Raw genomic sequence first — 115,343 nt, forward strand, 5'->3', positions numbered from 1 at the left:
TAACCCTATCAATGAGATTCCCACGGTCTTCCCACGACTGTGCCAACTGTCCCTCAGGTGCACGTCGGACGCGCGGCACCACACCCGTCGGGTCGGGGTGCGGAGGGGCCTGCGACGCGGTGATCTGCGGCCGGGCGTCCCGACCGGGCGGCACCCGGGCCGGTTAGCGTGTGCGCGTGGATCTGCTGCGGGGTGTGTGCCTGGCGCTGGTGGTCGTCGCGACCGTCGGCGGTGTCGCCGTGTTCGTCCGCGGGGTGATGCGCATCGTCGCGACCGTGCGGATCGGCCGCCCGGCACCGGGCCGGTTCGCGCCCGTCGGGCCGCGCCTGGGCATGCTGCTGCGCGAGCTGATCGGCCACGGGCGGTTCCAGCACAAGCCGGCCGTGCGGATCGCGCACTGGGCGGTCATGGTCTCGTTCCCGCTGCTGTTCCTCACCCTGGTCAGCGGGTACGGGCAGGTCGGCAACCCGGAGTTCGCGCTGCCGCTGATCGGGCACCTGCCGCCACTGGAGTGGGCGATCGAGGCCATCGCGTGGCTGTCCCTGTTCGGGATCATCGGGCTCATCCGGCTGCGGCTGCGCATCCGACCGCGCGCCGACCAGCCGGAGGCCACCCAGCGCCGGTCGCGGTTCTTCGGCTCGAACCAGGCGCAGGCGTACTTCGTCGAGGCGACCGTGCTGCTGGTCGTCGCCGCCGCCCTGACCCTGCGTGGCCTGGAGTACGCGCTCGCGTCGCAGGACCCGGCGACCGAGCACCTGGCCAGTGCGTGGCACTTCCCGCTGACCGCCTGGTACGGCTCGTGGATGTCCGGCGCCTCGACCGGTGCGCTGGAGACGGCGGTCGTGCTGGTCGCGACCGTGAAGATCCTCGTGTCGATGTCGTGGTTCGTGGTCGTCGGCCTGCAGCCCACGATGGGTGTGGCCTGGCACCGGTTCCTCGCCGTCGTCAACGTGTACGCGCGCCGCACCGCTGACGGGCGCCCCGCGCTCGGCCCGCTGATGCCGCTGGCCGGGCCGGACGGTTCCCCCATCGACCTGAACGCCCTGGAGGACCTGCCCGACGACGTGCGCCTGGGCGCCGGCGCGGTCGAGGACCTCACCTGGAAGGCCCTGCTCGACGTCTCCACGTGCACCGAGTGCGGCCGCTGCCAGGACCAGTGCCCCGCCTGGGCCACGGGCAAGCCGCTGAGCCCCAAGCTGTTCACGCTCGCGCTGCGCGACCACGCCGCCGCGACCGCCCCCTACCTGCAGGCCGCCCGCGCCGGCAGCGGTGAGGTCGAGCCCGACCCGCACGCGGGCGTCGACCTGGTCGCCTCGGGTGTCATCGACCCCGACGTGCTGTGGGCCTGCACCACGTGCGGCGCGTGCGTGCAGCAGTGCCCCGTCGACATCGAGCACGTCGACACGATCCTCGACATCCGCCGCTACCAGGTGCTCATGGAGTCGGCGTTCCCGAACGAGCTCGGCGGGGCGTTCACCAAGCTCGAACGCCAGGGCAACCCGTGGGGCCTGCCCGCCCGCGCCCGCCTCGACTGGGCCAAGGGCCTGGACTTCGATGTGCCCGTGGTCGGAGCCGACGTGGAGTCCGCCGCGGACGTCGACTACCTGTTCTGGGTCGGCTGCGCGGGCGCCTACGAGGACCGCGCCAAGAAGACCACCCGCGCCGTGGCCGAGCTGCTGCACATCGCCGGCGTCTCGTTCGCCGTGCTCGGCGACGGCGAGACCTGCACCGGCGACCCCGCCCGCCGCGCCGGCAACGAGCTGCTCTACCAGATGCTCGCCGCGCAGAACGTGGAGACCCTCACCGAGGTGGGCGCCCAGCGCATCGTCGTCACCTGCGCGCACTGCTTCAACACGATCAGCCGCGAGTACCCGCAGGTCGGCGGCCGGTTCGAGGTCGTCCACCACACCGAGCTGCTCGACACACTCGTCGCCGACGGCCGCCTGGTGCCCACCGCGCCCCCCGAGGCCACCACGACCACCGTGACCTACCACGACCCCTGCTACCTGGGCCGGCACAACCAGGTCTACTCCCCGCCGCGCGAGCTCCTGGGCGCCCTGCCCGGCGTCGAGCTCGCCGAGATGCCCCGCAACCGGGAGATGTCCTTCTGCTGCGGCGCCGGCGGTGCCCGCATGTGGATGGAGGAGTCCATCGGCACCCGCATCAGCACCACACGCGCCGCCGAGGCCGTCGCCACAGGTGCCGACGTCATCGCCACCGCCTGCCCCTACTGCACCGTGATGCTCTCCGACGGGGTCGCCGCCGGAGCTGCGGCAGCGGCCTCACCGGCCGACGCGCGAGCGCAGGTCGGCGTCCCCGAGGTCGCCGACATCGCCGTCCTGCTCCTCGACCGCGTCCGAGGGAGCTGACGGCCTCGCGGGTCGTCGGGCCCAGAACGGCAGGGTGACCGGCCGCCACACGCCGAGGGACACGAGCACAGCTGCGACCACCAGCCCCGGCGACGGCGCACCGGCGCCCCTGACGACGAGGAGTCCGACGGCCACGAGCGCCGCTCCCAGCACGATCCCCTGACCGGTCGCTGCCCAGGACCTCAGTCGGCGCGGGCCAGGAGGCGGGGTCGAGACGTCCGCGTCCGCCGATCCGGACTCCGCCTCGGAGCGCGCCGGGGCGACGGTGACCGGCGGCCGAGCGTCCAGGTCCGGCCCCGAGAAGGGGCTCACGGCATGAATCGATAGGTCGGGCGCAAGGGCTCGACGTGGATACCCAGCCCGGTGCGCAGGGCGACCAGCTCGTCCATCCTTCGGCGGCGCGAGACGGTGAACTTGCAGCGGTCACCCGCCCGGTTGACCAGACCCAGGCGACGTCCGCGAGCGCGTACCTCGACCATGTCCGACCACTGCTCGGACCAGAGCGTCCCGCGCGTCACCCAGTCGTCGGGCCCGACCTCCCGCGCGAAGCCCCGACCCAGCACCCGCGCGAGGACGTGCCGCGGCTCGACGACGACCCCGTCGGCGGTAGCTCGGAGCACGGCCTGAGGGATGGCCAACGTCAGGACCACGTCGGACACCCGCGCGTACGTCCCGCCGTGAAGGGTCAGCTCCGCGGTACCGAGGTCCGTGCGCGTCATCGTGCGTCGCCACGAGCCGAGGAGCGCCGCAGGTGGAACGCACCCCGGATCAGGTCACGACCGGCAGAGACCACGAGCCACAGCCCGAGCATGACGAGCGGCACGGCCATGACCGCATCGCCCTCCTGCCGGACCAACCATGCGCTGCCCGCGAGCGCGAGGGCGCCGAGCAGTGCGTCCCGCGCGGTGTCGGCCCCGCTACGGGACCTGGAGGACGTCCGACCACATCGCCCGAGCAGCGGCGGGAACGCGCGCACTCGATCGAGGTCCGGGTGCACCCGCTGCAGCAGGAAGCGCCTGGACGGGTACACCTCCTCGACGGGCACGCCCAGCTCGTGCAGACGCGCCCTCAGCCGCGCGGCCTGCCGACGGGACCGCAGCGTGAACCGGCACGCGCCCGACGTCCCCGAGACAACACCGAACGCCCGACCGCTGCACGCCAACGTGAGCGCGTCGGCCCACGGTGCCGACCACAGCTCCCACCGGTCCAGCGGCACCGGCACCCCCGCTCGCGGGCAGGTGCAGCGGTGAGCCAGGTCATCGCCCCGTAGCGCACCGACACCCGGACACCGTCGTCGGACAAGGTCAGCACCGCCAGCGACTTCGAGAGGGCGTAGTCGTGGTCGTCGACGCTGAACCAGGTTCCGCCGACGAACCGCTCGTCAGTGCTCAAGGACGGCTCGCACGTGACGCCGAGCGTAAGCCCGGCACCGGATCTCGACCACCACGTCGCCGTCGATGCATTCCGCGACCGCCCACGGGCCATCGGCCCGGCTGCGCACGAAGCGCAACCCGCCCAACGGCACCGGGTACTCGATACCTCCCGGCGCGTTCAGCCAGGACAGGCGTCGGTCGGCGATCCGGAGCATGCCCCCGGGCGGATGGCAGTAGCGAAGGCGACCCACGATCGGCCGCTGGAACCTCGGGCGCGACACCTGGTGCGCGCGCTGAGGGGCCGCACCCGGGTCGCCCGGTGCTGCCGAGGGCCGGTACACGAGGAACGGCACGGCCCCGGCGACCGCCATCAGGGCCAGCCCCAGGCGAATGAGATCCGATCCCGACGCGAGCAGCCGCCCCAGCGCGACCATCGAGACCCCCATCAGGACGAGCGTGCCGCACACCCTGAGACCACGGACGGTCGCCGGCCAGGCGTCGATCTCGACGTTTCCAGCCGCTGTGGTCGCGGAGGCTGACGACAGCCGCGACCAAGGGGAGGACCGTCATCGACTGCAGCACCTGGCCCAGGCCGCCCGGGCTCTCCATCATCGCCACCCTGCTGCGTGGTGATCCCGTACCGGAACTCCTCGCTCGTGCCGCCGGGGTCGAGACCGAGCGGGCCACGATCCGGTCGGACGCGTCGCGCTGGTAGGTCGCGGCGTTCCATTGAATGCGCTGCTGACTGCCCCGAGGAATGTCCGCTACAGCACTGCGAGCAATGAGGTGGCGATTGAGGCCGCTACCGAGCTGAGGAAACTGCCGAGCCAGATTCTCCGTGACCGCCGAGTGAGGCGCCTTACGGGCTGCGCGAAACGTCCACGCGGACTCGGTTCCAGCACACTGGCGTCGAACTTCGGCCTATACAGCACAAACGTGGCACCTGAGATCATCTGAGCCAGGAGAAACACGAGTCCTGGAATTGAAGTCAGGGCCTGCAACGAGCCCCCCTTCTCGAGATGCAGTCCCGCCGAAAGGGCCGCCAAGCTGATAATGACGAGCGTCCCGCGAATCCGGTTTCCGCGAATGGCGCCGCGACTGGCATCTAGCTCGAAGTTCACGCCGCTGTGATTCCGCAGGGAGCCCAGAACGAGGAGCGCCAAGATCACCGACGAGAACACGAGTATGGCGCCGATCTCCATGGTCTCTTCCTTCCCCCCTACCAGTTCCGGCCAGTGACACTGCGCCATGCGCCGTACACGTAGGACGCTGAACGCAGCGCTGTCCTGGTGGGCCTTGCGCGCCAAGCCGACCTCAGGGTTGCACTCGAACGGGCGCCTACGATTGGCATCGCCCTTGTAAGCCTTGAGGTGCGCGCGAGCTGCAAACCACTGTTCTCAACAGCCCTGATCCCCGAAGCGGCACGCGCGCCTGGAATGAACGCGGTCCCCACATCGATCACACTATTGACCGTAGCCTGCTTCCAAGACATCTCATGGTGAGCTGCTGCCCATGCGTTGTTGCTGACCGAGGCCACCGTGGCGGCAGCCAGCACTCCCGCGCAGATCCCTGCACTAGCCACGACGCAAGCCACCGCCGATGCGACGCCAATCGCCATCACACCAACCTTGATCCACTTCCGAAGAGCGAAGGCACCGTCGAGGTCGAAGGAGTTGATCGGGTCGCCAGGGTAGGCGTAGGCGTTGTCGCACCCGCCTTCGATTGGGTCGACCGAGAGGAACCTGCCCAGCGCTGCCGTGTACTGGCGGGCGCCCATCTCGATGGTGGCGATCGTGGCGGTGTGCTCGTCGAGCTTCTGGTGGGAGCCGACCCAGCCGTTGTCGGCTGTGCCGGGCTGGTTGTCCGGGCCTGCGTCATCAGCAGTGATGGTGCCGATGGCGCCGGTGGCCGGGTCGAGGACCTGGCCGAACGGGTCGTAGCTGCTCAGCGCTCCACGGGTGCCGGCCGCGTCCGCGGTCGTGACCACGTCGCCGTGCACGTTCGGGTAGGACCACGTGGCCTGCTCGCCCGTCGGCAGGGAGACGACCACACCGCCGGGCAGCGCCAGGGTGCGCTGCAGCAGGGCACCCTCACCGTTCAGCACCAGGTCGGGGCTGTCTCCGCCACCGGTGAACCCATACCGGAACTCCTCACTCGTGCCACCCGGGGTTGAGACCGAGCGGGCCACGATCCGGTCGGACGCGTCACGCTGGTAGGTCACCGTCGTGGCCGCCACCGTGGTGGAGGCGTGCCGGTTCGACGCGTCGTAGGTCAGCGTCTGGTCGGCCAGAGCGGTCGTGTTGCCGCGCGCGTCGTAGGCCAGCGTGCCGGCCTGCTGCGACAGGTTCGTGCCGGCCACGGGGTTCGCACCGACCACCGGGTCCGTCACCGTCGTGGCCGTCAGGCGATCCGAGGAGTCGTAGCAGTAGGCCGTCGTGCTCGTGGTCGTCACGCCGGCGGACGTGAACACGTCCTTCGCGGCCGTGCGGTTCCCGTTCAGGCCCGCTCGAGTGGAGACCCCGCAACCGCCCGTCGCCGCGAACTCGTAGCTGAGCTCGTGGCCCGGGATGGAGGCCTTCACCAGGCGCCCGGCGCCGTCGTAGGAGTACGACGAGGTGGACGTCGCCGACCCGTCACTGACCGTGTCGGTCAGCACCCGACCCGACTGGGAACGCACCACGCGATCAGTCAGGCTCACCCCGGCCGCGAAGGACCACGCCAACGACGTCGTCGCACCGGTCGCGTCCCGACCGATAGCGAGAGCCGTGCCGTTGCCCGCGTTGCCGTCACCGGACGGGTAGGCGACCGACGTGAGGTCACCAGCGGTGTACGTCGGGGACGCGATCAGCTTGCCGCCGTCGGTGACAGCCGTGACGTTGCCGTCGGCGTCGTACTGCTGGCCCGTCGTGAAGGTCCCGCCACCGGGCACGGTCGTGCTCGACTCCTGGGGCCGACCCGCAGCGTCGAAGGTCGTCGCGGTCACCACACCCCACACGTCGGTGTATCGGACGGCCCGTCCCAGCAGATCGCTCGCGCCCGAGACGACTCCTCCACCGGAGCCAGCCGCCGTCAGTGAGCTGTCGGTCGTGGCGGACGTCAGAGGATCACCTCCGACCGCGTAGTCGGTCGTGACCACGCGTGCCGTCCCGCCCGTCGACGGGTACGTCGTCTTCGTGACACGCCCGCGCTCGTCGTACGTCACGCACGTCCAGTCGGCGTCGCCCGCCTTCTTCGAGCCGACCGCGCGGCCCCACTGGTCGTACACGAACGTCGTGCTCACGGCCGACCCGCTCGCCGGGGTCGGCTCCACGACGGACTTCGGCAGACCCGCGGGCAGCGCACCCGCCGGGACCCCGCAGACGTTGGGCTGCGTGTCCGTCGCCGAGTAGTAGGTGTACGTGTAGCCGTGGGCCGCGTCGAGCGTGCCCGCGGCGGTCGCGGCCGGCAGCCACTTGCCGATCCGTCGGCCGAAGCCAACGCCTGGGGCCTCGAACGCGGTCGTCGTGGTCAGGGCCAGCCCACCGGCGTCCTCGGTCGAGGTCTCCGCGTGACCGAGCCACGGCGCCTTCCCGTAGCCGGTCGTGGTCGTGGTGCCCGGGACCTGGGTGGAGGCGACGGCGGGGTTGCCGGCCGGAGCCGCGTCATCGACCTTGGTCGAGGTGACCAGGCCGTAGTCCGGCTCGAGCGCCGAGGACGGGATCGGCGTCGTCCCGGTGAGGCCTGGACCCGCCCAGGTCACGTTCAGCGAGCCTGGCCCGCCCGTGTTCGCGTAGTCGACGCGGATGCGGGCAGGACCCGCGGCCGCCCGGACCACCGCGACGGAGTTCGTCGCCAGGTTCGGCGGTGCCAGGACGAGGAGGTCGTCGATCCACACCTTGACGACGTCGTCGCCTCCCGCGCTGAGCGTGTAGGTGCCGGCTGCGGGGAAGTTGACCACGCCCGTCATGCGCAGGCTCCAGGCGGCCGCAGTGATCGCCGGGTCCGGCACACCGGTGCCCCAGTTGACGGTGGTCGACGAGCCGATGCCGAGGCCGAACGACGCAGGCTGACCCGACAGGTTCGGGTTGTTGTAGAACGAGACGCTCAGCCCCTGCATCCCCTGGTCGTACGCCGTGGCGGTGTGCGCCGGCGTGATCGGGCACGAGGCGAGCGGTCGGCGGTCCGCGCCGAAGCACGCCGTCGGGGCCGGACCGTACGTGTCCGTGACCCGGTCGCGGGCGTCGTACACGGTCGTCGAGGTCCGGCCCGCGGGGTCGGTCGAGGAGTAGACGAGGTCCTTCGTCGCGTCCCACACCTGGCTCGAGGTCAGCCCGGAGGCGCTCGTGTCGGTCACCTGTCGGAGCGTGCGGTCGTAGGTGACCGTGCGCGCGTGCCCGGTGGCAGCGCCGGTGACACCCGTGCGATCCACCGACGTGGTGCCGTTGACGGTGCCCGTCGGGGCGACGTACGTGAACGTGGTCGACAGACGACCCTCGGCGCTGGCACCGTCGGCCGCGGGCAGGGTCACCGAGGCGGCCTTGCGCACCCGCCCCGCCTCGGCCGTGTAGGCGATCTGCACCAGGTTGGCGTCGGAGGCCACCCGGGCGCTGTCGGCTGCCAGCCAGTCGTTGACCGCGGGCGTCCGTACCCCGGTCAGCTCACCGGTCGCCGCGTACTGGAAGTCCGTGACCTCCGTCCCCGGATCGACGATCCGGGCGAGCCGGCCCGAGGCGTCGTAGTAGAGGAACGTCGACGACCCGACCCCCGTGCCCGACGCCGACGGGTAGACGATGCGGCATACGTTCCCGGCCGGGGGCGCCGCGAAGCCCTGAGGCACGGTGCAGGCGGCTCCGCTCCCCTCGGGCGCGGTGTCACCGGCGTAGAAGAACCGCACCTTCTTGCCCGACGCTCGATCAGTGACTGCGTCGAGCTGACCCGTCCCGGTCCGCCACGTCATCTTGGGGGTCGCCGGGGTCTTCGAGTCCTCCGGAGACGTGGCCGACTCGAGCCGGCCGTTCGCGCCGAAGACGTACACCGTGCCGTCGGAATCGGTCAGGTTCACCTGGCCCGACGACGACAACCCGAGGACGCCGTACTCCCCCGACGGCGGCGTGTACCCGCCGGCCGACGTGCGCGTGTACGTGTGGGTGGTCCCGGTCTCGTCGGTGAGCACCACGGAGCCGGATTCGACCGACGCCGAGACGTACGCGGAGGCGTCACCGGCCAGGGCGCTCGACGCGGACCACCCGGCAGGGAGGGTCTCGAAGGTCGGGGACAGCCAGTCCGACGGCACCACGATGCCGTTCGGGTACCCCGGGCCCTTCGCCCAGAGCGAGAAGGTCGCCCCGCCACCGTTCTCGTAGTAATCGACCTGGATGGCTGAGCGGGTCGTCGAGGTCAGCCCGATCGCCGAACCCCAGTTCGGTCCACCCGCCTGGTCGGACCAGCGGTCGAGGACGGTCGTACTGCCGATCTTGACCCTGGCCCCGTCGTCCTGCACCACACCGAACGTCCACTGGCCGTCCGTCGGGACGGTCACGTAGCCCGTCCAGCGCACCGCGAACTGGTCGACCGGCACCGACGGCGACGGCGAGCCGAGCACCCAGCTGAAGTTGAGTGACGGGTCGACGCGGGTCGTCAACGGTTCGGTCCCCGCGGGGAACGTGAACGCCGAGGGCGTCGTCCCCGCCGCGTAGTAGCGACCGAGCAGCCCCTTGGTGCGGGACGCCTGGGAGTTGTAGGAGAACGACAGACCCATCGGCCCGCCCACCGTGGAGACTGTGGGCGAGGCGAACCGCAGGCCCGCGTTGCCGTTCGCGAGGTTCACCGTCACCGGCCCGACCTGCTCCGTCGGGGACGGACCCGATTCCGCGAGGCGGCGGTTCACCACGAACTTCCCGGTCCACGGCACGGCGCCCTCACCGAGCGGGTCCTTGGTGAGCACGGTCCACGAGTACACCCCGCCGTCGCTCAGCGACCCCTCGGGCACCTGGAACGACGTCCCGGTCTGCCAGCCTGAGGAGACCACCGTCCCGGTCGTGGCATCTCCACCGGTGGCGATCCGCACCATGTACTGGACCGCACCGTCGGAGTCCGGCGTGACGGCCGGCCAGGAGAACGTCGGCCAGGTCGTGACGATCGTGGCGGTCCCAGCAGTCGGCACGGCGACCCCGTCCACGGTCACCGCCGCCCGATTGACCTTGGGCACCGTGTTCGTGGTGAACGACCGGACCCCGGAGGCGCGGACGGTCGACACCCCGTAGGCGCCGTCCCACGCGTTGCGGACGTAGGCCTTCCAGTAGTAGGTCGTGCCCTCAGCGAGGCGCCCGGCGGGCAACGTGACCGAGTCCTGCCCGACCCAGCCCGAGTCGTAGACCGCACTGTCGTCGACCGTCGGCGTGATGCCGACCCGGAACAACCGCTGGATCCACTCGGAGCCACCGGGGTCGGAGAAGGACCCCTGCAGGGTCGGCGCCGACGACGTCCGTCCACCGTTCGCGGGTGCCACCTGCGCCGAGGTGGGGAACTGCGCCGTCGTGACCACCAGGTTCGAGGCCAGCTTCTTGTACGTGTAGAGGCCCGCCTGCTCCTGCCCCGTGAAGTGCACGTAGGCGCCGCTGCCTCCGCCCGCGACCCAGGTCGCGTACATCTGGGTCAGAGGGACTGTGTTGAAGACCCCCGCGGAGTCGATCGCCGTCGTCGCGACGACCGAGCCCACGCAGTCGTATGCGAACGCCTTGGCCCAGCCGGTCTGCGCGCTGTAGCCGTTCACCGTCCCGGCCACCACGCCGACCTGCTCCTGCACGTCGAGCACCTGGCTACCGGCGAACTGCGTGTAGTTGTAGGTGAACATCGAGCGCCAGTACCGGTCGCCGTTGTCCCTCGAGTTGCCGATGCGGGCGTAGCCGTCCTGGATCACGGTGCCGTCACTCTTGTAGGCGTGCACGCCGATCTGGCCCGTAGCCTGGACGGTCGGGTCCACCGACACCGGGTACACGCGATCAGGCGACTGCAGCCACTCCAGGTCCGGCGTGACCGACAGCACCCAGCCGTTCTTGTCCGGCGTCACCGACATGGGCGCGTTGACGGTGGCAGGCTCCGACACCTGGTCCTTACCGGAGGAGTCGACCATCACGGCCGGCGGGATCGTCATCGCCACGGAGCCGTCTGCGGTCGACACCAGCTCGATGGCCCCCGACTCGCCGTCGCGCACCGTGAACCCGGTCCCGCTGATGCGCCACCGATAGGTGGTCGCGCGACGGGGAGCCGCAGCCAGGACCACCGACTCCTTCACGGAACCCGGCGTGACCTCGTAGGTGAGGTCCGCTCCCGGCAGCACGTCCTCGTACTCCGCGACGGAGCCGTGGCGCGACAGCCGCGACGCCCGGCCCCCGATGAGCCGGATCTGCACCTCGGCGCCGTTCCGCTCGAGCTGAAGAAGCCGGTTCGAGCTTCCCGAACTGGCGAATCGCGGCGAGAGCGGGTGCGCGCCGACAACGCCTCCCCCGTCGGGGAGAGATGCCACCCGGGTGGACGAGTCGACCCATGTGCCCGCCGCGTCCTCGACGCGCTGCGCCTCGCTGGACAGCACGGTGGAGTAGGTCCCGTCGGCGTTGCGGTAGACGGTCGACGACTCGTCCTGCGAAACCAGGACCGAGGTCGCCAGGTCCAACCCCGTGGTCTTGGTTGTGGGGGTGAGCGTCGGCTCCGTCGGGTCGACCGGCAGAACCTCCGGCGTGCCGGTCACAACCGACGATGGCGTCGTCGAGAGCTCAGGCGACGTCAGCGGCGCCACCTCGTCCGGCGCTACGGCTGTCGGCGCATCCTCGGCCACCGGGTCGTCGGCGGCCACCGCCAACTCCGCCTGCCCGAAGGCCAGCACCACGGACAGCAGCGCCGCCCAGATACCGGCCTGACGAACCCGCCCTGCGTCACGCACCGCATGAGAACGCACAACCACGCCCCTTGCCCCGGCCACCGATGGCCGGCCCGTCCCTGACCAGCGGGTATGCACCAGCCGGTGCGCAGGGCCACAGCGGGCACATGGCGCAGCGGGAGCGTAGCCACAGGAAGTCATGTATGGCTAGACGAACGTTATTTACGCCATTACACCGGCCCATATGACCGGATTCACCCAGTCGATATCGACCATCCGGGCACGGCTCGGAGGAAGGTCCTCAACTCGATGGTGTTCGGGTGCCGCACGCGCCCTGAGTGCGGCCCTGCCCCAGCGCACCTCCACTCCCCCGAAGGGGAGCAGTCGTCTTCATGGAGTTGCCCCTCAGAAGACCGACATGCCCGTCGATCCGTCGCGCACGCGGGTGTCAGGCGGTTGCCTCGCGGCGGGCGCGGGAGCGGAACACCCACCAGATGATGCCGCCGATGGTGAGGCCCAGACCGAGCATGCCGAGGCCGATCGCCACGAACACGCCGAGCACGGAACCGAAGATGCCGGCGAAGAACGGCGCGAAGGCCTGGTCGGGGGCCACGAGCACGCGGGCGTCGTCGACGTCCGCGGACGGCACGGTGATGTCGTAGACGCCGTCCTCGGGGGCGATGAACGCGGCGACGCTCTCGGCGTGCCAGCTGCCCATGGTCGTCTCCATGTGCACCGCGGGGCTGCCGTCGACGTCCACGGTGTCGCCGGAGGGTGAGGTGAGCTCGACGTCGCCGAGCAGGTCGGCGTCGTCGCCGTAGCCGGGCGTGACCAGGTGCAGCGCGTACCGCTCCCCTGCCTCGAGCTCGACGGTGCCCGTGCCGGGTGCGTCCACCTCGGCGATGACACCGGAGCCGACGTGGCCGTCCATGGTCAGCACGCCCGAGCTGGCCGTCCGGACGAGCAGGACCACGACGCCGATGCCGACGCCGAGCGCGACGAGCAGGACGACGACGCCGGAGACGGTCAGCCAGACGGGTCCGGTCAGCGAGGTCGAGCGCGGGGGACGAGCCGGGGGAAGGGTCACCCTGCGAACGCTAGTGCCGGTTGTCCTTCTCGTCGCAGGATCGAGCTCCCTCGGCCCAGGCCACGAGCTCACCGGCTCCGCGGCTGCGCGACCTGCTGCGCGCGCAGCGCCGCGTCGAGGGCTGCGAGCGCGGCGGTAGCGGCCTCGAGGACGGCGGCCTGCTGCGGGTCGCGGGCAGCCAGGTCGGCGAGCGCCTCACGGATGGAGCCGGACCACGCGGCGGCGATGCGTTCGTGGTCGGCGAGGGCCAGGTCGGTGGGCACGACGTGGGTGATGCGCCGGTCGGCGGGACTCCCCTCGCGCGCGACGAGGCCGCGCTCGACGAGGGTGCGGACGGCGGCGCTGGTGTTGGACTGCCGCAGGCCCATGTGCCGGGACAGCTCGTTGACGGTGATGCCGGGGGTGTCCATGACGTGCCGGAGGACGGCGAGCTCGGTGGCGGGCAGCGGGTCGAACCCGGCGACCTCGGGGGCGTGCCGGTGGACGGTCCAGGCGAGGTCGCGCAGCGTGGCGGCCAGGTCACGGCTTGCCGTCGGCTCGTCGATCGGGGCGCTCACAGGCTCATGCTACTTTATATTTGATCATATATATCTGTGCATATACACAAGGACTCCCATGCCTCACGCGCTCCCGCTCGACCGCCCACTCGACGGCCCCCTCGAGCTCCCCCTCGAACCCGGCCTCGACGCACGACCGGCCACCCCCGCGCTCGTCGTCGTCCTGGCGCTGCTCACCGCCGTCGCCCCGCTCGCCATCGACATGTACCTGCCGGCGTTCCCCGACATGGCCGACGACCTCGGCACGAGCGCCACCGGCATCCAGCTGACCCTCACGGCGTTCCTCGTGGGCCTGGCCGTCGGCCAGCTGGTCGTCGGCCCGCTCTCCGACCGCATCGGCCGCCGTCGGCCTCTGCTGCTCGGCTCACTGCTCTGCCTGGTGGCGAGCGTCGCGTGCGCCCTCGCGCCCTCCGTCGGGGTGCTCGCCGGCGCCCGTCTGATCCAGGGACTCAGCGGGGCCGCCGGGGTCGTGCTCGCCCGCGCCATCGTCGCCGACACCTCCCGCGGCGCCGCGGCCGCCCGCCTGCTGGGCGTACTCCTCATCATCAGCGTCATCGCGCCCGTCGCCGCACCGCTCGGCGGCGGCGCGATCATCGCGACCGTCGGCTGGCGCGGCGTGTTCTGGGTCCAGGCGGCCCTCGTGCTCGCGATGCTCGTCGGCGCCGCGCTGCTGGTGCACGAGTCGCTGCCCGCCGCAGCGCGCACGCGCGGCGGCCTCCGGGCGACGCTCGCCGACGTCCGGCACGTGCTGGGCGACCGCACGTACGTCGGCTACCTGCTGACGTTCGCCTTCGCGTTCGCGGCCCTGTTCGCGTACATCGCCGCCTCGCCGTTCGTCGTGCAGAACGTCCTGGGCCTGTCCGAGACCACGTTCACCCTGGTGTTCAGCCTCAACGCGCTCGCCATCACCGTGACCAGCGGCGCCGCCGCCTCGCTGGCCGGCAAGGTCGCGTACCGACGCATGATCGCACTCGGGCTCGTCGTTGCGGGTGCCGTCGGGGTAGGGCTGCTGGTGGCCGTGCTGGCCGGGGTGCCGACCGTGCCGACGCTGGCCCTGTTCACCGTGTTCCAGGGCTCGCTCGGCCTGGTGTTCGGCAACGCCACGACCCTGGCCCTGGCCCAGACCGGGGCGCACGCCGGCACCGGGTCGGCATTCCTCGGCTTCGGGCAGTTCACGCTGGCCGCGATCGTCTCACCGCTGGTCGGCATCCGGGGCGAGACGACCGCGACGCCGATGGCCGTGGTGCTGCTGTGCTGCCTCGCGGGCGCGGTCGTCGCGTTCGTGACGCTCACGCGCGACGCAGGTGTCGGGACTACTCCCCGGGCGGCCGATGTCATCCGCACGGACCACACCGCCTGAGGCCGGCGGATGACCTGCGCACCGTCAGACAGCCGTCGCGGACGGATGCGCAGGTCAGGACCCCGGCGGCAGGCTCGGGTGCATGAGCGAGACGCAGAAGGACGACCGTGGGACGACGCGGTGGAGCAGGGTGCGGCGACGGCTGCGGTGGGTGCTCGGCGGGCTGCTGGCCCTCGTCGTGCTCACCGTCGTCGGAGTGAAGGTCACCGACGCGGTGATGACCGCGCAGGAGCGCGACGCGCACCCGGCACCGGGCGAGCTGGTCGAGGTGGACGGGCACACCATGCACGTGGCCGTGTCGGGATCCGGTGACACCACGGTGGTGCTGCTGCCGGGATTCGGCACGGCCGCACCGGTGCTCGACTTCGAGCCGCTGACCCGCGAGCTGTCGACCTGGGCGACCGTCGCGGTCGTCGAGCCGTTCGGCTACGGGTGGAGCGACGCGACGGACGACCCGATGCTGCCCGACGACGTCGCGGCCGACGTGGAGCAGGCCCTCGACGCGGCCGGGATCGACGGTCCCGTGGTCATGGCCGCGCACTCGATCGGTGGGCTGTACGCCCAGGCGTTCGCCGACGCGTACCCGCAGCGGACGGCCGCCGTGGTCGGCCTCGACCCGACGATGCCGCGCGCCGACGACGTCGTGCCCGCCGCCGAGAAGGAGGAGGACCCGTTCGCCGACCCGATCCCGGCGTCCCTCGACCTGCTGGCCCGCGGCGGCTGGGTCCGCGTGATGCAGGCGATCGGCGGCGACGACCCGCAGATGTTCAGCGGCGCGACGGCCGCCCAGGGGTACAGCGAGCAGAACCTCGCCCTGCAGAGCACGGTGTCGAACTGGTCGGCGATCAGCAGCAACGTCGTGTGGCAGGCGGACCACCTGGAGGAGGCCGTCGACGAGGTGCACGACCTGACGTTCGCGCCGGACGTACCGGTGCTGGTCTTCACGGCCGACCCCGCCGGTGAGCGCCCGTCCTGGCGGGACGCGGCGTCCACGGACTACCTGCGCGGCTCGGGGTGCGCGAAGGATGTGCCGCTGGTCGGCGAGCACTACGTGCACCACGAGCACGCGGCGGAGATCTCCGCGCAGGTCGAGGCGTTCCTCGCCGGGTGCGCAGCGAGCGGCCGAGGCTAGGTCGGCGGGCGCGGGCAGGCGCGGCGCCGGGAGGCCGGGCGCTACGCCTGCCCGGTGCCGTCGCCGACGGGTCGGGCGCGGCTGTCGATCATGGTGAGCAGCAGCCGGGACGGTTCGAGGGCCTCGACGGTGTGCGGTACACGCGTGTCGAGGTGCACCACGCCACCCGGCACCAGGTCGACGACGCGCCCGGCCGCGCCGATCCGCAGGTGACCGTCGAGCGTCTGCAGCAGCACGGGCATGGCGGCGGTGTGCTCGGTGAGCACCTGCCCGGCGTCGAACGCGAAGAGCACCAGGCGCACGCCGTCGGCCCGCAGCACCGTGCGGGAGACCGTCGACTCCGGCTGCACGCTGACCAGGTCCGCCAGGGTGGGGACATCGGTCATCGTGGAGTCCTCGGCGGGGGTCGTCATGGTCGCTCCTGGTGATCTCGTGGTGATCGGATCGGGTGGGGTGCCGGCTACCGGGCCAGCGTGAGGATCTCGGCGCCGTCCTCGGTGATGGCGATGGTGTGCTCGCTGTGCGCGGTGCGGCAGCCGGTCGCGCTGCGCAGGGTCCAGCCGTCGGCGTCGGTGACGAGCGTGTCGGTGTCGACCATGACCCACGGCTCCAGGGCTAGCAGCAGGCCCGGTCGCAACGTGTAGCCGCGGCCGGGCCGCCCGGTGTTGGACACGTGCGGGTCCTGGTGCATGGTCGAGCCGATGCCGTGACCGCCGAACTCGGTGTTGATCGGGTACCCGGCCGCGCTGAGCACCGTGCCGATGGCGTGCGAGAGGTCACCGATGCGCGCACCGGGGCCCGCCGCGGCGATCCCGGCCTCCAGGGCGCGCTGCGTGGCGTCGATCAGCGCGACGCTCTCGGCGGGCCGGGACGCACCGACGACGAAGCTGATGGCGGAGTCGGCGGCGATCCCGTCGAGGGACACGGCCAGGTCGAGGGTCAGCAGGTCACCGTCCGCCAGCCGGTAGTCGTGCGGCAGGCCGTGCAGCACGGCGTCGTTCACGGACGTGCAGATGTAGTGCCCGAACGGACCGCGGCCGAACGACGGCGCGTAGTCGACGTAGCAGGACTGCGCACCGGCCGCGACGATCAGCTCGTGGGTCCAGCGGTCGATCTCGAGCAGGTTCGTGCCGACCGCGGTGCGGCCCTTGAGCGTCTGCAGGATGCCGCCCAGCAGGGCGCCGGTGGCCCGCGCTCGGTCCAGCTCGACGGCGTTGAGGATCTCGATCATGCGGCCATCTTCCCCTGGCGGCCGACGACCCCGGGGTCGTCGGGCCTAGATCAGCGCGCGGCGCTCCACCTGCTCGAACGTGGCCGTCGCGTCGACCCGGTGCTCCCACAGGCGCACCTCGCCGGCCGCGAGGGTGGCGGGCACGTCGACGAGCCGCTGGTTGCTCGACCCGCGGAACTGCAGGCCGGGGTCGCGCAGCTCCTGGCGGAACCGGCCGTCGACGAGCACGTCGACCTCGGCCAGCAGCGCCCGCTTGTCCTCGCTGTCGGCCAACAGCTCCTCGACCGTGTACCCGGTCCACGCCCACACGTCCTTGGCCTGCCCGTGCTCGCGGCGCAGGCGCTGCACCAGGCGCAGGCACACGCCCGTGTTGAGGAACGGTTCACCGCCCAGCAGGGTCAGCCCCTGCACGTACGGCTGGGCCAGGTCGGCCAGGATCGTGTCCTCGAGCTCGTCGGTGTACGGGCGGCCGTAGCGGAAGCTCCACGTCGCCTCGTTGAAGCAGCCCTCGCACGCGAACAGGCAGCCCGAGACGTACAGGCTGCACCGCACACCCTCACCGTCGACGAACTGGAACGGCTTGTAGTCGCCGACGTGGTCCTGGCTGAGCCGCGCCGACAGCCACTCGCCCGGCTGCGGGTCACGCACGTCAGGCCTCGGCGGGCGGGACCGGCGTCGGGAGCACCGCACCGGCGACGCCGGGGACGAAGCCCACGGAGCCCTCCATGTGCTTGACGCGCGAGGAGATCTCCACGTGCCGTCCGTGCACCATCGGGCGGGCCTGCGGGTTGCCCAGGTAGCCGCACGTGCGCTTGACGACGTCGCAGGTCAGCGGGTCGGCGTTGCCGCACTCCGGGCACTCGAACCCGCGGGCCGTCGCGTCGAAGTCACCCACGTAACCGCATGCGTAGCAGCGGTCGATGGGCGTGTTCGTGCCCAGGTAGCCGACCCGGTCGTACGCGTAGTCCCACACCGCCTCGAGCGCCTTCGGGTTCTGCTGCAGCACCGGGTACTCGCAGTAGTGGATGAACCCGCCCGACGCGTACGCCGGGTAGTCCATCTCGAAGTCGAGCTTCTCGAACGGCGTGGGGCTCTTGCGCACGTCGTAGTGGAAGGAGTTCGTGTAGTAGTCCTTGTCGGTGATGTCCGGCACCGAGCCGAACTTCTCCTTGTCGAGCCGGCAGAACCGGTCCGTCAGGGACTCGCTGGGCGTGGAGTAGACGCTGAACTGGTAGTGGTGCTCGCGCGTCCACGCCTTCGTGTGGTCGTGCAGGTGCTTGAGGATGTCGAGCGTGAAGGCCTTGGCCTCCGGGTCGCCCTCCCACTGCCCGCCGAAGAACGCCGCGGCGACCTCGTACAGGCCGATGTACCCCAGGGACACGGTCGCGCGGCCGTCCTTGAACAACGTGTCGACCGGGTCGCCGGCCGTCAGGCGCTGACCGAACGCGCCGTACACGTACAGGATCGGCGCGTTGGCGGGCGTGGCTTCCTTGCAGCGCTGGATGCGGAACAGCAGCGCGTCACGGGCGGTGCTCAGCCGCTCGTCGAGGATCGACCAGAACCGCTCCGTGCTGCCCTGCGCCTCGAGGGCGATGCGCGGCAGGTTCAACGTGACGACGCCCAGGTTCATCCGGCCCTCGGCGACGTCGTCACCGTTCTCGTCACGCCAGCCCTGCAGGAACGAGCGGCAACCCATCGGCACCTTGAACGACCCGGTCAGCTCGACGATCTTGTCGTAGTTGAGGATGTCCGGGTACATGCGCTTGGTGGAGCACTCGATGGCGAGCTGCTTGATGTCGTAGTTCGGGTCCTCGGGGTCGAGGTTGAGCCCGCGCTTCAACGTGAAGATCAGCTTGGGGAAGATCGCGGTGCGCTTCTCCGAACCGAGCCCGTCGATGCGGATGCGCAGGATCGCCTTCTGGATCTCGCGCTCGAACCAGCTGGTGCCCAGACCGAAACCGAGCGACGTGAACGGCGTCTGCCCGTTCGACGTGAACAGCGTGTTGATCTCGTACTCGAGCGACTGCATCGCGTCGTAGATGTCCTTGCTGGTGCGCTCCTCGGCGTACGCACGGTGCTGGGACTCGTCGGCGATCCACCGGGCCGCCTCGGCCAGGTGCTTCTCGAAGTTGCGCATCGCGTAGGGCGCGAGCAGCTCGTCGATCCGGTTCGCGGAGCAGCCGCCGTACTGGCTGGAGGACACGTTCGCGATGATCTGCGAGATCTGCGCGGTGGCCGTCCCGATGGACCGCGGCGGCTCGACCTCGGCGTTGCCGATCCGGAACCCGCGGCTGAGCATCGTCTGGAAGTCGATGAGGCAGCAGTTCGTCATCGGCGCGTAGGGGTGGTAGTCGAGGTCGTGGTAGTGCAGGTCGCCCTTCTGGTGGGCGTTCGCGACGTGCGGCGGCAGCATCTTCAGGCCGATCGCCTTGCCGACGGCACCGGCGGTCAGGTCGCGCTGGGTGTTGAAGACGTCCGAGTCCTTGTTGGCGTTCTCGTTGACGACCGTCTCGTCCTTGCCGATCAGCTTGCCGATCGAGTGGTTGATGTCGGTCGCCTTGCTGCGCGCGAAGTCCCGCTGGATGCGGTAGCTCATGTACGCCTCGGCGACGGCGTACTCGTGGCTGTCGAGCAGGGCGTGCTCGACGACGTTCTGGATCTCGTAGATCTTCACGTCGACGGGGAACCGCTCGGCGATCTCGCGGTCGATGCGCGCGACGAGGTCGCGCAGGGTGCGGTGCGTGACGGGCGTCGTCTCGCCGTGCACCTCGACGAAGGCCTTGGTCAGGGCGGCGTAGATGCGCTCGTCGTCGAACGGCAGCCGCCGACCGTCACGCTTGGCGACCGTCACCGTCCGCACGGTCGTCGGGGGCGTCGTCGGACCCGTCGTCGTCGTCTCGTCGGTCCCCGTCAGCAGCGTCACGCGTCCGTCTCCCCCTGTTGCCCGCCACGGCCTCGAAGGGCGTGCAACAACTAGATCTAGGTGTTCAAGTGCGTGCGCAACGCTAGATCTAGTGCCCCCGCTCCCCTGGGCCCTTGGTCCCACCGAGGGCCCGACGCGCGCACGACACGCGGCGCGGCGCACGAACTTCCGCCCGCAGGTTCCGGCGTGTCGCGCAGCGCCCGGCGCGCCTCAGGGACGCGTTCCGGGCACCTCGGCACCACTGAGCGCGTCGATCACCTCGCGATCACCCAGAGGGTCCCGGAGCTCGACCGAGATCACGTCGAGGCAGCTGTCGCCGACGCTGCGCCACGTCGAGGTGACGCCCACCGTGACAGCCGTCGAGGTCTCCTCGAGTGCCGTGACCTCGGGGCGGCCGTGACACGTGGCCACCGTCAGCTCGACGCCCGATCCCACCGCCCGCCAGCCGGTGATCGGCTGCGGGCCACGCGACTCCTCGGACGAGCAGGCGCCCACGGTCATCAGCACCGCCACCCCGGCCAGCAGCGCCGCGGGTGTCGCCGCGCGCGGTCGTGGACCCATGCGGCGACCGTACCGGCGGCAGGAGCCCCCGGGCGCTGTGGACGCCTCACACGCGCACAGCACAGTCATCGCTTCCCCGATTCAAGCATTTCCTCATATGCTGTCGCCTACCGGACGAGAGGACGGACTTGTGGCGCATTGGGAACGGGTCAGCGTCCCGCCGGACTTCCGGGGCGTGACCCGGCGGGAACGCGAGGGCGGCACCTACCTGCGCTACCACCCCGACCTCCTGCCCACCGCTGCCCGGGCGATGAGCCCCGGGCTGAACGAGACGATCGTCGACGCAAGCTCCCGTGTCGCGGCGCTCGGGCAGCGTCTGCGCGACCGGCCGCTCCGACTGCTGTACGCCACCCTGCTGCGGTCCGAGAGCATCGCGTCGTCCTGGATCGAGGGGCTGCGCGACACCCCGCGGAACGTCATGGCCGCACGCGTCGACGACGTCGACGGGACGAGCGGCACCTCACGCGAGGTGGTGCGCAACCTCGACGCGATGGAGCAGCGCGTCGGCGCCCTGGTGAAGGCGGAGTGGACGCACGAGGACGTGCACGCCGTCCACGCGTCGCTGCTCGCGCACCGCAGTGACGGCCGCTACCGCGACCGTCAGGTGTACATCGGCGGCACGTCACCGCTCACCGCGCAGTACGTCGCGCCCCCCGAGGACGAGGTCGAGGGCTACATGGACGACCTGCTGCGCTTCGTCAACACCGCCGGCGACCCCCCTCTCCTCAAGGCCGCGCTGGTGCACGCCCAGTTCGAGACGATCCACCCGTACGAGGACGGCAACGGGCGTACCGGCCGGGTGCTGTTCCACGGGGTGCTCGCACGTGCGGGCACCGTCGACCAGGGTGTCCTGCCGCTCTCGCTCGTGCTGCGCGACGACGTCGAGGGCTACGTGAGGGCGCTCACCGCCTTCCGCCACGACGGGCGCGAGCCCGAGGCCGCGACCGAGGCGTTCCTCATGTTCTTCATGGATGCGGTGCTGCGCGCCGCCGACCTAGCCGACGAGACGATCGACGAGGTCGTGCGCATCACCGAGCGCTGGCGCCCGTACGTCGCCCGGCTGCGCACGGACTCCAAGGTGCACGACGTGCTGGACCTCCTGACGGAGCAGCCGGTGCTCACCCATGGCTACGTCAGCCAGCACCTGGGCGTCACGGCGCAGACGGCGATCAAGGCGCTCGCCGAGCTGGAGAAGGTCGGAATCGTCCAGCGGGCTGGGGGCCGGTACCGCCGTCAGCGGGTCTTCCAGGCGGGCGAGGTGCTCGCCCTGATGGACAGGTACGTCCCCGGACCGCCCACTGTCCATGTGCCCCCTCCCCCCGTGGAGGTACCGGTCCGTCGGTACGGCGGCCCGCGGTGCAGGTACCTGCTGCCGCGCAAGGGTGTGCCGTGCACGCTCCCCGTCGGGCACCCCGGACCGCACCGGGCCGTCTGAACCGTCAGAGGTGCGGGTCGGGCAGCCGCCAGACGGCGTTGCGGTCGCCGTCGCGACCCGCCGCGAGCGCCGGGCGGACAGGGTCGCGGCGCGCCCGGTAGTCGTTGACCGCGAGCGCACGGGAGATCGCGCCCAGCTGGGCGGTGTCGTCGAGCGCGCCCGGTTCCCAGGTGGTCGGGGCGTCGTGGTCGACGACCGTGCCGACCAGCGCGACCGTGCCGCCGGGTTCGCGCACGAGCTCGAGGATGCGCAGCTGCTGCGGCCAGTCGACGAGCGAGGCGGTGGTGATCTCCCACAGGCCTTCGCCTCGCTCGCCGCGCGGGCCGGGTGCGGTGTGCCGCAGGGCGCTGTGGGCGTGCACGTGGCCCGCGCACCAGGCCACGACGCCGGGGTGCCGCAGCAGCACGGCGAGCACCGCGTCGGCACCGTGCCGGGGCGGTGCACCCGCCGGGGCGTACAGGTTGGTCAGCGTCCACGACGGGTGGTGCGAGGTGACGATCACGTACCGCCCGCGCGCGGCGGACAGCTGCTCGTCGAGCCAGGCCAGCTGGGCGTCGTCGACCGAGCCCTGCCAGCCGCCGTGCGGGTTGACCGTGTCGAGCGCGACGACCCGGACCTCGCCGACGTCGCGGGCCCACGCGTTGCCGTGCCGGGCGACGACGGCACCGGCGCGCGGGTCGTCGTCGCGGGGATCGCGCAGGCGCGCGGTGAACTCGCCGTCCTGGACGAACGCACGGTCGGGATCAGCGGCGACCGGCACGGTCGGCGAGTGCGCGGTGTCGGTGTACCGGGCCGGGCCAAGCGGGGCGACCGCCTCGAGCACCACGAGCGGGGTCTGACCCGGGGCCAGGTCCACCACGCGGGCGCCGCCCGTCGCCCGCAGGCCCAGCGCGGCGTCCGGGGCGACGGTGCCCTGCAGCAGCGCGTCGTGGTTGCCGTGCACGGTGTGCCACGGCAGCGGCGACCCGGGCGAGACGAGGTCGGCGCGGGCCGCCTCGGCCAGGCCGGGCACGCGCGGGTAGCCGAACAGCGCGGTCGGCCGGTCGACGGGCTCGCCCGCCGGGGCACCGTCCGGGTGCCAGAAGTGCGTCGACCAGGCACCCGTGCCGAGAGCGCCGACCCAGCTGCTGCGCTGCTCGTCGCCGCTGCGCGGGGACACCGTCCAGCCGGACATGAGCGCGTCGTACCAGGTCAGCTCGTTGCGCTGGGCGTTGTCGGTGACGTCGCCGGTGACCAGGACCGCGTCGAGGGGGCGGCCGGTGACGGGTGCACGGTCCAGGCGGTGCAGGGCGTGCAGGGCGCGGGCAGCGACCTGCACGGTGAGGATCTCCTGCGGGCGGTAGGTACCGATGATGCCGAGGCGACCGGCGTAGGGCGCACCGGGGTCGCCGTGGTGGTCCAGGTGCTCCTGCCGGACGGGCGACTCGGCGTCGCACAGGTGCAGGTCGGACAGGTGCGCGAACGCGGCGAGCGTGCGGCCCTGCGGGTGTGGCGGGGCACCGATGTACGGGTCGCCGTGCGTGACGACGACGGGCGCCCAGCCGCCCTCCCCCGGTTCGCCGCGGACCAGCCGCCGCTCGACGGTCGTCGCACCCGGGGTCTCGCCCGGGGCCGCCCCCGGAGTCGCACCGCGCCCAGCGGGCAGGCCGGTCACTGCAGCACCACCGCACCCGCGCCGTCGCGCACCCACAGCTCGACGGCGTCGCCGATGACCAGGTCGGCCGCGTCGTCGCCGAGCAGGTCGGCCAGCACAGGGCCCTCGGCGGGGTGCTCGACCCGCACGCGGGTCACCGCGCCCAGGAAGCTGACGTTCGACACCCGTGCCACCTGCTCACCGGCAGCGGCAGCGGCAGCACCACCGTTCGCCGCCGCGGGGACGTCGCGCAGCGGCACGACACGCACCTGCTCGGGGCGGACGACCGCGCGCACCGCACCGGCCTCGTGCTCGTCGCCCTGGGCTTGCACAGGCCGACCCAGCACGTGCCAGCGGCCGTCGTCGCCGCGGCGGGCGCCGAGCCGGTTGACCGTGCCGACGAACCCCGCGACGAACGGCGAGGCGGGCTCGCGGTACAGGGTGCGCGGGGTGTCGATCTGCTCGAGCACGCCGTCGCGCATCACGGCGACCCGGTCGGCGACGGCCATGGCCTCGCCCTGGTCGTGCGTGACCAGCACGGTCGTGACGCCGACCTCGAGCTGCAGGCGGCGGATCTCGTCGCGCAGGTGCTCGCGGACCTGCGCGTCCAGGGCGGACAGCGGCTCGTCGAGCAGCAGCAGGCGCGGCTGGGTCGCGATCGCGCGGGCCAGGGCGACGCGCTGCTTCTGGCCGCCGGACATCTGGTGCGGGTACTTGTCGGCGTGCGCCTCCAGGCGCGTCGTGGCCAGCAGCCGGTCGACCGTCTCGGTGACCTCGGCCCGGCCGGCGCCGCGCACCTTCAGGCCGAACGCCACGTTGTCGCGCGCGGTGAGGTTCGGGAACAGCGAGTAGTCCTGGAACACCAGGCTGAACCCACGGCGGCGCGGCGGCACCCGCGTGACGTCCTCGCCGTCGACGAGGATCTGGCCGGCGTCGGCCTGCTCGAACCCGGCCAGCAGGCGCAGCGCGGTGGTCTTGCCGCAGCCGGACGGGCCGAGCAGGCAGACCAGCTCACCGGAGCGGACGGACAGGTCGAGCGAGGCGAGGGCGACGGTGCTGCCGAACGTCTTGCGGACGCCGGTCATCTCGATCGTGGCCATGGGTGTTCTCCGGTGGGTTGCGGCGGCAGGGGTCTACAGGCCGGTTGTGCTCACGCCGAGGCCTCGGCGCCGCAGCAGCCGGACGACGGTGCCGAGCAGCACGGCGGTCAGCAGCAGGACGGTCAGCGCGAGGGCCATACCGGCCTGCGCCTCCTGCTTCTGGTAGACGACCAGGTAGGTGGGCAGGGTGTCCTTGAGCAGCAGCGAGGCGAACGCGAACTCGCCGAGCACGAGCGCGGTGGTCAGGCCACCGGCAGCGACCATCGACGGCACGAGGTTCGGCAGCAGCACGCGCAGCAGGACGCGCGGGGTGGACGCCCCCAGGCTCTGCGCGGCCTCGACGAGCGTGCGGGCACCGATCGAGCGCAGACCCGCGTCGAGCGCGCGGTAGGTGAACGGCATCGCCCAGATCGCGTAGAAGGGCACCAGCGCGAACGTGCTCGACAGGAACCACGGAGCCAGGGGCCGGAACGTCGCGGCAACACCGACGACCAGCGCGATCGGCGGCACCACCCAGGGCAGCAGGGTCACGGCCGACAGCACGCCGCGCAGCCGGGGCACACGCACCTCGGCGAGCACGGCCAGCGGCAGCAGCAGCGCGAGCGTGAGCGCCACGGTGGCCAGGGCGAGCAGCGCGGACGTGCGGGCCGCCTCCCACAGCGCGGGTTCGGCCAGCGCGTCGAGCAGCGGCCGCAGCGACCAGCCGCGCAGCAGGTCGTCCGGCCCGAGCAGCACGACCGGCACGTTCTGGAACGCGAACCGGGCCATCGCCAGCTGCGGCACCAGGAAGTACACGGCGACCACGCCGAGGAACGTCCAGCGGACCACCCCGACGAGCCGGCGCCCGGGCGCCGTGGTGCGCGGGACGGCGGCGCGCGGGGCACCGGTGCGGGCCACGTTCCGGGCGGCGCGACGGGCGCCACGTCCGGCCGGTGCCGCGGCGGGCGGCGCTTCGGGCGTCGGTGCGTGCGGTGCGGCCTTGCGGGGCGTCTCGAGGCTCATGCCCGGCTCCATCGTGCGGCTCGGCGCTGCAGGGCCTGCACGAGCAGCAGCCCGGCCCCCAGCAGCGCGATCGTCCAGGTGACCAGCGCGTACCCGAGGTCCTGCTCGCCCGTGATGACGTTGCCCTGCAGCACGAACCGGATCTGCAGCGGCACGAGCTGCCCGGACGAGCTGAGCACGTAGGCGGTGGCGTACGCGCTGAAGGCGTTGATGAACAGCAGCAGCATCCCGCCGAGCACGCTGGGCGCCAGGACAGGCCCGGCGACGGTGCGCCAGTACCGGACGGGGCCTGCGCCGAGGATCGTCGCGGCCTCCTGCCAGGTGCTGCGCAACCCCTCGACCGCCGGGCTGACCACCAGGAACATCAGCGGCACCTGGAAGTACAGGTACACCAGCGCCATGCCGGCGGTCGTCGACAGCGAGAAGCCCGAGCCGACCAGGTCCACGCCGACGCCCAGCAGCGCCTTGGTGACGATGCCCTGCGTGCCGACGGCGGCGACGAACGCGAACGCGAGCGGCACGCCACCCAGCTGCGAGGCGACCGAGCTCCACGAGTCGAGCGCGGGCCGCAGCCACCGCGGCCGGGTCAGGCCGCGCATCGCCAGGGCGAGCGCCAGGCCGAGCAGCCCGCCGAGCAGGGCGGTCACCGCGGACAAGGTCAGGGAGTTGACGAACGCGCTGCGGTACGGCCCGGAGACCGCCCGCTCGAGCGCGGACAGGCCGAACGTGCCGCCCGGGGTGACCGAGCGGACCAGCACGGCGGCGGTCGGCCAGAGCAGGAACACGCCGACGAACGCGAGGAACGGCACGAGGACGAGCCCGCCGCGCGCACCACGGGCCCGGGCTGCGAGCCGCTGCACGGCACCGCCGACGGGCCCGCCCGCCCCGACCCGGCTGACCGGGTGGGGGCGGGCAGGACCGGCGGGTCCGACCGGGGTGGCAGTGGTCACTTGTCGGCGACCAGCGGACCCCACTGCTCGGCCAGCGTGGCCTTCGCAGCGTCGATCTGCTCCTGCGTCGGGAACTCGATCTTCTCGATCGTGTCGGCGTCGGGCAGGTTCTTCGCCAGGTCGGCGTCGACCTTGCCCTCCTCGACGAGCGTGGCGTAGCGGGCCGGGATGGCCCCACCCTCGAGGTAGCCGAGCGCACCATCGTCACCGACGAGGTGCTCGAGGAACAGCCGCGCGGAGCACGGGTGCGCCGACTCGGTGACGACCGACTGGGCGTAGTACCCGCCGTAGACACCATCCGTGGGGACGGTGACCTGCAGGTCGAACCCGGCCTCCTCCAGCTGCGGCACGATGCCGGGGAAGTTGTACGTCCAGTCGAGCGCGATCGGCACCTCGCCGGACAGCAGCGTGGCCTCGGTGACATCGACCGACTGCAGGTTGCCCGACGCCTTGAGCCCCGCGAAGTACTCGATGCCCGGCATGATGTCGTCGAAGCTGCCGCCGTTGGCGAGCGAGGCGGCCATGACGGCACCGAACGCGGCACCGGCCTCGCGCGGGTCGCCGTTGAGCGTGACCTGGCCCTTGTACTTCGGGTCCTCCAGGTCGGCGAACGTCGTCGGCGCGTCCGTGACGATCGTGGTGTTCGTCGCGATGGCCATGACGCCGTAGTACGAGGCGACCCAGTGGCCCTCAGGGTCCTTGAGCGCGTCGGGGATCTCGTCCCACACGGTCGGCTTGTACGCCTCGGCGTAGCCCTCGTCGATCATCTGCTGCGTGAACGAGGCGCCGACGTCGACGACCTCGGGCATGTCGGCCTGGCCGCGCAGGGTCTGGATCGCGGTGATCTCGTCGGCGGAGGACGCGTCGGGGTTCGCGACGGGGGCGTCGATCCCGTAGGTGTCGGTGAACGACTTCAGGATGCCGCCGTAGTTGGCCCACGTGTCGGGCAGGGCGATGAGGTTGACGGTGCCCTCGTCCTTGGCGGCGGCGGCGATCTCGTCGACAGTCGTGCCGCAGGTCGAGGCGTCACCGGCGGTCGTCGTGCCCGCGTCGGTCGCAGCCTCGGAGGACGCGCTGCACGCGGAGAGCGTCAGCGCCAGGGCTGTGAGCGGGACGAGCAGGGGGAGCTTGCGCATCGCGGATGAGTCCCTCGGTCGGGTCGCAGGTCGCGCCGATCGGCGCACCAGGACAGGGGTACTCGCGCCGGGTGGCGGTGCGGGGTCACGACCGTGAACTCCCAGGGACGCCGCGGTGAAGACCTGGACGGACGTCCGTCAGTCAGTGCCGGTGGAGCGCCCCGGCAGACACGAGCGCGACACCGCAGCCGACCGCCGCGCCGATCGCGGTCTCGACGGCCCGGTCACCGAGCAGCGCACCCGTGGAGGCCGTCCCGCCCAGGGTGTTCATCAGCAGGGCGAGCGGGGTGATCGTCAGCATCGCCAGCCCGTAGTTGCGGACGACGAGCAGCTCGGTGACGACCTGCAGCAGCACGACGACCAGCACGAGCACGCCACCCGTCAGGCCGAACGAGAGCAGCACGGCCGCCACCAGAAGCCCGACCGCCGTGCCCGCCACGCGGTGGGCCGCGCGCAGCACCTGCCCGGGGGTGTCGGAGACGGACAGCGGGGCGACGGCCGCGACCATCGCCCACGCCGGGTGCCCGATGCCGGCGAGCGTCGCGACCGACCCGGCGATCAGCACGGCGACCGCGTACCGGGCGGCATGCCGGCGGGCGGCGGGCTCGTCGAGCACCAGGTGCAGCCCGGCGGGCGGCGACGGGAGCCGGTCACGCGTGCGGCGCCGCGGGCTGATCCCGCCGGACAGCCCGACGAGCACCGCGAACGCAGCCGAGGCGCCCGCCACCAGCGCGGCGGCACCGACAGCGCCCGGGCCCGCGGGCACGGACGCGCACGTGGCGACGGCGAACACGGCGAACAGCGGCCCGGCCGGCCGCCACCCCACGACGTCACCGACCAGCGACCCGGCCACGGCGACGAGCGCCGAGGCTCCCACGACCGCCCACCGCGCCGCACCCCCGGTTCCGAGCACCGCCGAGACGCCGGCCCCGCTCACCACGGCCACGGTGAGGGTGATCGCCGCAGCGACCTGCATGTGGGCGCGGCGCCGGTAGCCCGACCCCCGCCCGTACACGGCCGCGAAGGCACCGAACGCCGCGTAGACGGCCCACTGCATCCGTCCCGTCGCAGTGAGCACGCTCAGCGGTGCGGCCACGGCGATGCCCGTCCGGATCGCCACCCAGTGCGCCTCCGCGTGCGGACCGACCCTCAGCAGCTCGCGCGGGTGGGGCAGGTGGGCGGTGACGCACACGCGCAGAGACCTCCGAGGCAGGGGTGGATGGGACTAGTTTACGCGTGAACGATCTCGCCGCCCGCGCCCCCGAGGACCTTCGTGACCCACGACACGCACCCGCCCACGCCCGCCCCCGAGCCCGGCCCCCGCGACGCCATCGACGACGTCCACGACCGCTGGTCAGCCCTGCGCCCCGAGCTCGACCTCGAACCCATGGCCGTCGTCGGCCGGCTCCTGCGCCTCGTCCCTCTGCTCATGGCCCGCTGCGAGACGTTCCTGGCACCCCACGGCCTCAGCCGCGCCGAGTTCGACCTGCTCACCGCGCTGCGCCGCGCCGACCGCCCGGTCAGCCCCGGCGAGCTCACCCGCCAGCTGCTGTTCACCGGCCCCGCCACCACCAAACGCCTGCGCCGCCTCGAGGACACCGGCTGGATCACCCGCCGCACCAACCCCGACGACGCCCGCGGGTTCCTCATCGAACCCACGCCCGACGGTGCCCGCCGGTTCGACGACCTGCTCCCCCGGTACGTCGCCTTCGAGGCGACCCTCATCGAGACCCTCGACCCAGCCGGCCGCGCCGACCTGGCCGGGCACCTGCGCACGCTGCTGGTGGCGGTGGAGGCCTGACGCCCAGCCATCGCCGAGGCACTCCGCCATCCGGACCGCGGAGACCTCGGCCTCCCCGCAGGTACGCTGCGATCCGAACCCCGCGCGCTGCTCCCGGAGGCCGCCCTGCCCCGTCACCTGGTCGGTTGTGCCGTCGCCCTGCCGGAACGGTGGGAACACTGGCCGCCCGGCGAGGGCCCCGCCCACCGCGATCACGTGGCCGCCGAGCTCGGCAGCATCGACGAGGCGCGCGCCATGGTCGCCGCCGCGGTCGACTGGGTCGACGAGCGCGAGGCAACACCCGGGCTGATCGACCTCGCCATCTGGGTCCCTGACCCCACGACTGGCGTCACGGCCGGCGTGCTGACCGTCGTCCTCGCCGACGTCACCCCCGGGCCCGACCCGGCCGGCCGATGGCTGCACGACATCCGGCGGAAGCCTCGACTGCGCGGGATCCGCGTCCTGCACCACGACACCGCACCGGCCCGCGTCAATGCCGGCCCGACAGTCCTCGAGCTGCTGACGACCGCGGACAAGCGCACCGGTCAGATCACCGCGCAGGCGCTGTGGCGCATCTTCCCCGACGACGCGGACGGCGCCATCGGCCTCACGGTCCGCACCACTGAGCTGGCACTCACCCCGGCCCTCGTCGCGGACTCCGAGCTCATCGCCCAAGGCCTCGAACCGCTGTGGGCCGAGGCATGAGCTCGCGTCCGAGCGACGGCATGCACACCGTCCGCACGGCAGGTGTCGGGTTCCTTCTGCCCGAGGGCCGGTGGGGCGTCTCGACGGGCGACGCCGAGCACGTGCCGCAGCTCCGCGCGGACTACTGGCTCGACCCCGACGACGATCGCGGGCTCGTCCTGCTGGCCTTCTCCTCGCCCCTGCTGCCGCTGCGCGACGACCTGGTCGAACCGTTCGACTCGATCGTCGCAGGCGTGCGCCGGGTCCACGACGAAGATGCGACCGCAGGCCCGACGGAGACGGCCGCATGAGCGAGTCCCGGCACTCGTGGGGCATGCTCACGTTCCTGGCGATCCTTGCAGTCGGCTTCCTGGTCGGCGTCTACCAGGTGTGCACCGACGGCCCTCTGGACCAGCAAGTGGCGCTCGCGGTCCTCGTGACGTTGGTGGTCGGCGGCCTGTGGGCATTCGCGCGGCGCAAACGGCGGCAATCGCGCCGCCGGCAGGCAGCGGTTCTCAGCCGTCGACCGGGCGCGCTCGTGCACGAGGTCTTCCCCGACGTCACTTTGGCAGCGTCCGCCCGCAAGCTCGGTGAGACGGTCGAATTGGCGTCCCTGCAGCGCACGGGGATCACGGTGTCCGTCGACGCCCGCGGCATCGCCCTCTGGGCGAACGGGGACCGGCCCGTGCTCGACCTGGCCGCCGCCGACATCGACGACGTCACCGAGTGCGCCGGCTACGCGAGCATCCTGCGCTCCTCGGCAGTACGCATCTCCGTCCACGGCGTCTCGGTCCAGGTAGTACCCGCGCGGCGGGTCGACGGAGCCCTCTGGCCAGCAGCCCGGCGCACGACGGAGCGACTGGTGAGTGACGTGCGGGTAGCACTTGGCACCGGAACGGCAGGGGCGCGATGAGCTGGCAGCCGCTCACGAGCGGCGCGGACCCGGTTCCAGGAGACCCAGCGGCACTGAGTCGCTCGGCCGCGGACTACACCGCGGTGGCTGAGCGCACCCAGTCCGCCGCAGCACATCGTGAGGCACGGATGACGACGCTCAAGCTCGACCCGGCAGCACTCGAGGCAACCGCCCAGGACCTGCAGGTCGTCGCGAACGAGTTCACCGCCGCGGACGCGAACGGTGAGGCTGCCGCGGCGCTGCGCTGACGATCAGCACGGCCCGCACGATCGGTCGACCACGGGAACACGCGGGGGCACACCCCGGTTGACCTTCACGGCGACGGCCGCCCCTCCGGGCCGCGTCACGGAGGAGGCGCCTGATGGCGATGCAGCACGGTGGACCGCCCCTGGCGACGTTCCGCCAGGACGACTCGGTCAAGACCCACCACCTGCGCACCGGCACGGTGCGTCGCGTGCTGCGTTTCGCCACCCCGTACCGGCGGGCGCTGGCCGGGTTCCTGGTGCTCATCGCGCTCGACGCGGCCGCCGGTGCCGCCACCCCGCTGCTGGTCCGCCGGCTCATCGACGACGGCATCAGCGCCGGCGACAGGGGTCTGGTCGTCGGCATGGCCGTCGGCATCGCCGCGCTGGCACTGGTGGCGGCGGGACTGAGCGTCGGTGAGCGGTGGGTGTCCTCGCGCATCGGTGAGGGCCTGATCGCGGACCTGCGCACCGAGGTGTTCGACCACGTGCAGCGGATGCCGTTGGCGTTCTTCAGCCGGGCGCGCACGGGGGCGTTGGTGCAGCGGCTCAACGGTGACGTGCTGGGCGCGCAGCAGGCGTTCACGTCGGTGCTGCAGAACACCGTCAGCAACGGGCTGACCATCGTGTTCGTGCTGGCCGCGATGCTGTCGATGTCGTGGCAGCTGACGCTCGTGTCGTTGGTGCTGGTGCCGGTGTTCGTGCTGCCCGCCCGGTGGTTCGGCCGCAAGATCGCGACGATCACGCGCGAGAGCTACGCGCTGAACGCCGATGCGTCGCAGACCATGCAGGAGCGGTTCAACGTCGCCGGGGCGCACCTGGTGAAGATCTTCGGCGACCCGGCCCGTGAGTCCGCGGCGTACGCCGAGCAGGTCGGGCGGGTGCGGGACATCGGGGTGCGGCGCGCCCTGTACTCCACGTGGTTCCGCGTCGGGCTGACCACGGTCGCGGCGATCGCGACCGCCATCGTCTACGGCGTCGGCGGCGTGCTGGCCATCGACGGTCAGCTGACCGTGGGTGTCGTCGTGGCTCTCACGGCCTACCTGGCCCGGCTGTACGGGCCGCTGACAGCCATGTCGAACGTGCAGGTCGACGTGATGACCGCGCTCGTCTCGTTCGAGCGGGTGCTCGAGGTGCTCGACCTGGAGCCGATGGTCGCCGAGAAGCCCGACGCGAGCGACCTGCGCGCCGAGGTGGCCGCACACGGGGCGTCCGTCGAGCTGGACCACGTGGGCTTCCGGTACCCGTCGTCCGACGAGGTGTCGCTGGCTTCCCTGGAGGCGGCGGCCGCGCTGCCCAACGACCCGGTCGCCGACACCCTGCTCGACGTGTCGTTCACCGTGCCCGCCGGGCACCTGGTCGCCCTCGTCGGGCCGTCCGGGGCCGGCAAGACGACGATCTCGCAGCTCGTCACCCGCATGTACGACCCGACGCGCGGCACGGTCCGCGTCGCCGGCACCGACCTGCGCAACGTCACGCACGAGTCCCTGCGTGCCACCGTCGGGGTGGTCAGCCAGGAAGCGCACCTGTTCCACGACACGATCGCGGCGAACCTGCGTTACGCCCGCCCCGAGGCCACCGACGCCGAGCTGGAGCAGGCCCTGCGGCAGGCGCACGTGTGGGACCTGGTCGCCTCGCTGCCCGACGGCACGGCGACCGTCGTCGGCGACCGCGGCTACCGCCTGTCCGGCGGCGAGCGTCAGCGTCTGGCCATCGCCCGGCTGCTGCTCAAGGCCCCCGACCTGGTGGTCCTCGACGAGGCGACCGCCCACCTGGACTCCGAGTCGGAGGCCGCCGTGCAGGCCGCCCTCGACCAGGCACTCGCCGGGCGCACGTCCCTGGTCATCGCGCACCGCCTGTCGACCATCCGCGCCGCCGACTCGATCGTCGTCCTCGACGGCGGACGCGTCGCCGAGCAGGGCACGCACACCGACCTGCTGGCCCGCGGCGGCCTCTACGCCGACCTGTACCGGACCCAGTTCGGCGCGACGGCCTCCCCTGCGGATGCGGCAGACGCCGGCGAGGAGCCGGACGTCGACCTGGACGAGACGCCGGGCATCGACCCCGCGACGGACTCCCTGGTCGGCACCACGCCTTGACGCGGCGCCAACGCCCTATCCCACAACCAACCTGCTAAACATGCTAATTTGCATCGTCACTTAGCATGTTTAGCAGGTTGGTTGGAGCCTTGATGAAGTCCTTCGACGATCTCGACACGCTCGTCGGCGCGGTCCCGTTCTCGATCGTGAACGACCTGCGCACCATCGACACCGGTCGCGGGAGCGAGGCTCTGTACCGCGACAAACTTCCCGCGCTCCTGACGAGCCTTGCCGACCGAGCCAGGGTGGCGAGCATCGAGGCGTCGTCGGCGATCGAGGGTGTGGTCGTCGAGGATCGCGCCCGTGCCGCCGACATCGTCGCAGGCAGGGCCGACCAGCTCCACGACCGGAGCGAGCAGGAACTCGCCGGCTACAGGGCTGCGCTCGACTACCTGTACCAGGAGCAGTGGCGCCCGCTGAACGTCGGGTTGATCCTTCACCTGCATCGCCTGCTGTTCCAGTTCACCCCCGTCCCCGGCGGACAGCTGAAGCAGGTCGAGAACCTCGTCGTCGACAAGATGACCGACGGAACCAAGGTCAAGCGGTTCACACCGGTGGCTGCCGCTCAGACGCCCTACTACCTCGACGAACTCATCGGGCGCTACCTCGCCGCGCAAGCCGCAGGACGCCACCACCCGGTGATCCTGACCGGGCTGTTCGTGCTGGATCTCCTGACCATCCATCCGTTCGTCGACGGAAACGGTCGGATCACCCGCGCACTGACCAACGCTCTCCTGCACGACGCCGGCTACGACGTCACCCGGTACGTCTCGCTCGAGACGGCAATCGCCAGGTCCGCCGACGCGTACTACGCGGCACTGCTGGCGTCGACCGCGCACTGGCACGACGGCGAGCACGATCCGTGGCCCTGGTTGCGCTACTTCGTCGGGCTCGTCGCCGGCACCTACCAGGACTTCGCCACCCTCACGTCGCGGGCCCGCTCCGGCGGCAGCAAGCAGGACCGCGTCCGCGAGTACGTCCTGGACCACGCGCCGTCCACGTTCCAGATCGGAGACGTCCGGGCCGCGCTGCCCGGAGTCTCCGACCAGACGATCCGCCTCGCCTTGGGCCAGTTGAAGGCGGAGGGGCGTATCGAACCGGACTCGCTTGGACGAGGGGCCACCTGGAGCAAGCGCTCCTGACCGCTGCCCGCTTGGCTCGGTGTCGAGCATCTGCGGCACCGCGGTGAACACGAGCCTGTGAGACCGTGGCCACCGAGACGAAGATCCGACGCGGGGGGGCGAACAGATGACCGTCGAGACCACCGGTGGGCGGAGGGGCCGGGCGATGCTCGCCGGGCGGGCGCCGGGTGCCGCGTCAGCGATCACCCTGGTGCTGGTCATGACCGGCTGCACCTCGACAGGCATCACACTGAGGGACTCCAGCGAGCTCAAACCATGTGAGGTAGCAGACACCATCGAGACCGTGACGATTCCCGTCGAGGACCTCTCGCAGTACGGCGAATGCGATCTCGCCGGTGTCTGGCTCCTCTACCCCACGGGGGACACACGTGAGGTGGGCGCTCCAGCGGTGAACTCAGGCGGCGACGCCTCCGACGACTCGGTGATCGGATGGACGAACTGGGGTCCGGACGGCGTAGCCGCGTGGCGTCAGACCGACGATTCCGTGACCGTGTGGGGCACACCGGCGGGGGTGCAGTTGTCCATCAGGGGCATGGCTGAAGACGGCCGCGCCGAAGGATCCCCCGCCCGTCCCACCACCACCGCCACTCCCTAGCCTGGGGCGGCAACGGTCCGCGCCTGCCTACTAGTCGCAGCAGTCGTCCCGCGGCTCGTCCTCGCCGCCGATCAGCTCGGCCAGCGGTGTCCCGCAGGCGTCGCCCTCCCAGGCCTCCATCCCCTCGCGGACGGCGAACGCCGCGATCAGCAACGCAGCGATCGGGTCGGCCCACCACCAGCCGAGCGCGCTGTTGAGCACCAGCCCGACGAGCAGCACGGCCGACAGGGAGGCGCAGATCAGCGTCTGCCGGGAGTCGGCCACGGCCGAGGCGGACCCGAGCTCGAGGCCGGTGCGCCGCTCGAACCACGAGAACCCCGGCATGACGAGCAGGCTCACGGCGGCCAGCACGATGCCGACGGTGGAGTGCTCGGGCGCCGACGCCGTCAGCAGCGCACGGGCTGCCTCGACCGTGACGACCAGCGCGAGGCCGAAGAACGAGAACGCGATGACCCGCATGGCCGTCCGCTCCCGCGCCTCGGGGTCGGGTGCGGCGAACTGCCACGCGACCGCGGCGGCCGAGAGCACCTCGACCACGGAATCCAGTCCGAACCCGAGCAGCGCGGACGACGACGCGAGCCGCCCGGCCGTGAGGGCGACGACGGCCTCGACCACGTTGTAGGCGATGGTCGCCGTGACGACCCAGCGGATGCGTCGACGCAGCACCGCCCGACGGGCGGCATCCGGCGTGCGCGCGGTGCCTGCTGCGGCAAGGGACTTCGACATGGGCCCATCCTCCCCCGCGGTCAGGGCGTCAAGCGGTGCAGGTCGCGTGGGAACAGGGTGACCTCGCGGATGTTGGAGGCCTCGACGAGCCGGCCGACCCAGCGTTCCAGGCCGATGGCGAACCCGCCGTGCGGGGGCATGCCGTGCGCGAAGGCCTGCAGGTACGCCGCGTACGCGTCGGGTGACTCCCCGCGGGCCTCGATGGCGGTCACGTAGTCGCCGTACCGGTGCAGCCGCTGACCGCCGGTGACCAGCTCCATGCCCCGGAACAGCAGGTCGAAGCTGTTGCTCCACGGCCCGCCGGGGTGCGGATGCCCGGTCCACGGGTGCGTGTAGAACGGGCGCTTGCGCAGCGGGTAGCCCTCGACGGCCAGCAGGTCGCTGCCGAGCTCGTCCTTCGCCCAGGCACCGAGCGCCCGCTCGTGCTCGGGTGCCAGGTCGGGCTCCGCGGGGTCGGCGCCGACACGACGCAACGCCTCGGCGAAGTGCACGACGGGGATCTGCGCCGGCACGACGGGCAGGGTCAGGCCGAGCCGTCGCACGGCCTGACCGGCATGCTCCTCGATCGCCTCGACCATCCCCGCGAGCACGTCGCGCAGCACGGCGAGCACGTCCCGGTGGTCGTCGACGAACCCCAGCTCGGCGTCCAGCGAGACGTACTCGGCCAGGTGCCGCACGGTGTCGTGCGGTTCGGCGCGGAACACCGGGCCGGTCTCGTAGACCCGTTCGAACACCCCGACGAGCTGCTGCTTGAAGAACTGCGGGCTCTGCGCCAGGAACGCGGGGCGGCCGAAGTAGTCGACGGGGAACACGTTCGCACCGGACTCCGTGGCCGAGGCGACGAGCTTGGGCGTCGAGACCTCCGTGAAGCCGGACGCGTCGAGGGTGCGGCGGAACCCGCGCAGCGAGGCGGCCGCCAGCTCCCCCTTGGCCCGTTGGTGGGGGTGCCGCCAGGTCACCGGCGCGTGGTCCAGGAGCGTCGGCAGCGCGGCGGACAGCCGCGGTCGCCACAGCTCGACGGGCGGTGTGAGGGCCGGGTCGGTGAGTGCGGTGATCGTCGGCCGGGTCACCTCGACGCCTCCTGGGGCCCGCTCACCGGGTGTGGCGAGGCCGATGACCTCGACGGTGGTCTCCTCCGGCGGCACCTGCTGACCGTCCTCGGGGCGGACGACGACCTGGGCGAGGCCGCTGCGGTCGCGCAGCACCAGGAACGTGACGGCGCGCAGCTCGCGACGGCGGTGCACGTGGCCCTGCAGCCGGACGGTGCGGCCGGGTGCGGCGGCGCCGAGCTCGGCGGCGAGGGTGCGGGCGGGTACGGACGGTCTCATCGGTCCTCCAGGTCGCTCGAGGGCCCTGGAGGTGCGGGCGGGGGCTGGGTCGCTGTGCCACCGCACCTTCGCCGACGTCGATCCGTCGGCCTCTCGTCGGTTCGCCGGGACGCGCGGGCGCCGCTCGCCTGGTCCGCGTCCGGCCGTGGTCGGGTGCGGGGGCCGAGGGTCGTCACGCCTCGCGTGCGCCGTGCCGAGGCTAGGTCTGGCGCGTCGGGCCGGGCAACGGCAATACCCCGCCGACGCCGACGCCGTCCCGGTCGGCAGTCGGCCGCACTCACGGGACGTTGGTCATACCTGACGCGTCAGGTGATGCGTCAGCGTAGAGGCGTCGACAGCAGCGACCGGTGACGACGCCGGCCGACCGCCCTGTCCGTGACCCGTGCCCGCGCGACCCAGGAGGACCCCGATGACCAAGTACGTGATCAACGGCGTGGACGGCCACTTCGGCTCGGCCGCCGCCGCCCTCGCCCTCGAGTCCGTCGCCCCCGAGGACCTCATCCTGACCAGCTGGGACGTCGAGGCGATCCGGCACTGGGAGGACAAGGGCGTCACCGTCCGCCAGGCCGACTACGACGACCTCGCCATGACGACCGCGGCGTTCGAGGGCGCGGACGTCGTCCTGCTCATCTCCACGATGAAGGTCGGGCCCGTCCGTCAGCAGCAGCACCAGAACGCGATCGACGCCGCCGTCGCCGCCGGTGCCAGCCGGATCGTCTACACCTCGTACCTCGGTGCCGGCGACCCGGACGCCAGCTGGTACACCCTCACCGACCACCGGTACACCGAGAAGGCCATCCGCGAGTCCGGCCTGACCTGGAACTTCATGCGCGACAGCCAGTACCAGCAGGCCATCACGCAGATGCAGGCCGCCGCCGCGATCCAGACCGGGTTCTGGTACACCAACAGCGAGCCGGGCAAGATCAGCATGGTCCACCGCGACGACTGCGTGCGCTCGGCCGTGGCCCTGCTGCTCGGCAAGGGCGAGCCCGACACCGCGTACGACATCACCGGCCCCGAGCTCGTCTCGTTCCGCGAGTGCTACGAGATGATGGTCGAGCTGTCCGGCGCCGCCATCGAGTTCGTCGAGATCACCGACGAGCAGATGTACGACATGTTCCACGCCATGGGCGTGCCGCGCTGGGCCACCGACGACTTCTCCGCCTCGCCGTTCCCGTGGTGCAGCGAGGACATGGTCACCAACGGTTCGGGCATGCGCACCGGGGGCATGGCCGTGCTGTCCGACGCGGTCGAGCGGCTCACCGGGCGCGCGCCGATCTCCGTGCGCGACACGATGAAGGCCGACTCCGCGAACTGGCCGATCGCGCCGGCGCGCTGAGCCGCGGCGGTCGGGTGGCAGCGGCCGCACGCCGACCACCCCCACCCGACCGCCTACGCTCCTGGCCATGACCGACGAGCTGCTGAGCGAGACCCAGCGTGCGGCGTGGGTCGCCTACCTCGACCTGTCACGCGTGTTCTTCACCGAGCTCGAGCGGGACCTGCAACGCGTCGCCGCGGTGTCCGTCGCCGAGTACGAGCTGCTCGCCCCGCTGCTGGCCCACCACCCCGAAGGGCTGCGACCCAGCCGGCTCGGCGCCGCCGCCGACTGGGACACCAGCCGTGTGTCCCACCAGCTGCGCCGGATGGAACGCCGCGGGCTGATCCAGCGGGTGCGCGACCCGGAGAACGCCCGGGCCAAGATCGTCGCGCTCACCGACCTGGGACTCGAGGCCGCACAGGCCGCCGTGCCCGCGCTCGAGCAGTCCGTGCGCACGCTGCTGTTCGACCCGTTGGACGCGCAGCAGACCGACAGTCTGCACACGCTGTCCCGCGCCGTGCTCGACGCGCTGGCCAGCCGCCGTACGGCCGAGGCCGGCGCGGTCGTGGAGTTCCCGCGGCTCTGACCGCCGACTACGCCCGCGCGCCGTCGATCTCGTCGCGCCGCGCCGTCACCAGTGCACGCACCACAGCGTCGGGCAGCGGCGAGGCGGGCTGGAACCGGATCGTGCCCTTGGCGGTGCTCGTCCCCGCGACCAGGGCCACCTGTTCGGCCACCGCGGCCACCGCCGCCGGGCTGAACGGGTACAGGCCGATGTGCTTGGCGGCCCGCATCACCGAGAGCAGTGGCTTGCCGCGGTAGGTGAGCGCGGGCATGCCGTAGCCGAGACCCTCCTCCACGTCGGGCACCACCTCGCGGGCCACGGCGTACACCCGCCCGATCGCGTCCGCGTCGGTGGGCTCCAGCTCGGTCAGGTACGTCGTGACGGTGCCGCTCACGTCCACCACCTCCGCCGACCAGCGTGGCAGCGCGCCCGCCACGACGCCAGCACTCGGGCGCTCTACAGGTCCTCGGGGTCGACCAGGAACCCGGACTCGTCGGCGATCTCGCCACCGGTGACGGCGTGCACGGCACGGGTGATCGCCTGCACCTGCGGCACCGCGCGACCGCGGGCCACCCGGTGCTCCAACGAGGGGCGCTCCGCCTCGAGCTCCTCGATCAGCAGCGGCTCCCACCGCACCCGGTACGCGACGACCTCGGCCTGCGCCCACGGCAGCTCGCGCATGATGGGCGGCACCACGTGCTCGACACCGACCTCGACGGCCACCATGCCGTCGACGGCCAGGTCCACGAGCACGCCGAACCCTTCGGGGGTCGGCGGGTTCTCCCGCATGTACGCGTCGAACGCCTCGGACTCGGCGAGCACGCGTCGGCGCAGCTCGGTGTCACGCAGGCCGTGCTCCTCGAGCGCGGTGCTCAGGCCGGTACCGCCCGGCTCCGGCATCCCCGGCACGAGGCGCACCCCGCGGCCCGCACCGGGCATGGGTCCCTGCCACGTGCTCGTGGGCGCCGAGATCCGGGCCCGTGGTGCGACGCGCTGCACGGCGGCGAGCACCTGCTCGGGTTCGAGCCATCGCGCGGTCAGCACGGTCAGGTCGATCGCGCCGTCCGTGTCGGGGGTCAGCACGACCCCGCTCGGGCCGGTGCGCACGGAGCCGCCGAGCCGCCGGGCGGCAGCGACGAGCCACTGCAGGACGCGCTCCTCCTCACGGACGGGCATGCCGTCGGGGAACGCCCGCTTGAGCCCGTCACGGTCACCGCCGGGGAAGGGCTTCGCGCCACGTTCCACGGGTGCGTGCACGTCGTAGGCGACGACGGTCGAGGTCGGCAGGCCGAGCGCCACCGCGTCCTCACGCTCCACCCGGTACGGGCCGACGAGCGTGGTCAGCCGGCCGACGCGCAGGGCACGCACGGGGGCGACGGCAGCCACGGCACGGATACCCAGCGCGGCGGTCAGCGGGCGGCGCTCGGTGCGTGAGCTGGTCGCGGCCGCGTCGGGCAGGCCCTCGTCCCAGCGCACCGAGGTGAACCGGCTGGCCGCGAGCACCTCGATCTCGTCGGTGTCGATGCCCTCGGGCAGGGCGAGCAGATGCCGCGAGCGCACACCGGGATCGTCGGCGACCAGGCGCGGCAGGGTGGGTTCGGCCACCGGTTCAGACCTCGCTGCGGTGGAAGTTCTGCCACGACCGGGAGGCCGTGGGGCCGCGCTGCCCCTGGTACCGCGAGCCCTGCGCACCGGAGCCGTACGGCTGCTCGGCGGCGGACGAGAGCCGGAAGAAGCACATCTGGCCGATCTTCATGCCGGGCCACAGCAGGATCGGCAGGGTCGCCACGTTCGACAGCTCGAGGGTCACGTGCCCGCTGAACCCGGGGTCGATGAACCCGGCGGTGGAGTGCGTGAGCAGGCCCAGGCGACCGAGGGACGACTTGCCCTCGAGCCGGGCGGCGATGTCGTCGGGCAGGGTGACCTGCTCGTACGTGGAGCCGAGCACGAACTCGCCGGGGTGCAGCACGAACGGCTCGTCGCCGTCGACCTCGACCAGGCGGGTCAGCTCGGGCTGGTCCTTGGCGGGGTCGATCACCGGGTACTTGTGGTTGTCGAACAGCCGGAAGTACCGGTCGAGGCGCACGTCGATGCTCGACGGCTGGATCATCGCGGGGTCGTACGGGTCGAGGACCACGCGCCCCGAGTCGAGCTCGGCCCTGATGTCACGGTCGGAGAGCAGCACGGGGGCAACGGTAGCCGCCGCGCGGGGCGTTCCGCCCGGACCACCGACCCCGGGCGGGTGGCATCCGGGTCGTGCCCGGGGCACCGTCAGCCGCCACCTGCGACGGTGCCCCCGTGCTCGATCCAGAGCGCCTTGCGCGGGCATGCACGCACGGCCCGGCCGGCGGACGCGACCTGGTCGGGGCGCAACGGGCCGACGACCGGGTACCCCCACTCGTCGAGACGGACGGCGGCGGTCAGCCGGGCGCACATGCCGATGCCGTCGCACGCCACCGGGTCGACATGCAGGCGCTCGTCGGCACCCCGGCCGGTCCCGTCGGCGGGCCCGGGCAGGGCGGCACCGGCCGGGGTGCCGACGCGTCGGGTGCCGCTCATGGGCGCACCTCCGCACCGTGCGCGGCGGGTGGCACACCGAAGCCGGGCCGGCCGGAGCCCAGGCAGGGCGCCCCGGCGGCGTGCTCGGCGAGATCAGGCCCGAACACCTGCACGGCGGAGGCGACGAGCCGGGTGACGCCGTCGGGGTGGTGGCAGGCCCCGCGCCCCTCGACGGCGGTCAGCAGGGCGCGCAGCCGGGCGAGGGTGTCGGCCGGTGGCTTGCCGGCGACGAGCGCACCCAGGGTGCGGGCCAGCGAGGGCAGGCCGAACAGGCACGGCCCGCACTGGCGGGCGCTCATCGCGGCCAGGTACTCGGCCAGCTGCGCCGTCTGCGCGATGCCGCACGCCCCGGCCGCCAGCGGGACGACCACGCCCGCACCGAGGCCCAGGCCGACGGCCCGCAGCGCGGGTTCGTGCACGGTGACGTCGCAGACCTGCTGCCACGTGGCCCACTGCCCGCCGTACCCGCCGAGCAGCACGGCCTGCGGTGGCGTGTCGACCGTCCACCCGGTGCGGGCAAGCACGTCGGCGACGGTGTCGGTGCGCCGGGCCTCGTGCACGTGCCGACCGGTCGGGGTGACCACGGTGAGCAGCACGGTCGTCGGGTCGGGCAGCCCACGGGCCAGCAGCGCCAGGCGTGCGAGCGTCTCGACGTTGTGCACCAGGGTCCGTGGGGCGTGCGGGTCGGGCACGGGTCGACGGGCCGTCGGCAGCGCCGGACCGCCCGCGAGCGCCTGCGTGATGGCGCTGCCCTCACCCGCCAGGTAGTGGTGCGGGCCGCTGACGACCTCGACCTGGAGGCTGTCCGTCCCGTGGCGGTGCCGCTCCTCGAGGGCGTGCAGCGCGGCCCGGCGGGCGCCGTCGTCGTCGCCGTGCAGCCAGAGCACCGCACGGTCGGCCCCGAGGGCTTCGGCGAGCACCGCGAGCCCGTCGAGCACCAGGTGCGGGCGTTGGCGCAGCAGGGTGCCGTCCTTGCCGCTGACGGGTTCGCTCTCGGCGCCGTTGGCGACGACGGTCAGCGGCCCGGTGGTCCGCAGCACCCGGCGCCACTTGGCGGCGGCGGGTACGTGGCCGCCGCCGTGCCCGGTGAGCCCGGCGCGGGCGACGACGTCCAGCAGGGTCGGGTCGCCGACGGGTCGGGGTCCGATCCGGTCGCGGTGCGCGGCGAGGTCCTCGGTCGGTGCGGGCGACCGACCCGGCGCGGCGTCGGCGGGGCCGAGCGGCGTGAGCGTCGTCGTGCCGGTGAGCAGCAGGCGCCTGTCGGGCTGCCCCGCCTGCGCGGACGCCGGTGCTGGCGCCGGCGCCGTCGCCGTCGCCGGGGGCAGGACCTCGCGCACCGACCAGGAGGCCGCGGCGCTCATCGGAGCCCCCCCGACGTGCGCAGCTCACCGACGAGCTCGCGGACCCGGTCGGTCGACGTGCGGGCGCCGTACCGCGTGACCGCGAGCGCCAGCACCCCCAGCCCGGTGGACGCGTAGAGCACCCGCAGGGCGGAGACGTCCGAGCCGGCGAGCACGCTGTGCGCCCACACCAGCACGAACGACCCCGCGGCGACCTTGTGCACCGGCCACCAGATGCGCGCGGCGAACCGCCCGGCCAGGCGTGCGGTGACGCCGGTGAGCAGGCCGGACCACAGGCCGAGCAGCCCGAGCGTCACGGCCACCGGCCGGTACCCGGAGGCCATCGGCAGCAGTGCGCCGGCCCATCCGACGTGCGCCCACGGGTCGAGCGCGAGCACCACGACGTGCAGGGTGGTGAACGCGAGGGTGAACGTGGCCAGCGACACGTGCACGGCCAGCCGCGCCGACGGTGACGGGTGCCGCAGGCCGCGCGCCCACGGGTGGGCCTGCAGCAGCCCGGTGACGACCAGGGCGAGCAGCAGCACGTACGACGCGACCCCACCGGCCCGCCCGAGCACCCACGTGCCGGCCTCCCCGGTGGCGGTGTCGAGCACGAGCCGGCCGACCGCCCCGAGGGACACGACCGCGGCGACGAGCAGGATCGCCCGGAGCACGCGGTCACGCACGGCCGCACCGCCACAGGACGACCGGGTCCAGCCCGGACGACGTGCCCACGGTGCCGTCGGTCAGCACCCAGGCGGCGGCGAGGCCGCGGTCCTCGGCCTGGGCGCGCACGTGGGCCGCGCCGCTCAGGAACAGGACCTTGCTCCACACCTCGGCCCACGCCGGGTCGGGGCTGACGACCGTGACGGACGCGATGCCCTCGCCTCCCGGGCGGGCGGTGCGGGGATCGACGAGGTGGTGCACGGGTGCGCCGTCGACCGTCCAGCGTCGGCGGCGGGTGGAGGACGTCGCGCACGCCGTCCCGACGGGCGACCCGGGCGCGCCGGGTTCCGGGTGCGGCAGGGCGAGCACGAGCACGGGCTCGTCGCCCCCGAGGGGGTCCTCGACTCCGACGTGCCAGGCGCGGCCGTCGGGTCCGGTGCCGGCGAGCGCCAGGTCACCTCCGGCGTCGACGAGGTGCCCGCGACCGGCACCGGCGAGCGCGTCGGACGCCCACCGCACGGCCAGGCCCTTGCCGATGCCACCGAGGTCGACCGGGTGACCGCCGAGGTGCACGAACGCCTGACCGTCGCGGATCACGACCTGGGGTACCCACCGGGTGCCGACCCATGACAGGTCGCTCGCACCGGGGCGCAGCAGCGCGACCGTCGGGCTGGAGCCCACGGCGGGGCGGGGGACGTCGTCGACGAAGGGCAGCGTGCCGTCGTCGCCCCAGGCCTGCAGGGTGCGCAGCACACGCGGGTCGAACAGCCCGCCGGTGGCCCGGTGGGCCTGGGCGGCGGCGTCGATCGCCGAGGCCAGCTCGGTCGGCACCGCGTGCCACGCGTCGGGTGCGAGGTTCGCGCGGGACAACGCGCTGGTGGGTTCGTACCGGGTGCAGTGCGTGGCGACGGCCTGCACGACCCGCTCGGCCTGGTCGAGCTGGACGCCCGCTGTCGGGGTCGGCTGCACGACGCGCAGCCGGACGGTGCTGGCCATCGACGAGAACGTGCGGTCCACGGTCAGGGCGGTGTCGACGGCGCTCATCCGGATGCCCTCGTCGTGGTGTCGACAGGCGGTGGGGCGGGCACGGGCGGGGCGGCGGCAGGCGCGGCGGGCGCCGGCGCGGGCGCAGCCGGCGCGGGCGCAGAGGGCACGGGCGCGGCGTCCGCGGGGACCGGCGCGACCGGCTGCGGTGCGGCCGCGGCCTGCTGCGCGAGGGTGTCCCGCAGCTGCTGCACGCGAGCCTGCGCGGCCGTGATCTGCGCGGCGATCTCCTCCAGCGTGGGTCCGGCAGCGACCGCGGGCGCCACGTCGGGTGCAGGGGCTGCGGGGGCTGCGACGGGTGCGGCGGCCACGACCGGCGCGACGTCGCCCGTGGCGGCAGGGTCGTGGGCCTGCGCCCAGGTGATCGTGCCCCCGAGCACCGCCGCGGTGACCGGGACCAGGGCCAGCGCCACCAGCCCGCGGCGGCCGGCGTCCGGGTCAGTCATCGGTCCCGTCCTCGCCACCGTGGTCGTCGCCGACCTCGGATGCGTCGTCGTCGCCGTGGTCGTCGCCGGGCTCAGCACCGTCGTCCCCGTGGTCGTCGAACGGCTCGAACGCGTCGTCCCCGTGGCCGTCACCCGGCTCCGCGCCGTCGTCTCCGTGGTCGTCGGCGGGGTGCGCGGCCGGGACGGCAGCCGACGAGGTGCCGCCCCCCGTCGAGCCGCGGTCCGTGGCGGGGGCACGGCCTGAGGTCGTCCCTGCCGATGCGGCGGCTGCGGTCGGCGCGGTCGCGGCCACCTGCGCCTCCAGCCCGTCGACCTCGGCCAGCAGGTCCTGCAGCGACCGGGCGAGCTGCTCGGTCTCGGGTGCCGGTGCGGGGGCGGGGTTCGCCTGCCCGGTGACGGCCGGGGTCGGCTCCGGGGTCGACGGCGACGAGGTCGCGGCGAACGCGGCGACGCCCGAGCCGACGACCACCAGCGCGGCGGCGGAGGCAAGGACTGTTCGGCTCTTCCAGCTCATGGTCGGCTCCTCGGTGGGGTGCTCGACGCGTCTGCGCCGATGACCCCACCGTCGCCGGGCCGGGGTGAGGGGGGCGCCAACGCCCCGCTAACGCTCGGTTAAGGCCGGGCGGGCAGCTCGAACGTCAGCCGGGTGCCTGTGCCTGCGCGGCTGTCGACCCGGAAGGTGCCGCCGGCGCGTTCGGCGGTGCGCCGCGCCACGTCCAGGCCGAGGCCGGTCGATCCGCTGCCGCTGGTGCCGCGGGGCACGTCGGTGTCGGCGAGCCCGGGTCCGTCGTCGGCGACGGTGAGCGTCACGGTGGGCCCGGCGGCCGTGACGGTGATGGCGAAGGGCGTGCCCTGGGGCGTGTGCCGGAACACGTTGTCGACGAGCACGTCGAGCGCAGCACCCAGGTCGACGGCGGTGACGCCCACGGGTGCGGGGCCGGACGGCAGGTCGACGTGCAGCTCGCGGGACGCGTGGGCGGCGAGCACCCCCCAGAACCGTGCGCGTTCTCGGACGACCTCGCCGGCGTCGCAGCGGGGCGGTACGGCGGGGCGGGTGTCGCGGGCGGTGCGGATCACGGTGTCGACGGCGTCGACCAGGTCGTCGACGTGGCGGGTCATCCGTCGGCGCTCGTCGGGGTCGTCGAGCGTCTCGACGTCCAGGCGCAGTGCGGTGATCGGTGTGCGCACCCGGTGGGAGAGGTCGGCGACGAGCTCGCGTTCGTCGGCCAGCAGCCCGACGACCCGTTCGCCGAGCCCGTTGAGCACCCGTCCGACGGACGCGACCTCGGCCGGTCCGGACGGTTCGACGCGGGCGGTCAGGTCACCGGCACCGAGCCGGTCGGCGACGGATGCCAGGTCCTGCACGGACCGGGCGAGCCGGGCGGCGATCCGGTCGCCGACGAGTGCGGTGCCGCCCAGGAGCACCACGCCGACGACCGCGAGGACCGTCCACGACCGGGCGACGCCTTCGGTGAGCTCGGCCTGCGGCACGGCGGTGCGCACGACGGCCACACCGTCGGTGCCGCCGACGGGCAGCAGCACCTCGGCGCCGTCGGCGGTGCGGGCGGTGAACGCCCGACCCAGGGCGGCGAGCTCGACCGAGTCGGTGCGGGCGGCCTGCGCCCCGACGACCTCGCCGTCGGGCAGGAACACCGTGGTGGACCGGTGCCCGTCGTTCGCGGTGAGCAGGGCGGCCTGCAGCAGCGCTTTGTCCTGGGTGGCTCCGCCGGCGAACGCGGCGACCGTCTGGGCGTCCTGCCGGGCGGCGGCGAGCGCACGTTCCTCGGCGAGCGAGCGCGCGAGCAGGCCGAGCGGCACCAGGAACGCGACGAGCACCACGGAGGCCATCGCCAACCCGTACCGGACCAGCAGGCGTCTCATGCGGGCGGCTGCAGCTTGACGCCCACCCCGCGCACGCGGTGCAGGTAGACGGGGTGCTCGGCGGTCTCGCCGAGCTTGCGTCGCAGCCAGTGCAGGTGCACGTCGACGGTCTTGTCGGCACCGCCGTAGGGCTGGTTCCACACGTGCGACAGCAGCTCGCGCTTGCTGATGACGTCCCCGGCGCGTTCGGCCAGGTACAGCAGCAGGTCGAACTCCTTGGGGCTGAGCACGAGCGGTGTGCCGTCGAGGTGCGCCTCGCGGGTGCGCCCGTCGACCACGAGCCCGCCGACCGTGACCTCGCTGGGGGTGCGAGCGGTCTCGGTGCGGCGCAGCACGGCGCGGATGCGGGCCTCGAGCTGGTCGGGTGCGTAGGGCTTGACCAGGTAGTCGTCGGCCCCGGCGTCCAGCAGCGCGACGATGCCCTCGCCCTCGTCGCGGGCGCTGACCACGATCACGGGGACGTCGCTGACGGCCCGGATCATGGCGAGCAGCGCGGCCCCGTCGAGGTCGGGCAGGCCCAGGTCGAGCAGCACCACGTCGGGCCGGTGCGCGAGCAGGCTCTGCAGGCCGGTCATGGCGTCGGGTGCGGTCATGGTCGAGTGGGAGCGCGCGGCGAGGGCGCGCACGAGCGCGGTCCGGATCGTCGCGTCGTCCTCGATGATGAGCACGTCGGCCACACCCGTGACGGTAGGGCATGGGTCTGCACGACCGCCCCCGCGGGAGCGCGCCGGGGCGGACCTTGTCGGCGCGTTGTCGGTGCCTTAACCCTGGGCGCCGGTGGGTGCGTCACGATGGTCCGGTGAGCGAGCCCGGGCGTGACGCTGGGCCCTCTGCGTCGCGGGCGCGGGTGGGCCGCCGCACGGTGCTCGCCGTCGCCCTGTGGGCGGTGGCGGCCACCGTCGCGGTGCTCGTCGCGTGGCGTGCGGTGGCCGCGGTCGACGCGGACTCCCCGCGCACGGGGGTGCTGAGCGCGTCCGACGTCACCGCCGAGCTGGCTGACGCGCGCGCCGCTGCGACGGCGACCGCCACCACCACCCCGAGCGCGAGCCCGACCCCGAGCCTGAGCGCGGGACCGGACCCCGCCCCGAGCGCGTCAGCGGTCCCGACGCCCGCGAGCCCCTCGGACCCGACGCAGCCCGCCGCGGTCGACCCGGCGGTGCGGTCCTGGAGCGTCACGGGTGGCACCGTCGCGGCGACGTGCGCCGGGGCGGCGGCCGGCCTGCTGTACGCGACCCCGTCGGACGGCTGGGGCGTCGAGGTGGGTTCGTCGGGGCCGGAGCACGTCGAGGTGACGTTCTCCCGCGAGGGCGCCGAGTCGAAGGTGGAGGTCCGGTGCGAGGCGGGGGTGCCGGTGCAGTCCGTCGAGGAACGGTCGGAGGACCAGCGGTCGCAGGACGACGACTGAGTCCGCGTTCAGCGGACCGCGACGACGGTCAGCTGGTCGGCGGGGGCTGGCCGGGCCAGGAGGTAGCCCTGCACGTGGTCGCACCCGGCGTGGCGCACGGCGGCCAGCTGGTCGGCGGTCTCGACGCCTTCGGCGACCACGCTCATCCCGAACGCGTGGGCGGCCTGCGCGACGAGGGCGACCAGCTCGCGGGCGCCGGTGTCGCCGGAGGACACGAGGCTGCGGTCGATCTTGAGCGCGGTGGCGGGCAGGTGCTGCAGCTGGCCGATGGAGGTGTAGCCGGTGCCGAAGTCGTCGATGCTGACGCCCACGCCGATCGCCCGGAGGGCTGCCATCTGGGCGCGCGCGGAGGGGTGGTCGACGAGCACGGTCTCGGTGATCTCGACGGTGAGCAGCCGGGCGGGCATCCCGGTGACGGCCAGTGCGGCCTCGACCTCGTCGACGATGGTGCGGGTGACCAGGTGCCGACCGGAGATGTTCACGGCGACGGTCAGCTCGGGTTCGCCGGCGGGGCGGTCGAGCCGCCACGTGGCGGCCTGGGCGAGGGCGGTGCGCAGCGCCCACCGGCCGAGCTCGCACACCAGGCTCGACTGCTCGGCGACGGGGACGAACCCGGCCGGTGAGACCAGTCCGTGGCCGGGCCGTTCCCAGCGGGCGAGGGCTTCATACCCGGTGACGGCGCCGCTGGCGACGTCGACGACCGGTTGGTAGTGGAGCATGAACTCGCCGGTGGCGAGGCCGTCGCGGATGGCCGACTCGAGCTCGGCACGGTCGCGCATCTCGCAGCGCAGCGCCTCGTCGAACTCCGCGACGCGCCCTCGCCCTTCGCCCCGGGCCTGCGTGACGGCCGCCTCGGCCTCCTGCAGCAGGTGCTCGGCGTCGGCGTCGCCGCGACGTGAGCTGGTGACCCCGACGCTGGCGGTGACGTGGATCTCGCGGTCGCCGACCATGACGGGCAGCTGGACGATCTCCAGGATGCGCGCGCCGAGCCCGGCGAGCTCGTCGGGTGACCCGGGCTGCTGGACGAGCAGTGCGAGCTCGTCGCCGCCGACACGTCCGACGAGGTCGCCCGGCCGGGCGGTGCGCCTGATGCGCCGGGCGATGGTGCGGAGCACGGCGTCGCCGGTGCCGCGCCCGTACCGGTCGTTGACGGCGCGGAAGTGGTCGAGGCTGACCAGCAGCAGTCCGACGTCGTGCCCGGTGGTGTGGGCGCGGTCGAGGGCGGCGGCGGTCTCGTCGAGCACGGCGGCCCGGTTGGCGATCCCGGTGAGGGCGTCGTGCGCGGCCTGGTGGGCCAGGTCGTCCTGCACCTGCACGCGGCGGCCGGCCTCGGCACGGGCCTCGAGCACGGCCAGGTAGAGCCGGATGAGGGCCAGCCCGACGAGGAGCAGGTTGGCCACCTTGACCTGCCATCCGTCGACGGGCACTCCCCCGAGCAGCTCGAGGGCCTCCAGCGCGGGGGCGACGAGCACGGCCAGGGACAGGCCGATCATGCGGCGCCGGGAGAACCGCCGTTCGGTGGCGGCGGGTTCGCAGAGCCCGCGCATGGAGGGGTGCAGGGCTGCGGCGCCGAGCAGCACGTAGGAGGCGAGGAAGAGCAGGTCGAACCAGGTGCCGCCGCCGGCGACCTCCTCGCCGAGGAACGTGAAGCACACGTCGGCGGCGAACAGCGCGGACATCGACGCCATGAGCAGCCGGTAGGACACGGACCGGGCACCTGGCCCGGAGGCGAGCCGCACGAGTGTGGCGAGCAGCACGAGGTCACCGGCCGGGTAGGCCAGCGCGAGGGCTTGTTCGGCGGGGGTACCGGCGGCGGCGACGGCGTCGCTGATCAGCACCCACCCGACGGTGCCGACGGCCACGGCGAGGATCGAGGAGTCGACGAGGGTCGCGAGGTCTCGTTCGGCGCGGCGGGCACGGACGAACAGCAGGAGCCCGGCGGCGAGCACGGGGTAGGCGAGCAGGTAGAGGGCGTCGGCGGGTGAGGGGTAGGGCTCGACGTGCAGCAGGTCGAGGTACCAGGTGTAGACGACGTCACCGGAGACGAAGATGAGCTGGCCGGCGGCCAGCAGGTACCAGGGGGCGCGGCGCGGGGGCTTGTTGAGGCGGATCCCGACGAAGGCCGCGGCGACGCCGACGAGGCCGACAACGACGAACATGACGTCCTTGGGCAGCCCGCTGGGCGCGACGGACCACAGCGCCACGCTGAGGGTGGCGCCCGCGAGATATCCGGCCCACCGTCGGTGCACACCCGCTAAGTCGACCTCCATGACCCGATCCTGAGGCCGGGAGCGCTCCCGTACCCAGCGGGGGGACAGATTCACCCGTGCGCACGGCGGCCGGTCACCTGACCGGCGTGGATTGTCATTTCGCCATTGACCATCGTCACCAGCACCTTTACCGTGTCGACCACCACGCTCCGCCCATCCACCGCACCCGAGCCCGAGGCAGGAACCGATGACCCTCCCCACCCGTGCACGTGCCGCGGCGGCCCTCGCCGTCGGACTCGTGCTCGCCTCCACCACCACGAGCGTCGCGCTCGCCGCCGGCACGACACCCACGGCGGCCGCACCCGCAGCCGACACAGCACCCGCAGCCGACCTCGGCAGCACCGACCGGCTCATCGTCAAGTACCGGGCCCAGGGACCCGGGGCGACCCCGGGCGCCACCACGCAGGCCGCACGCGGCGACCGCATCGAGAAGGCCGCCGCGCCGTACGGTGCGGAGGCCGAGCACGTGCGCGACACCGTGCAGGGCGCCCAGGTCTGGTCGCTGGGCACTCCCCTGACAGTCGCCGACGTCGAGGCGATCGCCGCGCAGGTCGCCACCGACCCGACCGTCGAGTACGCCGAGCCGGACCGGCTCATGCAGCCGCTCGCCGCCGCACCCGACGACACGCGCTGGTCTGAGCAGTGGGACCTGAAGACCACCGCCGTCGGCCTCGACGTCCTCACCGCGTGGGACACCACCCGCGGTGCCGGCGTCAACGTGGCCGTCATCGACACCGGTTACCGCCCGCACGCCGACGTCGCCGCGAACATCGTCGGCGGCTACGACCTGATCTCCGACACGACGGTCTCCAACGACGGCAACGGCCGTGACTCCGACGCGTCCGACCCCGGCGACTGGACCACCACCAACCAGTGCGAGAGCGGCTGGACCGCCACGAACTCGAGCTGGCACGGCACGCACGTGGCCGGCACCATCGCCGCGGTCACCGGCAACGGGGCAGGTGTGGCCGGCATCGCCCCCGCGGCGAAGGTCGTGCCCGTGCGTGTGCTGGGTCGCTGCGGCGGCTACACCTCGGACATCGCCGACGCCATGGTGTGGGCGTCGGGCGGCACCGTCAGCGGCGTGCCCGCCAACGCCAACCCGGCGCGCGTGCTGAACCTGTCGCTCGGCGGCTCCGGCACGTGCGACACGACCAGCCAGAACGCCATCACCGCCGCCCGCGCCAACGGCGCCGTGGTCGTGGTCGCCGCCGGCAACTCCAACGTCAACGTGTCCGGCTCCAGCCCCGCCAACTGCTCCGGCGTGATCGCCGTCGCCGCCTACGGCCCGACCGGTGCGCGCGCGTACTACTCCAACTACGGTGCGCTCGTCGACATCGCGGCCCCCGGCGGGGACACCTCGGGCGGCAGCGCCAACGGCATCCTGTCGACCCTCAACTCCGGCACCACCACCCCGGGCTCCGACTCGTACGCGTTCTACCAGGGCACCTCGATGGCCACCCCGCACGTGGCCGCCGTGGCCGCGCTGATGATCGCCGCGAAGCCCTCGCTCACACCCGACCAGGTGGAGTCGCTCATCAAGTCGAGCGCCCAGCCGTTCGTGGCCACCTGCTCCAGCTGCGGCGCGGGCATGCTCGACGCCGCCACCGCCGTGGCCGCCGCCGTCGGTGGCACCACACCCACCCCGACCCCGACGCCGACCACCCCGGTCGGCACCATCGCCGAGTCCGAGTCGAACAACTCCCGCGCCACCGCCGACCCGGCCACCCGCCCGTCGACGTTCACCGGCACGATCGGCTCCAGCAGCGACACCGACTACGTCTCGGTGCCCGTGCCCGCCGGCGCGACGCTCACCGTGAAGCTCACCCCGGGCGTCTCGACGGCCGACTACGACCTGTACCTGTACAACTCGTCCGGCACCCGCGTGGCCACCAGCACCCTGGGCGCCGGCCAGGTCGACACCGTCACCTACACCAACAGCGGATCCGCGAGCGCGACCTACTACGCCCGCGTCCTCTACTACTCCGGGGCCACCGGCACGAGCGGCACCTACACGCTCGCGATCAGCTGACCCGGAGCCGCACCCGCACCACTTGGACGCCCGCCCCTGTGCCGACGGGGGCGGGCGTCCGGCTGTGTCCGTCGACGTACCAGTCAGCCCGCGACCTCGGCGTCGTGGACGCAGATGGCGATCTGCACGCGGTTCTCGGTGCCGAGCTTGTCGAACAGCCGCCCGATGTGGGTCTTGACGGTGGCGACGCCCATGAACAGCTCGGCGGCGATCTCGGCGTTGCTGAGGCCGCGCCCGACGGCCAGGGCGACGTCGTGCTCGCGTGCGGTCAGGCCGGCCAGGCGGCGGCGGGCGTCCTGCCGGCGGGTGTCGTCGGGTTGGCGGGCCACGGCCGCGACGAGCTGGTCGGTGACGGACGGCGACAGCGTGGAGCGACCCTCGGCGGCAAGGTGCACGGCCGCGACCAGGTCGGCGGGGGCGGTGTCCTTGAGCAGAAACCCGGCGGCGCCGCGGCGCAGCGCGGTGAGCACCAGGTCGTCGGTGTCGAACGTGGTCAGCACGACGACCTTGACGTCGCTGGTCGCCGCACGGATCGCCTCGAGTGCGGCCAGGCCGTCGCGGCGGGGCATCCGGATGTCCATGAGGACGACGTCGGGGCGCAGCCGCAGCACCATCTCGGTGGCTTCGAGCCCGTCACCGGCTTCGCCGACGATCTCGATGCTGCGGTCGCCGCCGAGGATGAGCCGCAGACCCGTGCGGACCAGGGTGTCGTCGTCGGCCAGCACCACACGCACGGTCCGGGTCGGTTCGGGGGTCGGCCCGGGGTTCAGCTCTGCCACGGCAGCCAGGCTCTCACGACGAACAGGTGACCTGGCCGGTGCCCGTAGGTGAGCTCACCCCCCGCCAGCCGCGCGCGTTCGACGAGTCCGGTGAGCCCCATCCCCGCACCGGGCACGGCGGTGGCGGCGTCCCGCACCCCGTCGACCAGGTCGGTGACGGGCAGCGGGTTGCTGATCTCGAGGACGAGCCGGTCCCCCGGCGCACCGGTGAGCCGCAGCACCGCGGGCCGACCGGGTGCGTGCTTGCGCACGTTGGTCAGCGCCTCCTGCACGATCCGGTAGGCGTTGCGCCCCACCGGCGCGGGCAGCTCCACGGCCCGTTCACCGACACCGTCCTCCACCTCGAGCCGCGCACCCGTGGCACGGAACTCCGCGAGCAGCTCTCGCAGGTCGCACAGCGTCGGCTGCGGTCGGTCCGGCTCGAGCCCGCCCTCCGGGTCGCGCAGCACCCCCAGCACCTCCCGCAGCTCGGTCAACGCCCGGTGCGCGTTGTCCCTCACCACGGTCGCGGCCTCCGCGGTCTCCTCCCGCGTCAGGTCCGTCCGGTACGCCAGGGCGCCGGCGTGCATCGCCACCAGCGAGATGCGGTGCGCGAGCACGTCGTGCATCTCGCGCGCGATCCGCGACCGCTCCGTCAGCCGCGCGCGATCCTCGAGCCCGAGCCGTTCCCGGTTCGCGGCCTCCACCTGCGCCCGCAACGACGCCACCAGCTCCCGACGCCCTCCGATGTACGCCCCGACCGCCACGCACAACGCGAAGATCAGCAGGTCGCCCAGGGCCGTGAACCCCATGCTCACCACCGTCGACGCCGGCGGCGTGCTCCCCTGCACCGCCCCCGCCGCCACCCACACGGCAGCCACCACGAGCAGCTGCCGCCACCGCCGATGCGTCGCGTGCGAGATGACGATGATCCCCACAGCCCCCACGCCCAGTGCGGAGAACCCCGACGCGACAGCCGCCACGATCGCCACCGCGAACGGCCACCGCCGACGCCACGGCAGCAACCCGATCACGGCCAGCCCGAGCACCACGTCGACCGCCACCGACCACCCGGCCGGCCGCGGCGGCACGACCGCCATCGCCACGAACAGCACACCACCGAGCAGCACCGAGACCAGCAGCCGCCACGTGGTGCCCCACACCTCACGGCGCCGACCCGCACGCGCGCCCCGCACACCCGGGGCGACCGGGGCGGCGGGAGCGAGGGCGGCGAGGGGCGCCGTCACGGTGGGCATGGCGTCAGGGTAGGGGCGCGGCTGCGGCCGACGGCTCCCGCACAGGTCGCTGGGGACGTCCGACCAAAGTCGGGGCGTCGCCGCTCAGCCGCGTGGGTCGGGGGCGGGATCGCTGCATGGGCACACCCAAAGTCGCTTCGGCCTCCCGGCGCAGGCCGGCAGAAGACGTCGAATCCCGCCAGCCGGGGGCGCACCGGTGCGCGGGCGCTCGTCGACGCGAGTCCAAGTCTGTGACGCGAGCCGCGGACGCTACACAAGGACGAAGAACAGCGCGAGCATGAGCCCGATCGGGGAAGCATAGAGAAGGTCGCGATGGCTAGGCTGGGCGGCACCTGACATCGGTTCGCCAGGACGGTCACTCCGCGCGAACGCCCAACGGACTGCCCAGACAAACCCGAGAGCCATCAACGGGGCAGTGAAGGCCACACCGAAAGCACGCGCAACGATGTGTCCCACGCGGGCACCGCTCATCAAGTCGACGACTAGGCCGATCAGCACGCCTGCGATTCCAGCTATCGCTCCCAGTGTGATCGCCGAGTAGGTCAACAGCTCGAGCAGATCCCGGCGCCGTTCCGCCGAGCGCCTAGGACCGAACGCCTGCTCGACGACTCGGGCAGCCGCAGCTTCGACGGTCAGGTTTTCGACCAGAACAGAGTCGCTTCGGCGGACGAACGGCCTCAACACCCGTTCAGCCCACCACCACGTGAACCCGCCGGGCCGCGCGGGCCGCTGAGGACCAAGGGTCAACTCGACCACGCACCGAGAACGGTGCACCGTACCGACAATGCGCCGTCATAGCCGGCGGTCGCACCCGTCCAGAGGTCATCCACCCGGTCCGGCCAGAAGGCGAAGTTCCGAGCCGCCCGCCCGGTCCCGAACCTCACGGCGCGGGTGGTGGCACTGGCCGCACCGGTCGCATATCGGAGGCCCCCTGAAGCCGCCCTGCCGCCCAATGAGCCGACTGCGGGGAGCGCACCGACGAGACTGAGCACGGTAGAGCCTACGTCGCCGCCCTGAGAGTGCTTGCAGGCCGCTCCGAGGCTCACCGCAGTGGAGCGCCCTCCCAGGATCGCTCCCACAGGCGACAGGACTCCGGAGGCCGTCAGCGCGAGTGCTACTCCGCCGAGGAGCGTCGACACTGTGTCGAGTTCGTCACCAGTCCAGTTGAGCGGATTCCAGCCCCACAGCCCGAGAGGGTCGACCACCTGAGCGGGTCGCCGGCTGCATAGCCATACCGGCTCCTCGTCACTTCCACGAGCGGGTCGACGCTGAGAAACTGGGCGGATTGTGGGTCGTGGTAGCGGGCGCGCAGCAGGGGCTAAGGGATGACCGCAGACCGCCCGGTGATGCGCGCCAGGCATGACGGTCGCGATGTCAACGCAGGGCGCCGACACCTCGGCCTGCTGGTCCCAGGACTATCTGTTCTGGCTCATGACGTTGGTGACGCCTGCTCGGCGGCGCGCGGCCAGGGGCTGGTCGCCGGTGGCGGTGTGAGCGCGATGGGCGTCGGCGGTGGTGGGCTGAACCAGGAGCGGTGAGGGACGAGGATGGACTCGGGACTCAGCCCACGGGGCCGAGGTCTTCGAGCTGGACGCGGATCGAATGCTGGGAGAGCCACTGCATGGTCGCCTCACGGCTGCGCTGGCTGAACGGCGCATAACTTGCCACGTGGAGCACTCTGCCGTCCTGCGACACGAACAACCGGTACATATCGAAGAAGGCCAAACCGCGGCGGGGCTCGCGAACGAACTTGACCGTCGCCGGGCCTGGCTCTAGTTGTATCTTCTGGCCACGGAATCCAAGGCGCCCCCAAGGGGACGCCAGTTCGACACGCCCTCCGACTTCGCGGGCGTAGACGCTGGCCAGGATCCGGAACCCAACGAGTGCTTGCACGAACCCGAACACCAGGAAACAGCTAGCGGCCGTCGCGCCGACAGCGATGAACACGCGCTTCGAGGTAATGCTCAAGTACGGTCTGGTCGACTGCAGAGAATCGACGTCTAGTGCCGACGGCGTGTAAGCCAGGATCGCCGCTGTTATTGCGAGCAGCACCAGAGGCGGAAGGCCACCCTTCCAGGAGTTGGGCTCCGCTTGCACCAACCGACTCACTCGGCTACTCCCTTGAACTCACTACAGCAGATCTCACGGTCTCGAACTTGCGCCAGCTCGGTTGCCGACAAGCGAATCGAAGGCCTCACCACTCTCCTTCTCCGCGTAGTATCCGGCGATCCCACCGGCGGCGCTCGCACCGACGACGACTGCGACGGCACAGGTTGCTCCGGCAGTGAAAGGGCAGGCTAGTCCCAGGAGAACCACGGTAACCGTTGTGCCCACGGCGACTCCTGTGGCCGTCGTGGTGGCGGTTCGGCCGACAGTCAGACCTGCGCGCAGCATCGGGTCGGAGACACCGCCATACCGGTCCGTGTATTTCTCGTAGCCATCGTAGAGCGTCATAGCTGCGTCGAGGTACAGCGTGGACTTTCCCGCAACAACGAGTGCACGATTGTCCAAGACCGGCAGTCGCCAGTCCGTGGGCTGACCGATGAACGTCATCGACGTGGGAGTGCCCGTGCCGTACAGCGCTCCACCCGTTGCGCCTTCTCCGAGCACCTCCGTGAGGAAGAAGCCTCCCGAGTTCCCCGCAGCGCCGAGCGATGCTTCCCACCATGCACCATCGGCCTCTCCCGAGCAGGTTTGCTGCGCGCCCCCGATGCAGCCCATTCCTGCCGCACAGCCCGTTCACGGCCGCGCGGAGCCCCAGTCGCTCTGCCAGTCCAAGCCAGTGGGATCTGTCGCCTGCAGGGGGTTGCCGCCTGCGTAGCCGTAGGAGCTGAGCGTCTTGTCGACGAGCGGGTCGACGGAATGTCCGTGACCGGTTGGGGCCGCCCGTAGGCGTCGTAGTCGGCGTCCGAGGTGACCTACCCGGTCGCATCGGTGGTGGAACGCACCGAGCCGATCAGGCCGGTGTGCAGGAAGTCGACCGTGCCGTCGTCAGCCTGCACCTGCTCCAGGGGTGCGGCGCCCAGGCCGTACACGTGCGCGAAGGTCGCATCGCTCAGCAGCAGCGGGACCCCGATGAGCGTGTTCGACTGATTGGCTACAGACGCAAGACCAACTGGGCAACGGCCAGAGCCTAAGATCAAGACAACCCAAGCCAGCGCTCAACTTCCCTCAGCGACATCTCCCGGCAGGGCGGCAGCACCAGCACCCGCGGTCGACCGGTTCTCACGGTGATGGCGATCTGCAATGCACCACCGGCGATCACAAGAGGTGAGCAGATGGCCGCCCAATACCCAAGGGTGCCGCCAGGCCCGTCGTCCGGAGTCGCCACTATCAGCGGATACCCGATCAAGAGCGCCAGCCCGGTGCATCCCAGGAAGAGAAATGCCGGAATCATTACCCGGACGTACTGCAGTGCGTTCAAGTTGAGGAACGCGTGGGCGTTCGCCGCCCGGCGGCCCAGCGCGTGACGGTTCTCGTTCGACCGCGCGAACAACCACCAGGTTCCGGACGCCGAGATGCCGATGGCGATGACGGCGATCAACTCAACTAGTACTAGATCACGCACTGCAGGCGCCTCCAAGGCTCTTCTAGTAGTAGATCTTGTTCTGACCTGCGACAAGGATGCTGTTTGCAGCCCACGCGATGGCTGCGCCGACTACCGCTCCGGCGACAAATCCGACGATTGTTCCTAGACCAGGAACCACTGAGCCTACCGCCCCGCCAACCCACGCACCGGCCGCCATGCCTGCCATCACGCCCGTGGCAGAACTGGCCACAGCGGCCGAAGCGCGGGCATAGGCCATGCCCGACTCTTCACCAGAAGAGACCGAATCGTTGTAGGCCTGATACCCACTGACAGCCACACCGGCGACACTTATTGTCGAACTAGCAGCTCCAACGAGTCCACTGCGCCCGACTGCGTTCATTGTCGACGCATATCCCGGTCGAGAGTAGGTCGAAAGAGCGGCACCGCTTCGTGACGCGGCCGAACTGGAAATCGCTCCTTCGCCGTACCAACGCCAGTTCGCCAAGTTCCTGGCAGCTTGGCTCGCTGTCTCCGAGTGGAACGAGACGCCGAAGCGCATGGCGTCTGCGGAAGTGACGCCCGCGGCACCGCCGGTGAACATCTGACCGAACGCCGAGCCAAACGGCCCGACGGAGTAGCTATCTCCGCAACTGCTCGACCGTGAGCCTGACGGCCCACCAGAGTCAGTTCGTAGTGCGCTCGCCAGACCCGTGGGGTCGGTGAGTTGCAGCGGATTGGCGACTGCATAGCTGTAAGGCTCGGTGGTCGCGTCCACGAGCGGGTCGACGCTCAGGAATTGCGCGGATTGTGGGTCGTAGTAGCGGGCGCGCAGGTAGGTCAGGCCGGTGGGGTCGGTGTACTCCCCGGCGTACCCGAACCGGGTGATCGTCGCCGTGGCCGTGTCGGTGACCGGTTGGGGGCGCCCGTAGGCGTCGTAGTCGGTGTCCGAGGTGACCTGCCCGGTCGCATCGGTGGTGGAGCGCACCGAGCCGATCAGGTCGGTGTGCAGGAAGTCGACCGTGCCGTCGTCGGTCTGCACCTGCTCCAGGGGTGCGGTGCCCAGGCCGTACACGTACGCGAAGCTCGCATCGCTCAGCAGCAGCGGGACGGCCGCCTGGCTGTCCCACACGTACTGCTCGGTGCTGGTCTGCTCACCGGTGGTCGTGGTCGCCGAGGCCCGCAGGCCAGTGGCGGCGTAGGTGTAGGTCGTGGACGTGCCGTCCGCGCCCGTCCAGGTCGTCAAGCGGTTGGCCAGGTCGAACACCGCGCGCGTCGAGGCGGTGCCGTCCGTGCCGGTCGTGTCCGCCGTGGTGCGGTTGCCGCGGGCGTCGTACCCGTAGGCCGTCTGGGTGTTCGCGGTCGCGTCGATCAGCGAGGTGACCTGCCTGGCCGCGTCGTAGGTCAGGGTGCGGCCACCGGACAGCTCGGTGACCGAGCCGGCCTCGTCGTAGGCGAACGTGCCGGCCAGGGCACCGGTGATCTGCGCCAGGCGAGCCTGCGGGTCCCAGGTGTACGACGAGGTGGTCGTGGGCTGGGTCGGTGGAGCTCGGGCCTCGGTGGACCGGGTGGTGGTCTGGTCGGTGAGCAGACCGGCGTCGGTGTAGGAGTAGGCCAGCTCGAGCAGGTCGATCCCGGTGGCCGACTCCGTGCTGATGCCCGCGACCTGCCCGGCGGCGTCGTGGTCGTAGCTGGTGGTGACCCCGTTGGGGTAGGCCAGCCGGGCGACCTGCCCGTCGTCGGTCCAGTCGTAGTCGAAGACTCGGTCGGCCCAGTCGGTCAGCGCGGACAGCTGACCGTCGCGCATCCGCGGGACGACCTCGTCGCTCTGCCGGCCCGCCCCCTCCGCCCTATGCCGGCCGCGCGGCTACGGGCGCCGTCCGTTCGGTGACGTACGCCATGACCGTCGCCGCGACGTCCTCCCGATACGGCAGCCCGGCGGCGGCGAACACCTCACGCGCGTCGCGGTCGAACTCCCCCATCCCCCGCACCAGGGCCGTCCGCAGCGAGTCCAGGTCCGGCGTTGTCGCGTACGTGAGCAGGTGGGCCTGCTTGTCGGCAGGGACGCAGTGCTTCACCTTTGACTCCCAGCCACCCCAGTCGAGGGTGTCGTAGCGGCTGAGCAGCAGGTCGGCGTGCGACTGGCGCAGGAACTCGAAGTTCTTGAGGATCTTGAAGACGTCGCCGCGCAGGACGTACTTGATGAGCATCTCGGCGTGGAACCAGTAGGTGTCGAAGCACCGGTTGGGGTCGGGGCGGGCATCGTCGGTGCGCAGCCCTCGGTCCAGCAGCTCCCCGACGCGCCCGTCGCGGTCGAAGACGAGGTTCTTGCGGGTGGCCGACTTGAGGTGCTGGCGGCACCACCAGTCGTCGACGTGGTCGGCGTTGACCATGAAGAAGTCGAGCTGGTGCAGGGTCTGGCCGGTGCGGACCAAGTTGCAGAAGTTCTTGAACACCGGGGAGTTGTAGTCCTCCGGCCAGGAGATCAGCAGCTCGTCGCACGCACCGGCCACCAGCGTCGACACGTCGGCGGCGACCGCCTCGAAGTCGGCGTCGTCGATGAGGAAGACGACGTCGTAGTCGGACAGCTCGTCCCACCCGCCTCGCCCGACCGACCCGTAGAACCAGCCGCCGTGCACGCGCGGATCCTCGGACAGCGTGGCGACGAGGCGGCCCAGGACAGCGGTGAGATCGGCGTGCACGGTTCCTCCGGCGGTCGGCGGTGACGGTCCGATCGTAGGGATCGACCAGCGCCTTGACCTGCCGTTTCGACGATCTGGCCGCGCGCGTGCGAGCACCCGCGGACACCAAGGGGCTCCGCAGGGTGGAGCCTGGACGCTCCGCAGAGTGCAGTCTGGGAACTCCGCAGAGTGCAGTCTGGGAGCCGGTTGTCCTTCGCACGCAAGCCGGTCACACCCCCAGGTACCGCCCCGGCCGGTGGTTGAGGGCGAGCACCAGGTTGACCACCACGGCCCCGATCAGCGAGAGCCCCACGGTCCGCCAGTCGGCGACGGTCGCGGCGAGCAGCACGGTGGCCAGGTCGAGCCCCATCTGCACGTACCCGGCCCGCCAGCCGCGGCGTTCCTGGGCGAGCAGGGCGACGACGGTGTAGCCGCCGAGGCTGGCGCGGTGCCGCACGAGCACGAGCAGGCCGATGCCGACGAGCAGGTTGCCGACGACCACGGCGTACAGCGGGTCGGGGTCGAGCCCGGGCAGGGCGTGCGGCTGCAGGGCGGAGAACGCGCAGACGAGCCCGACGGACAGCAGCGACCGCAGCGTGAACTGCCAGCCCTTGCGGGCGAGGGCTGGCACCAGGAACGGGGTGTTGACGGCCAGGAACAGCACGCCGAACGGCAGCTCGACGGCGTGCCGCAGCAGCAGACCGAGCCCGGCGGTGCCGCCGGTGACGGCGCCGCCGATGTCGAGCAGGTGGACGCCGAGGGAGACGACGAACGTGCCGGTGAGCAGCCCGGCGACGTCCTCGACGCGACTGTGCCGGAGTGCGTCGGGGGTGGCGAGGGATGCGTCGGCGGGCGTGTCAGGGGCGGCGGGCACTTCGGGTCGACCAGGGGTGTCGGCGGCACGGACGGGGGCGAGGGTCACGTGCGCGATGGTCGCGGTCGTCCACAGGTGTGCACAACTATGTGGGTAACCGGTGGGCATATTGCTCGCTCATCGGGCCGCTGATACGTCAGACTGCACAGCATGACGACGCTCGACCCCCTCGACGCCAGGATCCTCCTGGCGCTCGACGACGAGCCCGACGCCCCGGCGGTCGTCCTGGCCCGCACGCTCGGCATCTCCCGCAACACGGTGCACGCCCGGTTGCAGCGGCTCGCGCGCGAAGGGACACTCGAGCCGTTCAGCCGTCGGGTGCCGCCGGCCGCACTGGGGTTCGAGCTGGTCGCGTTCGTCTCGCTGCAGCTGGACCAGGCGGCCGGTGACGCCGCACTGGAGGGCCTGGCGTCCATCCCGGAGATCGTCGAGATGCACGCGACCACGGGCGACGGCGACGTGCTGGTGCGGGTCGTCGCCCGCGACACGCAGGACCTGTACCGGCTGGCGAACGCGATGCTCGCCATCGACGGCGTGGTGCGCGCCGCGACGTCCGTCTCCCTCGCGCAGGTCATGCCGTACCGGACCCGGCAGCTGCTGGAACGGGCCACGACCCAGCCGGCCGCCCAGGCCGTCGATCAGGGCCCGGACGTGCCTGTCACCTGAGTGTTCGCCACGCACAACCGCAGGCACTATGCTCGCCATCGTGAGTGCGTGGGAGCGCTCTCGCACCGTCCCCGCCGCACGGACCGGCACAGGCGCCCAGCACCGCTGCGGGCCGCCGCCCGACGCGTGGCTGCTCTCTCCCTGTGGAACCACCCGGAAGGCTTGGGCATGCGTTACGGCCACTTCGACGACGAGTCGCGCGAGTACGTCATCACGACGCCGCACACCCCGTACCCGTGGATCAACTACCTCGGCTCGGAGCAGTTCTTCTCGCTGCTGTCCCACCAGGCCGGCGGGTACTCGTTCTACCGCGACGCCAAGATGCGCCGTCTGACGCGGTACCGCTACAACAACGTCCCCGCGGACGCCGGCGGCCGGTACCTGTACGTCAACGACGGCGGCGACGTGTGGACCCCGTCGTGGATGCCGGTCAAGGCCGGGCTGGACCACTTCGAGGCGCGCCACGGCCTGGGCTACTCGCGCATCGTGGGCGAGCGCAACGGCCTGTCGGTCGAGACGCTGTTCTTCGTGCCCATGGGCGAGAACGCCGAGGTGCAGAAGGTCACCGTCACGAACACCTCGACGGAGCTGAAGTCCGCGACCCTGTTCTCGTTCGTCGAGTTCTGCCTGTGGAACGCCCAGGACGACCAGACGAACTACCAGCGCAACCTCTCCATCGGCGAGGTCGAGGTCGAGCAGGACAGCCCCTACGGCTCGGCGATCTACCACAAGACCGAGTACCGCGAGCGCCGCGACCACTACGCCGTGTTCGCCGTGAACGCCCGCGCCGCCGGTTTCGACACCGACCGCGACACGTTCGTCGGTGCGTACAACGGCCTGGGTGAGGCGACGGTGCCGTTCAGCGGCAAGTCCGCCAACTCGGTGGCCTCCGGCTGGTACCCGATCGGTTCGCACTCCCTCGAGGTGTCGCTGCAGCCGGGCGAGTCGCAGACCTTCACGTTCGTGCTCGGCTACGTCGAGAACCCCGACGAGGAGAAGTGGGCGGACGACGACCACCAGCTCGTCAACAAGGAGCGTGCGCACGCTCTGCTGAGCCGTTTCGCGACGACCGAGCAGACCGACGCCGCGTTCGAGAAGCTGCGCGACCACTGGACGGGTCTGCTGTCGACCTACTCGGTCACCAGCACCGACGAGAAGCTCGACCGGATGGTCAACATCTGGAACCAGTACCAGTGCATGGTCACGTTCAACATGTCGCGTTCGGCGTCGTTCTTCGAGACGGGCATCGGCCGTGGCATGGGCTTCCGCGACTCGAACCAGGACCTGCTGGGCTTCGTGCACCTGATCCCCGAGCGTGCGCGTGAGCGCATCCTCGACATCGCCGCCACGCAGTTCCCCGACGGGTCGGCGTACCACCAGTACCAGCCGCTGACGAAGCGCGGGAACAACGACATCGGCTCGGGCTTCAACGACGACCCGCTGTGGCTGATCGCCGGCGTCGCCGCGTACATCAAGGAGTCGGGCGACTTCTCGATCCTCGACGAGCAGGTGCCGTTCGACAACGACGAGTCGCTGGCCGAATCGCTGTTCGAGCACCTGACGCGCTCGTTCCGGTTCACGGTCGACAACCTCGGCCCGCACGGCCTGCCGCTCATCGGCCGCGCCGACTGGAACGACTGCCTGAACCTCAACTGCTTCTCCACCACGCCCGGCGAGTCGTTCCAGACGACCGAGAACCAGGCCGGTGGCGTCGCGGAGTCGGTGTTCATCGCCGCGCAGTTCGTGCTGTACGGCGCCGAGTACGCCGAGCTGGCCGAGCGTCGTGGCCTGACCGAGGTCGCCGCGGAGGCCCGCAAGGCCGTCGAGGCGATGCGCGAGGCCGTCCTCACGCACGGCTGGGACGGTGACTGGTTCCTGCGCGCGTACGACTTCTACGGCAACAAGATCGGCACCGACGAGCACCCCGAGGGCAAGATCTGGATCGAGCCGCAGGGCTTCGCGGTCATGGCCGGCATCGGTGTCGGCAACGGCCCCGACGACGTCGACGCCCCCGCGGTGAAGGCGCTCGCCTCGGTCAACGAGATGCTCGCGACCGACCACGGCATGGTGCTCCAGTACCCGGCGTACACGACGTACCAGATCGAGCTCGGTGAGGTCTCCACCTACCCGCCCGGGTACAAGGAGAACGGTGGCATCTTCTGCCACAACAACCCGTGGGTCATCATCGGCGAGACGGTCGTCGGCAACGGCGCCCGCGCGTTCGACTACTACAAGCGGATCACCCCGGCGTACCGCGAGGACATCTCCGACGTGCACCGGCTCGAGCCGTACGTGTACGCGCAGATGATCGCCGGCAAGGAGGCCGTCCGGCACGGCGAGGCCAAGAACTCGTGGCTGACCGGCACCGCGGCGTGGAACTTCGTGACGGTGTCGCAGTACCTGCTGGGTGTCCGGCCGGACTACGACGGCCTGGTCGTCGACCCGCAGATCGGCCCGGAGGTCCCCTCGTTCACGGTGACCCGGGTGGCGCGCGGTGCGACGTACGAGATCGTCGTGACGAACTCCGGCACGCCCGGTGCGCGCGGCAGCCTCGTGGTCGACGGCACCCCCGTCGAGGGCAACCACGTGCCGTACGCCCCGGCCGGGTCCACGGTCCGCGTCGAGGTCACCCTCTGACCTGCGGGTCGGTTCTCCGCCCATGACGCACGCTCAGCACGCGCGCACGGGCTCGACGGTGGCGGCTGCGGTCGCCACCGTCGGGCACGGCGTGCACACCACGTCCCCCGTCCTCGACGAGCACCCCGTCGATCCGCGCCTGCTCACGCTGCGCTCGGACCGCTGGGAGCTCGACGTGCTGCCCGCGACCGGTGCGGCCCTGGCCGCCGGGCGCATCCGCACGGCCGACGGCACGTGGCGCGACCTGCTGCGTCCCACCCCGCGCACCCGGCTCGGCGACCCCGAGAAGTGCGCGAGCTTCCCGATGGTCCCCTGGTCGAACCGCATCCGTGACGGGCGGCTGCCGTTCGGCGGCGGCACGTGGCAGCTGCAGCGCAACGGCGCCGACGGCACCGCCATCCACGGCGCCGTCCGGTACGCCGAGTGGACGGTCGTCGACCGCACAACCTCGGCCGTCGAGCTGGAGCTCGACACGAGTGCGCTGATCGGCGTGAACTTCCCGTGGCGATTCGTCTCCCGGATCGGCTACGCGCTCGACGGCGACGCGCTGTCCGTCACGACGAGCATCCGCAACGTCGACACCACGCCGTTCCCCGCCGGGTTCGGCCACCACCCGTACCTGCAGCGCACCCTGATGCCCGTCGGCTCCGGTCACGCACCGGGGCTCGGGGGCACGGGCACGCCCGCTGCGCTGCTCGGCGACGGCCCCGTGCTCGACGTGCCCGCGCATCACGGGTACGCCCTGGTCGACGCGATGGCCGCCGGCCCCGCCGGTGACGTGCCGCGCCGCGCCGACTTCCGCACCCCGCACCCCCTGGGTCACGCGTTCGTCGACGACGTCCTCACCGACCTCGAACCGGGTCGCCCGATCCGCATCACCTACGACGACCCGGCGGTCACCGTCGACGTCGAGATGGACCCCGTCTACTCGCACGTGGTGCTCTACGCCCCGCGCCGCCGCGGCTACTTCGCCGTCGAACCCGTCACGAACGTCAACGGCGGCTTCGCGCTGCACGAGGCGGGCGTCCCCGGCACCGGCGTGTTCGTCCTGGCCCCCGGCGAGGAGCGCACCGGCACGTTCACGCTCCGCATCACGGGCTGACACCGGAGCTCAGCCGGCGTCGAGTGCCGCCTGACACGACTCCCGCAGTTGGGCGATCGGTGCCTGGATCGTCGCTCGGACGACCTGCGCGTCGAGCCTGTAGTAGTGGTGCCCGATCAGGTCGCGCATGCGCGCGATGTCGGACCACGGCACGTCCGGGTGATCGTCCCGCAACGACAGCGGAAGCGCCTTGACCGCCTCACCGATCGTCATGATGCGGTACTGGATGGCGTCGAGAGCGACGAGTGCGAGCTCGTCTTCCGGGCCGTGAGCTCGCAGCACCATGTCCGCACGGTCGATGGCGTCGATCGCCTCGAGGACGTCCCGCAGGCGTTGCTCCGACGTGCGACTCACAGCGGGACCGCCTCGGCGAGGGCGGCGACCGCGACATGCGGTGCGAGCACCTGACGGGGCGCGATGTCGACCCGCTCACCCAGCAGTGCTTCGAGCTCGTCCTGCAAGGCCGCGACGGGCAGGAGCCCCCGCGTGCGCACGTCCAGGTCGACGAGCAGGTCGATGTCGGAGTCGGGCCCGTCCTCGCCGCGGGCCACGGACCCGAACACCTGAAGGTTCGTCGCGCCGTGCCGGTGGGCCGCCCGCAGGATGCGCCCGCGATGGTCACGGAGCTTCGCCATCCGACCACCGCGCACGTCGAGGCGACGCGGGGAGGGGACGATCGTGAGCTCGAGCCGGGCGCCGGCGGCGGCGAGAATCCGGTCGAGCGTCTCGACCGACGGCGAGCTGGCACCTGACTCGTAACGCGAGATGGCCGGTTGGGACGTACCCGCGCGCTCGGCGAGCGCGAGCTGACTCAGACCGATCTGCTCGCGTGCTGTGCGAATGAGGCCGGCGGCGTCCATGTGGTTATCATACCGGTACCAGTATCGCTAGACCAGGACGAGGGCCGTCGAGACCGCGAGGAGCTCCTCGACGACCGCGGTGACCGCGGCGCCCGGCTGGGTGCGGGTGGCACGGTGGCGGGCGACCAGGCGACGTGACCCGAGCCCGGGGACGGTCGCCACGGCGAGACCGTCGGGCAGCTCCCCCTGCAGGGCCAGCGCCGGGAGCATCGCGACACCCTGACCTGCGGCCACCAGGGCGAGGGCGACGTCGAAGTCGTAGAACACGTGCCGGGTCCGCAGGGGGCCGACCGCCCCGGCGATGCGGCGCAGGGCGCGGTCACCGGCGGTGCCCTCGACGGAGGCCAGCCACGTGGCCTCGCGCAGGTCGGACAGCTGCGTGGGGGTGGCGGCCGAGGCGGGGAGCACCAGGCGCCACGGCTCCTCGCGCAGGACGACGTCGCGCTGCCCGCGAGGGGCGGTGGTGTCGGCGTCGGCGTCGCGTTCGAGCAGCACCACGTCGACGTCGCCCTCGCGCAGCCGGCGCAGCGACTCGGCCTTGTCGCGCTCCTCGACGACCAGGTCGATGCCCGGGTACCGGCGGGCGACGGCGCCGATGGCCGGGCCGACGACGGCACGGATGGCCGTCTGGAACGCGGCGACGGTGACGGTGCCGGACACCTCGCCCTCGAGTGCGGCGAGCTGTTTGCGGGCGGCGACGAGCTCGGCCTCGATCCGTTCGGCCGCCTCGGCCAGGACCCGACCGGCCGCGGTGAGCGTGGCTCCACGAGGTCCGCGGTCGAGCACGGTCACGCCCTCCTCGGCCTCGAGGCGGGCGATCTGCTGCGAGACGGCGGACGGTGTCACCCGCAGCTCGTCGGCGGCGGCCAGCACTCCCCCGGCCCGGTGCACGGCGAGCAGAAAGGCCAGACGACGCGGATCGGCGGACATACCGGTCAGCATATCGGACCATTCAGTTCTGCTACATCCCCGGAGCAGCGGAGTTCGATTGTGCTGAACGCCTCGACCCGCGACGATCGGACCGTCGGGCAGCGCAGCCCGGCGCCGCTCGACCACCCGTCGCATCCGACCACCACCCCCGAACCGCCAGGAGCCTGCCGTGCACACCGTCGTCACCGCCCTCGGCTGGGTCGGTGCCGTGCTCTGCCTGGCGGCCTACCTGCTGGTCAGCACCGGTCGGTGGCAGGCGGGCTCCGGCCGGTACCAGCTGGCCAACGTCGTCAGCGGGGTGCTCATGGGTGCGGTCGCCGCCGCCGGTGGCGTGTGGCCGTCCGCGGCGACCAACGCCGTGTGGGCCGTCGTCGGGCTGATCACCTGCCTGGCGCTCGTGCGTGCTCGACGCAGGTCCGCCGACACCGACGCACCCGAGGCCGCGACCGTCGGACCTCCCCGGCGCACCACCCTCACCCAGCCGACGGGCAGCAAGGGCAACGACTGGACGACGCGTGCGCCCGACCGCCGCGCACACGACGTCGACGCCGCCTGACGGCCGCTCGTCCGCAGCTGCCACGCCCGGGCACTAGCCCCGGCCCCTGGTCCTGATCCTGGTCCGCGAGCGCCGCTCAGCCCGCACCCCACCGCACCACCGTCGTGGTCGCACGCGCCGCAGGCCCGTCGAGGGTCCGCCACGCGATCAGGTCTCCGGCGCACAGCACCCCGCTGAAGTTGCCCGGGACGGGCACGCCGGCCAGGTCACCCGTGGCGGCGTCGAGCACGTAGACGGGTTCGTCGGGCGTCATGCCCGAGCCGTCGGCCGACGTCCACACCAGCCGATCGCCGCCCAGCGCCAGCGAGGTCGACCGCCCCGAGGACGGCAGCGCGACGCTCCGCACCGTGGACGCCGCCAGGTCGACCAGCTGGATGCTCCCGCCCGACTCGGTCGGTGACGTGACCACGAACGCGAGCAGGTCGCCGTCAGCGACCAACGACGCCACCGAGGCGCCCGTCGGCCCCGCGTACGCGAGCACGGGCGACAGCCCGCCCTCGGCGTCGACCCGTTCGACACCGAACGTGCCGTCCGGCCCGGTCCGCGCCACGAACAGCCCCTCGGCACCCCACGCCGGCTGCGTGGCACCGTCCACCTCGAGCCGGATCGGCTCCTGGCCTGCGAGGTCCCGCGAGACCACCCCGCGGCTCGACGCCCAGTACACGCGACTGTCGGCCACCAGCAGCGAACCCGCCTCGCTGCCCGCACCCGCGTCCTCCGCGCGAGCCACCAGGGTCGTGGCGCCGTCGGGCGCCCGCGTGAAGATCCGCCACGGGTCCACCCCGGCCTGCGTGCTCATTGTCTCCGCCCACACCACGGCGTCGCCGTCGGCCGCCGCGTCGTAGACCTGCCGCGGGTGCTCGTCCGCCAGCACGTCCTGCGAGCTCGGCCAGGCGTGGAACCCGCCCGCGTCGACCGCGCCGATCGCCGACGGCTCCGTCAGCCAGACGCCGCCGTCGTACTGGTCCGCCGGTACCTTCGCGCCGACGAGCGATCCGTCGGCCAGCAGGGCGAGCGAGGCGAGGCTCGACCCGTCACCCGGCACCGGCGAGCGGGACACGGTGACCAGGTCGACGCCCTCCACGGCCGGTCGGGCCGAGGCCAGCGACACCGGCTGCGCGACGACCACCGCACCGTCGACCCAGGTCAGGGTGCCCGGTTGCGCCGTGGCGTCCGCGCCCGACGGCAGCCCTGCAGCCCCGGTCGGCGAGACCGCCGACGAGGGCGGCCCGGGCGGTTCCGGCGCGCACCCCGCCGCGACGAGCCCGACGACGACGCCCGTGGCCACCGCGAGCGCGGCCACGCGAGGACGCCGCCCGCTCACCGCAGGTCCAGCGTCAGGGTCAGACCCCACTCCTGCTCCACGGCCCGCCGGAACCCGAGGCGTTCGTAGAACGCGACTGCGCCGGTGTTGCGGCCATCCACCCCCAGGTGCAGCCCCGGCACCCCGCGTTCCCGCAACTCACTGCTCAGGCGCTCGATGAGCCGGCGCCCCCACCCCTGGCCCTGCAGGCGCGGCAGCAGGTCGATGTGCAGGTGCGCCGGGAACTGCTCGTGCACCGGGTCCGGCGTCGGCCGCCACGCGTGCAGGCGGTCCACGAGCCGGTGGTCCTCGGTGCCGTCCTGCGGGTCGCGGGTCAGCGGGTGCTGCGCCCGGAGCGTCGGCCACCACTGCCGCTCCATCCACTCCTCGAACGCCAGGGTGTCCGCCGTCGCGATCACGTACCCACCGACGCCCTGCTCGTCCGCCACGACGAACGACAGCCCCGGATCGGCCACCGGGTACGGGCCGCAGTACACGTGCCCGAGCAGGTCGGGGTTCCGGTACAGCGCAGTGGCGTCACCGCCGGCAGCACCCGTGAGCAGGCACAGCCGGTACATGCCCGGCAGGTCGGACGGGTGGAACGGGCGCAGCACAGCAGCCATGCCGACGACCCTGCCACGGCGCACCGACGCACGGGGCAGGTTCCGCCGGAACGGGCTTCGCGGGTCCCCGCCAGGCGGGTATGCTGTCCGGGCCGACGTCGGCCGGGCGTGCACCCAGGTGCGCGACCAGCAGATCGACCGTCGTGCGGGTGTAGTTCAGTGGTAGAACTTCAGCTTCCCAAGCTGATAGCGCGAGTTCGATTCTCGTCACCCGCTCCATCGTTTCCGCAGGTCAGAGCGTTACTGCGGCTCTGTCGCACCTTCCTGAGACCCTTCTGCTGGTCGGCTCGCGCCATAGCGAAGAGGTCCGACCATGACCACTGTGACCGCATCCCGTCGCCACCGCCGCGCCTCCGGCGCCGTTCGCCGATTGCCTTCTGGGAGGTGGCAGGCCCGGTACACCGGGCCCGACGGCGCGCTTCGGACGCTCGGGACGTTCCCGACCAAGGCCGAGGCCGACCAGGAGTTGGCGCACGAGGTGTCTCGGATGGCGCGGGGGGTCTGGCGGGATCCGCGGCTCGGCGAACTGCCGCTCGGGGAGTGGTTCCGTGGGTGGATCTCGACCCGGGCGAATCTAGCGCCGAGTTCGCGGGCGCTGCGAGGGCAGCTGCTGGAGCGGTGGATCGACGCCGACGTGCCGGTGGTGGGCGGAGTTCGGCCGCGGGTTGTGCGTCTGGGTGCGCAGCCGCTCGCGTCGGCGACGCCGGCCGCGGTGCGGGAGCGGGACGCGGCGGTGCTGGCCGAGGCGTCGCGGCGCGCTGGTGAGCGGTGGTCGCGCGCGGCGTCGAACACGGCGCACGTCAACGCTGCGATCCGAGCGTGGGCGTTGGAGAACGGGCGCCCGGTAGCGGCGACAGGGTGGATGCCGGCCGAACTGCGCGAGGCGTGGTTCGAGGCGACCGGTGGAGGCCGTCCGTGGTGAAGAGGGCAGCGACACCCCTGCCATATAGGTTGACGCTGTGGACGACTCAGGGTCTCCGAACCTGCGCAGGTCGCTGATCGAGAACGCCTACGACTCCTTCGCCGAGTCGCTGGGTTATGTGGAGAGCGCGCGCCATGACGCGTCGCGCTGGAAGTACGCTGTGCTCAACCTCGTTCACGCAGTCGAATTGATGTTGAATAAGCGCCTCGCCGACGAGCATGAACTGCTGATCTGGCAGGACGTCGACCACCCGGGCCGGACTACGGTCAGTCTGGAGAACACCATCAAGCGGCTTCTGGCCGCCTCGATCGCGCTCGGCGAAGAGGAACAGCAGGCCATCAGGGCGGCGGTGAAGTGGCGGAACAACATCACCCACTACGAGGTGGATCTCGTGGCAGACGAGGTCCGCGAGAACTACCTGCTCATCTTCGAGTTCCTCGACTCGTTCCATGGGGAGCAATTCGGCGGTTCGCTGTCGGAGCACATCCCGGATGAGCACATTCAGACAGCGGCCGACCTGACAGAGCAGTTCAAGCGTGAGTTCATCGACTTTCGTGGACGCACCATGCACCGAGCCTGGGTGCGGAAGCTCGTCGCCGCGCAGCGGGTGCCGAAACTCTTCCTCGATGGTGTCGCCTACGAGCGGCGCGCGTGGGGCAGCGAGCTGTACTGGGAGCAGGAGTACTCGAACGGCTTTGTCCCCCTCCCGTACTGTCGTGACTGCGCGGCGAGAGTCGGCGAGCTGCATGGACCGGGATGCTGCGTTGAAGAGTGCCCAAGAGAGAACGGGCAGCTCTTCGGCTGTGAGTGCGACTGGGAACCCAGCGAACTGTGGGCGCTCGATGACGACGAGTGGGACGAAGATGCAGTGGACCCGACGCTCAACGACGCTGACAGCTCTGCTAGTTCCGACACCTAAGTCTCGTGGGTGTCCACGTGACTCCACCTCTGGCCTCAGCCTTGATCCACCGATGACCGCGCGCCAGGGGTCCGGCCGCACACCCTGACCCGCCCGCTGGCGGGCGAGGAGATCCGCGGGGTGTCGGGCGTAGCGGCGGCGAGCCCGGAGCGGACCGTCGACGACTGGATCGACGGTGGCACCCAGCCCGAACAGGTCGAGCTCGCAATCGGCCAAGCCCTATGTCGGGGCCTGACGATAACGCGCCGGATGACAGATGCGGCCGCGCTGTCGAGCCGAGCGCATGACCTCGTGGACGTCGTCGCACGTCAGGCCACCCCGTGACCGACTCACTACCTGCGAGGCGTGGGCGCGGGTCTCTGGACGGTGTCTATCGCCCGCCACTACGGCGCCTGTCGGCGCTCCATGCGCTCGACCAGGTCGCGGATCTCCTGCTCGTGGTGATGACGGAGGCGAGAGATCGCCGCTCTAGCCTCCGGGGTCGCCACCCGCTCGAGACCGTGTGCGGCCTTCTTGGCCAGCGAGGTAGAGCCGTCGTAGTTCTGGAACTCCGGCCCAGCCCAGGCGAGGAACTCCAGATCGTCGACCACCTCGGCGCCACCCACCTCCTCGAGAAGCACGGCGATGTCCTCGTGCGAGCCGTGCCACGGCTCTCGCGCGAGCTCCCTCAGCGCTGGCAGCGCTGATCGATCCAGCCCGAGCGTGAACGACATGATGAGCGTGAGCTCGACGTCTACGGCGGACCGCTCGGCGACCGCCGCCGCCAGGAGATCCCGGCACAGAGTTGGGCCGTCAGTTGCGCCGAAGGCTCTCAACAACTCCTGCGGAGTTGCCGACCCTCGCCCCGTCTGGCCGGGCATCGTGACGAGGCTGAGGATCAACCGTTCCTGCTCGGGCGTCACGCTCGCACCCTACCCAGGCTTATGTGCCTCGATCCCTCAATCAAACCGTGCACTCCCTGCCGCCGCCTGCGCGATGATCGGCGTCGTGGCGACCACGAGCGAGGCTCCCGCGTGCCGGCGGTGCGGCAGACCAGTCATCCTGAACCGCGAGCACTACGAGACGTTCGAGGGGATGCACTACGTGTGCTTCCACTTCGAGTTCGAGCACCGACGGCCCGACGTCGACGAAGACTGCGGGCTCCGTGGATGCCCCGCCGGCGAACTGCCTGTCCACGCCCCGAGTGATGAGGCTCAGCGCGTGCTCCACGACGTCGCGGAGACACTGCGCGCTCCCTATACCGCTGACGGACCTCAGGTCGACTTCGAACAGCCAGGCGTACTGCTCGTCACGCGGTCTGGCCACCGCATCCGCCTCGTCGCACTGGACGCTTGGAAGCAAACCCAATGACCGCCTCGCCGCGAGATGCGCGACGCCGGCTCACGCATGCCTGTGCGGACCTCGCGCGGATCGACTACTCCGACCCAGAGTGGCACGCGGCTCGCCAAGGGGTTCTCGCAGCGGAGCGAACGCTCGCGGCCGCTCCGGGCGGGCAGTACGCGGAGGTGATCGACCTGGGGTCCACTGGGACGCCGGCGCCTCGGTCCACCCCGCGCACCGAGAGGAGCCGTGGCGACAGCTGCGATACATCCTGCTTGTCTTCCACGACGAGATGGTCGAGGTGCTCTGCCGAGAGATCTCGGCCCGTCTGATCAGAGGCAGCCTCGTCGTAGTCGCCTCCGACGCCCTCAAGGACGTGATCGGGAGTTGGCCGCCCCAGCCGTGTGCGCGGGCAGCTCGCTCTCGCGGGGTCGCGGTCATGCCGGAAGCCCTCCGAGGTTCCCCTGGAAGGGGATCGAGCCTCGAACCGGCCCTGTATCGCCTTCACCACCTGCAATGCTCGCGGCCATGGACCTTCGGGAGTCGCTGGCTCACGCGTGGGTGACGATTGGTGTGCCGGGCACCACGCACCCACGCACGAGCACCTACGTGCTCTATCCCGAGGACGGACTGCCGCCCCTTCCGGTCGCCGTGTCCCAGGGCGACGGCCTTGGATGGCTAGGTGGCCTGCCGACCGTCGGCACTGGGATGACACCCGACGAGTGGAGCCACACGACGACGCCGCTCTCGCGAGAGGGCGTTGAGCGGCTTCTTCAGACCGCCGGAGCCTCCGCTGCGTTCAAACGACTGCCTGCGGACCTGCGTACGCTCTCCTCCGACCAGGAACTGCCACGCCGGCTCTTCAGCGCGACTGACTCATACATCGACGCGGGCGAGCACCTGGAGCCGGTTCAAGGCGGCCACCTGCTACATCTGGTCTCGGACTCGCAGTGGGTCTTCCACTGGCTGGCGTTCATCGGAGACGACGGATCCACTGGCGTGGTGTGCTCCGCCGCCGCTCTCGGCTACTCCGATGACGCGGAGGATGACGGCGCGCCGGGTGGAGGCACAGACGAGCCTGTGTGGGTTGCAGACAGCGTGGCGGAGTTCGTCTGGCGATGGTGGGCGGACAACTACGCTTTCGCGGCGGCGCACCCCGACCGCTGCCCTCCGCTCTCGGCACCGGATTGGTTCGACCTCGCTGCCTACACCGCGGGGTACACGGCGCCGGGGATCGAGCTGTCCTAGCAGAACCTCCCTGGTTGACGCAGTCGCGTGCGAGGTCGTGCACGCGCCAGTAGTAGTCCAGTGGGGGTTCGCGCGGGTCCACGGTCGTTTCCACTGGCGTGAACCGATGCAGGGGAGTCGAGACACCGTCGAAGCTGCTCTGACCTTCCTCCGCCGCCGTGCGAACCAGAGCCATGAGATCGGCCACAGCGCACTCGATCGCAGAAGCCTCAACCTCCCGGCCATCGAAGAAGTCGCCGCTTCCCTTGCGATGACCGCCGATCGCGGCGGCCATCGTGACCGACCCATCGTCATGAAGCGCCGCCCACGACTCCTTCCACACTTCGCGCTCACCGGTCGCAGCATTGACCGCGACCCATCGACGGAGGCCGGGGCGGGGGTTCATCCGGTCCACGTTCTCGAACGGGTGGATACCACTTCGTCCCGCCGCCTCCCCTGACTGCGAGGCCCGTCCTTGGCGATCCCGGTCGTCGGAGGGGTCCGACCTCAGCCGCAGTGACGGTCCGGCGTTGGTCAGGACGTAGCGCAGCGGGTTGTCAGGACGTAGCGCAGACCGGGGCCCACCGCGTCGCAGGGCCGTCAGTCGAGGCAGAACTCGTTCCCCTCGACGTCCTGCATCACGAGGCACGACTCGTTGTACCCGTCGGCCCGGAGCAGCCGCACCCGGGTCGCCCCCAGGGCCTCCAGGCGAGCGCACTCGGCCTCGAGCGCCGCCAGTCGCTCGTCCCCGACGAGCCCGGTGCCCACGCGCACGTCGAGGTGCACCCGGTTCTTGACGACCTTCCCCTCGGGCACGCGCTGGAAGAACAGCCGCGGGCCGGCACCGGTCGGGTCGACGCACGCGTAGGCAGCGCCCTGGTTCTCCGGGGGCAGCGTGCGGTCGAGCTCGTCCCAGCTGGCGAACCCTTCGGGTGGCGGCGGGACGACGTAGCCGAGCACCTCGCACCAGAACAGGGCGACCCGTTCGGGCACCGCGCAGTCGAACGTGATCTGGACCTGCCGCACCGACGCCATCGGCCCACCGTACGGGCGCGAGCGGGATCGCGCCGGGTCGCGGACGGTGAGGCTCCCGGCGCCGAACGGTGCACCCGGACGGCGTAGCCGCAGGTCACGGTCCGGCCACGTCGGCTCCGGTTGGGACACGGAAGCCCATCGTTCCGGTCACGGAGCCCCACTCACGGCACCCGGCGGTGGACTCCGTCCCTACTGTCGCCCCAGGACGCCATGACGGACACAGGGGGCAACGATGAGGTTCAGCCACGGCAGGACGACGGGTCTGGCAGGTGCGGCGATCGTGATGGCGGTGGCCCTGGCGGGCTGCTCGGCGGGCGGCGACGGGTACCAGGACACCGGCTACAGCCAACCCGTCCCGGACGTCGTCGATGCGCCCTACCCGGACCCTGAACAGTCGGGCGACCCGGACCAGGTCGGGATGACGGACCCGGTGGAGGACGCGCTGTCGACGTTCGCGCTCGACATCGACACCGGTTCGTACACCCGGTTCCGTGACGCGATGTCCCAAGGCGGGTACGTCGACCCGGACGAGGTCCGCACCGAGGAGTTCATCAACTACTTCGCGCAGGACTACCCGGCCCCCGAGCGTGGGCTCGGCGTGAGCATCGACGCCACCGCGCTGCCTTTCCGCCCCGACCACCAGCTGGTCCGTGTCGGCGTCAGCAGCGCACCGGCCGACGCCGGCTCCCGTGCCGACGCCGACCTTGCGCTCGTGGTCGACTGCTCGGGGTCGATGGGTGAGGCCGGAAAGATGGAGACCACCCAGGCGGCCCTGCGCACACTGGTCGGCTCGCTGGAACGCACCGACCGGGTCGCCATGGTCTGCTACTCGACCGAGGCCCACGTGGCCCTCGAACCGACGCCGGTGTCGGAGCGTGAGGCCATCCTCTCGGCGATCGACGAGCTCAGGCCCCAGAACTCGACGAACGCCGCCGCGGGGCTCGCGCTCGGCTACGACCTGGCCATGTCGATGCGCACCGAGGGTCGGATGACCCGGGTGATCCTCATCAGCGACGGCGTCGCGAACGTCGGCGAGACGGACTCCGACGGGATCCTCGACCGGATCAGCACCGAGGCGAAGTCCGGGATCAACCTCATCTCGGTGGGCGTCGGCATCACCACCTACAACGACCAGCTGCTGGAGCAGCTCGCCGACCAGGGTGACGGGTGGCACGTGTACGTCGACACGGAAGCCGAGGCGAAGCGTGTGTTCGCGACGGGGCTCACCAGCTCGCTCGTCGTGGCGGCCACGGACGCGCGGGCTCAGGTCGAGTTCGACCCGGCCCAGGTCTCCGGCTACCGGCTGCTGGGTTACGAGAACCGCGCCATGGCCGACGAGGACTTCCGCAACGACGCCGTCGACGGCGGCGAGGTCTTCGCAGGTCACACCACCACGGCGCTGTACGAGGTCGCGCTCCGCGACGGTTGGTCCGACGAGCCGTTCGTCACGGCGACGGTGCGTTACCTCGACGACGCGGGCCGTGCCGTCGAGGCCTCCGACACCCTGGCGGCCCCGGACTGCGCCTCGACGCCCAGCGAGGCCTCACCCCGCCTGCGCCAGGACCTCGTGATCGCCCTGCTGACCGATCGGCTCGTCGACGGCCCGTGGTCCGAGCAGGTCAGCACCGCCGACCTGCTGGCCGAGGCAGCGAGCCTGACCGATGACCTCGACGGGGACGCCGACGTGGCGCAGCTCGTCTCCCTCGTGGAACAGGCGACCGCCTGACCTCCCCGCGGCGACTGCCGGGCGCGAGGCGGGGGCGGGACGTCGACGCCCGACCGCGTCCCGCCCCCGGCACGGTCGCGGGCTACAGGCGGTCGGCGAGCCACGCCGTCTGCCGCACCCAGTGGTGCAGCTGCCCGCCCTCGTGCCCGTTGAACTCGTACACCTCGATCGAGCGGTCCTCGGCGCCGTACGCGTTGTACGCGGCGAACACCGTCGAGGGCAGCACCACGTCGTCCATGAGCGCCACGGAGAAGATCGCGGGGGCCTGCGCGTAGGGGGCCAGGACGGCGCCGTCGAAGTGCGCGAGGGTGCGGAAGACCTCCTCGACGCGCTCGCGGTGCACGGCCAGATAGGTGCGCAGCTCGGTGAACGGCGGCAGCGGCGTCTGCTGCGCGGACCGGCGGAAGTGGCTCAGGTACGGCACGTCGGGCATGGCGGCGGTCAGCGGTTCGCCGAGCATGCCGGACAGCGCCGAGGCGGCCAGCGCGAGGCCGCCGCCCTGGCTGGCGCCGGTGACGGCGATCCGCTCGGTGTCGACGAACGGCAGGGTGCGCACGGCGTCGAGCAGCCGGACGGTGTCGGTGTAGAGGCGCCGGTAGTAGTAGGTCGACCGGTCCTCGATGCCGCGGGTCATGAACCCGGAGGTCGACGGGCCCGAGCCGTGCGGGTCGGGGGTCTCGCCGCCCGATCCCCAGCCGGAGCCCTGCCCGCGGGTGTCCATGACCACGTGCACGTACCCGGCGAGCGCCCACTGCAGGCGCTCCCCCGCCAGGCCGCGCCCGCCGCCGTAGCCGATGTACTCGACGACCACGGGCAGGCGTCCGGCGCGCTGGGGGCGGGTGACCCAGGCGCGGATGGGGTCGCCGGCGAACCCGGGGAAGGTGAGGTCCTCGACGACGAGCTCGGTGACGGGTGTCTGCGCGGGCACCAGGGTGGGCGCGTCGGCGGTGGCGGTGCGGGCCTGCGCGATGGTGTCGGTCCAGAAGTCGACGAGGTCGGCCGGGGTGTCGAGCGCGGGGCGGTACTCGCGCAGTTCGGGCAACGGCATGTCGGTCAGGGCCACGAGAACCTCCGGTCGGGCGCGTGCGCGACGTCACCGACGGTGGTGGCGCGCGGGCCTGCGGACCTGCGCGTCAGTGCGGTGCCCGAGACCACGCGCCAGCATAGGGGCGCGACTGGTAACGTTTCCAGTGGGCTTCGGGACGCCGCCTCGCCGCGCGCTGCACCAGGGCCCGTCCGGCAGATCCGCAACGACGCGAGAGGTTCCTTCGTGGCCCTTGAGACACAGGCCCCCCGTACCGGCGACGAGGGGGTCGCGCCGCGCACGCCGGCCGACGTGCTCGCCGCCCTGACCCCCGAGGAGAAGCTGGCGTTCCTGCACCAGCGCGTCCCGGCCGTCGAACGGCTCGGTCTCGGCTCCTTCACCACCGGCACCGAGGCGCTGCACGGTCTGGCCTGGCTCGGCGAGGCGACCAGCTTCGCGCAGCCCGTCGGCATGGCCTGCTCGTGGGACCCGCGACTGCTGGCCCGGGTCGGCCGCGTCGTCGCCACCGAGGTGCGCGCCAAGCGCGTCGTGGACCCCCGCGCCGGGCTCAACGTGTGGGCGCCCGTGGTCAACCTGACCCGGCACCCGCTGTGGGGCCGTACCGAGGAGGGCTACTCCGAGGACCCCGACCTGACCGGCGTGCTCGCCACCGGCTACTGCGCCGGCCTGCGCGGTGACGACCCCGACGTGTGGCTCACCGTGCCCACGCTCAAGCACTACCTGGCCTACGGCAACGAGGGCGACCGCTCCGCCGCCAGCTCGCACGTGCCGCCGCAGACGCTGCGCGAGCACGAGCTGCCCGCGTTCCGCGCCGCCCTGCAGGCCGGTGTCGTCGGCGCCGTGATGCCCTCGTACAACCAGGTCAACGGCCGCCCGAACCACGTGGCCCGTGAGCTGCTCGACGAGCTGCGCTCGTGGACCCCCGAGTCGGTGGCCGTCGTGTCCGACGCGCAGGCGCCGTCCAGCATCGTCGAGATCGAGCGGTACCACCCCGACCACGTGGCCGCGCACGCCGCCGCCCTGCGCGCCGGCGTCGACTCCTACACCGAGAACGCCGACGACCCGCGACTGACCATCGAGCGGTTCACCGCGGCCCTCGACGCCGGCCTGATCACCTGGGCCGACATCGACCTGGCCGTCCTGCGCGTGCTCGAGCTGCGGGCCCGCACCGGCGAGCTGTCCGGCGCCGACCCGTACCAGGTGCCCGCCGAGGCCCTCGACGCCCCCGCGCACCGCGAGCTGGCCCGCGAGGTCGCCCGCCGCGGCGTGGTCGTGCTGGCCAACCCCGACGGCGCGCTGCCGCTGACCGAGCCCCGCGTGGTCGCACTCGTCGGCCCGTTCGCCGACCAGACCCTGCGCGACTGGTACTCCGGCACCCTGCTGTACCGCACGTCGCTCGCCGACGCCCTGCGCGAGCGCTACCCCGACGCCGACCTGCGCGTGGCCGACGGGATCGACCGCGTCGCCCTGCGCGACGTCTCGACCGGCCGCTACCTGGCCGTCGACACCACCGCCACCGACGCGGCCGTCACCGGTGGCGCCATCGCCCCCGACTCCACGTTCGCCCTGACCGACTGGGGTCAGGACGTCGTCACGCTGCGCAGCGACGACACCGGGGCGTTCCTCGGCGGCGACGGCGCGTTCGTGCACGCCGACGCCCAGGAGGTCGACGGCTGGGTCGTGCACGAGCTGTTCGTGATCCGCCGCTACGACGACGAGTCCGTCGCGTTCCGTCACCGCGCCAGCGGGCGCTGGCTGCGCGTGCAGCGGCACACCGGCGTGCTCGTCGCCGACGGCGAGGAGGCCACCGCCACCCGGTTCGCCGTCGAGGTGCGCCGTGACGGCGCCGCCGAGATCGAGCAGGCCTGCGCGGGCGCCGACAGCGTGCTGGTGGCCGTCGGCAACGACCCGCACGTGGCCGGCCGCGAGACCGAGGACCGCCCCGACCTGGACCTGCCGCCCACCGCTCGCCGCGCGTTCGACGCCGCAGCGCGCAGCACGCGGCCGGTGCTGGTCGTCGTGTCCAGCTACCCGTACGCCCTCGGCGACGAGACCGACCGCGCGGCCGCCGTCGTGTGGAGCTCGCACGCCGGCCAGGAGCTCGGGCACGGCGTCATCGACGTGCTCTCGGGCGACGTCGAACCGTCCGGGCGCCTCGCGCAGACCTGGTGGCGGCACGTCGAGGACGCCGGCGACCTGTTCGAGTACGACGTGGTCGGCAGCGGGCAGACGCACCGCTACCAGGACGCCGCCCCGCTGTTCGCGTTCGGGCACGGCCTGGCGTACTCGCACGTCGCGTACGACGCGCTCGGGCTGACGGCCGTCGACGTCGAGGCACCGGCGATCACCGGGCGGCACACCCCCGCCCGCACGCCGCTGCTCGCGCAGACCCCGATGGTCGGCACCCTCCAGCAGATGCCCGCGCAGGTCACGGCCCGCGTCACGGTGACCAACACCGGGCAGCGCCCCGTCGACGAGCTCGTCGCGCTGTACGTGCAGGCGCCCGCCGACCTGCCCGTGCCCGCACCCCGCCGCCGCCTGGTCAGCTGGACCCGCGTGCCGCTCGCCCCCGGCGAGCAGCAGGTCGTCGCGCTGCCCGTGCCCCTGGGCACCCTCGCGGTCTGGGACGTCGCCGCACGCGCACCCCACCCCACGGGCGGTCCCGAGGTTCCCGGCGCGTTCGTCGTGCAGCCCGGCACGTACCGGCTCACCGCCGGTGCGCACGCCGAGGACGAGGCGGTCACCGCCACGCTCACGGTGCGCGGCCCGCAGGCACCCGTGCAGGACGGCTCACTGCTGGACGCCTCGGCGTTCCACGCGGTCGACGGCGTCGTCACGTCCGACCGCACGCGTGAGGCGGGCAGCTGCGTCGAGGTCGTGCGCGACCGCGAGGACGGCTGGGCCCGGTACGACCGGGTCACCGTCGCCGCACCCGTGTCGTCCGTGCGGGTGCGCGTCGCCCGCCGCACCTGGCCGGCCGCCCGGGCCGCCCAGGTCGGCGTCGAGGCACGCCTCGCCGGTCAGCAGGGGTGGACCACGCTCGCCGAACCGGTCGACGTCCCCGCGGGCGACGACCCCTACACCTGGCACGACGTCGTCGTGCCGCTCACCCAGCCCGTCGCCGTCGGTGACGTGCTGGACCTGCGCCTCCAGCTGGTCGGCGCAACCCGGGTGGCGGAGGCGGGGCTCGTGTAGCACCGTTCGGGCGGCGCTCCCCCGCGCCGCCACCCGCAGACACCTGTGCCCCGGCCTCGACGAGGAGGACCGGGGCACAGGTGTGTCCAGGCGCAGCCGAGGCGACGTCACCGGCACCGGAGCTCGCGCGACTCGACCCACCTGCCCCACGCACGACGACGCCCCCGCCGACGAGGACCAGGTCCTTCGTCGACGGGGGCGTCGGCCCGTCAGGTCAGCCGAGCTCGGCGGCGACCGCCTTGCGCGCCTCGTCCTGCGCCTTGGCGTTCGTCATGTCGAACTCGAGCACCTTGTCGTAGCCGAGGCCGGAGGCCTGCGTCTGCAGCTCGGCGAGCAGCGAGTTGAACTCCGCCTCGTCCTTGGCGAACGACATCTGCCACGAGTACTGCACGATCAGGGCCTTGACCTGGTTGCGCAGCGTCTCGATCTCGGAGGAGTCCGCCGGGGCGGCGTAGCTCGCACCGGGGGCCACCAGCAGCTGGTTGTTGGCCCGCAGGTACTCCATCGTGCTCGTCGCGCCACCCATGTGCGCCGACCAGTCCTCGCTCAGCGGGGTCTGCACGAGCGCCTGGTACGTCGGCCACGTCTTGTAGTTGAACGAGTAGCCGGTGGCCGGGTCGAGGTCCGCCGCGACGACGGTCGTCGTGTTGAGGGCCGAGGCGCCTGCGACGTACTCGCCGCCGCCCCACTCCTCGGGAACCTCGGCGTCGCCCTCGAGGGCCATCTTCTGGCCGATCTCGGTCAGCTCGGGCTCACCGGCGTCGTTGAGCTCCCACGTCAGGCCCTCCGGACCGGCGGTGCCGGCCGTCTGGTTGGCGTTGGCGTAGACGCCCTCGGCCGAGTACAGCCAGTCGATGAACGCGGCGATGCGCTCCGGGTCCTCCGCCTGCGAGCCGATGACCATCTCGGTCTTGCCGCCGTAGGCCTCGGCACCGTAGGAGAAGATCTGCTGGTCGTCGATCGGCACCAGCTGGAAGCCCTTGCCTGCGGCGGTGTTGGCCGCCGTGTTGTAGGCGGTCTGGCCGAGCCACGGCCACCACGAGAACAGCACCTGACCGTTCTGGAACTTCGAGAACAGGGTGTCGTAGTTCTGCGTCGTCGACTCCGGGTCGACCAGGCCCATCTGGTTGGCCTCGAAGTAGAACTTCAGGCTGCGGACGTACGCCGAGTCGGAGTCCAGGATGCCCTGGTAGTCCGAGCCGTCGGCCTTGGCCAGCACGAAGCCGAGCTCGTCGTAGCCGTAGAAGCAGGCCGGCTGCTTGGCGGTAACCATCATGTTGCCGTCCCAGTCCTTGAACAGGGACAGGGCGTACACGGGCTCACCGTTGTCGGCCGTGGGGTGCGCGTCCTGCATCTCCTTGAGCACGGGCAGCAGGTCCTCGAGCGTGCCCAGCTCGGGGTAGCCCTGCTCGGCGTACAGGTCCCACCGCACGAACGGCCCGAACGTCGGGTCGAGACCCTCGGAGGGCTCGGTCGGCTTGATCGCCGACACCGACGTCGGGATGCCGTACAGACCACCGAGGCCCTCGTTGGCGTGCTGCACCGCGGTGTCGTACGCCGCGACGCTCGTCATGGCGCCGTAGTACGGCGTCATGTCGGCCGCCAGGCCACCCTCGATGAGCTCGTCCAGCTTGGTGCCACGGTCGACGATGATCAGGTCGCCCAGGTCACCGGCGGACACGCGCGTGTTGTAGAGGGTGTCGCCGCCACCGGCCACGTTCGGAGCGATGATGTTCAACTTCATGTTGAACTTCTCTTCGACGATCTTGGCGAACCACCCCTCCTGCATGCCCATGTAGTTGGCGAGGGAGTCGAACACGTCGATCGTGATCGGCTCGGACCACTCGGCGGGGAACTCGGTGACGACCTTCGCCTCGGCGTCGGGCTCACCACCCGAGCACCCCGCGAGAATGGTCGCGGCCACCACGGCGACGGCGACGGCCGGCATCTTTCTGACAAGCTTCATTGCTGTCCTTTCCGGGGTTCTGCGACGTCAGCCCTTGACGGCGCCGAGCATGATGCCCTTCACGAAGAAGCGCTGGAACAGGGGGTAGATGAAGATGATCGGAAGCACGACGATCACCGACACGGTCATGCGGATCGAGGTCGGCGTCTGGGTCGTGGCCGCCGCAGCCACCATGCCGATGTTGCCGTCGGCGTTCTGAGCGGCCTGCGCGAGGCTGCTGGCCTGGTTGATGAACATGTAGAGCAGGTACTGCAGCGTGTACAGCGACTGGTCCGTGACGTAGATCAGGGTGTCCTGGAACGAGTTCCACTGGGCCACGGCGGCGAAGATCGCCACGGTCGCCAGGATGGGCGTCATGCTCGGCAGGTAGATGCGGAAGAAGACCTGCACGATGTTCGCGCCGTCGACCTCGGCCGCCTCCTGGAGCTCACGCGGGAGCCCCTCCACGTACGTCTTGACCAGGATGATGAAGAACGGCTGCACGACCAGCGGCAGGATGTAGACGAGGAAGTTGTTCGTCAGGCCGAGGTTCTTCATGACGATGAAGACCGGGATCAGGCCGGCGCTGAAGTACATCGTGGTGACCGTGAACCGGTACCAGAACACCCGGCCCCACATGCGCTCCTGGGTGAACATGAATCCCAGGAACGCGGACGTGAACACCGTGGCCAGCGTGCCGATGACCGTGCGGGCGATCGTGACCGCGGCGGCCGAGGACAGCCCGTTGATGGAGAACACCTCGCGGAAGTTCGCCAGGTGCACGCCGGTGGGCCACACACGCACGTTGCCCAGCGCGGAGACGTCGTTGGCGCTGATCGAGTTGATGACCAGGTAGTAGAACGGGTACGCGCAGATCAGGGCGATGAGCACGAACCCGAACGTGTTGAGCGCCGTGAACAGCACGTCGCCGGTGGTGCGCGGCGTACGGGTGCCGCGGCGGGCGACGGCGCGGGCGGGGGCAAGGGTCGTCATGGGTCGCGCTCCTCAGACGATGGACTCGCCGCGCACGCGCTTGGCGATCCCGTTGACGGTGAACAGCAGGGCGACCGAGACGAGGCTCTTGAGCATGCCCACGGCGGTGGCGAGCGACAGGCTGTTGCCGGTCATGCCGATGTTGTAGACGTAGAGGTCGAGCACCTGCAGGTGTTCCTTGTTGAACGCGTTCTGGAACACGTAGTACTGCTCCATGCCGTTGTTGAGCATGTTCGCGATCGACAGCAGCAGCAGGACGATGTACGTCGGCATGAGCTGCGGGATCGTGATGTGCCGCATGAGCTGGAACCGTCCGGCGCCGTCGATCCGCGCCGACTCGTAGAGCGACTGGTCGATGCCGGAGATCGCGGCGAGGTAGATGATCGCGCCCCAGCCGAGGGTCTTCCAGATGCTCCAGGCGGCCATCGACAGCCACACGTGCTGGTCGCTGTCGAGGAAGTGGATCGGCGCGGTCACCAGACCGGAGTCGACCAGCACGTCGTTGACCAGGCCGCTGGAGGAGAACAGCGAGAAGGCGATGACGTAGACCAGCACCCACGAGATGAAGTTGGGCAGCGTGGTCAGGGTCTGCACGGCGTTCTTGAACCAGGGCGCCTTGACCTCGTTCAGCATCACCGCGAAGGCCAGGGGGAACACCGAGCCGACGATTCCCAGGAAGCTGATCGCCAGGGTGTTGAGCAGGACCTGGCCGATCTGGGCGAGCTGCGTCGGGGAGCTGACGAGCATCTGGAACCACTGGAGCCCGACGAACTCGCTGCCCGACAGGCCGAGCGCCGGCTTGTAGTCGTACAGGGAGTAGATCCAGCCGAACAGCGGGAAGTACGAGAACAGGAAGACCAGCACCAGGAACGGCGCGATGCACAGGGCCATCACGATCGACTTGCGGCGCGGCCGGTTGGTGGGGCGGGGGGCGGGACGAGCGGGCTCGTCCTGCGCGAGGGGCGGCGCGCCCACCTGGAGCGCGGTCACAACCAGGCGCCCTGCTGACGGGCGCCGACCGGGGTCGTGCGTTCCGGCGTGTACATCCTGTCTCCCTCGACGGACGGCGGAGGCGGCTACGGTGCGAGCCTCCGGACGGGGAGCAGCATGCACTGGAAACGTTGCCACCGTCAATGCCGGGGTCAACCTGATTTCGCCCGGACCGCCCGCGCCGCGCGTAGCGTCGGACCATGTGCCGCAACATCACCACCCTGCGGGGCCTCGAGCCGCCCGCCACCGACGAGGAGATCGAGGCCGCCGCGGTGCAGTACGTCCGCAAGGTCACGGGCATCACGAAGGTCAGCGACAGCACGCGTGAGGCCTTCGAGACGGCCGTCGCCGCCGTGACGCGCGCCACCGCCCAGGCCCTCGCCGACCTGCCCGCCCGCCGGAACCCGCCGACGACCGTGCCGCCGCTGCGCCGCGAGGACGTCGCCGCCCGGGTCGCCGCGCGCGTGGCCGCCCGTGAGGAGCACGAACGGATGCACGCGCAGGGCATCGCGCACAGCCACTGACCTGGACCCTCCAGGCACGCCGGGCGCAGGGCCCGCCGGGCTCTCGGCAGACCGTCAGGCGCCCGCCGGCACCGGCCCCGAGCTGGCGCGGACCGTCAACGTCGGCGGGATCAGGTGGTGCTGCGTCTGCTGCCCCCGGATCAGCCTGACCAGCGACTCGATGGACGTGCGCCCCAGCGTGACGAAGTCCTGACGCACCGTCGTCAACGCCGGGACCAGGAAGTCCGCACCCGCCATGTCGTCGAAGCCCACCACCGACATCTCGCCCGGCACGTCCACCCCGGCCTCCGCGAGCGCCGCCAGCACCCCGAACGCCATGAGGTCGTTGCCGACGAACAGGGCCGTCGGGCGCTGCGCCCAGCCGAGGACCTCCTGCGTGAGCCGGTATCCGCTGGCCGCCGTGAAGTCACCCTCGAGCTGCTCCACGGGCAGACCTGCCTCGCGCATGGTCTCCTCCCAGCCGCTCTGCCGGGCCTGCGCGTCGAACGCGTCGAGGCGGCCCGTCAGGTGCACCACACGCCGGTGGCCGTGGTCGAGCAGGTGCTGCGTGGCCAGGCGCGCGCCGACCCGCTGGTCGATCTCGACGGAGCTGACCGACGGCAGGTCGAGGTCGCCGGAGCGGACCACGGTGACGGGCAGGCGGGCGGCCATGCGCTCCACGACGGCGGGTTCGAGCGGGTGGTCGGCGATGATCGCGACCCCCTCGACGGCCTGGTCGGCCAGCCGGTCCACCAGCTCGGACAGGCGCGTGATGGCGCCGTGCTGCCAGCTGGCCAGGCTCACCCAGTAGCCGGCCGCCTGCGCGGCCCCGTCGACACCCCGCAGGATGGACGACAGCTCGAAGACCTCCGACCCGGCGATGACCACGCCGATGGTCGTCGACCGTCCGCTCTTGAGCGCACGGGCCAGGTCGTTGCGGCGGTAGCCGAGCTGGTCGATGGCCTCCTGCACGCGCCGTCGGGTGTCCTCGCTGACCACGTCGGGGTCGTTGAGCACGCGGCTGACCGTGACCAGGCCGACGCCCGCGGCGTGCGCGACGTCGACCATGCTGGGCGCCTTCGCGCGCTTGCGCTGCTGCATCCTGTCCCGCTCCTCGTCACCACGAACCCCGCACCGGGCGGCCGCAGCGGCTCGCAGCGCCTCCTCAGCCCATGTGGCGCGTGAACACGCTCCTGAACAGGAACGCGCTCGCGTAGGCGCCCACGGAGAAGGCCACGGTCACCAGCACCACGACGAAGGCGGGGAACACGATCGCGACCGCCCCCAGAGTCACCGGCACTAGGACGATACCCAAGGTGCGGACGGGTTCCGCTGCAGGCAGGAGCAGCGAGTTGCGCACGGTGCGCCGAACACCCGCCGCGAACTGCGCGACGAGTGCCATGCCGTAGAGGAACGCGGTGAGCAGGTACGCCGCGGCCAGGAACGCCAGCAGACCGGCCCCCGTGCCCACCGCGGTCCCCGAGGAGAACCAGAACACACCGCTGAAGAGCAGCATGGCGGCCGGCACGACGAGCGCGAGGTACACGAGCGTCGCCCGGACCGCGTTGGCCCGCAGCGCCAGCAGGTAGTCCTTCAGGGGGCGGCCGCGCTCGTCGTCGGAGTAGCGGATCGTCACCTCGTACAGCGCGGACGTGGCCACCCCGATGGTCACCACGGGCAGGCAGCACAGCAGGTAGAGCACGTTGAGCGCCACGAACGTCAGGAACGACGTGATGCCCTGCATGTTCCGGGAGTTCGGGTCGATCTGCACGGGGGCTACCTCCTGCCGCTGACCCTAGGGTGCGCCGCGTACCGGGCCGTCATCGGCTGCTCCGCACCGTCCACGCCACCAGCGGCGCGGGCTCGTCGGCGGGTACGGGCACCACCAGGTGGCCGCCGGGCGGCACGACCGTCGGGGTGCCGTCGCCGGGGCCACGGACCTCGACGGACTCGGCGGCGTGGTTGAGCACGAACAGGTGGTCGCGGGTGGCGCCACGACGGCGCACCACCTCGACCCCGTCGGGTGCGGGTGCGGCCAGCACGGGGCGCACGTGGGCCTGCGCGACCTGCTCGGTGAGGAACCGGTGCAGGTCGGGCTCGTCCAGGTGCGCGGAGACGTACACGGCGACGCCGGCACCTGTGCGGTGCTCGGTCACGGCGGGGCGACCGTCCAACGCACCACCGGCGTAGGTGCGCAGCGCCGTCGCCCCCTGCAGGTGCACCAGCTCGGACCACACCGTGGCGCGGCTGCCGTCGTCGAGCGCGAGCGCATCGTCGGCGGCGAGCGGGCGGACCTGCTCGACGCGCACGCCCAGCAGGTCGCGCAGGCGGCCCGGGTACCCGCCCGTGGTCACGCGCATCGACGCGTCCGCGATGCCCGTCAGGTGGTGCACCACGAGTCGCCCGCCCTGCTCACGCACGTAGTGCTCGAGCCAGGCCACGGTGGCGTCGTCCATGGCGTAGAGCGCGGGCACGACCAGCAGCCGGTACGCGGACAGGTCGCCGCCCGGCGCCACGAAGTCGACGGGCAGGCCCTGCCGGTACAGCGCCCGGTGCGTGCGGCGCAGCGTGTCGGGGTACGACAGCTGGTTCGAGGGCAGACCGTCGGTCTCCAGCGCCCACCAGCCGTCGGCATGCCACAGGACCGCCACGTCGGTGGCGACCACGTGCCCGTCGGCCGGCGGGGCGGCGACGTCCGCGAGCTCGCGCAGGGTCGCCCCCAGGCTCTCGGCGGCACGGAACGTCTCGGAGTCGGCGCCCGCGTGCGGCACCAGCGCACTGTGCCACGTCTCGGCACCCGCCGACGAGGCCCGCCACTGGAAGAACAGCGACCCCTGCGAGCCGCGCGCCACGTAGCCCAGGGAGTGCCGGAGCATGCGGTCCGGTTCCTTCGGCAGGCTCGTGCCGTCGACGGTGATCGCCGCCGCCGACTGCTCCATGAGCAGCCACGGGCGCCCCTGCGACCACGACCGTGCCAGGTCACCGGCGTACGCGACGTGCGCCTCGCCCTCGGGGCCGCTCGCGTCGAGGTAGTGGTCGATGCTCACCAGGTCCTGCTCGCGCGCCCACGACCACTGCTCCCAGTGGTTCCACGACGGCAGCATGAGGTTGGTCGTCACCGGCAGCGTCGAACCGGCCGCGCGGATCTCCTCGCGCTGGTCGGTGAAGCAGGCCAGCAGCTCGTCGGAGACGAACCGGCGGAAGTCCAGCGCGTGGCCGGGGTTGTGCAGGTACTGGGTGCTGCGCGGCGGCAGCACCTGCTCCCACGTGCTGTACCGCTGCGACCAGAACGCCGTGCCCCAGGCGTCGTTAAGGGTCGTCAGGTCGCCGTAGCGGCTCTGCAACCAGCGGCGGAACGCGACCGCGACGTGGTCGCACCAGCAGACCGTGCCGTACTCGTTGTGGATGTGCCAGCCCACGACCGCCGGGTGCTGCCCGTACCGCTCGGCCAGCGCCCGGGCGACCCGCCGCGAGGCGTCCCGGTAGGAAGGTGCCGACAGGCAGTACGTGTCGCGGCTGCCGTGCCACAGCTGCACACCGTCGGGCCCCACGGGCAGCCCGTCCGGGTGGGCCAGCGTGAACCACGGCGGCGGCGAGGCGGTCGGCGTCGCGAGCATCACGTCGATGCCGTTCTCGTGCAGCAGCGCGATCACGTCGTCGAGCCAGCCGAAGTCGAACACCCCCTCCTCCGGCTCGAGCCACGACCACGAGAACACACCGACGGTCGCGGTGGTCACCCCGGCGCGGCGCATGAGCTCGACGTCCTCGCGCCACGTCTCGCGCGACCACTGCTCGGGGTTGTAGTCGCCGCCGAACAGCAGACCGCGCGCGGGCACGAACGGTGCCGGGCCGGCGGGCGCTGCGGCCGGGGCTGCGGCGGGGGCGGTGCGGGTGGTGCTGACAGTGCTGGTCACGGCTGGACTCCTTCGTCGGCGACCTCACGGACATGCTGGACATCGGTGAACGTCACCGGGACGGAACCGTCGGGGCCCTGCGCGACGAGGGCGAGCAGCACCCCGACGAACCCCCCGACGTGCTCGGTGGCCAGCCGCAGGTGCGGCACGGCCGCGTGCTCGACGAACCCGCCGTCGGCGAGCACGCCTGCACGGTACGTGCGCCCGTCGGTGCGCAGCTCGAGCCGCACCGGCCCCTCCACGGGACGCCGGCTGAGCACGTGCGGACCGGCGTCGTCGACGAGCTCGACCACCACGTGCGCCCCGGCGGGGTCGGGCTCGACCCGCACGGCCAGGTACGCGTCCTGGTGCTGGTAGGCGGCCAGGCCGGTCGGGCCGGACAGGTCGGCCGGGTCGAGGGTCGCGGCGAACGTGCAGGCGTGGGTGTCCTGGCGCCGCCCGACCAGGCCCGGCCGACCGTGCGAGGTGAGCGGATCGGGTCGGGGCGCGAGCCGGTGGGTCGTCCCGGTGCGCGTGTGCTCGACCGGGCCACGCAGACCCACCCAGTCCAGGTCGTCCTCGGCGACCGGTCCGGACGGGACGCCGACGCCGGGCACGGGCGCGAGCCGACCGACCCCGGGGGCCAGCACCAGGCCGTCCTCGTCCCACGCGGCGGGCACCAGGAACGTCTCGCGCCCGAGCACGTGCCCGCCGTCGACCGGTCGGGTGCCCAGGACCACGCCCCACGTGCGCCCGTCGGGGCCGTCGACGACGTCGGCGTGGCCCACGGCCTGCACGGGCGCGTCCACACCCAGGTGCCGGTGGGTCAGCAGCGGGCTGCGGGGGTCCGTCGTCCACGGCCCGGTCACGGCCGGGGCGGTGGCCGCGGTCACCGCGTGGTGCCGTGCCGTGCCCCCCTCGGCGGCGACCAGGTGGTAGCGGCCGTCGTGCTCGAGCAGCCGCGGGCCCTCGACCCACGCGCCGCTCAGCGCGCCGTGCCACAGCACGTGCTCCGGACCGACCAGCCGGCCGGTGGCCCGGTCCAGCTCGCGCAGGAACAGCTCACCGGGGCCGGCACCGGGCGTGCGCGAGTCGCGGCACGCCGTGAACCAGCACCGGCCGTCGACGTCGAGGAACAGCGCGGGGTCGAACCCGTCGGTCTCCAGCGGCTGCGGGGCGGACCACGGGCCGGCCGGGTCGGTGGCGGTGCACAGGTACGTCTGCGCGCCGCGCCGCTCGCGGGCCACGGTGAACACCACGTGCAGCACGCCGTCGAAGCACCGCACGGTCGGTGCCCACACGCCGTCGGACACGTCGAGCCCGTCGAGGTCCGGCAGGCCGGGGTGCGTCAGCACGTGACCGGCGGGCTCCCAGTGCACCAGGTCGTCGCTGACGTGCACGGGCAGGCCCGGCCAGTACGTGAACGACGAGGTCACGAGCACGAAGCGGGTGCCGTCGAAGCAGATCGTCGGATCGGGGTGGCACCCCGGCAGGACGGGCTCGGGGAGGGTCTGGCCCGGGGGCGGTGGCACGCGAACTCCGTTTCTCGACGACATCGGCGAGTGTGATGGTAACGTTGCCACTACGCCCGCGGAACCCTCCTGGACCCGGGTGTCCTGACATCGCCGCACGTCGAGGACGACGTGGAAGGCCACCTCGGAGGTGCACCCCCATGAAGTTCACCGACGGCTACTGGCTGCTGCGCAAGGGCCTGGGCGTCCTGCACCCGCGCGACGTGGTCGACGTCGAGGCCGGCGACGGCACGCTCGACGTCTACGCCTCGACCGCCGTGGTCCGCGGACGCGGCGACACGCTCAACCGCCCGCTGGTCAGCGTGCGCCTGGAGTCGCCGCTCGAAGGCGTCGTCGCCGTGACCATCGAGCACCACGCCGGTGCGGTCGACCGCGGGCCGCGCTTCACGCTCGCCACGCAGGACGTCGACGCCAAGGTGCTGCTGCCGCAGCAGACCGGCGCCGCCTACGCCGAGCTGCAGACCGGCCCGCTGCTGGCCCGCGTGGCCACCGAAGGCCCCTGGTCGCTCGAGTTCGAGCTCGACGGGCAGGTCATCACGTCGTCCGGCGAGAAGTCCGTCGGGTTCGTCAGCGACGAGCACGGCAACAGCTGGGTGCACGAGCGCCTCACGCTCGGCGTCCGTGAGCACGTGTACGGCCTGGGTGAGCGGTTCGGCACGTTCGCCAAGAACGGCCAGAGCGTCGACATCTGGAACGCCGATGGTGGCACCGCCAGCGAGCAGGCGTACAAGAACGTGCCGTTCTACCTGTCCGACGCGGGCTACGGCGTGTTCGTCGACCACCCCGGCGAGGTCTCGTTCGAGGTCGGCTCCGAGGTCGTGTCCACGACCCAGTTCTCCGTGCCCGGCCAGCGCCTGCGCTACCTGCTGATCGCCGGCCCCACTCCCAAGGACGTGCTGCGCCGCTACACCGCGCTCACCGGCCGCCCCCCGCGCGTGCCCCAGTGGTCGTACGGCTTGTGGTTGTCGACGTCGTTCACCACGTCCTACGACGAGGCGACGGTGATGTCGTTCATCGACGGGATGGCGCAGCGGGGTCTGCCGTTGTCGGTGTTCCACTTCGACTGCTTCTGGATGCGCCAGTTCCACTGGTGCGACTTCGTGTGGGACCCGGCCACGTTCCCCGACCCCGAGGGCATGCTGGCCCGCCTGCACGAGCGGGACCTGAAGGTGTGCGTGTGGATCAACCCGTACATCGCCCAGCGCTCGCACCTGTTCGCCGAGGGCAAGGAGCGCGGCTACCTGGTCACGCGCGCCGACGGGTCGGTGTGGCAGTGGGACCTGTGGCAGGCCGGCATGGGTCTGGTCGACTTCACCAACCCCGACGCGGTGGCCTGGTACCAGGGCAAGCTCAAGGTGCTGCTCGACCAGGGCGTGGACTGCTTCAAGACCGACTTCGGCGAGCGCATCCCCACCGACGTCGTCTGGCACGACGGCTCCGACCCCGAGCGCATGCACAACTACTACAGCCAGCTCTACAACCAGGTCGTCTTCGACCTGCTGCGCGAGGAGCGCGGCGAGGGTGAGGCCGTCGTGTTCGCCCGGTCGGCGACCGCGGGTGGCCAGCAGTACCCGGTGCACTGGGGCGGTGACTGCGAGTCGACGTTCGCGGCCATGAGCGAGTCGCTGCGCGGCGGGCTCTCGCTCGCCTCGTCCGGGTTCGGCTACTGGAGCCACGACATCGGCGGGTTCGAGGGCACGCCCGACCCGGCCGTGTTCAAGCGCTGGCTCGCCTTCGGGCTGCTGTCCTCGCACAGCCGTCTGCACGGGTCGGACTCCTACCGGGTGCCGTGGGCCTTCGACGAGGAGGCCGTCGACGTCACCCGCCGGTTCACGCACCTCAAGCTGCAGCTCATGCCCTACCTGGCCGCGACCGGAGAGACCGCCAGCACGACCGGCATCCCCGTGATGCGACCGATGTTCCTGGAGTTCCCCGACGACCCGGGCACCGCAGGCATCGGTACGCAGTACATGCTCGGCGACAGCCTGCTCGTGGCACCCGTCATGCGCGCCGACGGTCAGGTCGAGGTGTACGTGCCCGAGGGCACGTGGACGTCGCTGCTGGACGGCGAGCAGGTCACCGGTCCGCGCTGGCACCGCCAGCAGCACGACTTCGACTCGCTGCCGCTGTACGTGCGCCCCGGCACGGTGCTGGCCACCGGCGAGCGCATCGACACCCCCGACCGCGACCTGCGCGAAGGCCTCGTGCTGCGGCTGTTCGACCTGCCCGACGGGCACATCTCGACGTGCGTCGTGCCCGACCCGACCGGCACCGCACCGGCCACCGTGGTGGTGCGGCGCACCGGCGAGCGGGTCGAGCTGCGTGCCGAGGGCGCGCAGGGCTGGTCGGCGGCCGTCGGACTGGGTGCGCCCGTGCGCGCCGAGGGCGACGTGCTCGTGCTCGACTGGCCGTCGGTCGACTGACCTCGCCGCACGTCACCGCACGTCCACCGTCACCGCCCGCGACCCTCACCGCCGGGAGCACCTGATGCCCGCTCGTCCGCTCGAGCTGCTCGACGACCGCCCCGGCGTGGAGTGGACGGAGGGCTACCCGGCGGGCAACGGCCGCACCGGGCTGCTCACGTGGGGCAGCCCGGACGTCGACGTGCTGCAGCTCACCGACGACCGGCTCTGGTCGGGCGCGGGCCCGCAGGCCGGTCGCCGACCGGACGCCCAGGCGGACCCGGCGACGTTCCGTGCGTTGCGGGCGGCCGTGCTGGCCGGTCACCTGGCCGAGGCGGAGCGGCTCAGCAACGCCATGCAGGTCGGGCACGTGCAGGCGTTCCAGCCGCTCGCCGACGTGCACGTCACGCTGGGTCGGGCGGCCGGACCGGGGTACCGGCGGCGGCTCGACCTGCGCGACGGCATCGCGTCGTGGGCCACGGCCGACGGGCTCACGCAGGAGGCGTTCGTCTCGACGCCCGACCAGGTCGTCGTGGTGCGCTGGACCGCCCCGCAGCCGCTGCGGCTCGACGTCCGGCTCGTCTCGCCGCACGCGCTGGTGACGCGCCTGGTCGGCGGTGACCTGCTCGGGCAGGTGCGGCTGCCGGCTGACGTGCCGGCGCACCTGCGCGGCGACGTCACCGACGGTGGACCGGGCAGGTCGCTGCTGGGCAGCGTCGGCGCCCGCGTGCTGGTCGGCGGGGTGCTCGAGTCCGACGACGAGCACGTGACCGTCTCCGGGACCGAGGTCGTGCTGCTGCTGGCGACCGGCGCGCACCTGGAGACCGCGGGGGCGGCTGCCGACCTCGACCCGGCCCCGGACACCGTGCTGACCCGGCTCACCGAGGCCTCCCGCCACCCGTGGGATGCGCTGCGGGCACGGCACGTCGCCGAGCACCGGCCGCTCATGGACCGCGTGCACCTCGAGCTGGGCACCGGCACCGATGCGTCACCCGGCTCCGCGGGGCGGACCACGCCGCGCGACCTGGCCGCCTGGGCATCGGGCGACCGCGACCCCGCGCTGCTGACCACGCTCGTGCAGTACGGCCGGTACCTGCTGCTCGCCTGCTCGCGTCCCGGCACCCGCGCCGCCACCCTGCAGGGCATCTGGAACGGCGAGCTCCGCCCGCCGTGGAACAGCGACTACACGCTCAACATCAACACCCAGATGAACTACTGGCCGGCCGAGACGCTCGCGCTGCCCGAGTGCCTCGACCCGCTGGTCGGCCTGGTCCGCCTGCTGTCGGTGACGGGCGCCGAGGTCGCGCGCGAGGTGTACGACGCCGACGGCTGGGTCGCGCACCACAACGCCGACGGGTGGGGGTTCGCCCACCAGGAGGGTCACGGCGACGGCGGCGCGCCCTGGAGCGCGTTCGCGCTGGCCGGTGTGTGGTTGGTGCGCGCACTGTGGGAGCACCACGCGTTCGGCGGCGACACCGCGACGCTGCGTGAGCACTGGCCGCTGCTGCGCGGCGCCGTCGCGTTCGCGAACGCGTGGGTGGTGGACTCCCCCACCGGCGGCACCACCACCGCGCCGTCGAGCTCGCCCGAGAACACGTTCGTCGGACCGGACGGCGCGGCCCGCGCGATCCTGGCCGGGTCGACCATCGACCTGGCGCTGCTGCACGAGCTCGCGCAGTGCGTCCGCGACAGCCGCGCCGTGCTTCCCGAGCTGGCCGACGACCCGCTGCTGGAGGAGTTCCTGGCGCGCGTGGCCGGCCTGCCGACCGAACGCCTGCTGCCCGACGGTCGCATCGCCGAGTGGTCGCTCGACGTGACGGAGGCCGAACCGGGCCACCGGCACCAGTCGCACCTGTACGGCGTGTTCCCCGGCGACCGGATCACCGTGCAGGGCACGCCCGAGCTGGCACGCGGTGCGGCACGGACCCTCGACGAGCGCGGCGACCAGAGCACCGGGTGGTCTCTCGCCTGGCGGCTGGCCCTGTGGGCGCGGCTGGGCCGCGGCGACCGCGTCGGCGACCTGCTCGACCGGTACCTCACACCCGTCCCGGCGGCCATGGACCAGGCCGGGCACGCGGGCGGCGTCTACCCGAACCTGTGGTGCGCGCACCCGCCGTTCCAGATCGACGGGAGCCTGGGCGTAGCGGCCGGGGTCGCCGAGGCGATCCTGCAGTCGCACCGCACCCTCGACGGTGTGCGCGTGCTCGACCTGCTCCCCGCCCTGCCCGACATCGCCGCCTCCGGCTCGGTGCGCGGTCTGCGGGCGCGCGGCGGGCTGGTCGTCGACGTCGCCTGGGACCGCGGCGCCGTCACCGAGCTGGTGCTCGTCGCGCCGGGAGCCACGCAGCCTCGTGCGGTGCTGCTCGTCGAGCGCGACCGGCAGCGCAGGGTGCAGGTGGATGCGGCGCCGCTGCACCTCGGGCCTCTCGCCGACCCGCTCACCTGACCTGACCCGCGCGCACGGCTGACGCACAGCCCTCGCCCACCCTTCTTCGAGGTCGGCCGACCAGAGTCGTCCCTGCGCGGGGACGCGGCGGGCCGAGGTGAGGGACGGCCCGCCGGGGAACGCGCCGCATCACCGGCCACGCCGTCGTCCCCTGTCGCGCGCGGCCGGTCTCCTGGGTGCCCGACTCGTCGGGCGGCCGGGCCCGCCCCCTCGTGCCCCCCGCTGGAGGGGGCGGGTCCGCGCCCCGGCCCGCGCAAATCTGCTGGTCGTCGAGCCGCGCGCGGCGCGATGCTGCGCCCATGATCGACGCCCTCGCGCACGCCGGCGCGCGTCCCGAGCCGTACGCCGCGAGCGACGGCCCGTTCTGGGACGACCCCTACATCGCCGCACGCCTGCTCGAGGCGCACCTGGACCAGGGCACCGACGCGGCCAGCCGCCGTGATGACGAGATCGCCCGCACGGTCGACCACCTGGTGCGTCTCGGACTGGCCGGGCCGGGTCGGCGCGTGCTCGACCTGGGCTGCGGTCCGGGCCTGTACGCCCAGCGGTTGGCACGGGTCGGGTGCGAGGTGACGGGTGTCGACCTGAGCAGGTCGTCGGTGGCCTACGCGCGCGAGCAGGCCCGTCGGCACGGGCTGGCGATCGAGTACCGCGTGCAGGACTTCACCACGCTCGACGAGCCGGCGACCTACGACCTTGTGCTGCAGGTCTACGGGGAGCTGTCGACGTTCTCCGACGAGGTGCGCGACGACCTGCTGCTGCGGGCGCGGCGGAGCCTGCGGCCGGGCGGCGCGGTCGTGCTCGACGTGTCCACGCCGGTGGCGCACCCGCCGTCCGCCCGTTCGTGGGAGGTGGTCGAGGGCGGGTTGTGGCGGCCCGGGCGGCACCTGGTGCTGACCGAGCAGCACCGGTACCCGGGCGATCTCACCTGCTCGCACTACGTGGTGGTCGCCGGTCCGGAGGATGTCACCGCGTACCGGATGTGGTTCCACGACTACACCCCGCAGACGCTGGCGCCGGCGCTGACCGCGGCGGGGCTCCGGGTCGAGCAGCTGTGGGGTTCGCTCGCGGGCGACGACCTCACGGCGGATTCGCCCTGGCTGGCGGTGCTGGCCCGCGCGGCCTGACCGGGGCCAGGTCGGGCCCCCGATCTCGGCGACGGCTCAGCCGAACGCGGGCAGGGCGAGCCCGGCGAGGACGCGCGCCGACGTGGCGCGCAGCGTGCTCCGGGGCGCCCGTGCCGGACGAGTCGGAACGGCACCGCTGCTGCCGATGCGGCTCGGATCGTCCCTGCCCACGACGACGGGCTCCAGGAGCTCACGCAGGTGTCCGAGGTCGGACTGCGTGTAGTAGGCACCGATCGGCTCGTCGTCCGACGGGGCGAACACCAGGGCGGCGTCGTCGTCCGGTCCGGGCGGCTCGGGCAGTGCGATCAGCAGACGACGGGTGACCAGGTCGGCGAGGTGGTAGCGGGCGCCCAGCGCGAGCTCGTCGAGCACGGGGACGCGTTCGGTGGCGATCCGCAGGCGCGGCGTGCGCAGCGCGCGGGTGAGCAGCAGGCCTCGGCTGTCGGCCACCACCACCTGCGGTCGAGCCGCGGCATGCGCCTGGGCCTCCTCGCGCAGCGTCAGCTCGGGTGCGGTGGCGACCACCACGGCGCCGAGCCGCCAGCAGGCGTAGGCGACGGCCGTGCGCTCGGGCCCGGCCTCGACCAGCAGCGAGATGCGGTCGCCCTGCCGCACCCCGACCGCGTGCAGCGCGGAGGCGATCTGCAGGGAGCGGTGCGCGAGCACCTTCCAGCTGACCTCGCCCTGGTGGCGCCCGCGGGTGTCCCGGCCGGCGGTCGGGGTGCGGTCGGTCGCCGCGTCGAGGTCCGTCCACACGGCCGCAGGTGTCGGCCGGCTCGTCGTCAGGCTGCTCACGTCGTCTCCCGGTGGTGCCACGCCCGACGGTCCGGTGCGTCCTGACCCCAGTCTTCGCAGCGGTGGCGTCGGGGTCGTCAGCCCTCGGGCTCGACCCGTGTACTGCGCTGGGTGCACGGCGGTGCCCCCGTGGGTGCACCTGAGGTCCTTCCGCGCGCCTCGCTCATTGCGTGCTTGCGCAAGCATTGACTACGGTGCGCAGGTGATCCGCGCCCTCAGCCACCCCGTCTACCGCCGCCTGTTCCTGGCGCAGGTCGTCGCGCTGGCCGGCACCGGCCTGGCCACCGTCGCCCTCGGCCTCCTCGCCTACGACCTGGCCGGCCCGCGCGCCGGCGGGGTCCTCGGCACCGCCCTGGCCATCAAGATGGTCGCCTACGTGGTGGTCGCACCCGTGGCCGCCGCGGTCGTCGCGCGCCTGCCCCGCCGACGCGTCCTCGTCGGCGCCGACGTGCTGCGGTGCGCCGTCGCCGCCACCCTGCCGTTCGTCGGCGAGGTCTGGCAGATCTACGTGCTGATCTTCGTGCTGCAGGCCGCCTCGGCCACGTTCACCCCCACGTTCCAGTCCGTCATCCCCGACGTGCTGCCCGACGAGGACGACTACACCGCCGCCCTGTCGCTGTCACGTCTGGCCTACGACCTCGAGTCGGTCCTGTCGCCCGTGCTGGCCGCCGCGCTGCTGCTCGTCATGCCCTTCACCAGCCTCTTCGCCGGCACCTCGGTCGGGTTCGCCGCCTCGGCGCTGCTCGTGCTCACCGTCGCGGTCCCCCGCACGGGCGCCACGGGCACCCCGGCAGCCACCGCCGACGGCACCGAGGACGAACCCTTCGCCGTCCGCGTCCGCCGCGGGGCCAGCCTGCTCGTCCGGACCCCGGCGCTGCGCCCCGTGCTCGCGCTGAACCTGGCCGTGGCCGCCGCCGGCGCGTTCGTCATCGTGCAGACCGTGGTCATCGTCCGCGACACGTTCGGCCAGGGCGACGGCACCGTGGCCCTGGTGCTGGCCGCCAACGGCGCCGGTTCCATGCTCGGTGCGATCGCGCTGCCCCGCGTGCTCCACCACGTCGACGAACGCCGCGTCATGCTCACCGGCGCCGCCCTGCTGACCGGCGCCACCGCACTGGTGCCTCTCGCCCTGCACGTGACGGACCCGCAGGCCGGACTCGTGGCGATCGGCGCCCTGTGGGTCCTGGTGGGGCTCGGCTGGGCAGCCGCCGAGACCCCCGTCGGACGGCTCATCCGCCGTTCCGTGCCCGGGCGTGACCTGCCCGCAGCGTTCGCCGGCCAGTTCTCCCTGTCGCACGCCTGCTGGCTGGTGACCTACCCGGTCGCCGGGTGGCTCGGGGCGGTCGGACTCGGGCGGGCCGCCCTGGTGCTGGCCGTCGTCGCCGCAGGCGCCTCGGTGACCGCCGCCTGGCTCTGGCCGCGCACCGCGCCCGAGGAGCCCGAGACGTCCGACGCCGACCCGGGCACCGTCGAGGGTGGGACGATCATGGGCGTGCCCGGCACGCCCGCCGAGCCCGCGGCGCCGTGAGCCAGGCCCGGCGACCGGCAGCAAGGATCGAGGTGGCCGCCCGATGACCTCCGCACCCACCCGCCCCGCGCGCTCCGTGACCGCCCCTGCGCGCACGGGCGCCCCGCTTCCCCCGCAGGCCGACCTCGCCCGCTCGGTCGAGGTGCTGCGCCTGCTCGCCGACCCCACCCGACTCGCGGTGCTGGCGCTGCTCGAGGGCACCGAGATGTCCGTCAGCGCGCTCGCCGCGGCCGTCGACCGGCCCGTGCCCGCCGTCTCCCAGCACCTGGCCAAGCTGCGCGCCGGCCGGCTGGTCACCACCCGCCGTGACGGCACCACCGTGCACTACGCCCAGGCCAACGAGCACGTGGCGGCTCTGGTGGCCAACGTGCTGCACCACGCCGAGCACACCCTCTACGACGTGCCGCCGCACCACCGCTGACCCACGTCACCCGCCCCGGCGAGCACGTCCACGGACCGCGTCCCGCCGGAGCCCCTGACCTGCTTGGATGGTCCAGCCGGGGGGCATCTCCACGTCCTTTGCCTCCTCGGACCGTCCACCGAGAGGAACACACCGTGTCGAACGACCCGTACGCCGCCGACGGCGCACAGCCGCTGCCCCCGACGCCTCCGGCACCCCCCGCCGGCGCCTACGGGGTGCCGCCGCAGAGCGCACCGGTCGCCGCCTCGGCCTACGGCTACGCGCCCGCCGGGAATGAGTCGACCAAGTCGTTCGTCGTCACGTGGCTGCTCGCCTACCTCCTCGGCTGGCTCGGCGTCGACCGCTTCTACCTGGGCAAGGTCGGCACCGGCATCCTCAAGCTCATCACGCTCGGCGGCTTCGGCATCTGGGCGCTGATCGACCTGATCCTCGTGCTCGCCGGCGCGCAGAAGGACAAGGAAGGCCGCCCGCTGCAGGGCTACGACCAGCACAAGAAGATGGCGTGGATCATCACGATCGTGCTGTGGGTCCTCGGTGGCGCCGGCTCGGCAGCCAACCTGGCGAACCAGGCCGACGACTTCTCGCAGTCCTCGATCGTGTCCGTCGAGGCAAGTGCCGTCCTCTGACCTGCACGTCGTGACGAACCCCGGGCGGTGATCCGTCCGGGGTTCGTCACGTCCGGGTCCGGCGACCTCAGAGCACGCGCGCGAGCCCCTCCAACGCCGCGAACGGCTCGGCGCCCACGGGGATCAGCACGGTCGTCGAGGCCCCCGCGGCATGGCGTGCGTCGATCGCCGCACGCGCACCCGCGGGCGTTCCCACGACGGCGAGCCGGTCCACCCACGCGTCCGGCAGGGCCTGCGCGAACGCGCTGCGGTCGGTGGCCGCCGAACGCAACGTGGCGAACTCCTGCGCGAACGGCAACGGGGCCAGGTGCGGAGCCCAGTCGGGCTCGCCGATCCACTCCAGCGCGGGACGGGCCAGCGAGCGGGCCCGGTCCGCGTCGTCGTCGACGCACGCCACGTCGTAGGTGACCACGTGCCGGCCAGGCCCGTCGCCGAGGTGACCGAGGGTGGCGGCGATGTACTCGGGGGTCGCCGGCTCGGCCAGCACCACACCGTCGGTGACCTGCGCGGCCAGCGCCAGCGACTTGGGGCCCCGCACACCGGCGAGCACCAGCGGCGGCTGGGCGGCGGGTGTCTCCAGGCGGACGTCGTCGAGGTGCACGTACCGGCCGTCGGCTGTGACGGACTCGCCACGCAGCAGCGCGCGCAGCGCGGTGGCCTGCTCGTCGAGCAGCGTCAGCGGGCTGGCGGGCCAGGCGCCGACCTGCCGCATCCAGCCCGGCATGCCGTGGCCGATGCCGGCCACGACCCGGCCGGGGAACAGCTCGGCGAGGGTGTTGAGCTCCATGGCCGTGTAGGCGACCTTCCGGGCACCGGTCGGCAGGATGCCGATGCCGACACGGATCCGCGCCGTGACCGCGAGCGCCGCGGCGGCCTGCGCGAACCCGCCGCGGAACCCGAGGTCCTCGACGACCCACAGCTCGTCGAACCCGAGCTCGTCGGCGCGCTGCGCGAACGCCAGCACCTGGGCGGCGGGTAGGTCGCGCGGCAGCATCACCCCGATGGACCCTCGCCGTCCGGGGGCGGCCGCCGGCGGTGCCACGGGGGTGTTCTGGCTGGTGGGGGGCGTCATCGTCGGCATCCTCGTCCGGGCATGCACCCAACCTACGGTCCGGTGCGCACCCCGCGGGACCGAATGGCCCAGCTGCTCGGGACGCGTGCACGCCGCGCGACCCGGAGGTCGACACGGCGTGCACGGGCACTGCCGCCGGCGCGGACCCGGCGGGCGGCGTCACCCTCGGGGTCGCACCAGCGCGGCGACCGCCGCGGCGAGCACGGCGAGCACGGCCGCCCCGAGGAACGCCCAGGCGAAGCCACCGGTCAGTGCCTCCGGCTGCGGGGTGCCGGCCCCGAGGAGGGCGTCGGTGCGGGCGGTGGCCACCGTGGCGAGCACCGCGAGGCCGAGCGCCCCGCCGATCTGCTGCGCGGTGTTGACCAGCCCGCCCGCCAGTCCCGACTCGGCCTCCGGGACGCCGTGCAGCGCGAGCTGCGTGGTGGCGACGAACGCCCCGCCGAGCCCGACGCCCAGGAGCAGGGAGGGTCCGAGCAGGTCGGCGACGAGCTGCGCGTCGGTCGGCACCGCGGCGAGCCACACCAGCCCGCCGGCGAGCGAGAGGAGCGACCCGATGAGGGTGGTCCGCACCCCGACCTTGGCGATCACGCCGGGGACGAGACCGGCCACGACGACGAGCGTCCCGGCGAGAGGCAGCTGGCTCAGGCCGGCGGCGAGCGCGTCGTAGCCGAGCACGGCCTGCATGAACACCGAGAGTGCGAAGAACAGGGCGGTCATGGCGGCGCCGACGAGCAGCATGACCACGTTGCCGGCCGTGAGGTCGCGATCCCGGAAGACGGCGAACGGCACGAGTGGCTCGGCGGCGCGCCGCTCGACGACGACGAACGCGGTGACGAGCACGGCGGCTGCGGCCAGCAGCCCGACCGTGACGGCGTGCGTGGCGCCGAGCTGCTCGACGGAGGTCAGTCCGGCGACGGCCGCGACGAGCCCGCCGGTGATGGTCACGGCACCGGGCACGTCGAGGCGCCCGGTGGGGACGACCGTGTCGCGGGTGACGAGCATGGGCAGCGCCACCAGCACGACCGCACCGACGGGCACGTTGACGAAGAACACGGACTCCCAGCCGAGCGACGCGGTCAGCACACCGCCGAGCAGCACGCCGGCCGCCGAGCCGATGCCGGCGACGGCGCCCCAGATGCCCAGCGCCCGGGTGCGGTCGCCCGGGGTGCGGAACAGCTGGGTGACCAGGGCGAGCGAGGCGGGGGCGAGCAGTGCGGCCGAGGCCCCCTGCAGGGCTCGTGCGCCGAGCAGCATCTCTCCGGTGACGGCCAGACCTGCGAGCGCCGAGGCGACCACGAACCCGAGCGTCCCGGCGAGGAACAGCCGACGGTGCCCGTACCGGTCGGCCAGGCGGCCGCCGAGCAGCAGCAGCCCGCCGAACGGCAGGACGTAGGCGGTGATGACCCAGCTGAGGGCGGCGGTGCCGAGCCCCAGGGCGGAGCCGAGGGACGGCAGTGCGATGTTGACGATGGAGGCGTCGAGCACGACGAGGAACTGCGCGAGGGCGAGGACGGTCAGCGCCCACCAGCGGCGGGTGCTGCGGGGGGCGGTGTCGGGCGGCGCGGCGGGCGGGGGTACGAGCGGGCCGGGGCGCTGGACGGCGGGCCGGGCGGTGACGGGGCTGGTCATGGCGGGCTCCTTGCGTGGGTGGGGGTGGCGACGGTCGGTCGCCGCGGCGGAGGGTGCCGAGAGTGGAGAGTGAGTCGTCACTCACTTGCAGGCCATGCGAGACGGGGCTGTCGGGTGGGGCGAGGGCTGCGAGAGAGCAGGGGCGAGGGTCGGCAGGGCGCCGTCGCGGACGGATGCGCCGAACGCCGCGCCGCGGCAACCCTCAGGAGGTCAGGGGTTCCGGGTGCCGAATCCCGTCGGAGAGCAGGTGCGCCCACTCGGCGTCGATCCCGTCGACCCTCGCCGTGACGATCAGATGGCACAGCTGCCCGAACGCGATGAACCGCTGCACCTGCGCGGGTGTCGCACCCGAGCGCCGATGGGCGAAGGTCGTGACCCGCGCCAGGCCGCGCCGCAGCGCGTCACCGATCTCGGGGACCTCGGCCGCCGACTGCGCGTGCACCTGGAGCATGAGCAGCGTGCGGTCGGCGATCAGGCCGGCGTAGGCGCCGCCCATCGCGTCCAGCAGGCCCTCGGGTGAGGCGTCGGCCGCCGTGTCGGCCCCCTGCTCCAGCGCCCGCTCGACGAGCGTGAAGCAGTGGTCGAGCGCCGCGACGAACAACGCCTCCTTGGTCGGGAACAGCTTGAACACGTAGGCCGGTGAGATCCCGGCCGTGCGCGCGACATCGGCCACCGTGGTGCCCAGGTAGCCGCCGCGCGAGAACTCCTCCGTCGCGGCCTGCACGACGACGGGGCGTCGCTGGTCGGCGGTGGAGAGGGTGCTGGCTCGGCTCGTCATGTGAGTGACTGTACACTCACTCTCGACGGGGGACAACCCTCGCGAGGACGCGGTCGTCCGCGAGGGCGGCCGAGAGACCGTCCGGCCCGTGGGTCACGGGCGACCCCGCCCACCGCGGTAGGGCAGGCTGACCCCGTGACCGACCTGCTCTCGTCCCCGGACGTGAGCCTGCTGCGCGACGGGGACGGTGGCCTGGACCTCGCCGACGTGCGCAGCCGCGCCGAGCAGATGCTCGCCGAACGCGGCGTCACCTACGGCACGGACGCCGACGACGACCAGCTCCGGGCGCAGCCGTGGCGGCTCGACCCGGCACCCGTGGTCGTCGACGAACCCGAGTGGGCACGCCTCGACGCCGCCCTGACCCAACGGGCCGTGCTGCTCGACGCCGTGCTGCGCGACGTGTACGGCCCCCGCCGGCTGCTCACGGACCTGATGCTGCCGCCGACGGTGGTCCTCGGGCATCCGGGGTTCGTGCGGGCTGTCGACGGGCTGCGGCTGCCCGGCCGGCGCGAGCTCGTGCTCACCGCGACCGACGTGTGCCGCGACCGCGACGGCCGGTGGACGGTGGTCGCCGACCGCACCCAGGCGCCGTCCGGGGCCGGGTACGCCATGGAGGACCGGCGCGTGGTCGCGCAGGTGCTCTCGGGCGTCTACCGGCAGACGTCGATCCAGCGCCTCGGCCCGTTCTTCCACGCGCTGCGCCATGCGCTGCACGACGTCGCCCCGCCCGGCGTCGAGGACGAGCCACGCGCCGTGCTGCTCAGTCCCGGCGCGTGGTCGGAGACCGCGTTCGACCAGGCGTACCTGGCGTCGATGCTCGGCCTGCCGCTCGTCGAGGGCTCCGACCTGCTGGTGCGTGAAGGCCGGCTGTGGATGCGAGGCATCGACGGGCTCGAGGCCGTCGACGTCGTGCTGCGCCGCGTGGACGCCGACTGGTGCGACCCCTTGGACCTGCGCGTCGGCTCCCGCCTGGGCGTCCCCGGGTTCGTGCGGGCGGTGCGCGCGGGCGCGGTCAGCGTCGTCAACCCGCTGGGTGCGTCCGTGCTGGAGAGCCCCGCGCTGCACGCCTACCTGCCCCGGCTGGCCCGCGAGGTGCTGGCCGACGACCTGCTGCTGGGGTCCGCACCGACCTGGTGGTGCGGCGACCAGGAGGGCCTGCGGGCGGTGCGCGGCCGGCTCGACGAGCTGGTGCTGCTGCCCACCGACCACACCGGCGGTGCCGTCGCCGGGTGGACCCTGAGCGCCGAGCAGCGCTCGGAGCTGGCGGCGCGGATCGAGGCCGAGCCGTGGCGGTGGGTCGGCCAGGAACCGGTGGTCGGCGACGGCGGGCCGTCCGGCGCCGCACCGCAGGCCGCCGTGCTGCGCACGTTCGCCGTGGCCCACGACGAGTCGTACACGGTCATGGCCGGCGGCCTGGCCAGCGTCGTCGAGCAGCACGCCGGGTTGGTGCCCGTCTCGATGGTGTCCCACTCGGCCGGGGCGGTCGCCAAGGACGTGTGGGTGCTGGCGCGCGCGTTCGACGCCGACGAGGCGCAGGACCCCGACGACGCCGAACTGTCGCCCTCGGGCGCCGCCGACGCAGGCACCGACCGGGTCCGGTCGGGCGGTGAGGCCCCGGGCCGCCCGGCCTCCGGCATCTCGCCGCGCACCGCCGAGAACCTGTTCTGGATCGGCCGGTACGCCGAGCGGGCCGAGGGTCAGACCCGGACGCTGCGGGTGCTGGTGGACCGCTGGGACGACGAGCACCGCAACCTGCGCACCACCGGCGGCCGCGCCCTCACCGCCCTGGTCGGTGCCCTCGTCCCCGACGAGCTGCGCCACGACGGACGCCCTGATCTGCGCGCGCTCGTGCTCGACCCCCGCACGGAGGACTCCGTGCTCGCGTGCGTGCGTGGGCTGTCGCGCGCGTCGGGGGCCGTGCGCGACCAGCTCTCGTCGGACGTGTGGGGGCCGCTGACCCGGGTGGAGCGGGCGCTGCGCGACGAGCGCGGACGGCGACCCGCCGACCAGCCGCTCGCCCTGGGGGCCGCGGTCGACCGGATGGCGGACGTCGCCGAACGGGCCGCCCTCACCGCAGGTCTGCGGCCCGTGCTGGACCGGTCGCTGGAAGGTCTGCTCGCCCTGGCCGGCATCACCGCCGAGAGCCAGGTGCGCGACGTCGGCTGGCGGTTCTGGGACGCCGGGCGGCGACTCGAACGGGCGCAGCGGATCGTCGACACGCTCGCCGCGACCCTCGTGCCCACGCGCGCGCCGGCCGTCGAACGACTCGTGCTCGAAGGGGTCGCGCTCGCGCACGAGTCGGCCATCACCTACCGGCGCCGGCACCAGGCCGGTCCGCGCGTGGACACGCTGCTGGCCCTGCTGCTGCAGGACGCCGACAACCCGCGTTCGCTCGCGTTCCAGATCGACCGGCTGCGTGAGGACCTGGCCGCCGTGCCCGCACCCCGCCTGCCCGCCGACCAGCGCGACCACCTGGTGGCCGACGTGGCCGCCCTGGTCGCCGAGCTCGACGTGCGGGTGCTCGCCGAGTCGGTGGGCGAGCCCGGCGGACCGCACGCACGGACCCGGCTGCGGCTCGCGGAGACGCTGGAGTCGATGCGGTGGCGGTTGGCCGCCGTCGGCGACGAGGTCGAGCGCCTGCACTTCGTGCACCTGGCACCCAGCCGCGCGTTCGAGGCCACCTGGGGGTCCGCATGAGCGTCCCGCCGACCGACCCTGCCGGCCTTGCGACCCCCGTGCCCGAGGGCGCCCGCGAGTACGACCTCGTGCACCGGACCACGTACACGTACACGGCACCCGTCACCGACTCCTACGGGCGCACCGTCACCACCCCGCGCGAGCTGCCCGACCAGCACGTCGTCGACACCACCCTCACCGTCGAGCCGACCCCCTCGGACACGGCCGAGCACGTCGACTGGTTCGGCAACCGGACCACGTACTTCGGGGTGACCGCACCGCACGAACGACTCGTGGTCACCGCGCGGTCGCGCCTGCTGGTCTCCCGCAGGGCAGCGTCGGTCGACTCGCTGCCGGGCGTGGGCTGGGAGGAGACGGCCCGCGCGGTGGTCGACGGCGACCTGTCGGACGTGCGGACGGACGCCGCCGGGCTCAGCGCGCTGCGGGAGGCCACGTTGCCCTCACGGCACGTCGACCCCTCCGACGCCGTCCGGGCGTGGGCGGCACCGTCGTTCGCGCCCGGGGCACCGCTGGCCGGGGTGCTCGCCGACCTCGCGCACCGCATCCGCACCGAGATGACGTACCGGTCGGGGTCGACGACGGTGGGCACCACGCAGGCCGAGCTGCTCGAGCAGCGCACCGGCGTCTGCCAGGACTTCGCGCACCTGATGATCGCCGCACTGCGCGTGCACGGCCTGCCCGCCAGGTACGCCAGCGGGTACATCGAGACGCGTCCGCCGGCCGGGCGCGAGAAGCTGCGCGGCGCCGACGCGTCGCACGCGTGGGTCTCCGCCTGGGTGCCGGGTGCCGGCTGGGTGGAGATCGACCCGACCAACGACCAGTTCGTCGACGACCGGTACGTGATCCTGGGTTGGGGTCGCGACTACGCGGACGTGCCGCCGCTGCGGGGCGTCATCTTCTCCGAGGGGTCCGGTTCACGGCTGACCGTCGAGGTCGACCTGGTCCCGGTCGGGCTCACGCCGTTCGTCTGAACGCCGGCGGAACACCAGCACCACGTTGTCCTGCTCGTGCGGCAGGACCAGGCGGCTGAGCTCGTGGTCGTGCGTCATGTCGAACCCCTGCTGCGCGGCGTAGTCGGCCCAGTTCCCGCTGCCGTGCTCGTTCGTTCCGATCGCCACGTACAGCTGCACGCTCGGGGTGGTGAACACCGCCCGCTCGAACGGGTTGCCCGGCGGCGGCCACGAGCACAGCACCACCTGCGGGGCGTGGGCACGCAGCGCCGCCTTGGCGTCCTGCTTGAGCACGTGCTGCGGGTAGTCGATCGCGTGCTCCCAGCTGTGGTCGTCGGTGGCCGTGACGTCGACCCCGCGCTCGGTCAGGAACTGCGACAGGGTGCCGTCCCCCGCGGCGATCTCCAGGCAGGAGCGGTCGGCGATCAGGGTGGCCAGCCGGGCGACCAGGGCCGAGGAGTAGAAGCAGTAGATGCCCATCGGCCGCACCAGCGGCATCAGGTACCGGCGCTGGGTCAGCAGCGGCCAGACCACCCGGTACGCCCCCATCGACACCGGCCGCCGCTCCAGCCCACGCCGGAAGAACAGCCGTTGCGCCACGCGCCCGTTCAGGGCGTTGAACCGCACCGGCCCCTCGGTGACCCCGGTCTCGACCTGGAACGACACGCGCTTCACCGCGTGCAGCAGCATCTGCCGCCGGGCCTCCTCGCCGACCAGCTCGCGCGCTGGCCGACGCCGACCGGGCGACTCCTGCGCGGGTTCGCGGGCCTCGGCGACCACGGCGCGCAGCTCCTCAGGCCCGCCGGACGACGCCCGACGCAGCCGCTCGGAGACCACCCGCCACTCCTCGGGGTAGGCGGCCTGCAGCTCCTCGAGGGACGGCCCTGACGCGAGCCATCGCAGGGCGTCCTGCGGACGGGAAGGACCTGCACTCATCGCCACCTCGCTCGACCCGTCATCGCCCGACCCGTCACCGCGCAGGCCGGGTCGAGCGTAGCGAGCGGTGCCTCGGATGGCGGTGCGCCCGTGAGGCGACGATCCGTCGTCCACAGGGTCGTCCACACTGTGGAGAGCGCGGGTGAGGGGTTGTCCACAGCGCTGTGGACGTCCGCTGTGGACACGGTCGAGCGGTCAGCCGCGCACGTCGTGCAGGTGGTGCACGGGGTCGTGCAGGAAGTACTGACCCAGGGTGCGGACCGTGAAGGCAGACCCGTTCGCGCGCAGGCCGGTCCGGTCCCACGCGTCGTCGCCCACCGCATCGAACCGGGCCGCGGTCACCTCGGCGGCCTCCGCCAGCTCGTCGGCCACCACCACCGGGTCCTGCTGGTCGTACCGGTCGGCCAGGGCCGTGGCGTCCTGGTCCCAGTTCTCGAACACCGGGTCGTCCTGCTCGACCATCAGCTGCACGCGCGTGCCGAACACGCGCATGACGTCGCGCACGTGCGCGCCGTACTCGAGCGCCGACCACGTGGCCGGGGCGGGCCGTACCCGCGCGTCGGGCCGGTGCAGGACCGAAACCCAGCGGGGCACCAGGTCACGCAGCGTGGCCGCGATCTCCGAGGCCGCCACGTCCGCGGCGGCGAACCCGCACTCGGGGCAGCGCCGCTCGAGCACCCACGTCCAGTCCTTGGTGTCCGGCTCGGGGTCCACGGCCGGCACCGGGGCGGACGGGATCGACTGGGAGGCGGGGGGCAGGGCGTCGGTGGCGCTCGTCATGGCCGCACGCTACCGCCCGATCCTGACGCTCGGCGAGGGTCGGGTCCACGTCAAGCCGAAGGTACGCAATGGTCGGGCCGGGGGTCACAGCAGGCCGCTGCGCGCAGGCCGGCGACCTCCTCGTCCGTGGTCGGCCGCGAGCGGAGCAGGGACCCGCACGGACTCGGACGTGCGCGTCGATCGTGGTCTCGGGGTCCGGCATGTCCCCGCTTGACGGCCTGCGTGCGGTCGATCGCATCGCAGAGAAGCCCGCCGTCCACAGCCTCCTGGATGAGCGCGCGGGCCCGCCCGGATGGTCCAGGCTGCGTAGACGGCCATCTGCATCCTCATGCCGTCCGCGGGCACCGCTCCGGGCCTGCCACGTGACGTCGCTGTCACGATCAGGCGCACAGTAGATGGTGGTTCGGGGCAGGGTCGCTTGCAGCGGCATGCCCAACGACCGCTCTCGGGGCTAAGCAGGCAGCGCGCGGTCCGATCGACGCGCATTGACTCACAGCCCTGGCAAGATCGGGGCGAACCCAACACTCGCCTGCCCGACTTCGCTATCCTGCGCGAGTGAGCAATGCGGACCACGGGCAGGTGAGTCGAACAGTCGACCCTAGCGCGACTCTGTTGCGCTACCACAAGCGACAGAACGCTGAGATTCGCATTCTCAACACAGTGTCTGAGATGGCCTCGACATTCGATGACACTCGCCTTCGCATATTCGAGCACTATAGGTCCATGAATCCGCACCTCGGTGAGAACGACCTGGACAAGATCGTCACCGCCGTCATGAAGATATCTGAATACCGAGCGGAGCCAACGCCACCGAACGACGGAATGCTCCGTGACGCGCTCGCCGTCCTGGATGTCAGCGAGACCCCGCGCTACAGTCTTGCCCGAGCCCTCCTTGAGGGACTCCCCCATTTCGATCCGATCGGCAGGCACTCTGAGATCCTGTACTCAAGCCTTCTGGTCAGCATGGTCGGCACATTCGAGTCCGCCGTCTCAGAAGTCGCACTCTACTGCTTCACGAAGCATCCCAGCGCGCTGAATCTCGAGCAGCGCAGTTTCACCTGGTCAGAGATCACCCAGCACGCCAGCATCGAGGACTTTCAGAGAGCCACTGCCGCGAAACGAATCGCCGAAATGCAGTATGGTTCGATTATTGACATATTCGAATCACTGAAGCGGTGCTTCAAGATCGATGTCCCGAGTGAGTACCTCGGGTTCGACTTCCAGGAGGTGATTCAGCGGCGTCACCTCGTTGTGCACAACAGCTCGATGGTCTCAGCCCTGTACCGCGACAGGCTCAGGGGCATGGAGTCTCTACCCAAGGAGAACGAGCAGCTTCGCATCGACAGTGATTACCTACTTCGCGCAGCCGACCTCCTGTCGGTTGTCGTATTCCACCTCTGCTGGGCCACTGCAAGCAAGATGCTAAGCGGCAAAGACATGGAGAAATTTGAGAATATGGCGGTGAATGTGCCATATCAGATGCTTCAGGCGGGGCGCTTTGATGCGGCACAGAGGCAGACTCGCGTATGCGAGCACTCGAAAACTCGCGCGGAGTCCGCGCGCCTGGTGATGCAAGTCAATCAATGGTTGGCGATGAAGTTGGACGGCCGCCTGAGCGAGTGCCGCCAAGAAATTGCGGATTGGGATACGGGCGTTCTCGAGAACCGCTTCAAACTGGCGCGTCACGCCCTGCTTGGAGAAAACTCTCAAGCACTTGAGTACGTCCGGCAGATGCGGCGCGACGAGGCCCTATCGATGAACTGGTGGCTTACGTGGCCCCTTCTGGCGGATGTTCGCGAGTACGCAATGATGCAGGACGACTTTGTCGACTTGACTCTCAATAGCACAGATAGTACGATCGGTCAATCAGTCGTCGAGGTTCCGGAGTGAACATGTGCACCACCGACCTGTGAGACTTGCCTAGTCGGGCACCAACAAACGCATCTGAAGGCCGGGTCCGCGCCAGCGGACCCGGCCTTCACTCGTTGCACCATGAAGTCACGGCTGCTCCCAGGCGGCCCGGACTCAACTTCCGCACGCCCGTGCTATTTTCGCGGGATGAACGGGACGACCGGCCCTGCTACCAAGGGGCAGCGCACCCGCGACGCGATCCTCACCCAGGCCGTCGCCGCCACCGTCCGCGTCGGCCTCGGCGGCCTGACCCTCGGCGACCTGGCCACCGGCACCGGCATGTCCAAGAGCGGCCTCTACGCGCACTTCGGCTCCAAGGAGCAGCTGCAGCTGGCCGTGCTGGACGCCGCCGCGGAGGAGTTCGCCGCCACCGTCGTGCGCCCCGCGCTGCGCGCCCCCCGCGGCGAGGCCCGCATCCGTGATCTCGCCGACCGGTGGCTCGCCTGCGGCGTCGACCGGGCACCCGGCGGCTGCGTCATCGTCAAGGCCGGCACCGAGCTCGACGACCAGCCCGGACCCGTGCGCGACCGCCTGCGCGAGCTGCACCTGGAGCTGGCGCGCACCATCGCCCGGATCGTCACCGGCGGCATCACCGAGGGGCAGCTGCGCCCCGACGTCGACCCGGAGCAGTTCGCGTTCGACCTCTACGGCGTGATGCTCGCGTTCTTCCACACCCACCGGCTGCTGGACGACCCGCACGCGCCGGCCCGCGCCCACCGTGCCGTCGACGCCCTGCTGGCCGCCGCCCGGACACCCACCCACCCGACCTCGGAGACCACCCGATGAGCTTCGCCCACCCGCCTGTGACCACCCGCAGCCGCCGCGCCCGCCTGGCCTCTGCCACCCGTCTGCTCACGCTGCGCACCCGGTTCGGCGTGCTCGACCGGGTCGCCCCCCGCCGCGGCGCCGCCCTGGCCATGGACGTGTGGTGCACCCTGCCCGGCAACGCCGGCCGTCGCCGCGACCTGCGCCCGCACGCCGGCGAGGTCAGCCACGTGCCCGTCCTCCGGGGCGGGCAGGTCGTCGTCGAGACCTGGGGCGAAGGCCCGACGGTGTACCTGGTGCACGGCTGGGGTGGCTGGCGCGGTCAGCTCGGCGCGTTCGTCGAGCCGCTCGTCGCCACCGGCCACCGGGTCGTCGCGTTCGACGCACCCGGCCACGGCGACTCCGAGCCCGGCAGCATGGGCCCGGGCCAGGGCAACCTGATGGAGATGATCGAGTCGTTCACCGCCGTCGCCGACCGATTCGGCCCCGCGGAGGCCGTGATCGCCCACTCGCTGGGATGCACCAGCGCGTCGATGGTCGTGCACCAGGGCCTGGAGACGCAGCGCCTGGTGCTCATCGCCCCGAACCACGACTTCGTCGAGATCACCTACGACTTCGCTGCCCTGCTGGGCTTCGGCGAGCGCACGCGTGTGCCGCTGCAGCAGGACATGGAGGACTTCTGCGAGCGGCCGCTGTCGGACTTCGACCTGGTGCCGCTGGGCTCCGACGGGAGCATGCCGCCCACGTTCGTGGTGCACGACCGGCGCGACAAGGAGACCCCGTACGAGGTCGGCTCCCGGATCGCGCAGGCGTGGCCCGGGGCCGTGCTGCACAGCACAGAGGGGCTCGGGCACCAGCGAATCCTCGCCGATGCGGGAGTCGTCGCCGAGATCGTCGCGCAGGTCGGTGAGGGCGTGCGGGCGCGCTGACCCTCAGCAGGCGTTCAGCACCACCGTCCAGCCGTCGACGGGATCGTAGGTCGCGGTGAACGCGATCCCGTCGGGCTCACCCTGCGTGCCGACGCTGCCCGTGCGCGTCGTCGTCGACCCGTCGGCCCAGGTGACCGGCGCCAGCCCGTCGACGAGGTAGCCCCCGCAGCCACCGCAGCCGCTGTTGCGCAGGTCGATGTCCTCGATCCGCACCGCGAGGGTGGCAGCCGTCGTCGAGGTGGGGTCGACGTCCGCCACCGGCGGCGCCGCCTCGGCAGCGGCACGCACGGCGGCAAGGTCGCCCGCGAACCGGCGCGCAGCCTCGGAGCCGTTGGTCAGGCACGCGACCATCTGCTCGCCGTCGCTCGACTCGGCATCCCGCGCGTACGTCCCCGCGTAGCCGAACCCGCTCATCGCCCGCACGCGCGAGACCAGCTCGCTGTAGACCACCAGCACCGGCGCGAGCAGGTCGTCGGACACGCCGTCGGGGATCGTCGCCGCGACCGCGTCGACGTCCAGCGCCCGCACGGCCTCGGCGGTCGACTGCTCGACCAGGACCTCGGTGTCGTGCACCGAGGCACTGACCAGGGGCGCCGTGGCACGCACCCGGGTGTCGAGCTCCTGCGCAGCGGTGAGGAACGGCCGCAGGTCGTCCACCGCGGACGGTGATGCTGCCGGCTGCGGGGTCGCGGGGGCCGGGCGCTGCGTCGACGTCCCGGCCGAGGACGACGACGAGGTGACCGGCTCGGACCCCGCGCCCGGATCACCACCGCAGGCCACGCACCCACCGACGACGAGAGCGAGTCCGACCCGGAACGGGCCGCGAAACCCGTACCGCGGACGCGCCGACACCCAGCAGCAGGAGGGCCAGCAACCCGGCACCCACCACACCCCCGGCTCCGGTCGCGGCCAGGGCGCCGCCGGGCGCATCGACCTGCACAGGCACCTGCACCAGACGCCCCGAGATCGCCCCCGTGGCCCACAACGTGTGCCGACCCGTCGGCACACCGTCCGGCACCCGGACCGTGGCGGTGAACGCCCCGGTCACGTCAGCCGTGGCCGCACCGAGCCGGACGGGCGTGGAGTGCAGCACCAGGTCGACCCGCTCGCCCGGCAGGAACCCGGAGCCCTGCACGGTCAGCGAGCCACCGACCGTGACCACTCCCGATCCGAGCGTCACGGCGCCCCCGGCCGCCGCGGACGGCAGCGGCGACATCGCGCCCGGCGTGGGCGTCGGGGTGACCGGCACCGGAATGACGGGCACCGCAGCGGTGAGCACCACCTGCGTGAGGGCTGCCACCGAGACGTTCCCGGCCGCGTCGGCCGCCCGGTGCTCGACCAGGTGCGCACCGACCGCGTCGAACGTGAGCGGCGCGGCGTACCGCTGCCAGGCCCCGCCGTCGACCCGGTACTCGAGCCGGTCCACCCCCGAGGTGGCATCGGCAGCCTGGATCGTGAGCGTGACGGGCCTGCCCACCGTGGACACCCCGCCGATCGGGGCGCTGGTAGTGGTGGACGTCGGCGCCGTCCGGTCGACCCGGACGCTCACGGTGCCGGACGAGCCGGTCAGCGCGCGCCCGTCGAGCACCGCGCGGTACGACAGCTCGTGCACACCGTCCGCTTCGAGGGTCACCGCCGCGTCGTACGCCGTCCACCCACCCCCGTCGAGGCGGTACTCCAGCTCGGCCTCCGCGTCGTCGGCGGCCAGGGTCACCGTCGGCGCGGTGCGGTACCAGCCGGACGTGCCGTCGGGATCGGCCGGCGCGACCGTGGCGGTCACCGCCACCGCCGGGGC

102 protein-coding genes and 1 tRNA gene (1 of these 103 running past the window's edge) are annotated in these 115,343 nt (G+C 72.3%); 39 read left to right on the forward strand and 64 right to left on the reverse strand.

Annotated features, from left to right (window positions below; all coding sequences use genetic code 11):
- Positions 1-176: 176 nt before the first annotated feature.
- Complete coding sequence (locus tag ACTHAM_RS00290) at positions 177-2,369, forward strand: (Fe-S)-binding protein (RefSeq protein WP_440683584.1); 2,193 nt, start codon at positions 177-179, stop codon at positions 2,367-2,369.
- A gap of 308 nt (positions 2,370-2,677) precedes the next feature.
- Here the strand turns inward: ACTHAM_RS00290 and ACTHAM_RS00295 are convergent, their stop codons facing one another.
- From ACTHAM_RS00295 to ACTHAM_RS00325, 7 genes are all read right to left on the reverse strand, one after another.
- Entirely contained in the window at positions 2,678-3,088 is a 411-nt protein-coding gene (locus ACTHAM_RS00295; RefSeq protein ID WP_440683586.1) for a hypothetical protein, read from the reverse strand.
- A complete protein-coding gene (locus tag ACTHAM_RS00300) occupies positions 3,085-3,591 on the reverse strand; it encodes a hypothetical protein (RefSeq protein WP_440683588.1) in 507 nt (168 codons plus the stop codon). The genes ACTHAM_RS00295 and ACTHAM_RS00300 overlap by 4 nt, the downstream gene beginning before the upstream one ends.
- A 159-nt stretch (positions 3,592-3,750) precedes the next feature.
- Positions 3,751-4,209: a hypothetical protein gene (locus tag ACTHAM_RS00305; protein WP_440683590.1), complete on the reverse strand. Its 459-nt coding sequence runs from the start codon at positions 4,207-4,209 to the stop codon at positions 3,751-3,753.
- 297 nt (positions 4,210-4,506) lie between these two features.
- On the reverse strand, positions 4,507-4,944 hold the full coding sequence (locus tag ACTHAM_RS00310) for a hypothetical protein (protein ID WP_440683592.1): 438 nt from the start codon (positions 4,942-4,944) through the stop codon (positions 4,507-4,509).
- A gap of 17 nt (positions 4,945-4,961) precedes the next feature.
- Positions 4,962-11,660 (reverse strand): PA14 domain-containing protein, encoded by a 6,699-nt coding sequence (locus ACTHAM_RS00315; protein ID WP_440683593.1) that lies wholly within the window; start codon positions 11,658-11,660, stop codon positions 4,962-4,964.
- Positions 11,661-12,045: 385 nt separating this feature from the next.
- Positions 12,046-12,684, reverse strand: coding sequence for a hypothetical protein (locus ACTHAM_RS00320; RefSeq protein WP_440683595.1), 639 nt, complete (start codon positions 12,682-12,684; stop codon positions 12,046-12,048).
- A 68-nt stretch (positions 12,685-12,752) separates the two neighbouring features.
- Positions 12,753-13,241 carry a MarR family winged helix-turn-helix transcriptional regulator gene (locus ACTHAM_RS00325; protein WP_440683597.1) on the reverse strand — a complete coding sequence of 163 codons (489 nt, stop codon included), beginning with the start codon at positions 13,239-13,241 and terminating at the stop codon, positions 12,753-12,755.
- A gap of 58 nt (positions 13,242-13,299) precedes the next feature.
- Between ACTHAM_RS00325 and ACTHAM_RS00330 the strand changes: the two genes are divergently transcribed.
- Positions 13,300-14,601 carry a multidrug effflux MFS transporter gene (locus tag ACTHAM_RS00330; protein ID WP_440683599.1) on the forward strand — a complete coding sequence of 434 codons (1,302 nt, stop codon included), beginning with the start codon at positions 13,300-13,302 and terminating at the stop codon, positions 14,599-14,601.
- An 82-nt stretch (positions 14,602-14,683) separates the two neighbouring features.
- Positions 14,684-15,733 (forward strand): alpha/beta fold hydrolase, encoded by a 1,050-nt coding sequence (locus ACTHAM_RS00335; RefSeq protein WP_440683601.1) that lies wholly within the window; start codon positions 14,684-14,686, stop codon positions 15,731-15,733.
- Positions 15,734-15,774: 41 nt separating this feature from the next.
- Here the strand turns inward: ACTHAM_RS00335 and ACTHAM_RS00340 are convergent, their stop codons facing one another.
- The 5 genes from ACTHAM_RS00340 to ACTHAM_RS00360 all read right to left on the reverse strand — a co-directional run bounded on the left by ACTHAM_RS00340 (position 15,775) and on the right by ACTHAM_RS00360 (position 20,448).
- Entirely contained in the window at positions 15,775-16,146 is a 372-nt protein-coding gene (locus ACTHAM_RS00340) for a cupin domain-containing protein (protein WP_440683603.1), read from the reverse strand.
- A gap of 47 nt (positions 16,147-16,193) precedes the next feature.
- A complete protein-coding gene (gene map / locus ACTHAM_RS00345; protein WP_440683605.1) occupies positions 16,194-16,964 on the reverse strand; it encodes a type I methionyl aminopeptidase in 771 nt (256 codons plus the stop codon).
- Positions 16,965-17,009: 45 nt separating this feature from the next.
- Positions 17,010-17,612, reverse strand: coding sequence for an anaerobic ribonucleoside-triphosphate reductase activating protein (gene nrdG / locus ACTHAM_RS00350; RefSeq protein WP_440683606.1), 603 nt, complete (start codon positions 17,610-17,612; stop codon positions 17,010-17,012).
- Between the two features lies 1 nt (position 17,613).
- Positions 17,614-19,887: an anaerobic ribonucleoside-triphosphate reductase gene (nrdD, locus tag ACTHAM_RS00355; RefSeq protein WP_440683607.1), complete on the reverse strand. Its 2,274-nt coding sequence runs from the start codon at positions 19,885-19,887 to the stop codon at positions 17,614-17,616.
- A 210-nt stretch (positions 19,888-20,097) separates the two neighbouring features.
- Positions 20,098-20,448 (reverse strand): hypothetical protein, encoded by a 351-nt coding sequence (locus tag ACTHAM_RS00360; protein WP_440683609.1) that lies wholly within the window; start codon positions 20,446-20,448, stop codon positions 20,098-20,100.
- A 130-nt stretch (positions 20,449-20,578) separates the two neighbouring features.
- On the opposite strand from ACTHAM_RS00360, the gene ACTHAM_RS00365 reads away from it, so the two are divergent.
- On the forward strand, positions 20,579-21,883 hold the full coding sequence (locus tag ACTHAM_RS00365) for a Fic family protein (RefSeq protein WP_440683611.1): 1,305 nt from the start codon (positions 20,579-20,581) through the stop codon (positions 21,881-21,883).
- A gap of 4 nt (positions 21,884-21,887) precedes the next feature.
- Here the strand turns inward: ACTHAM_RS00365 and ACTHAM_RS00370 are convergent, their stop codons facing one another.
- The 6 genes from ACTHAM_RS00370 to ACTHAM_RS00395 all read right to left on the reverse strand — a co-directional run bounded on the left by ACTHAM_RS00370 (position 21,888) and on the right by ACTHAM_RS00395 (position 28,896).
- The gene (locus tag ACTHAM_RS00370; RefSeq protein WP_440683613.1) at positions 21,888-23,537 is read right to left on the reverse strand and encodes a metallophosphoesterase; all 1,650 of its coding nucleotides are present in this window, start codon (positions 23,535-23,537) and stop codon (positions 21,888-21,890) included.
- Positions 23,534-24,616, reverse strand: a complete 1,083-nt coding sequence (locus tag ACTHAM_RS00375) for an ABC transporter ATP-binding protein (RefSeq protein ID WP_440683615.1) — start codon at positions 24,614-24,616, stop codon at positions 23,534-23,536. Before ACTHAM_RS00375 ends, ACTHAM_RS00370 begins: the two co-directional genes overlap by 4 nt.
- Before the next feature lie 33 nt (positions 24,617-24,649).
- A complete protein-coding gene (locus ACTHAM_RS00380; RefSeq protein WP_440683617.1) occupies positions 24,650-25,618 on the reverse strand; it encodes an ABC transporter permease in 969 nt (322 codons plus the stop codon).
- Positions 25,615-26,568: an ABC transporter permease gene (locus tag ACTHAM_RS00385; protein ID WP_440683619.1), complete on the reverse strand. Its 954-nt coding sequence runs from the start codon at positions 26,566-26,568 to the stop codon at positions 25,615-25,617. Before ACTHAM_RS00385 ends, ACTHAM_RS00380 begins: the two co-directional genes overlap by 4 nt.
- Positions 26,565-27,704: an ABC transporter substrate-binding protein gene (locus ACTHAM_RS00390; protein ID WP_440683621.1), complete on the reverse strand. Its 1,140-nt coding sequence runs from the start codon at positions 27,702-27,704 to the stop codon at positions 26,565-26,567. Before ACTHAM_RS00390 ends, ACTHAM_RS00385 begins: the two co-directional genes overlap by 4 nt.
- Before the next feature lie 142 nt (positions 27,705-27,846).
- Positions 27,847-28,896, reverse strand: coding sequence for an FUSC family protein (locus ACTHAM_RS00395; RefSeq protein ID WP_440683623.1), 1,050 nt, complete (start codon positions 28,894-28,896; stop codon positions 27,847-27,849).
- 81 nt (positions 28,897-28,977) lie between these two features.
- Between ACTHAM_RS00395 and ACTHAM_RS00400 the strand changes: the two genes are divergently transcribed.
- The 8 genes from ACTHAM_RS00400 to ACTHAM_RS00435 all read left to right on the forward strand — a co-directional run bounded on the left by ACTHAM_RS00400 (position 28,978) and on the right by ACTHAM_RS00435 (position 35,159).
- Positions 28,978-29,505 (forward strand): MarR family winged helix-turn-helix transcriptional regulator, encoded by a 528-nt coding sequence (locus ACTHAM_RS00400; protein WP_440683624.1) that lies wholly within the window; start codon positions 28,978-28,980, stop codon positions 29,503-29,505.
- Positions 29,506-29,700: 195 nt separating this feature from the next.
- Positions 29,701-30,189 (forward strand): hypothetical protein, encoded by a 489-nt coding sequence (locus ACTHAM_RS00405; protein ID WP_440683626.1) that lies wholly within the window; start codon positions 29,701-29,703, stop codon positions 30,187-30,189.
- A complete protein-coding gene (locus ACTHAM_RS00410) occupies positions 30,186-30,479 on the forward strand; it encodes a hypothetical protein (RefSeq protein ID WP_440683628.1) in 294 nt (97 codons plus the stop codon). The genes ACTHAM_RS00405 and ACTHAM_RS00410 overlap by 4 nt, the downstream gene beginning before the upstream one ends.
- Positions 30,476-31,081, forward strand: coding sequence for a hypothetical protein (locus tag ACTHAM_RS00415; RefSeq protein WP_440683630.1), 606 nt, complete (start codon positions 30,476-30,478; stop codon positions 31,079-31,081). The genes ACTHAM_RS00410 and ACTHAM_RS00415 overlap by 4 nt, the downstream gene beginning before the upstream one ends.
- An 83-nt stretch (positions 31,082-31,164) precedes the next feature.
- A complete protein-coding gene (locus tag ACTHAM_RS00420; RefSeq protein WP_440683632.1) occupies positions 31,165-31,329 on the forward strand; it encodes a hypothetical protein in 165 nt (54 codons plus the stop codon).
- A gap of 113 nt (positions 31,330-31,442) precedes the next feature.
- Complete coding sequence (locus ACTHAM_RS00425; protein ID WP_440683634.1) at positions 31,443-33,422, forward strand: ABC transporter ATP-binding protein; 1,980 nt, start codon at positions 31,443-31,445, stop codon at positions 33,420-33,422.
- A gap of 92 nt (positions 33,423-33,514) precedes the next feature.
- Positions 33,515-34,564 carry a Fic family protein gene (locus ACTHAM_RS00430; RefSeq protein WP_440683636.1) on the forward strand — a complete coding sequence of 350 codons (1,050 nt, stop codon included), beginning with the start codon at positions 33,515-33,517 and terminating at the stop codon, positions 34,562-34,564.
- A gap of 106 nt (positions 34,565-34,670) precedes the next feature.
- Positions 34,671-35,159 (forward strand): hypothetical protein, encoded by a 489-nt coding sequence (locus ACTHAM_RS00435; RefSeq protein ID WP_440683638.1) that lies wholly within the window; start codon positions 34,671-34,673, stop codon positions 35,157-35,159.
- Between the two features lie 30 nt (positions 35,160-35,189).
- On the opposite strand, the gene ACTHAM_RS00440 is transcribed toward ACTHAM_RS00435, so the two are convergent.
- Together ACTHAM_RS00440 and aspS are read right to left on the reverse strand one after the other, a co-directional pair.
- Entirely contained in the window at positions 35,190-35,885 is a 696-nt protein-coding gene (locus ACTHAM_RS00440) for a cation transporter (RefSeq protein WP_440683640.1), read from the reverse strand.
- Between the two features lie 20 nt (positions 35,886-35,905).
- Positions 35,906-37,213 (reverse strand): aspartate--tRNA(Asn) ligase, encoded by a 1,308-nt coding sequence (gene aspS, locus ACTHAM_RS00445; RefSeq protein ID WP_440683642.1) that lies wholly within the window; start codon positions 37,211-37,213, stop codon positions 35,906-35,908.
- Between the two features lie 409 nt (positions 37,214-37,622).
- Here aspS and ACTHAM_RS00450 point away from each other — a divergent pair, with 409 nt between their 5' ends.
- Positions 37,623-38,552, forward strand: coding sequence for an NAD(P)H-binding protein (locus ACTHAM_RS00450; RefSeq protein ID WP_440683644.1), 930 nt, complete (start codon positions 37,623-37,625; stop codon positions 38,550-38,552).
- Positions 38,553-38,619: 67 nt separating this feature from the next.
- Positions 38,620-39,117, forward strand: a complete 498-nt coding sequence (locus tag ACTHAM_RS00455) for a MarR family winged helix-turn-helix transcriptional regulator (protein WP_440683645.1) — start codon at positions 38,620-38,622, stop codon at positions 39,115-39,117.
- Positions 39,118-39,124: 7 nt separating this feature from the next.
- On the opposite strand, the gene ACTHAM_RS00460 is transcribed toward ACTHAM_RS00455, so the two are convergent.
- The 11 genes from ACTHAM_RS00460 to ACTHAM_RS00510 form a co-directional block, all read right to left on the reverse strand.
- Positions 39,125-39,490 (reverse strand): iron chaperone, encoded by a 366-nt coding sequence (locus ACTHAM_RS00460; RefSeq protein ID WP_440683647.1) that lies wholly within the window; start codon positions 39,488-39,490, stop codon positions 39,125-39,127.
- A gap of 62 nt (positions 39,491-39,552) precedes the next feature.
- A complete protein-coding gene (locus ACTHAM_RS00465; RefSeq protein WP_440683649.1) occupies positions 39,553-40,701 on the reverse strand; it encodes a hypothetical protein in 1,149 nt (382 codons plus the stop codon).
- A 4-nt stretch (positions 40,702-40,705) separates the two neighbouring features.
- Positions 40,706-41,281 (reverse strand): dCTP deaminase, encoded by a 576-nt coding sequence (gene dcd / locus ACTHAM_RS00470; RefSeq protein ID WP_440683651.1) that lies wholly within the window; start codon positions 41,279-41,281, stop codon positions 40,706-40,708.
- Between the two features lie 86 nt (positions 41,282-41,367).
- Complete coding sequence (locus tag ACTHAM_RS00475) at positions 41,368-41,655, reverse strand: ferredoxin (protein WP_440683653.1); 288 nt, start codon at positions 41,653-41,655, stop codon at positions 41,368-41,370.
- Complete coding sequence (locus ACTHAM_RS00480) at positions 41,652-43,016, reverse strand: NADH-ubiquinone oxidoreductase-F iron-sulfur binding region domain-containing protein (RefSeq protein WP_440683655.1); 1,365 nt, start codon at positions 43,014-43,016, stop codon at positions 41,652-41,654. Before ACTHAM_RS00480 ends, ACTHAM_RS00475 begins: the two co-directional genes overlap by 4 nt.
- Positions 43,013-43,681: a hypothetical protein gene (locus ACTHAM_RS00485; RefSeq protein WP_440683657.1), complete on the reverse strand. Its 669-nt coding sequence runs from the start codon at positions 43,679-43,681 to the stop codon at positions 43,013-43,015. Before ACTHAM_RS00485 ends, ACTHAM_RS00480 begins: the two co-directional genes overlap by 4 nt.
- Entirely contained in the window at positions 43,674-44,705 is a 1,032-nt protein-coding gene (locus ACTHAM_RS00490) for an FAD:protein FMN transferase (protein WP_440683659.1), read from the reverse strand. Before ACTHAM_RS00490 ends, ACTHAM_RS00485 begins: the two co-directional genes overlap by 8 nt.
- Positions 44,702-45,151, reverse strand: a complete 450-nt coding sequence (locus ACTHAM_RS00495) for a hypothetical protein (RefSeq protein ID WP_440683660.1) — start codon at positions 45,149-45,151, stop codon at positions 44,702-44,704. Before ACTHAM_RS00495 ends, ACTHAM_RS00490 begins: the two co-directional genes overlap by 4 nt.
- On the reverse strand, positions 45,144-45,665 hold the full coding sequence (locus tag ACTHAM_RS00500; protein ID WP_440683662.1) for a hypothetical protein: 522 nt from the start codon (positions 45,663-45,665) through the stop codon (positions 45,144-45,146). Before ACTHAM_RS00500 ends, ACTHAM_RS00495 begins: the two co-directional genes overlap by 8 nt.
- A 98-nt stretch (positions 45,666-45,763) precedes the next feature.
- Positions 45,764-47,032, reverse strand: a complete 1,269-nt coding sequence (locus ACTHAM_RS00505; protein ID WP_440683664.1) for an ATP-binding protein — start codon at positions 47,030-47,032, stop codon at positions 45,764-45,766.
- Positions 47,029-47,709, reverse strand: coding sequence for a response regulator transcription factor (locus ACTHAM_RS00510; protein WP_440683666.1), 681 nt, complete (start codon positions 47,707-47,709; stop codon positions 47,029-47,031). Before ACTHAM_RS00510 ends, ACTHAM_RS00505 begins: the two co-directional genes overlap by 4 nt.
- A gap of 122 nt (positions 47,710-47,831) precedes the next feature.
- Between ACTHAM_RS00510 and ACTHAM_RS00515 the strand changes: the two genes are divergently transcribed.
- Positions 47,832-48,437 carry a hypothetical protein gene (locus ACTHAM_RS00515; protein WP_440683668.1) on the forward strand — a complete coding sequence of 202 codons (606 nt, stop codon included), beginning with the start codon at positions 47,832-47,834 and terminating at the stop codon, positions 48,435-48,437.
- Positions 48,438-48,445: 8 nt separating this feature from the next.
- Here ACTHAM_RS00515 and ACTHAM_RS00520 read toward each other — a convergent pair whose 3' ends face one another.
- Positions 48,446-50,707 (reverse strand): putative bifunctional diguanylate cyclase/phosphodiesterase, encoded by a 2,262-nt coding sequence (locus tag ACTHAM_RS00520; protein WP_440683670.1) that lies wholly within the window; start codon positions 50,705-50,707, stop codon positions 48,446-48,448.
- 187 nt (positions 50,708-50,894) lie between these two features.
- Here ACTHAM_RS00520 and ACTHAM_RS00525 point away from each other — a divergent pair, with 187 nt between their 5' ends.
- The gene (locus tag ACTHAM_RS00525) at positions 50,895-52,739 is read left to right on the forward strand and encodes a S8 family peptidase (protein WP_440683672.1); all 1,845 of its coding nucleotides are present in this window, start codon (positions 50,895-50,897) and stop codon (positions 52,737-52,739) included.
- Between the two features lie 83 nt (positions 52,740-52,822).
- Here the strand turns inward: ACTHAM_RS00525 and ACTHAM_RS00530 are convergent, their stop codons facing one another.
- The 9 genes from ACTHAM_RS00530 to ACTHAM_RS00570 all read right to left on the reverse strand — a co-directional run bounded on the left by ACTHAM_RS00530 (position 52,823) and on the right by ACTHAM_RS00570 (position 61,942).
- A complete protein-coding gene (locus tag ACTHAM_RS00530) occupies positions 52,823-53,518 on the reverse strand; it encodes a response regulator (RefSeq protein ID WP_440683674.1) in 696 nt (231 codons plus the stop codon).
- On the reverse strand, positions 53,506-54,753 hold the full coding sequence (locus ACTHAM_RS00535; protein WP_440683675.1) for a sensor histidine kinase: 1,248 nt from the start codon (positions 54,751-54,753) through the stop codon (positions 53,506-53,508). The genes ACTHAM_RS00530 and ACTHAM_RS00535 overlap by 13 nt, the downstream gene beginning before the upstream one ends.
- 1,560 nt (positions 54,754-56,313) lie before the next feature.
- Positions 56,314-56,805 carry a hypothetical protein gene (locus ACTHAM_RS00540; protein WP_440684191.1) on the reverse strand — a complete coding sequence of 164 codons (492 nt, stop codon included), beginning with the start codon at positions 56,803-56,805 and terminating at the stop codon, positions 56,314-56,316.
- A 90-nt stretch (positions 56,806-56,895) separates the two neighbouring features.
- A complete protein-coding gene (locus ACTHAM_RS00545) occupies positions 56,896-57,306 on the reverse strand; it encodes a hypothetical protein (RefSeq protein ID WP_440683677.1) in 411 nt (136 codons plus the stop codon).
- 365 nt (positions 57,307-57,671) lie between these two features.
- Complete coding sequence (locus tag ACTHAM_RS00550) at positions 57,672-57,896, reverse strand: hypothetical protein (RefSeq protein ID WP_440683679.1); 225 nt, start codon at positions 57,894-57,896, stop codon at positions 57,672-57,674.
- Positions 57,893-58,297: a hypothetical protein gene (locus tag ACTHAM_RS00555; RefSeq protein ID WP_440683681.1), complete on the reverse strand. Its 405-nt coding sequence runs from the start codon at positions 58,295-58,297 to the stop codon at positions 57,893-57,895. The genes ACTHAM_RS00550 and ACTHAM_RS00555 overlap by 4 nt, the downstream gene beginning before the upstream one ends.
- Positions 58,298-58,343: 46 nt before the next feature.
- Positions 58,344-60,086 carry an RHS repeat-associated core domain-containing protein gene (locus ACTHAM_RS00560; protein ID WP_440683683.1) on the reverse strand — a complete coding sequence of 581 codons (1,743 nt, stop codon included), beginning with the start codon at positions 60,084-60,086 and terminating at the stop codon, positions 58,344-58,346.
- A gap of 43 nt (positions 60,087-60,129) precedes the next feature.
- The gene (locus ACTHAM_RS00565; protein ID WP_440683685.1) at positions 60,130-60,981 is read right to left on the reverse strand and encodes an aminoglycoside 6-adenylyltransferase; all 852 of its coding nucleotides are present in this window, start codon (positions 60,979-60,981) and stop codon (positions 60,130-60,132) included.
- A gap of 208 nt (positions 60,982-61,189) precedes the next feature.
- A complete protein-coding gene (locus ACTHAM_RS00570; protein ID WP_440683687.1) occupies positions 61,190-61,942 on the reverse strand; it encodes a YitT family protein in 753 nt (250 codons plus the stop codon).
- Between the two features lie 42 nt (positions 61,943-61,984).
- On the opposite strand from ACTHAM_RS00570, the gene ACTHAM_RS00575 reads away from it, so the two are divergent.
- From ACTHAM_RS00575 to ACTHAM_RS00585, 3 genes are all read left to right on the forward strand, one after another.
- Positions 61,985-62,500 carry an Lrp/AsnC family transcriptional regulator gene (locus ACTHAM_RS00575; RefSeq protein WP_440683689.1) on the forward strand — a complete coding sequence of 172 codons (516 nt, stop codon included), beginning with the start codon at positions 61,985-61,987 and terminating at the stop codon, positions 62,498-62,500.
- 168 nt (positions 62,501-62,668) lie between these two features.
- On the forward strand, positions 62,669-65,137 hold the full coding sequence (locus ACTHAM_RS00580) for a GH36-type glycosyl hydrolase domain-containing protein (protein ID WP_440683691.1): 2,469 nt from the start codon (positions 62,669-62,671) through the stop codon (positions 65,135-65,137).
- A 22-nt stretch (positions 65,138-65,159) separates the two neighbouring features.
- Complete coding sequence (locus ACTHAM_RS00585) at positions 65,160-66,239, forward strand: aldose 1-epimerase (protein WP_440683692.1); 1,080 nt, start codon at positions 65,160-65,162, stop codon at positions 66,237-66,239.
- 9 nt (positions 66,240-66,248) lie between these two features.
- Here the strand turns inward: ACTHAM_RS00585 and ACTHAM_RS00590 are convergent, their stop codons facing one another.
- Genes ACTHAM_RS00590 through ACTHAM_RS00600 form a run of 3 tightly spaced genes read right to left on the reverse strand, consistent with a single transcriptional unit; the run spans position 66,249 to position 68,029 of the window.
- A complete protein-coding gene (locus ACTHAM_RS00590; RefSeq protein WP_440683694.1) occupies positions 66,249-66,593 on the reverse strand; it encodes a HepT-like ribonuclease domain-containing protein in 345 nt (114 codons plus the stop codon).
- Positions 66,590-67,099, reverse strand: a complete 510-nt coding sequence (locus tag ACTHAM_RS00595; RefSeq protein ID WP_440683697.1) for a helix-turn-helix domain-containing protein — start codon at positions 67,097-67,099, stop codon at positions 66,590-66,592. Before ACTHAM_RS00595 ends, ACTHAM_RS00590 begins: the two co-directional genes overlap by 4 nt.
- A gap of 27 nt (positions 67,100-67,126) precedes the next feature.
- Positions 67,127-68,029 (reverse strand): LysR family transcriptional regulator, encoded by a 903-nt coding sequence (locus ACTHAM_RS00600; RefSeq protein ID WP_440683699.1) that lies wholly within the window; start codon positions 68,027-68,029, stop codon positions 67,127-67,129.
- A 169-nt stretch (positions 68,030-68,198) separates the two neighbouring features.
- On the opposite strand from ACTHAM_RS00600, the gene ACTHAM_RS00605 reads away from it, so the two are divergent.
- Positions 68,199-68,585 carry a CBU_0592 family membrane protein gene (locus ACTHAM_RS00605; RefSeq protein WP_440683701.1) on the forward strand — a complete coding sequence of 129 codons (387 nt, stop codon included), beginning with the start codon at positions 68,199-68,201 and terminating at the stop codon, positions 68,583-68,585.
- Between the two features lie 76 nt (positions 68,586-68,661).
- On the opposite strand, the gene ACTHAM_RS00610 is transcribed toward ACTHAM_RS00605, so the two are convergent.
- Together ACTHAM_RS00610 and ACTHAM_RS00615 are read right to left on the reverse strand one after the other, a co-directional pair.
- A complete protein-coding gene (locus ACTHAM_RS00610) occupies positions 68,662-69,909 on the reverse strand; it encodes a hypothetical protein (RefSeq protein ID WP_440683703.1) in 1,248 nt (415 codons plus the stop codon).
- Positions 69,906-70,511 carry a GNAT family N-acetyltransferase gene (locus tag ACTHAM_RS00615; protein ID WP_440683705.1) on the reverse strand — a complete coding sequence of 202 codons (606 nt, stop codon included), beginning with the start codon at positions 70,509-70,511 and terminating at the stop codon, positions 69,906-69,908. Before ACTHAM_RS00615 ends, ACTHAM_RS00610 begins: the two co-directional genes overlap by 4 nt.
- 145 nt (positions 70,512-70,656) lie before the next feature.
- Between ACTHAM_RS00615 and ACTHAM_RS00620 the strand changes: the two genes are divergently transcribed.
- The 3 genes from ACTHAM_RS00620 to ACTHAM_RS00630 all read left to right on the forward strand — a co-directional run bounded on the left by ACTHAM_RS00620 (position 70,657) and on the right by ACTHAM_RS00630 (position 72,352).
- A tRNA-Gly gene (locus ACTHAM_RS00620) sits at positions 70,657-70,730 on the forward strand.
- 94 nt (positions 70,731-70,824) lie between these two features.
- Entirely contained in the window at positions 70,825-71,433 is a 609-nt protein-coding gene (locus ACTHAM_RS00625) for an Lsr2 family DNA-binding protein (protein WP_440683707.1), read from the forward strand.
- A 37-nt stretch (positions 71,434-71,470) separates the two neighbouring features.
- A complete protein-coding gene (locus ACTHAM_RS00630; protein WP_440683709.1) occupies positions 71,471-72,352 on the forward strand; it encodes a hypothetical protein in 882 nt (293 codons plus the stop codon).
- A gap of 383 nt (positions 72,353-72,735) precedes the next feature.
- Here the strand turns inward: ACTHAM_RS00630 and ACTHAM_RS00635 are convergent, their stop codons facing one another.
- Positions 72,736-73,254, reverse strand: a complete 519-nt coding sequence (locus tag ACTHAM_RS00635; RefSeq protein ID WP_440683711.1) for a hypothetical protein — start codon at positions 73,252-73,254, stop codon at positions 72,736-72,738.
- 85 nt (positions 73,255-73,339) lie between these two features.
- On the opposite strand from ACTHAM_RS00635, the gene ACTHAM_RS00640 reads away from it, so the two are divergent.
- Together ACTHAM_RS00640 and ACTHAM_RS00645 are read left to right on the forward strand one after the other, a co-directional pair.
- The gene (locus ACTHAM_RS00640) at positions 73,340-73,702 is read left to right on the forward strand and encodes a hypothetical protein (protein WP_440683713.1); all 363 of its coding nucleotides are present in this window, start codon (positions 73,340-73,342) and stop codon (positions 73,700-73,702) included.
- Positions 73,703-74,200: 498 nt separating this feature from the next.
- Positions 74,201-74,920, forward strand: coding sequence for a hypothetical protein (locus ACTHAM_RS00645; protein ID WP_440683715.1), 720 nt, complete (start codon positions 74,201-74,203; stop codon positions 74,918-74,920).
- A gap of 579 nt (positions 74,921-75,499) precedes the next feature.
- Here ACTHAM_RS00645 and ACTHAM_RS00650 read toward each other — a convergent pair.
- Positions 75,500-75,934 carry a VOC family protein gene (locus ACTHAM_RS00650; RefSeq protein WP_440683716.1) on the reverse strand — a complete coding sequence of 145 codons (435 nt, stop codon included), beginning with the start codon at positions 75,932-75,934 and terminating at the stop codon, positions 75,500-75,502.
- 232 nt (positions 75,935-76,166) lie between these two features.
- Between ACTHAM_RS00650 and ACTHAM_RS00655 the strand changes: the two genes are divergently transcribed.
- Positions 76,167-77,660 (forward strand): YfbK domain-containing protein, encoded by a 1,494-nt coding sequence (locus ACTHAM_RS00655; protein WP_440683718.1) that lies wholly within the window; start codon positions 76,167-76,169, stop codon positions 77,658-77,660.
- 82 nt (positions 77,661-77,742) lie between these two features.
- On the opposite strand, the gene ACTHAM_RS00660 is transcribed toward ACTHAM_RS00655, so the two are convergent.
- A complete protein-coding gene (locus ACTHAM_RS00660) occupies positions 77,743-78,723 on the reverse strand; it encodes an acetylxylan esterase (RefSeq protein WP_440683719.1) in 981 nt (326 codons plus the stop codon).
- Between the two features lie 207 nt (positions 78,724-78,930).
- On the opposite strand from ACTHAM_RS00660, the gene ACTHAM_RS00665 reads away from it, so the two are divergent.
- Positions 78,931-81,900, forward strand: a complete 2,970-nt coding sequence (locus ACTHAM_RS00665; protein WP_440683720.1) for a glycoside hydrolase family 3 C-terminal domain-containing protein — start codon at positions 78,931-78,933, stop codon at positions 81,898-81,900.
- 214 nt (positions 81,901-82,114) lie between these two features.
- On the opposite strand, the gene ACTHAM_RS00670 is transcribed toward ACTHAM_RS00665, so the two are convergent.
- The 3 genes from ACTHAM_RS00670 to ACTHAM_RS00680 are packed head-to-tail and all read right to left on the reverse strand — an operon-like array spanning position 82,115 to position 85,813.
- Complete coding sequence (locus tag ACTHAM_RS00670; RefSeq protein WP_440683722.1) at positions 82,115-83,866, reverse strand: ABC transporter substrate-binding protein; 1,752 nt, start codon at positions 83,864-83,866, stop codon at positions 82,115-82,117.
- A gap of 27 nt (positions 83,867-83,893) precedes the next feature.
- Positions 83,894-84,838: a carbohydrate ABC transporter permease gene (locus tag ACTHAM_RS00675; RefSeq protein WP_440683724.1), complete on the reverse strand. Its 945-nt coding sequence runs from the start codon at positions 84,836-84,838 to the stop codon at positions 83,894-83,896.
- A gap of 12 nt (positions 84,839-84,850) precedes the next feature.
- Positions 84,851-85,813, reverse strand: a complete 963-nt coding sequence (locus ACTHAM_RS00680) for an ABC transporter permease (protein ID WP_440683726.1) — start codon at positions 85,811-85,813, stop codon at positions 84,851-84,853.
- Between the two features lie 215 nt (positions 85,814-86,028).
- Here ACTHAM_RS00680 and ACTHAM_RS00685 point away from each other — a divergent pair, with 215 nt between their 5' ends.
- On the forward strand, positions 86,029-86,352 hold the full coding sequence (locus ACTHAM_RS00685) for a DUF2277 domain-containing protein (RefSeq protein ID WP_440683728.1): 324 nt from the start codon (positions 86,029-86,031) through the stop codon (positions 86,350-86,352).
- Between the two features lie 54 nt (positions 86,353-86,406).
- On the opposite strand, the gene ACTHAM_RS00690 is transcribed toward ACTHAM_RS00685, so the two are convergent.
- From ACTHAM_RS00690 to ACTHAM_RS00705, 4 genes are all read right to left on the reverse strand, one after another.
- On the reverse strand, positions 86,407-87,432 hold the full coding sequence (locus ACTHAM_RS00690; RefSeq protein WP_440683730.1) for a LacI family DNA-binding transcriptional regulator: 1,026 nt from the start codon (positions 87,430-87,432) through the stop codon (positions 86,407-86,409).
- Between the two features lie 64 nt (positions 87,433-87,496).
- Positions 87,497-88,102, reverse strand: coding sequence for a DUF624 domain-containing protein (locus ACTHAM_RS00695; RefSeq protein ID WP_440683732.1), 606 nt, complete (start codon positions 88,100-88,102; stop codon positions 87,497-87,499).
- Positions 88,103-88,151: 49 nt separating this feature from the next.
- Positions 88,152-90,245 (reverse strand): beta-galactosidase, encoded by a 2,094-nt coding sequence (locus ACTHAM_RS00700; RefSeq protein ID WP_440683734.1) that lies wholly within the window; start codon positions 90,243-90,245, stop codon positions 88,152-88,154.
- Positions 90,242-91,756 (reverse strand): family 43 glycosylhydrolase, encoded by a 1,515-nt coding sequence (locus ACTHAM_RS00705; protein WP_440683736.1) that lies wholly within the window; start codon positions 91,754-91,756, stop codon positions 90,242-90,244. The genes ACTHAM_RS00700 and ACTHAM_RS00705 overlap by 4 nt, the downstream gene beginning before the upstream one ends.
- A 140-nt stretch (positions 91,757-91,896) precedes the next feature.
- Here ACTHAM_RS00705 and yicI point away from each other — a divergent pair, with 140 nt between their 5' ends.
- From yicI to ACTHAM_RS00720, 3 genes are all read left to right on the forward strand, one after another.
- Positions 91,897-94,179, forward strand: a complete 2,283-nt coding sequence (gene yicI / locus ACTHAM_RS00710) for an alpha-xylosidase (protein ID WP_440683738.1) — start codon at positions 91,897-91,899, stop codon at positions 94,177-94,179.
- Between the two features lie 64 nt (positions 94,180-94,243).
- Positions 94,244-96,604: a glycosyl hydrolase family 95 catalytic domain-containing protein gene (locus ACTHAM_RS00715; protein ID WP_440683740.1), complete on the forward strand. Its 2,361-nt coding sequence runs from the start codon at positions 94,244-94,246 to the stop codon at positions 96,602-96,604.
- Between the two features lie 299 nt (positions 96,605-96,903).
- Entirely contained in the window at positions 96,904-97,731 is an 828-nt protein-coding gene (locus tag ACTHAM_RS00720; protein ID WP_440683742.1) for an SAM-dependent methyltransferase, read from the forward strand.
- A gap of 36 nt (positions 97,732-97,767) precedes the next feature.
- On the opposite strand, the gene ACTHAM_RS00725 is transcribed toward ACTHAM_RS00720, so the two are convergent.
- Positions 97,768-98,526, reverse strand: a complete 759-nt coding sequence (locus ACTHAM_RS00725) for an AMP-binding protein (RefSeq protein WP_440683744.1) — start codon at positions 98,524-98,526, stop codon at positions 97,768-97,770.
- Between the two features lie 202 nt (positions 98,527-98,728).
- On the opposite strand from ACTHAM_RS00725, the gene ACTHAM_RS00730 reads away from it, so the two are divergent.
- The 3 genes from ACTHAM_RS00730 to ACTHAM_RS00740 all read left to right on the forward strand — a co-directional run bounded on the left by ACTHAM_RS00730 (position 98,729) and on the right by ACTHAM_RS00740 (position 101,101).
- Positions 98,729-100,054 (forward strand): MFS transporter, encoded by a 1,326-nt coding sequence (locus ACTHAM_RS00730; protein WP_440683746.1) that lies wholly within the window; start codon positions 98,729-98,731, stop codon positions 100,052-100,054.
- 43 nt (positions 100,055-100,097) lie between these two features.
- Entirely contained in the window at positions 100,098-100,475 is a 378-nt protein-coding gene (locus ACTHAM_RS00735) for an ArsR/SmtB family transcription factor (RefSeq protein ID WP_440683748.1), read from the forward strand.
- 134 nt (positions 100,476-100,609) lie between these two features.
- Positions 100,610-101,101 carry a TM2 domain-containing protein gene (locus ACTHAM_RS00740; RefSeq protein WP_440683750.1) on the forward strand — a complete coding sequence of 164 codons (492 nt, stop codon included), beginning with the start codon at positions 100,610-100,612 and terminating at the stop codon, positions 101,099-101,101.
- Positions 101,102-101,168: 67 nt separating this feature from the next.
- On the opposite strand, the gene ACTHAM_RS00745 is transcribed toward ACTHAM_RS00740, so the two are convergent.
- The 3 genes from ACTHAM_RS00745 to ACTHAM_RS00755 form a co-directional block, all read right to left on the reverse strand.
- Positions 101,169-102,173, reverse strand: coding sequence for an LLM class flavin-dependent oxidoreductase (locus tag ACTHAM_RS00745; RefSeq protein WP_440683752.1), 1,005 nt, complete (start codon positions 102,171-102,173; stop codon positions 101,169-101,171).
- A 159-nt stretch (positions 102,174-102,332) separates the two neighbouring features.
- Positions 102,333-103,802: an MFS transporter gene (locus ACTHAM_RS00750; RefSeq protein WP_440683754.1), complete on the reverse strand. Its 1,470-nt coding sequence runs from the start codon at positions 103,800-103,802 to the stop codon at positions 102,333-102,335.
- 202 nt (positions 103,803-104,004) lie between these two features.
- The gene (locus ACTHAM_RS00755) at positions 104,005-104,580 is read right to left on the reverse strand and encodes a TetR/AcrR family transcriptional regulator (protein WP_440683756.1); all 576 of its coding nucleotides are present in this window, start codon (positions 104,578-104,580) and stop codon (positions 104,005-104,007) included.
- A 135-nt stretch (positions 104,581-104,715) separates the two neighbouring features.
- Here ACTHAM_RS00755 and ACTHAM_RS00760 point away from each other — a divergent pair, with 135 nt between their 5' ends.
- Both ACTHAM_RS00760 and ACTHAM_RS00765 read left to right on the forward strand, forming a co-directional pair.
- Positions 104,716-107,277: a circularly permuted type 2 ATP-grasp protein gene (locus tag ACTHAM_RS00760; protein WP_440683757.1), complete on the forward strand. Its 2,562-nt coding sequence runs from the start codon at positions 104,716-104,718 to the stop codon at positions 107,275-107,277.
- On the forward strand, positions 107,274-108,248 hold the full coding sequence (locus ACTHAM_RS00765; protein WP_440683759.1) for a transglutaminase family protein: 975 nt from the start codon (positions 107,274-107,276) through the stop codon (positions 108,246-108,248). Before ACTHAM_RS00760 ends, ACTHAM_RS00765 begins: the two co-directional genes overlap by 4 nt.
- Here the strand turns inward: ACTHAM_RS00765 and ACTHAM_RS00770 are convergent.
- Together ACTHAM_RS00770 and ACTHAM_RS00775 are read right to left on the reverse strand one after the other, a co-directional pair.
- Positions 108,192-109,163, reverse strand: a complete 972-nt coding sequence (locus ACTHAM_RS00770; protein WP_440683761.1) for a hypothetical protein — start codon at positions 109,161-109,163, stop codon at positions 108,192-108,194. The two genes, ACTHAM_RS00765 and ACTHAM_RS00770, sit on opposite strands and share 57 nt — an antisense overlap.
- Before the next feature lie 195 nt (positions 109,164-109,358).
- On the reverse strand, positions 109,359-109,943 hold the full coding sequence (locus ACTHAM_RS00775; RefSeq protein WP_440683763.1) for a DinB family protein: 585 nt from the start codon (positions 109,941-109,943) through the stop codon (positions 109,359-109,361).
- Between the two features lie 723 nt (positions 109,944-110,666).
- On the opposite strand from ACTHAM_RS00775, the gene ACTHAM_RS00780 reads away from it, so the two are divergent.
- From ACTHAM_RS00780 to ACTHAM_RS00790, 3 genes are all read left to right on the forward strand, one after another.
- Positions 110,667-111,833 carry a hypothetical protein gene (locus ACTHAM_RS00780; protein ID WP_440683765.1) on the forward strand — a complete coding sequence of 389 codons (1,167 nt, stop codon included), beginning with the start codon at positions 110,667-110,669 and terminating at the stop codon, positions 111,831-111,833.
- 168 nt (positions 111,834-112,001) lie between these two features.
- On the forward strand, positions 112,002-112,640 hold the full coding sequence (locus tag ACTHAM_RS00785) for a TetR/AcrR family transcriptional regulator (RefSeq protein ID WP_440683767.1): 639 nt from the start codon (positions 112,002-112,004) through the stop codon (positions 112,638-112,640).
- Entirely contained in the window at positions 112,637-113,548 is a 912-nt protein-coding gene (locus tag ACTHAM_RS00790; protein ID WP_440683769.1) for an alpha/beta fold hydrolase, read from the forward strand. The genes ACTHAM_RS00785 and ACTHAM_RS00790 overlap by 4 nt, the downstream gene beginning before the upstream one ends.
- Before the next feature lie 3 nt (positions 113,549-113,551).
- Here the strand turns inward: ACTHAM_RS00790 and ACTHAM_RS00795 are convergent, their stop codons facing one another.
- Together ACTHAM_RS00795 and ACTHAM_RS00800 are read right to left on the reverse strand one after the other, a co-directional pair.
- The gene (locus tag ACTHAM_RS00795; protein WP_440683771.1) at positions 113,552-114,205 is read right to left on the reverse strand and encodes a hypothetical protein; all 654 of its coding nucleotides are present in this window, start codon (positions 114,203-114,205) and stop codon (positions 113,552-113,554) included.
- A 106-nt stretch (positions 114,206-114,311) separates the two neighbouring features.
- Positions 114,312-115,343, reverse strand: partial view of a family 43 glycosylhydrolase gene (locus tag ACTHAM_RS00800; protein ID WP_440683773.1) — the 3' portion only. 3,156 nt of this gene lie beyond the right edge of the window; 1,032 of the gene's 4,188 nt are visible here — the last part of the coding sequence; the start codon falls outside the window, past its right edge — the gene reads right to left on this strand; it ends in the stop codon at positions 114,312-114,314.

The sequence above is a fragment of the Cellulomonas soli genome (assembly GCF_052036975.1).
Taxonomy (GTDB): Bacteria; Actinomycetota; Actinomycetes; order Actinomycetales; family Cellulomonadaceae; genus Cellulomonas; species Cellulomonas soli_A.

Excerpts from the sequence above, each read along its gene's own strand:
- ACTHAM_RS00575 (WP_440683689.1), top strand. The coding sequence starts at position 61,985 with ATGACGACGCTCGACCCCCTCGACGCCAGGATCCTCCTGGCGCTCGAC.
- ACTHAM_RS00595 (WP_440683697.1), bottom strand. The coding sequence starts at position 67,099 with ATGGACGCCGCCGGCCTCATTCGCACAGCACGCGAGCAGATCGGTCTG.
- ACTHAM_RS00335 (WP_440683601.1), top strand. The coding sequence starts at position 14,684 with ATGAGCGAGACGCAGAAGGACGACCGTGGGACGACGCGGTGGAGCAGG.
- ACTHAM_RS00525 (WP_440683672.1), top strand. The coding sequence starts at position 50,895 with ATGACCCTCCCCACCCGTGCACGTGCCGCGGCGGCCCTCGCCGTCGGA.
- ACTHAM_RS00585 (WP_440683692.1), top strand. The coding sequence starts at position 65,160 with ATGACGCACGCTCAGCACGCGCGCACGGGCTCGACGGTGGCGGCTGCG.
- ACTHAM_RS00505 (WP_440683664.1), bottom strand. The coding sequence starts at position 47,032 with ATGAGACGCCTGCTGGTCCGGTACGGGTTGGCGATGGCCTCCGTGGTG.
- ACTHAM_RS00380 (WP_440683617.1), bottom strand. The coding sequence starts at position 25,618 with ATGAGCCTCGAGACGCCCCGCAAGGCCGCACCGCACGCACCGACGCCC.
- ACTHAM_RS00450 (WP_440683644.1), top strand. The coding sequence starts at position 37,623 with ATGACCAAGTACGTGATCAACGGCGTGGACGGCCACTTCGGCTCGGCC.
- ACTHAM_RS00755 (WP_440683756.1), bottom strand. The coding sequence starts at position 104,580 with ATGACGAGCCGAGCCAGCACCCTCTCCACCGCCGACCAGCGACGCCCC.
- ACTHAM_RS00690 (WP_440683730.1), bottom strand. The coding sequence starts at position 87,432 with ATGCAGCAGCGCAAGCGCGCGAAGGCGCCCAGCATGGTCGACGTCGCG.
- ACTHAM_RS00670 (WP_440683722.1), bottom strand. The coding sequence starts at position 83,866 with ATGAAGCTTGTCAGAAAGATGCCGGCCGTCGCCGTCGCCGTGGTGGCC.
- ACTHAM_RS00435 (WP_440683638.1), top strand. The coding sequence starts at position 34,671 with ATGACCGTCGAGACCACCGGTGGGCGGAGGGGCCGGGCGATGCTCGCC.
- ACTHAM_RS00580 (WP_440683691.1), top strand. The coding sequence starts at position 62,669 with ATGCGTTACGGCCACTTCGACGACGAGTCGCGCGAGTACGTCATCACG.
- ACTHAM_RS00500 (WP_440683662.1), bottom strand. The coding sequence starts at position 45,665 with ATGAGCTGGAAGAGCCGAACAGTCCTTGCCTCCGCCGCCGCGCTGGTG.
- ACTHAM_RS00600 (WP_440683699.1), bottom strand. The coding sequence starts at position 68,029 with ATGTCCGCCGATCCGCGTCGTCTGGCCTTTCTGCTCGCCGTGCACCGG.
- yicI (WP_440683738.1), top strand. The coding sequence starts at position 91,897 with ATGAAGTTCACCGACGGCTACTGGCTGCTGCGCAAGGGCCTGGGCGTC.
- aspS (WP_440683642.1), bottom strand. The coding sequence starts at position 37,213 with ATGAGACCGTCCGTACCCGCCCGCACCCTCGCCGCCGAGCTCGGCGCC.
- ACTHAM_RS00650 (WP_440683716.1), bottom strand. The coding sequence starts at position 75,934 with ATGGCGTCGGTGCGGCAGGTCCAGATCACGTTCGACTGCGCGGTGCCC.
- ACTHAM_RS00655 (WP_440683718.1), top strand. The coding sequence starts at position 76,167 with ATGAGGTTCAGCCACGGCAGGACGACGGGTCTGGCAGGTGCGGCGATC.
- ACTHAM_RS00715 (WP_440683740.1), top strand. The coding sequence starts at position 94,244 with ATGCCCGCTCGTCCGCTCGAGCTGCTCGACGACCGCCCCGGCGTGGAG.
- ACTHAM_RS00330 (WP_440683599.1), top strand. The coding sequence starts at position 13,300 with ATGCCTCACGCGCTCCCGCTCGACCGCCCACTCGACGGCCCCCTCGAG.
- ACTHAM_RS00415 (WP_440683630.1), top strand. The coding sequence starts at position 30,476 with ATGAGCGAGTCCCGGCACTCGTGGGGCATGCTCACGTTCCTGGCGATC.
- ACTHAM_RS00615 (WP_440683705.1), bottom strand. The coding sequence starts at position 70,511 with ATGGCTGCTGTGCTGCGCCCGTTCCACCCGTCCGACCTGCCGGGCATG.
- ACTHAM_RS00425 (WP_440683634.1), top strand. The coding sequence starts at position 31,443 with ATGGCGATGCAGCACGGTGGACCGCCCCTGGCGACGTTCCGCCAGGAC.
- ACTHAM_RS00475 (WP_440683653.1), bottom strand. The coding sequence starts at position 41,655 with ATGAGCGGCACCCGACGCGTCGGCACCCCGGCCGGTGCCGCCCTGCCC.
- ACTHAM_RS00735 (WP_440683748.1), top strand. The coding sequence starts at position 100,098 with ATGACCTCCGCACCCACCCGCCCCGCGCGCTCCGTGACCGCCCCTGCG.
- ACTHAM_RS00570 (WP_440683687.1), bottom strand. The coding sequence starts at position 61,942 with ATGCCCACCGGTTACCCACATAGTTGTGCACACCTGTGGACGACCGCG.
- ACTHAM_RS00750 (WP_440683754.1), bottom strand. The coding sequence starts at position 103,802 with ATGACCAGCCCCGTCACCGCCCGGCCCGCCGTCCAGCGCCCCGGCCCG.
- ACTHAM_RS00645 (WP_440683715.1), top strand. The coding sequence starts at position 74,201 with ATGGACCTTCGGGAGTCGCTGGCTCACGCGTGGGTGACGATTGGTGTG.
- ACTHAM_RS00295 (WP_440683586.1), bottom strand. The coding sequence starts at position 3,088 with ATGACGCGCACGGACCTCGGTACCGCGGAGCTGACCCTTCACGGCGGG.
- ACTHAM_RS00720 (WP_440683742.1), top strand. The coding sequence starts at position 96,904 with ATGATCGACGCCCTCGCGCACGCCGGCGCGCGTCCCGAGCCGTACGCC.
- ACTHAM_RS00535 (WP_440683675.1), bottom strand. The coding sequence starts at position 54,753 with ATGCCCACCGTGACGGCGCCCCTCGCCGCCCTCGCTCCCGCCGCCCCG.
- ACTHAM_RS00685 (WP_440683728.1), top strand. The coding sequence starts at position 86,029 with ATGTGCCGCAACATCACCACCCTGCGGGGCCTCGAGCCGCCCGCCACC.
- ACTHAM_RS00490 (WP_440683659.1), bottom strand. The coding sequence starts at position 44,705 with ATGAGCGCCGTCGACACCGCCCTGACCGTGGACCGCACGTTCTCGTCG.
- ACTHAM_RS00780 (WP_440683765.1), top strand. The coding sequence starts at position 110,667 with ATGAATCCGCACCTCGGTGAGAACGACCTGGACAAGATCGTCACCGCC.
- ACTHAM_RS00745 (WP_440683752.1), bottom strand. The coding sequence starts at position 102,173 with ATGACGCCCCCCACCAGCCAGAACACCCCCGTGGCACCGCCGGCGGCC.
- ACTHAM_RS00775 (WP_440683763.1), bottom strand. The coding sequence starts at position 109,943 with ATGACGAGCGCCACCGACGCCCTGCCCCCCGCCTCCCAGTCGATCCCG.
- ACTHAM_RS00455 (WP_440683645.1), top strand. The coding sequence starts at position 38,620 with ATGACCGACGAGCTGCTGAGCGAGACCCAGCGTGCGGCGTGGGTCGCC.
- ACTHAM_RS00495 (WP_440683660.1), bottom strand. The coding sequence starts at position 45,151 with ATGACTGACCCGGACGCCGGCCGCCGCGGGCTGGTGGCGCTGGCCCTG.
- ACTHAM_RS00675 (WP_440683724.1), bottom strand. The coding sequence starts at position 84,838 with ATGACGACCCTTGCCCCCGCCCGCGCCGTCGCCCGCCGCGGCACCCGT.
- ACTHAM_RS00785 (WP_440683767.1), top strand. The coding sequence starts at position 112,002 with ATGAACGGGACGACCGGCCCTGCTACCAAGGGGCAGCGCACCCGCGAC.
- ACTHAM_RS00520 (WP_440683670.1), bottom strand. The coding sequence starts at position 50,707 with ATGGAGGTCGACTTAGCGGGTGTGCACCGACGGTGGGCCGGATATCTC.
- ACTHAM_RS00560 (WP_440683683.1), bottom strand. The coding sequence starts at position 60,086 with ATGCGCGACGGTCAGCTGTCCGCGCTGACCGACTGGGCCGACCGAGTC.
- ACTHAM_RS00545 (WP_440683677.1), bottom strand. The coding sequence starts at position 57,306 with ATGACGTTCATCGGTCAGCCCACGGACTGGCGACTGCCGGTCTTGGAC.
- ACTHAM_RS00625 (WP_440683707.1), top strand. The coding sequence starts at position 70,825 with ATGACCACTGTGACCGCATCCCGTCGCCACCGCCGCGCCTCCGGCGCC.
- ACTHAM_RS00340 (WP_440683603.1), bottom strand. The coding sequence starts at position 16,146 with ATGACGACCCCCGCCGAGGACTCCACGATGACCGATGTCCCCACCCTG.
- ACTHAM_RS00790 (WP_440683769.1), top strand. The coding sequence starts at position 112,637 with ATGAGCTTCGCCCACCCGCCTGTGACCACCCGCAGCCGCCGCGCCCGC.
- ACTHAM_RS00440 (WP_440683640.1), bottom strand. The coding sequence starts at position 35,885 with ATGTCGAAGTCCCTTGCCGCAGCAGGCACCGCGCGCACGCCGGATGCC.
- ACTHAM_RS00765 (WP_440683759.1), top strand. The coding sequence starts at position 107,274 with ATGAGCGTCCCGCCGACCGACCCTGCCGGCCTTGCGACCCCCGTGCCC.
- ACTHAM_RS00310 (WP_440683592.1), bottom strand. The coding sequence starts at position 4,944 with ATGGAGATCGGCGCCATACTCGTGTTCTCGTCGGTGATCTTGGCGCTC.
- ACTHAM_RS00360 (WP_440683609.1), bottom strand. The coding sequence starts at position 20,448 with ATGGGTCCACGACCGCGCGCGGCGACACCCGCGGCGCTGCTGGCCGGG.
- ACTHAM_RS00375 (WP_440683615.1), bottom strand. The coding sequence starts at position 24,616 with ATGGCCACGATCGAGATGACCGGCGTCCGCAAGACGTTCGGCAGCACC.
- ACTHAM_RS00410 (WP_440683628.1), top strand. The coding sequence starts at position 30,186 with ATGAGCTCGCGTCCGAGCGACGGCATGCACACCGTCCGCACGGCAGGT.
- ACTHAM_RS00430 (WP_440683636.1), top strand. The coding sequence starts at position 33,515 with ATGAAGTCCTTCGACGATCTCGACACGCTCGTCGGCGCGGTCCCGTTC.
- ACTHAM_RS00770 (WP_440683761.1), bottom strand. The coding sequence starts at position 109,163 with ATGAGTGCAGGTCCTTCCCGTCCGCAGGACGCCCTGCGATGGCTCGCG.
- ACTHAM_RS00480 (WP_440683655.1), bottom strand. The coding sequence starts at position 43,016 with ATGAGCGCCGCGGCCTCCTGGTCGGTGCGCGAGGTCCTGCCCCCGGCG.
- ACTHAM_RS00390 (WP_440683621.1), bottom strand. The coding sequence starts at position 27,704 with ATGCGCAAGCTCCCCCTGCTCGTCCCGCTCACAGCCCTGGCGCTGACG.
- map (WP_440683605.1), bottom strand. The coding sequence starts at position 16,964 with ATGATCGAGATCCTCAACGCCGTCGAGCTGGACCGAGCGCGGGCCACC.